Annotated in this window: 105 protein-coding genes and 4 tRNA genes (2 of these 109 running past the window's edge); 60 read left to right on the forward strand and 49 right to left on the reverse strand. The window is 68.1% G+C overall.

Going from position 1 to position 111,224, the window contains the following annotated elements; genetic code table 11:
* The 4 genes from AM586_RS26215 to AM586_RS26230 all read left to right on the forward strand — a co-directional run.
* Window positions 1–1,856 carry the 3' portion of a heavy metal translocating P-type ATPase gene (locus tag AM586_RS26215; RefSeq protein WP_047822588.1) on the forward strand. 565 nt of this gene lie to the left of the window's left edge, so 1,856 of the gene's 2,421 nt are visible here — the last part of the coding sequence; its start codon lies beyond the left edge, outside the window; its stop codon occupies window positions 1,854–1,856.
* Between the two features lie 114 nt (window positions 1,857–1,970).
* Window positions 1,971–2,312 (forward strand): H-NS family nucleoid-associated regulatory protein, encoded by a 342-nt coding sequence (locus AM586_RS26220; protein ID WP_047822703.1) that lies wholly within the window; start codon window positions 1,971–1,973, stop codon window positions 2,310–2,312.
* 86 nt (window positions 2,313–2,398) lie between these two features.
* Entirely contained in the window at window positions 2,399–3,079 is a 681-nt protein-coding gene (locus AM586_RS26225; protein WP_047822590.1) for a DNA-binding protein, read from the forward strand.
* A 93-nt stretch (window positions 3,080–3,172) separates the two neighbouring features.
* Window positions 3,173–4,036, forward strand: a complete 864-nt coding sequence (locus AM586_RS26230) for a DMT family transporter (protein WP_047822592.1) — start codon at window positions 3,173–3,175, stop codon at window positions 4,034–4,036.
* Window positions 4,037–4,048: 12 nt separating this feature from the next.
* On the opposite strand, the gene AM586_RS26235 is transcribed toward AM586_RS26230, so the two are convergent.
* Both AM586_RS26235 and AM586_RS26240 read right to left on the reverse strand, forming a co-directional pair.
* Window positions 4,049–4,819, reverse strand: coding sequence for a sulfite exporter TauE/SafE family protein (locus AM586_RS26235; protein ID WP_047822594.1), 771 nt, complete (start codon window positions 4,817–4,819; stop codon window positions 4,049–4,051).
* A 201-nt stretch (window positions 4,820–5,020) separates the two neighbouring features.
* The gene (locus AM586_RS26240; protein ID WP_047822596.1) at window positions 5,021–5,980 is read right to left on the reverse strand and encodes a cation diffusion facilitator family transporter; all 960 of its coding nucleotides are present in this window, start codon (window positions 5,978–5,980) and stop codon (window positions 5,021–5,023) included.
* A 122-nt stretch (window positions 5,981–6,102) separates the two neighbouring features.
* On the opposite strand from AM586_RS26240, the gene AM586_RS26245 reads away from it, so the two are divergent.
* The 3 genes from AM586_RS26245 to AM586_RS26255 all read left to right on the forward strand — a co-directional run bounded on the left by AM586_RS26245 (window position 6,103) and on the right by AM586_RS26255 (window position 9,782).
* Window positions 6,103–8,781, forward strand: coding sequence for a bifunctional acetate--CoA ligase family protein/GNAT family N-acetyltransferase (locus AM586_RS26245; protein WP_047822598.1), 2,679 nt, complete (start codon window positions 6,103–6,105; stop codon window positions 8,779–8,781).
* A 17-nt stretch (window positions 8,782–8,798) separates the two neighbouring features.
* Entirely contained in the window at window positions 8,799–9,107 is a 309-nt protein-coding gene (locus AM586_RS26250; protein WP_047822600.1) for a hypothetical protein, read from the forward strand.
* A gap of 255 nt (window positions 9,108–9,362) precedes the next feature.
* Window positions 9,363–9,782 (forward strand): hypothetical protein, encoded by a 420-nt coding sequence (locus tag AM586_RS26255; RefSeq protein WP_156328099.1) that lies wholly within the window; start codon window positions 9,363–9,365, stop codon window positions 9,780–9,782.
* A gap of 39 nt (window positions 9,783–9,821) precedes the next feature.
* Here AM586_RS26255 and AM586_RS26260 read toward each other — a convergent pair whose 3' ends face one another.
* Complete coding sequence (locus AM586_RS26260) at window positions 9,822–10,571, reverse strand: hypothetical protein (RefSeq protein WP_047822605.1); 750 nt, start codon at window positions 10,569–10,571, stop codon at window positions 9,822–9,824.
* A gap of 71 nt (window positions 10,572–10,642) precedes the next feature.
* Complete coding sequence (locus tag AM586_RS26265; RefSeq protein WP_197416376.1) at window positions 10,643–11,494, reverse strand: LysR family transcriptional regulator; 852 nt, start codon at window positions 11,492–11,494, stop codon at window positions 10,643–10,645.
* A gap of 108 nt (window positions 11,495–11,602) precedes the next feature.
* On the opposite strand from AM586_RS26265, the gene AM586_RS26270 reads away from it, so the two are divergent.
* Window positions 11,603–12,460 (forward strand): alpha/beta fold hydrolase, encoded by an 858-nt coding sequence (locus tag AM586_RS26270; protein ID WP_047822607.1) that lies wholly within the window; start codon window positions 11,603–11,605, stop codon window positions 12,458–12,460.
* Between the two features lie 10 nt (window positions 12,461–12,470).
* On the opposite strand, the gene AM586_RS26275 is transcribed toward AM586_RS26270, so the two are convergent.
* Both AM586_RS26275 and AM586_RS26280 read right to left on the reverse strand, forming a co-directional pair.
* Complete coding sequence (locus AM586_RS26275) at window positions 12,471–13,070, reverse strand: response regulator transcription factor (protein ID WP_047822608.1); 600 nt, start codon at window positions 13,068–13,070, stop codon at window positions 12,471–12,473.
* Entirely contained in the window at window positions 13,067–15,208 is a 2,142-nt protein-coding gene (locus AM586_RS26280; RefSeq protein ID WP_047822610.1) for an ATP-binding protein, read from the reverse strand. Before AM586_RS26280 ends, AM586_RS26275 begins: the two co-directional genes overlap by 4 nt.
* Window positions 15,209–15,346: 138 nt before the next feature.
* Here AM586_RS26280 and AM586_RS26285 point away from each other — a divergent pair, with 138 nt between their 5' ends.
* Window positions 15,347–16,696, forward strand: a complete 1,350-nt coding sequence (locus tag AM586_RS26285) for an MFS transporter (protein WP_082439551.1) — start codon at window positions 15,347–15,349, stop codon at window positions 16,694–16,696.
* A 52-nt stretch (window positions 16,697–16,748) separates the two neighbouring features.
* Here the strand turns inward: AM586_RS26285 and AM586_RS26290 are convergent, their stop codons facing one another.
* From AM586_RS26290 to AM586_RS26295, 3 genes are all read right to left on the reverse strand, one after another.
* Window positions 16,749–18,014, reverse strand: coding sequence for a DEAD/DEAH box helicase (locus tag AM586_RS26290; protein ID WP_047822612.1), 1,266 nt, complete (start codon window positions 18,012–18,014; stop codon window positions 16,749–16,751).
* Between the two features lie 85 nt (window positions 18,015–18,099).
* A complete protein-coding gene (locus AM586_RS29120; RefSeq protein WP_257791530.1) occupies window positions 18,100–18,228 on the reverse strand; it encodes a hypothetical protein in 129 nt (42 codons plus the stop codon).
* A gap of 35 nt (window positions 18,229–18,263) precedes the next feature.
* The gene (locus AM586_RS26295; RefSeq protein WP_109370533.1) at window positions 18,264–18,941 is read right to left on the reverse strand and encodes a hypothetical protein; all 678 of its coding nucleotides are present in this window, start codon (window positions 18,939–18,941) and stop codon (window positions 18,264–18,266) included.
* Window positions 18,942–19,079: 138 nt separating this feature from the next.
* Between AM586_RS26295 and AM586_RS26300 the strand changes: the two genes are divergently transcribed.
* Window positions 19,080–19,631: a hypothetical protein gene (locus AM586_RS26300; protein WP_047822613.1), complete on the forward strand. Its 552-nt coding sequence runs from the start codon at window positions 19,080–19,082 to the stop codon at window positions 19,629–19,631.
* A 93-nt stretch (window positions 19,632–19,724) separates the two neighbouring features.
* A complete protein-coding gene (locus AM586_RS26305; RefSeq protein ID WP_047822615.1) occupies window positions 19,725–21,146 on the forward strand; it encodes an NAD(P)/FAD-dependent oxidoreductase in 1,422 nt (473 codons plus the stop codon).
* A gap of 34 nt (window positions 21,147–21,180) precedes the next feature.
* On the opposite strand, the gene AM586_RS26310 is transcribed toward AM586_RS26305, so the two are convergent.
* Complete coding sequence (locus AM586_RS26310) at window positions 21,181–21,885, reverse strand: sensor histidine kinase (RefSeq protein WP_047822711.1); 705 nt, start codon at window positions 21,883–21,885, stop codon at window positions 21,181–21,183.
* 161 nt (window positions 21,886–22,046) lie between these two features.
* Here AM586_RS26310 and AM586_RS26315 point away from each other — a divergent pair, with 161 nt between their 5' ends.
* A complete protein-coding gene (locus AM586_RS26315) occupies window positions 22,047–22,565 on the forward strand; it encodes a hemerythrin domain-containing protein (protein WP_082439552.1) in 519 nt (172 codons plus the stop codon).
* Between the two features lie 18 nt (window positions 22,566–22,583).
* Here AM586_RS26315 and AM586_RS26320 read toward each other — a convergent pair whose 3' ends face one another.
* Window positions 22,584–24,218, reverse strand: coding sequence for a response regulator (locus AM586_RS26320; RefSeq protein ID WP_047822714.1), 1,635 nt, complete (start codon window positions 24,216–24,218; stop codon window positions 22,584–22,586).
* A gap of 261 nt (window positions 24,219–24,479) precedes the next feature.
* On the opposite strand from AM586_RS26320, the gene AM586_RS26325 reads away from it, so the two are divergent.
* Window positions 24,480–24,926, forward strand: a complete 447-nt coding sequence (locus tag AM586_RS26325) for a hypothetical protein (RefSeq protein ID WP_047822617.1) — start codon at window positions 24,480–24,482, stop codon at window positions 24,924–24,926.
* A 145-nt stretch (window positions 24,927–25,071) separates the two neighbouring features.
* Here the strand turns inward: AM586_RS26325 and AM586_RS26330 are convergent, their stop codons facing one another.
* The 3 genes from AM586_RS26330 to AM586_RS26345 form a co-directional block, all read right to left on the reverse strand.
* Window positions 25,072–26,085, reverse strand: a complete 1,014-nt coding sequence (locus AM586_RS26330; protein WP_047822619.1) for a diguanylate cyclase domain-containing protein — start codon at window positions 26,083–26,085, stop codon at window positions 25,072–25,074.
* A 145-nt stretch (window positions 26,086–26,230) separates the two neighbouring features.
* Window positions 26,231–29,209: an ATP-binding protein gene (locus AM586_RS26335; protein ID WP_082439553.1), complete on the reverse strand. Its 2,979-nt coding sequence runs from the start codon at window positions 29,207–29,209 to the stop codon at window positions 26,231–26,233.
* A 237-nt stretch (window positions 29,210–29,446) separates the two neighbouring features.
* On the reverse strand, window positions 29,447–30,286 hold the full coding sequence (locus AM586_RS26345; protein ID WP_047822623.1) for a response regulator: 840 nt from the start codon (window positions 30,284–30,286) through the stop codon (window positions 29,447–29,449).
* A 412-nt stretch (window positions 30,287–30,698) separates the two neighbouring features.
* On the opposite strand from AM586_RS26345, the gene AM586_RS26350 reads away from it, so the two are divergent.
* Together AM586_RS26350 and AM586_RS26355 are read left to right on the forward strand one after the other, a co-directional pair.
* Entirely contained in the window at window positions 30,699–31,310 is a 612-nt protein-coding gene (locus AM586_RS26350; RefSeq protein WP_082439554.1) for a YfiR family protein, read from the forward strand.
* Complete coding sequence (locus tag AM586_RS26355; protein ID WP_082439555.1) at window positions 31,307–33,220, forward strand: ATP-binding protein; 1,914 nt, start codon at window positions 31,307–31,309, stop codon at window positions 33,218–33,220. Before AM586_RS26350 ends, AM586_RS26355 begins: the two co-directional genes overlap by 4 nt.
* A gap of 129 nt (window positions 33,221–33,349) precedes the next feature.
* Here AM586_RS26355 and AM586_RS26360 read toward each other — a convergent pair whose 3' ends face one another.
* From AM586_RS26360 to AM586_RS26380, 5 genes are all read right to left on the reverse strand, one after another.
* A complete protein-coding gene (locus AM586_RS26360; RefSeq protein WP_047822628.1) occupies window positions 33,350–33,961 on the reverse strand; it encodes an FxDxF family PEP-CTERM protein in 612 nt (203 codons plus the stop codon).
* A 423-nt stretch (window positions 33,962–34,384) separates the two neighbouring features.
* Window positions 34,385–34,461 (reverse strand) — tRNA-Arg (locus tag AM586_RS26365).
* A 168-nt stretch (window positions 34,462–34,629) separates the two neighbouring features.
* Window positions 34,630–34,706: transfer RNA gene (locus AM586_RS26370), tRNA-Arg, on the reverse strand.
* 252 nt (window positions 34,707–34,958) lie between these two features.
* A tRNA-Arg gene (locus AM586_RS26375) sits at window positions 34,959–35,035 on the reverse strand.
* 138 nt (window positions 35,036–35,173) lie between these two features.
* A tRNA-Arg gene (locus AM586_RS26380) sits at window positions 35,174–35,250 on the reverse strand.
* Between the two features lie 109 nt (window positions 35,251–35,359).
* Here AM586_RS26380 and AM586_RS26385 point away from each other — a divergent pair.
* Both AM586_RS26385 and AM586_RS26390 read left to right on the forward strand, forming a co-directional pair.
* Window positions 35,360–39,220 (forward strand): two-component regulator propeller domain-containing protein, encoded by a 3,861-nt coding sequence (locus AM586_RS26385; RefSeq protein ID WP_047822720.1) that lies wholly within the window; start codon window positions 35,360–35,362, stop codon window positions 39,218–39,220.
* A gap of 7 nt (window positions 39,221–39,227) precedes the next feature.
* Window positions 39,228–40,337 (forward strand): DegT/DnrJ/EryC1/StrS aminotransferase family protein, encoded by a 1,110-nt coding sequence (locus AM586_RS26390; protein ID WP_109370534.1) that lies wholly within the window; start codon window positions 39,228–39,230, stop codon window positions 40,335–40,337.
* A gap of 4 nt (window positions 40,338–40,341) precedes the next feature.
* Here AM586_RS26390 and AM586_RS26395 read toward each other — a convergent pair whose 3' ends face one another.
* On the reverse strand, window positions 40,342–40,605 hold the full coding sequence (locus tag AM586_RS26395) for a hypothetical protein (protein WP_373887918.1): 264 nt from the start codon (window positions 40,603–40,605) through the stop codon (window positions 40,342–40,344).
* A gap of 197 nt (window positions 40,606–40,802) precedes the next feature.
* On the opposite strand from AM586_RS26395, the gene AM586_RS26400 reads away from it, so the two are divergent.
* Window positions 40,803–41,348, forward strand: a complete 546-nt coding sequence (locus AM586_RS26400) for a cytochrome b (RefSeq protein WP_047822726.1) — start codon at window positions 40,803–40,805, stop codon at window positions 41,346–41,348.
* A gap of 22 nt (window positions 41,349–41,370) precedes the next feature.
* On the opposite strand, the gene AM586_RS26405 is transcribed toward AM586_RS26400, so the two are convergent.
* A complete protein-coding gene (locus AM586_RS26405) occupies window positions 41,371–42,324 on the reverse strand; it encodes a LysR family transcriptional regulator (RefSeq protein ID WP_047822728.1) in 954 nt (317 codons plus the stop codon).
* A 116-nt stretch (window positions 42,325–42,440) separates the two neighbouring features.
* On the opposite strand from AM586_RS26405, the gene AM586_RS26410 reads away from it, so the two are divergent.
* The 4 genes from AM586_RS26410 (at window position 42,441) to pyk (ending at window position 47,678) form a co-directional block, all read left to right on the forward strand.
* Entirely contained in the window at window positions 42,441–43,529 is a 1,089-nt protein-coding gene (locus tag AM586_RS26410) for a tartrate dehydrogenase (protein WP_047822730.1), read from the forward strand.
* 80 nt (window positions 43,530–43,609) lie between these two features.
* Window positions 43,610–44,971, forward strand: a complete 1,362-nt coding sequence (locus tag AM586_RS26415; protein WP_047822731.1) for a dicarboxylate/amino acid:cation symporter — start codon at window positions 43,610–43,612, stop codon at window positions 44,969–44,971.
* Between the two features lie 12 nt (window positions 44,972–44,983).
* Window positions 44,984–46,258, forward strand: coding sequence for a glycerate kinase (locus AM586_RS26420; protein ID WP_047822733.1), 1,275 nt, complete (start codon window positions 44,984–44,986; stop codon window positions 46,256–46,258).
* A 1-nt stretch (window position 46,259) separates the two neighbouring features.
* Window positions 46,260–47,678, forward strand: coding sequence for a pyruvate kinase (gene pyk / locus AM586_RS26425; RefSeq protein ID WP_047822735.1), 1,419 nt, complete (start codon window positions 46,260–46,262; stop codon window positions 47,676–47,678).
* On the opposite strand, the gene AM586_RS26430 is transcribed toward pyk, so the two are convergent.
* The 4 genes from AM586_RS26430 to AM586_RS26445 form a co-directional block, all read right to left on the reverse strand.
* The gene (locus AM586_RS26430; RefSeq protein WP_047822736.1) at window positions 47,679–48,062 is read right to left on the reverse strand and encodes a group III truncated hemoglobin; all 384 of its coding nucleotides are present in this window, start codon (window positions 48,060–48,062) and stop codon (window positions 47,679–47,681) included. It lies immediately after the preceding gene.
* A 4-nt stretch (window positions 48,063–48,066) separates the two neighbouring features.
* Window positions 48,067–49,011 carry a D-2-hydroxyacid dehydrogenase gene (locus AM586_RS26435; protein WP_047822738.1) on the reverse strand — a complete coding sequence of 315 codons (945 nt, stop codon included), beginning with the start codon at window positions 49,009–49,011 and terminating at the stop codon, window positions 48,067–48,069.
* A gap of 220 nt (window positions 49,012–49,231) precedes the next feature.
* The gene (locus AM586_RS26440) at window positions 49,232–49,588 is read right to left on the reverse strand and encodes a hypothetical protein (protein WP_047822740.1); all 357 of its coding nucleotides are present in this window, start codon (window positions 49,586–49,588) and stop codon (window positions 49,232–49,234) included.
* 118 nt (window positions 49,589–49,706) lie between these two features.
* Complete coding sequence (locus AM586_RS26445; RefSeq protein WP_229411052.1) at window positions 49,707–50,975, reverse strand: M20/M25/M40 family metallo-hydrolase; 1,269 nt, start codon at window positions 50,973–50,975, stop codon at window positions 49,707–49,709.
* 151 nt (window positions 50,976–51,126) lie between these two features.
* Here AM586_RS26445 and AM586_RS26450 point away from each other — a divergent pair, with 151 nt between their 5' ends.
* Window positions 51,127–52,818: a M28 family metallopeptidase gene (locus tag AM586_RS26450; RefSeq protein WP_307162978.1), complete on the forward strand. Its 1,692-nt coding sequence runs from the start codon at window positions 51,127–51,129 to the stop codon at window positions 52,816–52,818.
* An 87-nt stretch (window positions 52,819–52,905) separates the two neighbouring features.
* Window positions 52,906–55,578, forward strand: coding sequence for a DNA ligase D (ligD, locus tag AM586_RS26455; RefSeq protein ID WP_047822742.1), 2,673 nt, complete (start codon window positions 52,906–52,908; stop codon window positions 55,576–55,578).
* 27 nt (window positions 55,579–55,605) lie between these two features.
* On the opposite strand, the gene AM586_RS26460 is transcribed toward ligD, so the two are convergent.
* The 3 genes from AM586_RS26460 to AM586_RS26470 are packed head-to-tail and all read right to left on the reverse strand — an operon-like array spanning window position 55,606 to window position 57,953.
* Window positions 55,606–55,881 (reverse strand): hypothetical protein, encoded by a 276-nt coding sequence (locus AM586_RS26460; RefSeq protein WP_307162981.1) that lies wholly within the window; start codon window positions 55,879–55,881, stop codon window positions 55,606–55,608.
* Window positions 55,882–56,958, reverse strand: coding sequence for a Ku protein (locus AM586_RS26465; RefSeq protein ID WP_047822744.1), 1,077 nt, complete (start codon window positions 56,956–56,958; stop codon window positions 55,882–55,884). It lies immediately after the preceding gene.
* Between the two features lie 20 nt (window positions 56,959–56,978).
* On the reverse strand, window positions 56,979–57,953 hold the full coding sequence (locus tag AM586_RS26470) for an SDR family oxidoreductase (RefSeq protein WP_047822837.1): 975 nt from the start codon (window positions 57,951–57,953) through the stop codon (window positions 56,979–56,981).
* A gap of 154 nt (window positions 57,954–58,107) precedes the next feature.
* Between AM586_RS26470 and AM586_RS26475 the strand changes: the two genes are divergently transcribed.
* The 11 genes from AM586_RS26475 to AM586_RS26520 all read left to right on the forward strand — a co-directional run bounded on the left by AM586_RS26475 (window position 58,108) and on the right by AM586_RS26520 (window position 67,223).
* Window positions 58,108–59,556 (forward strand): GGDEF domain-containing protein, encoded by a 1,449-nt coding sequence (locus AM586_RS26475; RefSeq protein WP_047822745.1) that lies wholly within the window; start codon window positions 58,108–58,110, stop codon window positions 59,554–59,556.
* Window positions 59,557–61,209, forward strand: coding sequence for a SulP family inorganic anion transporter (locus AM586_RS26480; RefSeq protein ID WP_047822747.1), 1,653 nt, complete (start codon window positions 59,557–59,559; stop codon window positions 61,207–61,209). It abuts the gene before it with no gap.
* Between the two features lie 47 nt (window positions 61,210–61,256).
* A complete protein-coding gene (locus AM586_RS28470; protein WP_156328100.1) occupies window positions 61,257–61,457 on the forward strand; it encodes a hypothetical protein in 201 nt (66 codons plus the stop codon).
* A 112-nt stretch (window positions 61,458–61,569) separates the two neighbouring features.
* Entirely contained in the window at window positions 61,570–62,424 is an 855-nt protein-coding gene (locus AM586_RS26485) for an urease accessory protein UreD (protein WP_047822748.1), read from the forward strand.
* Window positions 62,425–62,445: 21 nt separating this feature from the next.
* On the forward strand, window positions 62,446–62,748 hold the full coding sequence (gene ureA / locus AM586_RS26490; RefSeq protein WP_047822749.1) for an urease subunit gamma: 303 nt from the start codon (window positions 62,446–62,448) through the stop codon (window positions 62,746–62,748).
* A 14-nt stretch (window positions 62,749–62,762) separates the two neighbouring features.
* On the forward strand, window positions 62,763–63,101 hold the full coding sequence (locus AM586_RS26495; RefSeq protein ID WP_047822750.1) for an urease subunit beta: 339 nt from the start codon (window positions 62,763–62,765) through the stop codon (window positions 63,099–63,101).
* Complete coding sequence (ureC, locus tag AM586_RS26500; protein WP_047822752.1) at window positions 63,098–64,798, forward strand: urease subunit alpha; 1,701 nt, start codon at window positions 63,098–63,100, stop codon at window positions 64,796–64,798. The genes AM586_RS26495 and ureC overlap by 4 nt, the downstream gene beginning before the upstream one ends.
* Window positions 64,799–64,811: 13 nt before the next feature.
* A complete protein-coding gene (gene ureE, locus AM586_RS26505) occupies window positions 64,812–65,354 on the forward strand; it encodes an urease accessory protein UreE (protein WP_047822754.1) in 543 nt (180 codons plus the stop codon).
* Window positions 65,351–66,016 carry an urease accessory protein UreF gene (locus tag AM586_RS26510; RefSeq protein ID WP_047822757.1) on the forward strand — a complete coding sequence of 222 codons (666 nt, stop codon included), beginning with the start codon at window positions 65,351–65,353 and terminating at the stop codon, window positions 66,014–66,016. Before ureE ends, AM586_RS26510 begins: the two co-directional genes overlap by 4 nt.
* An 11-nt stretch (window positions 66,017–66,027) precedes the next feature.
* Window positions 66,028–66,666, forward strand: coding sequence for an urease accessory protein UreG (gene ureG / locus AM586_RS26515; RefSeq protein WP_047822759.1), 639 nt, complete (start codon window positions 66,028–66,030; stop codon window positions 66,664–66,666).
* Window positions 66,663–67,223, forward strand: coding sequence for a HupE/UreJ family protein (locus tag AM586_RS26520; protein ID WP_047822761.1), 561 nt, complete (start codon window positions 66,663–66,665; stop codon window positions 67,221–67,223). The genes ureG and AM586_RS26520 overlap by 4 nt, the downstream gene beginning before the upstream one ends.
* Here the strand turns inward: AM586_RS26520 and AM586_RS26525 are convergent.
* On the reverse strand, window positions 67,197–67,835 hold the full coding sequence (locus AM586_RS26525) for a 1-acyl-sn-glycerol-3-phosphate acyltransferase (RefSeq protein WP_229411053.1): 639 nt from the start codon (window positions 67,833–67,835) through the stop codon (window positions 67,197–67,199). The genes AM586_RS26520 and AM586_RS26525 overlap by 27 nt on opposite strands.
* A gap of 170 nt (window positions 67,836–68,005) precedes the next feature.
* Here AM586_RS26525 and arsC point away from each other — a divergent pair, with 170 nt between their 5' ends.
* Complete coding sequence (arsC, locus tag AM586_RS26530; protein WP_047822763.1) at window positions 68,006–68,347, forward strand: arsenate reductase (glutaredoxin); 342 nt, start codon at window positions 68,006–68,008, stop codon at window positions 68,345–68,347.
* A 16-nt stretch (window positions 68,348–68,363) separates the two neighbouring features.
* On the opposite strand, the gene AM586_RS26535 is transcribed toward arsC, so the two are convergent.
* Window positions 68,364–69,488 (reverse strand): right-handed parallel beta-helix repeat-containing protein, encoded by a 1,125-nt coding sequence (locus AM586_RS26535; RefSeq protein ID WP_052233322.1) that lies wholly within the window; start codon window positions 69,486–69,488, stop codon window positions 68,364–68,366.
* A gap of 140 nt (window positions 69,489–69,628) precedes the next feature.
* Between AM586_RS26535 and AM586_RS26540 the strand changes: the two genes are divergently transcribed.
* Window positions 69,629–70,477, forward strand: a complete 849-nt coding sequence (locus AM586_RS26540) for an aldo/keto reductase (RefSeq protein ID WP_047822766.1) — start codon at window positions 69,629–69,631, stop codon at window positions 70,475–70,477.
* Here AM586_RS26540 and AM586_RS26545 read toward each other — a convergent pair.
* Genes AM586_RS26545 through AM586_RS26555 form a run of 3 tightly spaced genes read right to left on the reverse strand, consistent with a single transcriptional unit; the run spans window position 70,474 to window position 73,962 of the window.
* Window positions 70,474–72,258 (reverse strand): bifunctional diguanylate cyclase/phosphodiesterase, encoded by a 1,785-nt coding sequence (locus tag AM586_RS26545; RefSeq protein ID WP_047822767.1) that lies wholly within the window; start codon window positions 72,256–72,258, stop codon window positions 70,474–70,476. The genes AM586_RS26540 and AM586_RS26545 overlap by 4 nt on opposite strands.
* Entirely contained in the window at window positions 72,248–73,573 is a 1,326-nt protein-coding gene (locus AM586_RS26550; RefSeq protein WP_047822769.1) for a sensor domain-containing diguanylate cyclase, read from the reverse strand. The genes AM586_RS26545 and AM586_RS26550 overlap by 11 nt, the downstream gene beginning before the upstream one ends.
* Window positions 73,570–73,962 (reverse strand): phosphonate transporter, encoded by a 393-nt coding sequence (locus AM586_RS26555; protein ID WP_047822770.1) that lies wholly within the window; start codon window positions 73,960–73,962, stop codon window positions 73,570–73,572. Before AM586_RS26555 ends, AM586_RS26550 begins: the two co-directional genes overlap by 4 nt.
* A 194-nt stretch (window positions 73,963–74,156) precedes the next feature.
* On the opposite strand from AM586_RS26555, the gene AM586_RS26560 reads away from it, so the two are divergent.
* Window positions 74,157–75,401 carry a hypothetical protein gene (locus AM586_RS26560; protein WP_047822774.1) on the forward strand — a complete coding sequence of 415 codons (1,245 nt, stop codon included), beginning with the start codon at window positions 74,157–74,159 and terminating at the stop codon, window positions 75,399–75,401.
* Here AM586_RS26560 and AM586_RS26565 read toward each other — a convergent pair.
* Window positions 75,385–75,822 (reverse strand): thioesterase family protein, encoded by a 438-nt coding sequence (locus tag AM586_RS26565; RefSeq protein ID WP_047822775.1) that lies wholly within the window; start codon window positions 75,820–75,822, stop codon window positions 75,385–75,387. The two genes, AM586_RS26560 and AM586_RS26565, sit on opposite strands and share 17 nt — an antisense overlap.
* A 93-nt stretch (window positions 75,823–75,915) precedes the next feature.
* Window positions 75,916–76,785, reverse strand: a complete 870-nt coding sequence (locus AM586_RS26570) for an endonuclease/exonuclease/phosphatase family protein (RefSeq protein ID WP_047822841.1) — start codon at window positions 76,783–76,785, stop codon at window positions 75,916–75,918.
* Between the two features lie 133 nt (window positions 76,786–76,918).
* Here AM586_RS26570 and AM586_RS26575 point away from each other — a divergent pair, with 133 nt between their 5' ends.
* Complete coding sequence (locus AM586_RS26575; RefSeq protein ID WP_047822777.1) at window positions 76,919–77,287, forward strand: hypothetical protein; 369 nt, start codon at window positions 76,919–76,921, stop codon at window positions 77,285–77,287.
* Window positions 77,288–77,305: 18 nt separating this feature from the next.
* Here the strand turns inward: AM586_RS26575 and AM586_RS28475 are convergent, their stop codons facing one another.
* From AM586_RS28475 to AM586_RS26595, 3 genes are all read right to left on the reverse strand, one after another.
* Window positions 77,306–78,046 (reverse strand): hypothetical protein, encoded by a 741-nt coding sequence (locus AM586_RS28475; RefSeq protein WP_047822778.1) that lies wholly within the window; start codon window positions 78,044–78,046, stop codon window positions 77,306–77,308.
* A gap of 13 nt (window positions 78,047–78,059) precedes the next feature.
* Window positions 78,060–80,702 (reverse strand): aminopeptidase N, encoded by a 2,643-nt coding sequence (gene pepN, locus AM586_RS26590; RefSeq protein ID WP_229411054.1) that lies wholly within the window; start codon window positions 80,700–80,702, stop codon window positions 78,060–78,062.
* Between the two features lie 173 nt (window positions 80,703–80,875).
* Window positions 80,876–81,937 (reverse strand): alkene reductase, encoded by a 1,062-nt coding sequence (locus tag AM586_RS26595; protein WP_047822782.1) that lies wholly within the window; start codon window positions 81,935–81,937, stop codon window positions 80,876–80,878.
* 168 nt (window positions 81,938–82,105) lie between these two features.
* Here AM586_RS26595 and sugE point away from each other — a divergent pair, with 168 nt between their 5' ends.
* Window positions 82,106–82,426, forward strand: a complete 321-nt coding sequence (sugE, locus tag AM586_RS26600) for a quaternary ammonium compound efflux SMR transporter SugE (RefSeq protein WP_047822784.1) — start codon at window positions 82,106–82,108, stop codon at window positions 82,424–82,426.
* Window positions 82,427–82,444: 18 nt separating this feature from the next.
* Here sugE and AM586_RS26605 read toward each other — a convergent pair whose 3' ends face one another.
* On the reverse strand, window positions 82,445–83,221 hold the full coding sequence (locus AM586_RS26605; protein WP_047822786.1) for an ABC transporter substrate-binding protein: 777 nt from the start codon (window positions 83,219–83,221) through the stop codon (window positions 82,445–82,447).
* A 205-nt stretch (window positions 83,222–83,426) separates the two neighbouring features.
* On the opposite strand from AM586_RS26605, the gene AM586_RS26610 reads away from it, so the two are divergent.
* From AM586_RS26610 to AM586_RS26630, 5 genes are read left to right on the forward strand one after another with little or no spacing between them, the layout of a single operon-like run.
* Window positions 83,427–84,449, forward strand: coding sequence for an NAD-dependent epimerase/dehydratase family protein (locus AM586_RS26610; protein WP_047822788.1), 1,023 nt, complete (start codon window positions 83,427–83,429; stop codon window positions 84,447–84,449).
* On the forward strand, window positions 84,442–85,473 hold the full coding sequence (locus AM586_RS26615; RefSeq protein WP_229411055.1) for a glycosyltransferase family 2 protein: 1,032 nt from the start codon (window positions 84,442–84,444) through the stop codon (window positions 85,471–85,473). The genes AM586_RS26610 and AM586_RS26615 overlap by 8 nt, the downstream gene beginning before the upstream one ends.
* Entirely contained in the window at window positions 85,470–87,107 is a 1,638-nt protein-coding gene (locus tag AM586_RS26620; protein ID WP_082439558.1) for a glycosyltransferase family 39 protein, read from the forward strand. Before AM586_RS26615 ends, AM586_RS26620 begins: the two co-directional genes overlap by 4 nt.
* Before the next feature lie 4 nt (window positions 87,108–87,111).
* Window positions 87,112–87,966, forward strand: coding sequence for a phosphatase PAP2 family protein (locus AM586_RS26625; RefSeq protein WP_052233324.1), 855 nt, complete (start codon window positions 87,112–87,114; stop codon window positions 87,964–87,966).
* Window positions 87,959–88,237 carry a lipid-A-disaccharide synthase N-terminal domain-containing protein gene (locus AM586_RS26630; protein WP_047822794.1) on the forward strand — a complete coding sequence of 93 codons (279 nt, stop codon included), beginning with the start codon at window positions 87,959–87,961 and terminating at the stop codon, window positions 88,235–88,237. Before AM586_RS26625 ends, AM586_RS26630 begins: the two co-directional genes overlap by 8 nt.
* A gap of 2 nt (window positions 88,238–88,239) precedes the next feature.
* On the opposite strand, the gene AM586_RS26635 is transcribed toward AM586_RS26630, so the two are convergent.
* Complete coding sequence (locus tag AM586_RS26635; protein WP_047822796.1) at window positions 88,240–89,217, reverse strand: succinylglutamate desuccinylase/aspartoacylase family protein; 978 nt, start codon at window positions 89,215–89,217, stop codon at window positions 88,240–88,242.
* A gap of 103 nt (window positions 89,218–89,320) precedes the next feature.
* Between AM586_RS26635 and AM586_RS26640 the strand changes: the two genes are divergently transcribed.
* Window positions 89,321–90,493, forward strand: coding sequence for an acyltransferase (locus tag AM586_RS26640; protein ID WP_047822797.1), 1,173 nt, complete (start codon window positions 89,321–89,323; stop codon window positions 90,491–90,493).
* On the opposite strand, the gene AM586_RS26645 is transcribed toward AM586_RS26640, so the two are convergent.
* From AM586_RS26645 to AM586_RS26655, 3 genes are all read right to left on the reverse strand, one after another.
* Window positions 90,471–90,965: a hypothetical protein gene (locus AM586_RS26645; RefSeq protein ID WP_109370535.1), complete on the reverse strand. Its 495-nt coding sequence runs from the start codon at window positions 90,963–90,965 to the stop codon at window positions 90,471–90,473. The two genes, AM586_RS26640 and AM586_RS26645, sit on opposite strands and share 23 nt — an antisense overlap.
* 24 nt (window positions 90,966–90,989) lie before the next feature.
* Entirely contained in the window at window positions 90,990–91,859 is an 870-nt protein-coding gene (locus AM586_RS26650) for a pirin family protein (RefSeq protein WP_047822798.1), read from the reverse strand.
* 76 nt (window positions 91,860–91,935) lie between these two features.
* Complete coding sequence (locus AM586_RS26655) at window positions 91,936–92,529, reverse strand: FMN-dependent NADH-azoreductase (RefSeq protein ID WP_047822799.1); 594 nt, start codon at window positions 92,527–92,529, stop codon at window positions 91,936–91,938.
* A gap of 127 nt (window positions 92,530–92,656) precedes the next feature.
* Here AM586_RS26655 and AM586_RS26660 point away from each other — a divergent pair, with 127 nt between their 5' ends.
* Window positions 92,657–93,568 (forward strand): LysR family transcriptional regulator, encoded by a 912-nt coding sequence (locus AM586_RS26660; protein ID WP_047822801.1) that lies wholly within the window; start codon window positions 92,657–92,659, stop codon window positions 93,566–93,568.
* 30 nt (window positions 93,569–93,598) lie between these two features.
* Here AM586_RS26660 and asd read toward each other — a convergent pair whose 3' ends face one another.
* Window positions 93,599–94,453, reverse strand: coding sequence for an archaetidylserine decarboxylase (gene asd / locus AM586_RS26665; RefSeq protein ID WP_047822803.1), 855 nt, complete (start codon window positions 94,451–94,453; stop codon window positions 93,599–93,601).
* A 196-nt stretch (window positions 94,454–94,649) separates the two neighbouring features.
* Here asd and AM586_RS26670 point away from each other — a divergent pair, with 196 nt between their 5' ends.
* Window positions 94,650–96,818, forward strand: coding sequence for a TonB-dependent siderophore receptor (locus AM586_RS26670; RefSeq protein ID WP_052233325.1), 2,169 nt, complete (start codon window positions 94,650–94,652; stop codon window positions 96,816–96,818).
* On the opposite strand, the gene AM586_RS26675 is transcribed toward AM586_RS26670, so the two are convergent.
* Window positions 96,815–97,198, reverse strand: coding sequence for an SgcJ/EcaC family oxidoreductase (locus AM586_RS26675; protein WP_047822805.1), 384 nt, complete (start codon window positions 97,196–97,198; stop codon window positions 96,815–96,817). The genes AM586_RS26670 and AM586_RS26675 overlap by 4 nt on opposite strands.
* A gap of 156 nt (window positions 97,199–97,354) precedes the next feature.
* On the opposite strand from AM586_RS26675, the gene AM586_RS26680 reads away from it, so the two are divergent.
* From AM586_RS26680 to AM586_RS26710, 7 genes are read left to right on the forward strand one after another with little or no spacing between them, the layout of a single operon-like run.
* A complete protein-coding gene (locus tag AM586_RS26680) occupies window positions 97,355–99,004 on the forward strand; it encodes a benzoate-CoA ligase family protein (protein ID WP_047822806.1) in 1,650 nt (549 codons plus the stop codon).
* A 7-nt stretch (window positions 99,005–99,011) separates the two neighbouring features.
* Window positions 99,012–101,387, forward strand: a complete 2,376-nt coding sequence (locus tag AM586_RS26685; protein WP_047822808.1) for a bifunctional salicylyl-CoA 5-hydroxylase/oxidoreductase — start codon at window positions 99,012–99,014, stop codon at window positions 101,385–101,387.
* Entirely contained in the window at window positions 101,387–102,142 is a 756-nt protein-coding gene (locus AM586_RS26690) for an SDR family NAD(P)-dependent oxidoreductase (RefSeq protein ID WP_047822810.1), read from the forward strand. Before AM586_RS26685 ends, AM586_RS26690 begins: the two co-directional genes overlap by 1 nt.
* 41 nt (window positions 102,143–102,183) lie before the next feature.
* Window positions 102,184–102,588, forward strand: coding sequence for a MarR family winged helix-turn-helix transcriptional regulator (locus AM586_RS26695; RefSeq protein WP_082439848.1), 405 nt, complete (start codon window positions 102,184–102,186; stop codon window positions 102,586–102,588).
* 25 nt (window positions 102,589–102,613) lie between these two features.
* Complete coding sequence (locus tag AM586_RS26700; protein WP_047822814.1) at window positions 102,614–103,468, forward strand: enoyl-CoA hydratase family protein; 855 nt, start codon at window positions 102,614–102,616, stop codon at window positions 103,466–103,468.
* A gap of 1 nt (window position 103,469) precedes the next feature.
* Complete coding sequence (locus AM586_RS26705; protein WP_047822816.1) at window positions 103,470–104,627, forward strand: acyl-CoA dehydrogenase family protein; 1,158 nt, start codon at window positions 103,470–103,472, stop codon at window positions 104,625–104,627.
* Window positions 104,627–105,022 (forward strand): RidA family protein, encoded by a 396-nt coding sequence (locus AM586_RS26710; protein WP_047822849.1) that lies wholly within the window; start codon window positions 104,627–104,629, stop codon window positions 105,020–105,022. Before AM586_RS26705 ends, AM586_RS26710 begins: the two co-directional genes overlap by 1 nt.
* A 6-nt stretch (window positions 105,023–105,028) precedes the next feature.
* Here the strand turns inward: AM586_RS26710 and AM586_RS26715 are convergent, their stop codons facing one another.
* Together AM586_RS26715 and AM586_RS26720 are read right to left on the reverse strand one after the other, a co-directional pair.
* On the reverse strand, window positions 105,029–105,460 hold the full coding sequence (locus AM586_RS26715) for an HIT family protein (RefSeq protein ID WP_047822818.1): 432 nt from the start codon (window positions 105,458–105,460) through the stop codon (window positions 105,029–105,031).
* Between the two features lie 12 nt (window positions 105,461–105,472).
* Window positions 105,473–106,744 (reverse strand): cyanophycinase, encoded by a 1,272-nt coding sequence (locus AM586_RS26720; protein WP_052233326.1) that lies wholly within the window; start codon window positions 106,742–106,744, stop codon window positions 105,473–105,475.
* Window positions 106,745–106,924: 180 nt separating this feature from the next.
* On the opposite strand from AM586_RS26720, the gene AM586_RS26725 reads away from it, so the two are divergent.
* From AM586_RS26725 to AM586_RS26745, 5 genes are read left to right on the forward strand one after another with little or no spacing between them, the layout of a single operon-like run.
* Window positions 106,925–107,137, forward strand: coding sequence for a ParD-like family protein (locus tag AM586_RS26725; RefSeq protein ID WP_047822853.1), 213 nt, complete (start codon window positions 106,925–106,927; stop codon window positions 107,135–107,137).
* On the forward strand, window positions 107,134–107,892 hold the full coding sequence (map, locus tag AM586_RS26730) for a type I methionyl aminopeptidase (protein ID WP_047822820.1): 759 nt from the start codon (window positions 107,134–107,136) through the stop codon (window positions 107,890–107,892). The genes AM586_RS26725 and map overlap by 4 nt, the downstream gene beginning before the upstream one ends.
* 57 nt (window positions 107,893–107,949) lie before the next feature.
* Window positions 107,950–108,504, forward strand: coding sequence for a gamma carbonic anhydrase family protein (locus AM586_RS26735; protein WP_047822822.1), 555 nt, complete (start codon window positions 107,950–107,952; stop codon window positions 108,502–108,504).
* On the forward strand, window positions 108,505–109,146 hold the full coding sequence (locus AM586_RS26740) for a transcriptional regulator (RefSeq protein WP_047822823.1): 642 nt from the start codon (window positions 108,505–108,507) through the stop codon (window positions 109,144–109,146). It abuts the gene before it with no gap.
* A 15-nt stretch (window positions 109,147–109,161) separates the two neighbouring features.
* Entirely contained in the window at window positions 109,162–110,130 is a 969-nt protein-coding gene (locus AM586_RS26745) for a threo-3-hydroxy-L-aspartate ammonia-lyase (protein WP_047822855.1), read from the forward strand.
* 112 nt (window positions 110,131–110,242) lie between these two features.
* On the opposite strand, the gene AM586_RS26750 is transcribed toward AM586_RS26745, so the two are convergent.
* Entirely contained in the window at window positions 110,243–111,151 is a 909-nt protein-coding gene (locus AM586_RS26750) for an EamA family transporter (protein ID WP_229411056.1), read from the reverse strand.
* Window positions 111,148–111,224: the 3' end of a TCR/Tet family MFS transporter gene (locus tag AM586_RS26755; protein WP_047822825.1), read on the reverse strand. 1,156 nt of this gene lie beyond the right edge of the window; 77 of the gene's 1,233 nt are visible here — the last part of the coding sequence; its start codon lies beyond the right edge, outside the window; its stop codon occupies window positions 111,148–111,150. Before AM586_RS26755 ends, AM586_RS26750 begins: the two co-directional genes overlap by 4 nt.

Below are 111,224 nucleotides of genomic sequence, written 5' to 3' on the forward strand. Positions count from 1 at the left end.
CGGTGGTGATCACCCTGGTCCTGCTCGGGAAGTGGCTCGAAGGCCGCGCCAAGCACCAGACCGTGGAGGCGATCCGCGCCCTGGAATCGCTGCGCCCGAGCACCGCCCTGGTGCGGCGCGGCGGGCAGGATGTCGAGGTCGCACTGGACGCATTGCGCGTGGGCGACCTGATGGTGGTGCGGCCCGGCGAGCGCGTCCCGGCCGACGGCCGCGTGGCCGAGGGCGGCAGCCACCTCGACGAATCCCTGCTCACCGGCGAAAGCCTGCCGGTGGCGCGCCGCCCCGGCGACCGGGTGCTGGGCGGCGCCGTCAACGGCGAAGGCCTGCTGCTGGTCGAGGCGGTGAAGGTCGGCGCCGACACCATGCTGGCGCAGATCATCCGCATGGTCGAGGATGCGCAGGCGGTCAAGGCGCCGATCCAGCGCCTGGTCGACCGCGTCAGCAGTGTGTTCGTGCCGGCGGTGCTGCTGATCTCGCTGGTGACGCTGCTGGCCTGGGGCCTGGCGACGGGCGACTGGCAGCAGGCGCTGCTGAATGCGGTGGCGGTGCAGGTGATTGCCTGCCCCTGTGCGCTGGGCCTGGCGACGCCGACCGGGATCATGGTCGGCACCGGCGTGGCGGCGCGCCACGGCATCCTGATCAAGGACGCGCAGGCACTGGAGACCGCGCACGCGGTGCGCACCGTGGTGTTCGACAAGACCGGCACGCTCACCGAAGGCAAGCCGCGCGTGGTCGCGGTCGAGGGCAGCGCCGAGGTCCTGCCGCTGGCCTGGGCCGTCCAGCAGTACAGCGAGCATCCGCTGGCGAAGGCCGTGGCGCAGGCGGCGCGCGAACGCGGCCTGGCGCCGGCGGCCGCCTTCGACGCCGCCGCCCTGCCGGGCCGCGGGGTGCGGGCGCGGGTCGGATCTGCGAACGTCTACCTGGGCAACCGCCGCCTGATGCAGGAGCTCGGCGCACCGGCGCAGGCCTGGGACGAGGCCGCGCGCCGCCACGAGGGCGACGGCCGCACCGTATCCTGGCTGGCCGTGGAGGAGGGCGGCGCGCTGCGCGTCGCAGGCCTGCTGGCCTTCGGCGACCGCCTCAAGCCGACCAGCGCGGCGGCCGTCGCGCGCCTGAAAGCAATGGGCGTCGACGCCGTCATGCTCACCGGCGACAACCAGGGCGCGGCGGCGCTGGCGGCGCGCGAGCTCGGACTGGACCGCTACGTGGCCGAGGTGCTGCCGGCGGATAAGGCCCAGGCCGTGCGCGAGCTGATGGCGAAGGGCGACGGCAAGGTGGCGATGGTCGGCGACGGCATCAACGATGCCCCGGCCCTGGCCGCGGCCGACGTCGGCATCGCCCTGGCCGGCGGCACCGACGTCGCCATGCACACGGCTGCCATCACCCTGATGCGCGGCGACCCGCTGCTGGTGGCGGATGCCATCGCGATCTCGCACCGTACCTACCGCAAGATTCGCCAGAACCTGGGCTGGGCCTTCGTCTACAACGTGGTCGGGATCCCGGTCGCGGCGCTGGGCCTGCTCAATCCCGTACTGGCCGGGGCGGCGATGGCGCTGAGTTCCGTCAGCGTCGTCACGAATGCGCTGCTGCTGCGGCGCTGGGCGCCAGCCCCTCAGCCTGCGCCAGTTTCAACTTCAACCCAAGGAGAACCGAAGATGTATGAATTGACCGTCGAAGACATGACCTGCAAACACTGCGTGGGGCGCGTGACCAAGACCGTGCAGGAGATCGACCCGGAGGCGAAGGTCGAGATCGACCTGCCGACCAAGAAAGTCAGGATCGACAGCCAGGCCCAGCTGGACCGGATCGTGCAGGCGATCGATGCGGCCGGGTATCCGGTGAGCGCCAGGTCCTAGGTCGCGAACCGGCAGCGCGCCAACGTCCGATTTACCAGTGCGGCAATAAATCCCCACTCATGTAAAATCGCCAAGGATGCCAATTCAACAACCACGGACATGAAAGGCGCGCACATGGCAAAGACCGACCTGTCGAACTACAACCTTGCCGAGCTCAAGGGCCTGCAATTCGATATCGAAAAGGAGATCAAGTCCCGCCAGCACGACGAGGTCAAGAAGGCGCGCGAGCGGATCCTGGCGATTGCCCAGGACGTCGGCGTGCCGGTCGAGGACCTGATCGCCAAGGCTTCCGGCGGCAAGAAGGGCGGGGCGAAAAGGAACGGCGGGCAGCAGGGCCAGGCGCGCTACCGCAACCCGGCCGACGAGTCGCAAACCTGGACCGGCCGCGGACGCCAGCCGAAGTGGGTCGCCGAGGGCCTGGCCGGCGGCAAGTCGCTGGACGACTTCCGGATCTGAGGCTGTATCGGGCCCTGTCCCGTCGCGCCCGTCACCGGCGGCGGGCGTGACGTATCATATGGCCTTCGACAACGGATACGCCATTTATGAATTTCGAAGACGTAGCGGCGGCCGCCGGCAAGCTGCAGGAGGCCGGCACGCCGGTCACGATCGACACGGTGCGCGACGCCCTCGGCGGCGGCTCGGCCAGCGCCATCTCGCGCCACCTGGCGGACTGGCGCGCGGCCACCGCCAAACAGCCTGAGCCACCGCGCGCCGAACTGCCGCAGAACCTGGTCGACGAACTGGCGCGCTGGGCCCAGCAGTTCGCCGAAGAGGCGGGCAGCGGCACGCGCGACACCCTGGCCCGGCACGAGGAAGAGCTGGACGCCCTGCGCGAAGCCGGCGACGCGCTGGAATCCGAACGCGACCAGCTGCAGACCGAGCGCGATGAACTGAACGCCGCGCGCGATGACGCGCTGGCCACGGTGGCCGAGCGCGACGAGGAGATCGAGCGCCTGAACGCCGAGCTGCGCAATGCGAAGCAGGTGGCGATGGACGCCCTGGTCGGCAAGGCCAAGGACCAGCTGGCGATCGAAGGCAAGGATGCCCAGCTGGCCGAGCTGCGCAGCCAGATCGAAAAGAACGTCACGCAAACCGCGGCGCTGTCGGACGCCCGCCTGGCGGCCGAGATGGAACTGGTCGGCGCCAAGACCGCACGCGACAGCCTGGAAGCCGAGAACAAGGATTTGCGCGCGCAGATCGCGGCGCTGCGGAAAAAGTCTTAAGTGCCAGAAGCTTGCTCCGGACGCTGTTGTATCCTGTAAAGTTGTTCCAGCATGCCTGTGCTCTGCTGCGAGCACTCTACCATGGGAACAGCGATGCATAAGTCAGCCAGCGCCTGGATCAACGGCGCGATCGGGGTCGTGATTTTCGCGGGTTCGCTGCCGGCCACGCGGGCGGCGGTCATGGATTTCGATCCCGTCTTCCTTACCTGCGCCCGGGCGGCCATCGCGGCCCTGCTGGGCGCTGTCCTGCTGCTGGCCTTGCGGGCACGCCGGCCGGCGCCGGGCGACATGCCAGCCCTGGTCCTGGTGGCGCTGGGCGTGGTGATCGGCTTCCCCTTGCTGACGGCGCTGGCGCTGCGCTACGTCTCTTCCGCCCATTCGATCGTGTTCCTCGGCCTGCTGCCCTTGTGCACGGCGATCTTCGGGGTGGTCCGCGGCGGCGAGCGGCCCCGACCGGCGTTCTGGCTGTTCTCCCTGGCCGGCAGCGGCATCGTGGTCGGCTATGCGGCCTGCCAGGGACTCGACACGTCCCTGAAGGGCGATGCCCTGATGCTGGCGGCCGTCGTCGCCTGCGGCATGGGGTATGCGGAAGGCGCGCGGCTGTCGCGGCGCCTGGGCGGCTGGCAGGTGATCAGCTGGGCCCTGCTGCTGTCGCTGCCGCTGACGCTCGGCACCGCCGTGTGGACGATGCCGGCTTCGTTCGGGGCCGTGCGGACCCCGGCATGGATCGGGCTGGCCTACGTCTCGCTGTTCAGCATGCTGATCGGCTTCGTGTTCTGGTATCGCGGCCTGGCCCAGGGCGGCATCACGGCGGTCAGCCAGCTGCAGCTGCTGCAGCCCTTCATCGCCCTGGGTTTCGCGGCGCTGCTGCTGCACGAGACGGTCGATCCGGCCATGCTGGGCGTGACCCTCGTCGCGGTGCTCTGCGTGGCCGGATCGAAGAAGTTCGCGGCCTGAGCGGCGGCATCCTCAGATCCGCTGCAGCAGTCCCGGCGCATAGGTCTTGACGAAGAAGGCCAGTGTGATGCAGGCGGTCGCCAGCAGCGTGATGCCGCGGATGACGCCCGCCGGCGCGCGCCGTCCGATGCGGGCGCCGCCATAGCCGCCGGCGACGGCGCCTGCCAGCATGGCCAGCGTTTCGGGCCAGCGCACCGCGTTCGCCGCGATGAAGGCCAGCACCGCCACCGCATTCGCCGCGCTGACCAGCAGCGTGCGCGGCGCGTTCAGCTGCTTCAGCTCGCGCCTGTCGAGCAGGCCCCACATGGCGATCATCATGATCCCGACCGCGCCGCCGAAATAGCCGCCATAGACGCCGAGCCCGAACTGGACCGCCAGCACCGCGTGCGCGTGGATCCGCCAGCGCGCGCGCAAGGCCTCGCCGACCTGCCTTCCGAAGGCGAGCGCCAGCGACGCCACCAGCAGCAGCCAGGGCAGCACGAAGCTGAAGGCCGCCGACGAGGTCCGCAGCAGCAGCACCGCGCCGGCCAGGCCGCCGCACAGGGTCGCGACCAGCAGGGCGCGCAGCGGCACGTCGCCGATCGCGGTCGAGCCGTCGCGGTAGGCCCAGGCGCTGGCCAGCCCGCCCGGGAACAGCGCGACCGTGCTGGAGGTATTCGCCTGGACCGGCGGGACGCCGGCCGCGATCAGCGCCGGCAGGCTGACGAAGGAGCCGCCGCCGGCCAGCGCATTCATGGCGCCGGCGACGATGCCGGCTGCAAAAGTGAGGAGGATCGGGTTCATGCAGCGATGGTAGTTGCCGGACCGGACCTGCGCAATCCGGCAATGCCAAGGGCTGCCTTCGGCCGATCCGAAGGCTGGACGCCGTCGGACGGTCGATGTCACGCGTCCGTTCCGGCACGCGCCGTCTTTGGAGAAGGTGGTAGCATGGACCCAGCATCGCCATCGCCGACGGAGGCTTCCCGCATGAGTTCAGCAGTCCTTTCAGCCCAGCGCCGAGCGCAGCGCGCCGGACTCGAAGTAGATATGCCGGATCGAGGGATACAGTGCCGCGACCGAGTGTTCGAGCCGCGCGATCGCCGCTTCCACTTCGTCGATGCGCATCCCGCGCCGGAACTGCACCGCGGCCGTCAGCAGTACTTCGTCCGGCCCCAGCTGCATGCTCTGGAGTCCGGTCACGGTCTGGATCGAGGGGTCCTTCTCGAATACTTCGCGCACCTTGCGGGTGGCGTCCGCGCCGATGCTCTCGCCGACCAGCAGGGCGCCGGTCTCGCGCGCCAGCGTGAAGGCGGCGCCCACCAGCAGCAGGCCGATCAGCACCGAAGCGGCCGGGTCGAAGTAGGGATTGTCCAGGGCGTGGCCGAGAACGATGCCGAGGGCAGCGATCACCAGGCCGATCAGGGCCGCCGAATCTTCGATGAAGACGGTGAACACGGACGCGTCCTTGCTGGCGCGCATCGTCTGCCACAGCGAGGCGCCCGGCTTCCGGCGTTCGTTGAGGGCCTTGCGCGAGACGTTCCAGCTATAGCCTTCGAACAGGGCCGAAACGCCCAGCACGACATAGTTCCAGGTCGGGTCGCCCAGGGCTTCGGGGTGGCGCAGCGCTTCGTAGCCATGGTAGATCGACAGGCCGCCGCCCAGCGAAAACACCGACATGGCCACGACCAGCGCCCAGAAGTACATCTCCTTGCCGTAGCCGAAGGGGTGCTTCGCGTCGGGCGGCTTGGCGCTGTTGCGCTCGCCGAGCAGCAGCAGCAGCTCGTTGCCGGTGTCCACCGCCGAGTGGATGCCCTCGGCCAGCATCGCGGCGCTGCCGGTGATCCCGGCGACGACGAATTTGCTGACGGCGATGCCGAGGTTGGCGACGATCGCCGCGTAGATCACCTTCAGCGAGCCGCTTTTCTTTCCTTCCTGGTTTTCTTCCTTGCTCTGCTCCGTGTTCATGGATTGCTTCCGTGGTCTGTTTTCTCTTGGAGCCAGTGTAGCCAATCTGACACGATCGGCTTGCACGGCTGGGAGCGCCCGGGGCAGACGCATACGGGGCAGGCACATACGGGAGCCGCGGCATGAGCGTGCGTAATTTGCGCCAGCTGTTCGCGCCGCGCTCGGTAGCCCTGGTCGGCGCCAGCGAGCGTCCGGGCAGCGTCGGCGCCACCCTGCTGCAGAACCTGAGGGAGGGCGGCTTCAAGGGCAAGCTGTATCCGGTCAACCCCAAGTACGACAGCATCGCCGGCCTGCGCGCCTGGCCCGACGTCGCCAGCCTGCCGGAGGCCCCGGACCTGGCGATCATCTGCACGCCGCCGCACACCGTCTGCGGCATCGTGCGCGCGCTGGGCGCCCTCGGTACGCGCGCGGCGGTCGTGACGAGCGCCGGGATGTCGACCGCACGCGACGCGCGCGGTCGCAGCCTGAAACAGGCCATGCTCGACGCCGCCAACGCCTACCTGCTGCGCATCCTCGGCCCGAACAGCACCGGCCTGCTGGTGCCCGGCCTCGGCCTGAACGCCAGCATCGCCCTGGGCGGCGCGGCGCCGGGACGGATCGCCTTCGTCGCGGAGTCGGGCGCCTTGATGACGGGGGTGCTGGACTGGGCGCGCACGCGCGGCATCGGCTTTTCCAGCTTCATCTCGCTGGGCGAATCGGCCGACGTCGACTTCGGCGACGTGCTGGACTACCTGGCCAGCGACGGCGGCACCAGCGCGATCCTGCTGCACGTCGAGAGCCTGCGCTATGCGCGCAAGTTCATGTCGGCGGCCCGCGCGGCGGCGCGCAGCAAGCCGACCCTGGTGCTGAAGGCCGGGCGCTCGCTGGAGCCGCCGGCGGCCGGCGCCTGCCTGTCCGGGGTGCTGGCGGCCCCGGACGACGTCTACGACGCCGCGATCCGCCGCGCCGGCATGCTGCGCGTGTACACCACCGAGCAGCTGTTCGCGGCGGTCGAGACCCTGGCGCGCGCCCGGCCCTTGTACGGCGACCGGCTCGCCATCATCGGCAACGGCGCCGGTCCCGTGGTGCTCGCCCTGGACGCCCTGCAGTACGGCGGCGGCCAGCCGGCGGTGCTGCAGGAAGCGACGGTGGAGAAGCTGCGCGGCCTGGTGCCGGAGTGGGGCGGCGACGGGCCGCTGAACCTGCGCGGCGACGCCCCGCCGGAGCGCTACCACGACGTCGTCGAGGTGCTGCTGCAGGACCCGGGCGCGAACGCCGTACTGATGATCCACGCGCCGAACGCCGTGGTCGACCCGGCCGCGGTCGCGCGTGCGGTGGCGCCGCTGGCGAAGAGCTCCTCGCGCAATGTGCTGAGCTGCTGGTTCGGCGTGCAGTCGGTGCTGGAGGCGCGCACCATCGCCGCCGAGGCCGGCATGACGACCTACCGCACGCCGGAAGAGGCGGTCAACGGCTTCCTGCAGATCGTCCACTACCGCGAGAACCAGAACCTGCTGATGCAGGTGCCGGCCTCGGTCGGCGATGGCGAACCCGACCGCGAGCGCGCGCGCCGGCTGGTGCGCGAGGCGCTCGGCAAGGGCCGCTACCTGCTGCCCGATCCCGACAGCAAGGCCATCCTCGAAGCCTACGGCATCCCGGTGGCGCCGACCCGCGCCGCCGCCACGCCCGACGACGCGGTGCGCGCGGCGCGCGAGATCGGCTATCCGGTGGCGCTGAAGATCCTGTCGCCGGACGTGGCGCAGAAGAGCGACGTCGGCGGCGTCACGCTGGACCTCGACAGCGACGCGGCGGTGCTGGCCGCGGCCGAACGCATGCGCCGCCGCCTGTCCGAGTTGCAGCCGGGCGCGCGCCTGGAAGGTTTCACCGTGCAGGCGATGATGCGTAATCCCGAAGCCCACGAGCTGATCGCCGGCGCCGCGACCGACCCGGTGTTCGGGCCCGTGATCCTGTTCGGCAAGGGCGGCCTGTCGGTGGCGGCGACGAACGATCACGCGGTGGCGCTGCCGCCCTTGAACACGGTGCTGGCCAGCGAGCTGGTGGCGCGCACGCGCGTCGCCCGCCTGCTCGAGGGCTACCGCAACCGTCCGGCTGCCGACCTGGATGCGATCCTGGCCGTGCTGGTGCAGGTCTCGCGCCTGGTGGCGGACGTGCCCGAGATCGTCGAGCTGGACATCAACCCGCTGCTGGCCGACAGCCGCGGCGCCGTGGTGCTGGACGCGCGCATGCGCATCGCCCTGGCGGACCGCTCCGGCTCGACGCTGGACCGGCTGGCGATCCGTCCCTATCCGGCCGAACTGGAAGAGACGCGGCCCTGGAACGGCGGCACGATCCTGCTGCGCCCGATCCGCCCCGAGGACGGTCCGGCCCACGTGGCCTTCTTCAACGCGCTCACGCCGGACGACGTGCGCTACCGGATGTTCGTGCGCGTCCGCGAGCTGCAGCCGGCCCAGCTCGCGCGCTTCACCCAGATCGACTACGATCGCGAGATGGCCTTCATCGCCACCCGTCCCGGCCCCGACGGCCATGAGGAGACGCTGGGCGTGGGCAGGGTGGTGGCCGATCCTGACAACCTCAGCGCGGAATTCGCCGTCACGGTGCGTTCCGACCTGAAGGGCAAGGGCCTGGGCCGCATGCTGATGGAGAAGCTGACCGCCTACTGCCGCGCGCGCGGCACCGGCGAGATCGTCGGCGAGGCGCTGCCGCAGAACGCGCCGGTGATCGGCCTGGTGCGCAAGCTCGGCTTCACGGTCGGGCCGGTGGACGAGGACGAAGGCGTACGCAAATTCTGGCTGAAGCTGCGCTGAACAGGCCAGGGATATCGATGAAAGCGCGTGCGCAGCTGTGTCTGGCGAATACCCTGATGACGGTCGGCGTGCTGCCCTGGGCGCTGATCCTGGTATGGGTCGCGGCCTTCTTCATCGATCCGCTCGGGATGATCGGCTTGATGGGCATGAGTTTCCTGTTCGGGCTGTGCGTGGCGGGGCCGGGCGCCGTCTGGTCGTGGCTGTTGACCCGCGACGCCGAGGAAGGCGGATCGCGCAAGGCGCCGCTGTTCCGGAGCCTGGTTCTGCTGGCGTTGCTGGGGCCGGTGCTGGTGCTGTTCCTGATGTCGACCTTCAGGATTCGCTGAGCTTCTGCAGCCTCCACCAGGGCGGCGGCTCATTCGCCACGGGGCGGCCGCCTGGCCTCATTTCGCGTGGATATGACTTTTTTCGCTTCGAGACAGTTTCGTGATGCGCGCGCCTGCATGCCTTGTCCTGGATGGACCCTGACCTAAACTGAATTACCGCAAGGGCAATGCCCGCCTTGCGGCATCCGACGCCCGCCACGCGGCCGATTCGGCGTGACGCCTGTCCAAAGGTTTCTGCTTTGTGAAGGAACGATCATGCGACCCCTAGCTCTCCTGATTCCCGCATCCCTGCTCGTGCTTGCCGCTGGCGCCGATGCGCAGACCCAACCCTACCCACGTCCCGATACTGCGCCTATCTCGACCGTGACGGTGACCGCTCCAGCCAAGGCGGTCCGACTGGCGCCTGACGAAGTCAAGCAGATCGCCGGGACCTATGACATGGCGAATGGCTGGCTGCTGGAAGTGCGCGGCAAGCCCGAATACATCGACGCGACCATCGACACCGAAAAGCCGATGCGGCTCAAAGCAGTGTCGAGGAACAAGTTCGTCTCCGGCGACGGCAACGTGGTCATGGAATTCCACCAAGGCTCGAACGACGAGATGAAACTGAGTTATGCGCCCGACCCCAGCAAGCCATCGATGGTGTCGATACCCGCGCAGAAGGCCAAGCGCTGAGCGTCGAGCATCGGCCTCGCCTGTCGATGCCAGGCCGGTTCAGCGCGCCTGCGCCCGCGCCGCATCCACCCGCCTGAACAGCTCCGCATTCAGCTTGCGCGAGTGCGCCGGCATGTGCTTGCGGGTGCGTTCGATTTCCTGCAGTTCCGGATCGGCGACCTGCGGCTTGCCGTTGGCCAGCGCCCAGATCGCGAGTTCGGCGCGCGCTTCCAGGCTGCCGAAGCGCTGCGCGGCGGCGGCGAACTGCGATCCTGCCTCGTCCTGGCGGCCGGCGGCGGCATAGGCCTGGCCCAGCAGGATGCCGGTCTGCTCGGGACGGAAGCCCGGCTGCTCGGCCCTCAGCGCTTCCAGCAGGGCGATGCTGCCTGCCGCATTGCCGCTTGCCAGGCGGGCGCGGGCGGCGCCCAGGCGCAGTTCGGCGTCGCGTGCGAAGGGGCCCTGCAGGCAGGCGTCGTACTGCCCGGCGGCTTGCGCGGCCTGGCCGGTTTCGAGCAGGGCCCGGGCCAGGCGCATCTGGTTGTGCGCGGTCGGGGTCAGCTCGAAGGCGCGCTGGGCCTCGCGCACCTCGCGGCCCGGGTCCAGGCTGGCCTGCAGCGCGCGGCCGGCCCTGGCCGCCGAGTGGTCCAGGCGGGTGGAGGGCAGGAACACGGCGAAGAAATACACGACGCTGCCCAGCAGGGGGAACAGGAACAGCACGAGCAGCCAGTACATTTCGCGCCGCGTACGCACCGCGTGCACCGCAAAAAAGATGGCGATGAGGATGTGGATTCCGATTCCGAAGACTTGCATGGGCTGGGGCTGACTGAGTAAGGAAGGCCGACAGGATAGCCGATGTGGCGCGGCTGGTGCTTGGCCGGCTCTTATCTGCGCAGCTCCGACATGATCTTCTCGGCCAGGAAGTCGCAGGGCGGCCGCTTCGATTTGCTGCTTCTCGCCAGGATGACCTCGAGCGGATCGATCTCCGGCAGGCCCTGCGCCTGGCCGAGCAGGCTGAGGTGGCCGGGCACGGCGCAGCGCGCCAGCGGCGCGATGGCGAGTCCCGCTTCGACCATGCTGAGCAGGCCCATCAGGCTCGGGCTCTCGTACGAGGTCCGGTAGGGGATCTTCGCCCGCTCCAGGCTGCGGATCGCATTTTCGCGCGCCACGCTGCCGGGCAGGAACACCGCGATCGGCAGCGGCCGCTCCTTCCAGATCTCCTGGGCGCTGGGGTTGGCCGCCCACACCATCGGCTCGAAGCGCACGAACTCGCCGGACAGCCCTTTCACGCGCGTGGCGCACACCAGGTCGACCGAGCCGTCCTTGACCATCGGCGCCAGCGCCACGCTGGGCAGCCCGACCACCTGGATCTCGACCTTCGGATAGGTGGCGGAAAACTTCTTCAGGATCCCCGGCAGCAGGGACGAGGCGTAGTCGTCGGGCACGCCGATCACGACGCGTCCGGTGATGTCCGGCCGTACCACCGCGGCCCAGGCTTCGTCGCGCAGCGCGAGCATGCGGCGCGCGTAGGTCAGCAGCACCTCGCCGTCCTGGGTCGGCGTGACGCTGCGCGGCTTGCGCACGAACAGCGGCTTGCCGAGCGCATCTTCGAGCGTCTTGATCTGCATGCTCACCGCCGATTGCGAGCGGTGCACGACTTCGGCCGCGCGGCTGATGTTGCCCGTGTCGGCCACCGCCACGATCATCGTCAGGACATCCAGGTCGAGTGCTTTCATCGGTATTAAAATAAAATTAAGTATCAGAAAAATTGATCGTTACGATCAATATTATGCGATTTTCTTGGACTGCGCGCTGGTGCATAGTAGTGACAAAGGAGCCCGAACATGAACGCACGCCTCGATCCAGCTGTCCTCGCCACGCCCGAACTGGCTTTCGCCACCCTGCCGTCCGGCATCCGCATGCCCTATGTGGCCAGCGGGTCCGGCGAGCCGATGGTGTTCGTGCACGGATCGCTGTGCGACTACCGCTACTGGAACGCGCAGACGGCGGTGCTGTCGCAGCAGTTCCACTGCGTGTCGGTAAGCCTCAGCCATTACTGGCCGCTGGCCGATGCCGAAGCAGACGCTCAAGGAGAGTTCGGCTGGAAGGCGCACGTCGCCGAACTGGCCGCCTTCATCGCCGCCATGAATCTCGGTCCGGTGCACCTGGTGGGCCATTCGCGCGGCGGCTGCGTCGCCTTCCACCTGGCGCACGAATTCCCGGCGCTGGTGAAAACGCTGACGCTGGCGGACCCGGGCGGCGCCCTGCAGGTCGAGGGACAGCCGGAGGCGGCCCTGCCGCCGGCGACGGTACGGCTGCGTGCGCAGGCGGCCGGCCTGATCGAGGACGGCGACATCGAAGCCGGCCTCGAAATCTTCGTCGACTCGGTCAGCATGCCCGGCATCTGGCGCAAGAGCCCGACCGGCTTCCGCACCATGGCGATCGATAACGCGGCCACGCTGCCCAAGCAGTTCCGCGATCCCTTGCCCGCCTATACGCGCACCGCGGCCCGCGCCCTCAAGTGCCCGACCCTGCTGATCGCGGGAGAACGCAGCCCGCGCATGTACCGCGACAATGTCGACAAGCTGGCGGAGTGGATCGGGCACGTGGACAAGCGTTCCATCGCGGGCGCCTCGCACGGGATGAACGTCACGCACGCGGCGCCTTTCAACCGCCTCGTCCAGGCCTTCGCCAGCGTGTAAGGCTGTTTATTCAGTCGAGCCACGGATGGGCCGCCAGCCAGCGGCCCAGTTCATTGTCGTTCGCGCACTGCAGCTTGCTGAAGATGTTGGCGCGGTGGGTCTCCACCGAGCGCGGGCCGCAGGGCGGCACCAGGACGCGCGCGATTTCCTTGTTCGGCTGGCCCAGGCCCACCAGGCGCGCCACTTCACGCTCGCGCGGCGTCAGCTCGGCCCACAGGCGCAGCGCCTGGGCGCGGGCTCTGGCCAGGGCGATGGCGGCCGGCAGCTTGTCGAGCAGCTGCCGGGTGTCCGGTTTCTCGACCCAGTCGTAGGCGCCGCGCCGCACCGCTTCGAGGGCGGTCTGGATGTCGCCGTGCGCGGACAGGAACAGCGTCACCAGCGGACTGTGCTCCGCCAGCAGGCGCTCGAACACGGCCAGGCCGCTCATCCCCTTCATGCGCAGGTCGAGGATCACGCAGCCCGGCTGGCGCATGTCGACGGCCTCGAGGAAGGCTTCGCCGGACTCGAAGGCCTGCACCGCCAGCCCCTGGGAAAACAGCAGCAGCAGCAGGGAACGGCGGAGGGCTTCGTCGTCGTCGACGACGTAGAGCGTGAGCGGCATGTCTTTCATGGCACGGTGGGCAAGGTGAAGGAAAAGGCGGCGCCGCCCCCTGGACGGTTTTCGACGGTCATGAAACCGCCGTGGGCTTCGACGATGGTGCGGCAGATGTTCAGTCCCAGTCCAAGGCCGTCCGGCTTGGTGGTGAAGAAGGGCGCGAACACCTGTTCGAGCTGGTCGGCCGGAATGCCCGGCCCCTGGTCGGCAACGGTGATGCGCAGGGCCTGTCCGGCCAGCCGGGTGGACAGCTCGATGGCGCGCTGGGCCGGCGCCAGGTCCGCCTGGTCCTGCATCGCGTGCAGCGCATTGTGGATCAGGTTGGCGAGCACCTGCTCGAGCAGGACCCGGTCGCCGCGCACCGGCGCGGCGGCGTCCTCCAGCCGCAGCCGCAGCGTGACCCCTTGGCCTTGCAGCTCCGGTTTCAGCAGCGTCTGCGCATGGGTGATGACGCTTTCCATCGTCAGCATTTCGTAATGGGCGCGCTGCGGATTGATGAAGGCGCGCACCCGCTTGACGATTTCGCTGGCGCGCTGCGATTGCCCGACGATCTCGTCGAGCGCGCCGGTCAGCATCTCGGTCCCGGCCGGTACGCTTGCGCGCGCGGCCAGCGCACGCGCGGCGACGGCGAAGTTCGACAGCGCCATCAGCGGCTGGTTGAGTTCGTGCGCCAGCGTCGAGGCCATCTCGCCGACGCTCGCCAGGCGCGCGCTGCGCTGCAGGCGCAATTCCTGGTCGCGCTGCCGGGCCTCGGCCCGCTTCTGGGCGGTGATGTCGACCACGGAGCTCATCCAGCCGCGGTGCACGCCCTGGGCGTCGACCAGCGGCGCGGCATAAACCATGGTGATCACGTCGTGCCCGTCCTTGTGCCGGAGCCGCGATTCGAAGCCGTGCGGCGCGGCGCGGCCCTGCAGGGCCTCGTCGCTTTCGCGCGCCTGCTTTTCCAGGTCGTCCGGATGCCAGTAAGGGTAGGGAGGCCGGCGCCCCAGCAGTTCTTCCGCGCTGTAGCCGACCATGGCGCACAGGGCCGGATTCACGTAGATGATCTTGCCTTCCGGGTCGCGCGCACGCATGCCGACCAATAGCGAGTCTTCCATCGCCTTGCGGAAGGCGTGGGCTTCCTGCAGGTCGCGGGTGCGTTCCTCGACGCGGTGCTCGAGCTCGAGGCGGGCGGTGCGCTGTTCGAGGAAGCGCTTTTCGCGCAGGCGCCAGTACAGCACGCCGAGCAGCAGCAGGGCGGTGGCCAGCGCGCTCAGCGCCAGCGCGGCCTGGCGCGCCTGGATCACTTCCTTCATGTCGGTCGTCACCGTCAGGGTCCAGCCCAGCTCCGGCAGCGGCGTGTCGAGCGCCAGCAGCCGCACGCGGCGGCCCCGCAGCTCGGTGCGCAGGACGAAGCCGGGCGTGTCCTGGCGCGGCTCGATATTCCAGGGGAGGGCATCGAAACGATTTCGCTTGCCGTACTGGCCGTGGTCGGCAACCCAGCGCGCATCCAGCGCCGACACCGGCCGGATGCTGTGGAACAGCCATTCGGGCACGGCGCTCAGGAACACGATGCCGCGGCTGTCGCGCAGCACGACCGGATCGGCGCCGCGGATCCAGGCGGCCTGCAGCGGCTCCAGGCTGATCTTGACGACCACCGCGCCGATGACGGCGCCCTGCGCCCGCACCGGTTCGGCGATGAACAGGCCGGACTGGCCGGTGGTCAGGCCGAGGCCGTAGAAGAAACCGCGCCGTCCCTGCAAGGCATCTTCGAAATAGGGGCGCTGGCGATAGGACTGGCCGACGAAGCTGGACGGCAGGTTCCAGTTGCTGGCGGCCAGTGTCAGGCCGTCCCGGTCGACCAGGTAGAGGGCGGCGGCGCCGGTGGTCGCCTGCAGGTCGGCAAAGTAGTCGTTGACGCGCGCCCGGAGCAGCGCGTCCCGCGGCATGCGCAGCAGCTGTTGCACGTCCGGGTGGCGGCTTGCTGCGTGCGGCAGGAAGTTGTGCTTTTCGACGATGCCGCGCAGCCCCAGCGCGTTCGCCGCGGCGGCCTGGCGCAGCGCTTCGGTCTTGGACTGCAGCTCGCGCTGCTCGGCCCAGTAGCCGGAAGCGACGATCAGGGTCAGCGCCGCCGCCGCGGCAAGCAGCCGGCGCCAATGTCGTGTGATGAACATCGCGCAACGATAGCAGTTGCGCCGGCGCTTGCAAACCGTCTCCGTAGTTTTACGGAGGAGGGCGCGCCGACATTGCGGATGCGCACGCCGCCCCCAGCCGCGATAGTGGACTCCTTTATCAAAATAATGGGGACGACAATGAATACCGTCACGAACAAGGCCGGCAAGGCGGCCCTCGACGGCCGCGCCGGCGCCGGCGAGCGCATTTCCGGCAAGCGCCTGCGCGCCATCTTCGTCGGCTCGGCCGGCAACTTGGTCGAGTGGTTCGACTTCTACTGCTACTCGGCCTTCGCCCTGTACTTCGCCAGTTCCTTCTTCCCGAAGCAGGACCCGACGGCGCAGATGATGTCCACGGCCGGCATCTTCGCGCTGGGCTTCTTCGTGCGCCCGATCGGCGGCATCCTGTTCGGCCACATCGGCGACCGCCTGGGCCGCAAGAAAGCCCTGATGACGTCCGTGCTGCTGATGTGCTTCGGCTCGCTGCTGATCGCCTGCGCGCCCACCTATGCCGCGGTCGGCATCCTGTCGCCCTGCATCCTGCTGCTGGCGCGCCTGCTGCAGGGCCTGAGCCTGGGCGGCGAATACGGCGCCAGCGCCACCTACCTGTCGGAGATGGCGGACTCGAAGCACCGCGGCTTCTACACCAGTTTCCAGTACGTGACGCTGATCGGCGGCCAGCTGCTGGCGCTGCTACTGCTGCTGGTGCTGCAGCGCTGGCTGCTCGACGCCGAGCAGCTGCGCGCCTGGGGCTGGCGGATTCCCTTCGTGGCCGGCGCCTGCCTGGCCCTGCTGGCCCTGCGCATGCGCCACGACATGCCGGAAACCCAGTCCTTCGAAGCCGCGCGCAAGAAGGCCAAGCCGATGGGCGGCCTGAAGCAGCTGGCCCAGCATCCGCGCGAAGTGCTGCTGGTGGTCGGCCTGACGATGGGCGGCACGCTGGCCTTTTATGTCTACACCACCTACATGCAGAAATTCCTGCGCCTGTCGGTCGGCCTGAGCGATGCGCAGACCACCGCCGTCTCGGCCGCCTCGCTGCTGTTCGCGATGTGCCTGCAGCCGCTGTACGGCGCGCTGTCCGACCGCATCGGCCGCCGTCCGCTGCTGGTGGGCTTCGCCCTGCTCGGCACCCTGTTCACCGTGCCGCTGCTGACCGCCATCCGCAACGCCAGCGGCCCGTGGGAAGCCTTCGCCCTGATCGCCTGCGCCTGGATCATCGTGTCGGGCTACACGTCGATCAACGCCCTGGTGAAGGCCGAGCTGTTCCCGGCCAGCATCCGCGCCACCGGCGTCGGCGTGCCGTACGCGTTCGCGGTGTCGGTGTTCGGCGGCACCGCCGAGTACCTGGCCCTGTGGTTCAAGTCGGTCGAGATGGAAAGCGGCTTCTACTGGTACGCCACCGCGGTGATCGCCTGCACCCTGGTCGTGTGCTGGTTCATGCGCGATACCGGCGCGCAGTCCCGCATCGACGCGGAACTGCAGTCGAAATAAGCCTTGTCCCTGGCCGGCGCCGCGCATCAGCGGCGCGCATCAGCGCCGCGGATCAGCGGCGGAAACGTACGTCTTCCTGCACCACCGGCGCATCCGCCTTGGCCGAAGCCCCGTGCTTCGGCTTTTTCGGCTTCTTCGGTTTCTTGACGATCTCGCCGCTGGCATTCGTTTCCGGCACGCGGTGGTCGGGTTCGAAGCCCGCTTCCTCGCGGCGTTCCAGCGCCTGCTTCGTCAGCGCCTCGATCGCCGCCAGCTGCTGCACCTCGTCGGCGCAGACCAGCGACACCGCCTCGCCCGAGGCGCCGGCGCGGCCCGTGCGGCCGCTGCGGTGGACGTAGTCCTCGGCCACGATCGGCAGGTCGACGTTCACCACCACCGGCAGCTCGTCGATGTCGATGCCGCGCGCGGCGACGTCGGTGGCCACCAGGATCCGCACCTCGCCGGCCTTGAAGCGCTCCAGCGCGCGCAGGCGCGCAGACTGCGGCTTGTCGCCGTGGATGGAGTCGGCGCTGAAGCCTTTTGACGCCAGCAGCTCGACCAGCTGGTCGACGCCCTTGCGGGTCTTCACGAACGCCAGCGCCTGCGGCCAGGCGTGGCGCTTCAGCAGGTGCAGGAACAGTTCCGGCTTGCGCTTCTTGTCGACCGGGACGATCCACTGCCGGATTGCCTTCACGGTCGTGTTGCGCGGGCTGGCGTCGATGCTGACCGGGTCGCGCAGCATCTTCGTCGCCAGCGCGCGGATCGGATCGGAGAAGGTCGCGGAAAAGAGCAGGGTCTGGCGGCGCTTCGGCAGCAGGGCCAGCAGCTGGTCGATGTCGCGCGAAAAGCCCAGGTCGAGCATGCGGTCGGCTTCGTCGAGCACCAGGGTCTGCACCTGGTTGAGGCGCAGCGCGTTTTGCCGCTGCAGGTCGAGCAGGCGGCCGGGGGTGGCCACCAGCACGTCGACGCCCTTACGCAGGCGCATCATCTGCGGATTGATGCTGACGCCGCCGTAAGCCACCATGCTGCGCAGCGGCAGGCCTTCGCCGTAGGCGCGCACGCTCTGGTAGACCTGCTCGGCCAGTTCGCGGGTCGGCACCATCACCAGCGCACGCGCCGAGTTGCTGTTCACCTGCATGCCGTCCTCAGTAAGGCGCTGCAGCAGGGGCAGGGCGAAGCCGGCGGTCTTGCCGGTGCCGGTCTGGGCGGCGGCCATCACGTCGCGTCCGGCCAGCACCGCGGGAATCGCCTGCGACTGCACGGCGGTGGGCGACTTGTAGTCGAGGGAGTCTAGGGTGCGGACGATCTGGTCGATCAGGCCGAGCGAAGCGAACGACATGGGCAGCGGTCTTGTTATGGATGAAAAGGCGATAGTGTACCGTGCCGCCGGCCGGGCGGCAGCGTCGGGCGTCGGCAGTCGCGGCTCAGCGGGCGATGCCGACGGCGCTCGACAGGTCGACGGTCGGCTTGACCGGCTCGGGCCGGTCGTGGCAGGCGACCGCCGTCAGGCAGGCCAGGAGCACCAGGCTCCAGCGCAGCGGATGATTTCGCATGATGTCCTCCATGCGCAGCATCCTACCACCGCCAATCAGAAGCCGTAGTTCAGGCTGGCGCGCGCGACCGGATACAGCTTGAAGCCGCTGACGTCGTCCTTCAGGCGCAGGCGTTCGGCAGCCACGTCCTTGAACAGGGCGTCACAGGTGTCTTTCGAGACCGTGCAGCCATAGCTGCCCAGGTCGACGTTCGGATTGCCCTGGTAGAAGGCGCCGAGGTCGGCGTTGAAGCTCCAGTGTCCGGCATTGGTGACCAGTGCGTTGCCCCAGCCGATGCCAAGGTAGGGTGCGGCCTTGCGGTAATCGATGCGGCCCTTCAAGATACCGATGTCGGCCGCGGTATAGGTATTGCCGTTCAGGGTCAGCTTGCCGAACTGGTTGGCCTGGGCGCTAGCGTCGAAGCGGTTGCCGTTGTAGACCAGGCCGCCGGTCAGGTGGAAGGGGCTGCCTTCGCGTACATACCAGTCGAACAGCACATCGAAGGTCCGCAGCTTGCCCTTGATCGCGTAGTCGACGCCGTTGGTGCTGCGATCGAAGTCGTGGTTGAACATGTTCGCGCCGAAACGGCCGTTCAGGTTCGACTCCATCGGGACCACCAGGTGGAAACCGGCGCCGGTGGTGCCGAGGTCGGCGGTGACGCCGATTTGCGCCTGGGCGGCGCCGGCGAGGAGGAGGGCGCCTGCCGCCAGGGGAGCGTATTTCAGGAACATCATCGTGCTTTCTGTTGAGTTGGAGTACAAGAAATTGGAGTCAGGCATTGTATCGGTAACGGATGTAAGTATGTGTTGCAACGTACAGAAAGCAACATTACGTTTGGTAAACTAGACACATTCTTATACGGAGAGAGCCTCATGAAATCCCTGATCATCGGCGCGGCCCTGTTCGCCGCCGCTTTCCCGGCCCTGGCCCAGACCAACGTCAGCATCAGCGTTGGCCAGCCCGGTTTCTACGGACGCGTCGACATCGGCGACTTCGCGCCCCAGCCCGTGCTGTACGCGCCCCAGCCGGTGATCATCCGCCAGACGCCTTACTACGCGGCCGAGCCGATCTACCTGCGCGTGCCGCCGGGCCACCGCAAGCACTGGGCCAGGTTCTGCGGCCGCTACGACGCCTGCGGCCGTCCGGTCCTGTTCGTGCGCGACGAGTGGTACACCAACACCTACGTGCCGCGCTACCGCGAGCATTTCCATGGCGGCGGCTACCGCGCCCCGGTGCGCGTGGTCGAGCGCGTCGAATACCGCGACTACGACCGCGGCCATGACCGTGGTCACGATCGCGGCGGCCGCGGCTGGGAAGAGCACGGCCGCGGCCACGGCGAAGGCCACGGCCATGGCGAAGGTCGCGGCCACGGCGGCGAAGGCCACGGTCACGGCGGCGAGGGCCACGGCCGCGGTCACGACTGAAGAGCCGGTTCTGCCGCGCCAGCGGCTTTTCCGCCTCCGTAGTAAACTGCCCTTGTTAGCCCGGCAAGTTGGGCGCTATCCACGGGAGGCAGCTTGTACAGCGAAATCGTGATCGTAGGAGGCGGTGCGGGCGGGCTGGAACTGGCCTGCAAACTGGGGCGCAAGCTCGGCCCCTCGAAGGTGACGCTGGTGGACAGCCGGCTCTACCACGTCTGGAAGCCCTCGCTGCACGAGGTCGCGGCCGGCACCCTGGACATCCACCAGGAGGGCCTGTCCTACCAGATGCTGGCCCATGACCGCGGCTTCACCTTCGTCTATGGCGCCATGACGGCGCTGGACGCCGCCAACAAGGTCCTCGGCGTGGGGCCCGTGAAGGCCACCAGCGATGGCGAAGAGATCTTCCCGGCGCGCACGATTTCCTACCGCTCCCTGGTGATTGCCGTCGGCAGCACCTCGAATTACTTCGGCGTGCCCGGGGCGCGCGAACACACCATTTCCCTGAATGCCACCGAGGACGCGGAGCGTTTCCGCCTCCGCCTGCTGCGCCTGCTCGCCCAGGCCGCCGAGGCCAAGGGGGAGGGCGCGACGAACCCGGGCGTGGCGGTCGCCAAGGCGGTCGGCGCGGGCAGCTTCGACTCGGGCGTGGTGGCTGCGGACGAGGCCGGCGGCGCCGCCGTGGCGGATGCCGCACTGGCGCCGCCGAAGCGCGGCGGCGGGCTGGACATCGTGATCATCGGCGGCGGCGCCACCGGCGTCGAGCTGGCCGCGGAGCTGCGCGAAGCCTCCGGCGCCTATGCCGCCTACGGCTTCAACCGCCTGCAGGTCCAGCGCGACGTGCGCATCACCCTGCTGGAGGGCGCGCCGCGGATCCTGGCGCCGCTGCCGGAGCGGGTCTCGGCATCGGCCGCGCGCCTGCTCGACGAACGCGCGATCCGCGTGGTGACCGATTGCCGGGTCACCCGGATCGACGCGCGCCAGGTGGTCGACAAGGACGGTCACGTCTATCCGTCGGACATCTGCGTGTGGGCGGCGGGGATCCGCGCGCCGGAATTCCTGGCCTCGCTGGGCTTGCCGACCAACAAGGGCGGCGCGATCGAGGTCGATGGCCACCTGCGGGTCAAGGGCGTGGAGGGCGTGTACGCGCTCGGCGATTGCGCCGCCTGCACGGACGGCAAGGGCAATCCGGTCCCGCCGCGCGCCCAGGCCGCGCACCAGCAGGCGGATTACCTGATGAAGACCTTCATGAACATGGCGTCCGGCCGGCCGCCGCAGAAGGACGCCTACGTCTACAAGGATTACGGTTCGCTGGTGTCGATCGGCCACCAGACCACGGTCGGCAACCTGATGGGCTCGCTGCGCGCGACCTGGTTCGTGGAGGGTTTCGTGGCGCGCATCATGTACACCAGCCTGCACCTGATGCACCACCAAGCGGTGCTGGGGGCGATGCGGACCGGGGTGCTGGCGGTGGCGCGCTACCTGATCCGCAGGACGACGCCGCTGGTCAAGCTGCACTAAGTTCGTCGCGCCCGCCTGCGCAGGGGGCGACGTTTTACTGCTTCGGCAAAATCAGGGTCAAGGCCGCCCCGCCGTCCGGCCCCGTTCCCAGCGTCAGCGTCCCGCCCAGCTGCTGCGCCCGTTCGCGCAGCAGGCGCAGGCCGTGGCAGCTCAGGGAGTTGGCCGGCTCGGCGCCCGGACCGACGCCGTTGTCGCGCACCGTCAGCATGACCTGGTCGCCATCGTCGTCGAGGATCACCTGGACTTCGGTCGCCCGGGCGTGGGCGGCGACATTGCGCAAGCCTTCTTCGGCGCAGCGCAGCAGGGTCACGCCCTGGGGGCGCGAATAGTCGGGTTCTTCGTCCGGCAGGCTGGCGTGCGCCTTGATGCCGTGCTCCCGGCCCCATTCCGCCACCAGCTCGGCGATCGCTGCCTTCGGACCGAGGAACTCGAGCTTGTCGTTCCACAGCGTCAGCTGCATCTTGCGGTTGGTTTCGATGATGTTGTTGAGCAGCTGCTTCATCTGGGCGGCGCGGTCGCGCTGCGGCGCCTCCTTCAGGTGCGAGGACAGCAGCCCGAGGTGCATGGTCAGCGCCGTCATCGACGAGCCGAGGCTGTCGTGCAGGCGGCGCGCGAGCTGGCGCCGCTCCTCGTCCCAGCAAGCGGTCAGGTGCCCGAGCAGTTCGGTGAGTTCCGCGACGCGTGTCGCGGGGTCCTCATCCGGGACGGGTGAAAGTGGTTGGGGTGCCGAAGCTTTCATGAAAGCAACCAATTAATGTTTCCCAAAATGATACAACAGCTTGGCTCCTGACGTCGCGCAGGAAATCCCAGTGTGTGTTTCCGTACAGTCGCCGGGGGCGGCTTGGGTGAAGCTGGCGCTACCGGCTGCACGTCGGCCATCCAATCACGAGGGGAAACACAATGAGCACCAAATCGAATACCACCGCAAGTTCCGCCGCGAAAAACGCCGCCATCCACGCCGCCGGGATCACCGGGCAGGACGCCATCGCCCTGCTGGTCGCCGACCACCGCGAAGTGTCGGAAATGTTCAAGCAGTTCGAGGAGCTGGGCGACCGCGCCAAGGCCAGCAAGCAGAAGCTGACCGAAAAGATCTGCAAGTCGCTGATCGCCCATACCCAGATCGAGGAAGAAATCTTCTATCCCGCGGTGCGCGAACAGGTGAAGGATTCGGATGACATGGTCGACGAGGCCGTGGTCGAGCACCAGGCCGCCAAGGACCTGATCAAGCAGCTGCAGGAAATGGACCCGGACGAAGACCTGTATGACGCCAAGGTCAAGGTGCTCGGCGAGGAAATCGAGCACCACGTCAAGGAAGAGGAAGAAGAGATGTTCAAGCAGGCCAAGAAGAGCGGCCTGGACCTGATGGCGCTGGGCCAGGAGATGGCGCAGCGCAAGCAGGAAATCCTGTCGACCCTGTAATCAGGGCGCCGGATACGCTCAGACCTTCAGCACGTCGGCCGGGGCGCCCGTCTCGGCCGGTTCCGCCAGCTGCGCCAGCAGGGCCGCCAGATCGACCGGCTTGACCATCTGCAGGTCGAAGCCGGCTTCCAGTACGCGGCGCTGGTCTTCGGCCAGGCCGTAGCCGGTGAGGGCGATCAGGCGGATGCCGCGGGTGGTCGCATCCTTGCGCAGGCGGCGCGCGACTTCGTAACCGTCGATGCCCGGCAGGCCGATATCGACCAGCGCCACTTCGGGACGCTCGGCGACGGCCAGCTTCACGCCCTCCAGGCCGTCGCGCGCCTGGATCACCGGATAGCCGTAGGAACCCAGCATGGTCGCCATCATCTCGCGGCCATCGTCATTGTCTTCGATCAGCAGCACGGTCGGCTTCGCATCCGCGTTGACGGCGCTCGCCGGCGCGTCCATGTTTTCCGCCGGCTCGGTGCGCGGCAGGCGGATCTCGAAGGTGCTGCCGCCGCCGTTGCCGACGCTGGTGGCGCTGACGCTGCCGCCATGCAGCTCGACCAGGCGCCGCACCAGCGACAGGCCGATCCCCAGTCCGCCCTGCGAACGGTCGATCGAGATCGAACCCTGCACGAACACGTCGAACACATGCGGCAGCAGGTCGGGGGGAATGCCGACGCCGGAATCGCGCACGGTCAGCACCACGTCCTCGCCCACGGTGTCGATGGCGATCTCGATCTCGCCGCCGCTGGGCGTGTATTTCAGCGCATTGTCGATCAGGTTGGTGGCGATCTGCTCCAGGCGGGTCGGGTCGCCCTCGACCCAGCCGGCGCCGATCCGCGTGCCGAGCTGGTAGCCGGCCGTGCGGCCGGTGGCGCGGAAGGTGTCCAGGCAGCCCGACACCAGCGGCCCGATATCGAGGCGCTTCTTCGACAGCAGGATCTTGCCGGACATCGCGCGCGACAGGTCGAGCAGGTCGTCGACGATGCGCGACAGGTGCTGGGTCTGGCGCTGGATGATCAGGCGCGCGCGCCCGACCGATTCGGCGCCGGCGCCCGGCAAGCCGAGCAGGGAAGAGGCGCTGCTGATCGCCGACAGCGGATTGCGCAGCTCATGGCCCAGCATGGCCAGGAATTCGTCCTTGGCGCTGCTCTTGCGCTCGGCCGCGCGCCGCTCTTCCATCTCGCGCACCAGGCGCTTGTTGGTGGCGGTCAGCTCGGTGGTGCGCTGCGACAGCTTTTCGGCCTGGCGCTTGAGCTGCTCGTTCTTGGTGGCCAGCGCCACGAAGACCTGTACCTTGGCGCGCAGCACCTGCGGAATCACGGGGGTGAACAGGAAGTCGGCGGCGCCGCGCTGGTAGGCCTTCAGGCGGTCGATCTCGTCGGCCAGGAAGGCGGTGACGAAAATGATCGGGATGTCCGCCGAGCGCGGCCGCTGGTGGATCGCTTCGGCGGTCTCGAAACCGTCCATGCCCGGCATGTTCACGTCGAGCAGGATCACGGCGAAGTCGTGGCGCAGCACCTGACGCAGCGCGTCCTGGCCCGAACGGGCCGACAGCACTTCGTAGTTGCTTTCCTCGGCCCATTGTTCGAGCAGGCTGGTAAGCGCCAGCAGGCTGGCGGCATCGTCGTTGACGACAAGGATCTTTGGCTTATCGGGGTTCGGCACGGCGTTCACGCGGGCGTCAATGCATTGTATTCACAAACTTTGCAAGGATAACAGGGCATGCCCCATTGCAAAATAAATCTGGAAGAATTGTTGCAATTAGTCATGATAGCACGGGCCCGGTAAAGACAAAAACCAATCGTGCGCACCCCGGCACCACGGTACGGTGCCGCACATACGCACTTCAAAGGGGTGTGCGATAGTGGAAACGTGTCTGGTTCAACCGTGTCAATGGAAGACAGGCGCCAACTTGAAAGGACAGACATGAATATTGACATCATCGTAAACGACACCCACCACGATAAATGCTTCCGTGAGCTGGTCGACCAGCCGGTGACCTGCCTGCGCGGCATGACACAACAGCAGGCCGACGCCTTGCGTGATGCCTTCGGCATCAATACGATCGGCGAACTGGCCGAACTGAAGGCCGTCAAATGGGCCCGCGCCATCCGCACCATGGCCACGGCCGAATCCGAGCCGAGCGCCAACGTGGCCAAGGAGGCGCTGATCGACGACGCCGTCGAGATGACCTTCCCGGCCAGCGATCCGGTGTCGATCCAGTCCAGCATCACCCGCATCGAAGTAGCGCCCGAGAAGGTCGACGCCAGCTCGGATCACCAGGGCGCCGCTGCCATCGAGGCGCATAACCGGGAAACCATCGGCTGCAATGCACTGGGGCCGGGGGGCGATAAGACGGCCGGCGCGGCCTGATTGTCCTGATTGGGTAACACCTGCGGGCGCAGCCGGAAACGGCTGCGCCCGGTTTGTTTTTATATTGTTTGCTTTAAGATCGTCGTCCCCGCCTGCGCGGGGACGACGTATGAACATTGTCGGTGCCAATCGGCGCAGCGAGCGCTCAGCGGTGCTGCGCCAGCTCCGGCGACGAGGCCGGCGCCGGAGCCGGTACGCTCGGCTTGACGGACTGGGCTGCCTTGCGGGCGGCGCTGCCGTTGGCGCAGAAGCGGTTCTTGCCGGCGCGCTTGGCTTCGTACAGGGCGTAGTCGGCGATGCTGATCAGCTCGGTGACATTTTCGGCGTCGTCCGGGTACATGCTGATGCCGATGCTGGTCGACAGCTGAAGCGTCAGGTCATTGATGAAGAAGGGCTCGGACAGGGCTTCTACCAGCTTGGCCGCCGGGCCCTGGGCGTCCGCCAGGCTGTGGATGTCGCCCAGCAGGACGATGAATTCGTCGCCGCCCAGGCGCGCCACGGTGTCTTCCTTGCGCGAGTTCGACAGCAGGCGCTGCGACACCATCTTCAGGATCTCGTCGCCATAGGCGTGGCCGTAGGTGTCGTTGATCGCCTTGAAGCCGTCCAGGTCCAGGTACATGACCGCCGCCTTGTGGTGGTTGCGGTTGGCGTGCTGCAGGGCGGTCTCGATGCGGTCTTCCAGCAGGCGCCGGTTCGGCAGGCCGGTAAGGGCGTCGTGCAGCGCCAGTTCCTGCTGGGCGCGGCTGTACTGGGCCAGCTCCTTGTAGAGCAGGCGTACTTCGAGCATGTTGTGGATGCGCTTGTGCACTTCCAGCAGGTCGAAGGGTTTGCTGATGAAGTCGCGGGCGCCGGCTTCGAGGGCCGCGATCTTGAAGCTGGGCTGGGCCGTCAGGGCCAATACCGGCAGATAACCGCCTTGTTCGATTTCCTTCAGGCCCTTCATGACCTGGAAGCCGTTCAGGCCCGGCATCTGCAGGTCGAGCAGGATCAGATCGTAGTTATGTTCGCGATGCAGCGGGCATACCTGCTCCGGCAGCATCGTGGAGCTGACATCGGTGTAGCCTTCCTCGCGCAATATCTCTTCCATCAACTCGATATTGTCGGGGGAATCGTCTACAACCAGTATCTTTGCGTTCAGGATGTCTTGGCGGCTGGGCATGCGTACTCTCGTCGAATCAAGGGCTGACGGCCGGGCAGGAACGACCCCGGACCCACCTTCAGCACAACATTCCTAAGTCTAGCAAATGCCAGAGAATTTCTTGTAGGACAGCGCCGCGTGCGTGGGTAGGAACAACAACAACATATTAGCGCACCCCGTTCTGCCCTATGGCGGGGGCCGCGATACGGTGCGCCAGGGGTGCGCTCGGACCCACCACCGACGCCACCGTCGCGATCAATTCGCTCGGCTCGACCGGCTTCGAGATATGCGCCGAGAAGCCCGCCTCGAGCGCGCTCAGCCGGTCCTCCGAGCGCGCAAACGCGGTCAGGGCGATGGCCGGGACCTGGCTGCCTTCTTCCTTGCCCAGGTGGCGCACCCAGTCGAGCAGCTCGAAGCCGTCGACTTCGGGCATGCCGAGGTCGCTGATCAGGAGATTCGGCGCCGCCTCGCGGAAGCGCGCGAAGGCCTCCCGGGCGCTGGCGGCGATGCGCACGGTGGCGCCGCAATCGGTAAGGATGCGCTTGATCAGTTCGCGGGCATCGCGGTCGTCGTCGACCACCAGCACGTCTGCGCCGCTGAGGTCGAGCACCGTCATTTCCGGGGTGCTGGGATTCGGCAGGATCATCGCCGCGCGCGCCGAGCGGCCCGTCGCCGGCTGCTGCTTGGCAAGCGGCAATTCGATCGTGAAGCTGGCGCCGCGGCCTTCGCCCGCGCTCTCGACGCGGACGGTGCCGCCGTGCTGTTCGATCAGGCTCTTGACGATCGCCAGGCCCAGGCCCAGGCCGCCGTGGCGGCGCGTCATCGAGGCGTCGGCCTGGCGGAAACGCTCGAACACGTGGGTGATGAACTCGGGCTTGATGCCGGCGCCGTTGTCGCGCACGGTGATGCTCACGTTCGCTTCGTTGCGCGCCAGGATCACCTCGACCAGGCCGTCGCGCGGCGTGAACTTGATGGCGTTCGACAGCAGGTTCCACACCACCTGCTGCATGCGCGCCGGGTCGCCGGCGATCATGCCCGGGTCGGTCTCGTAAAGTTTCTCGATGCGGATGTTCTTGGCGTCGGCGGCCGGGCGGACGGTCTCGATGGCGGCGTCGATGAAGCCGGTCGGCGGGATCATCTGCATGTCGAGCAGGACGTTGCCGGACGTGATACGGCTCATGTCGAGCAGGTCTTCGATCAGCTGGGCCTGGGCGCGCGCATTGCGTTCGATGGTCTGCAGGCCTTTCTGCAGGTCGTTCTGGTCGCGGCTGCCGCGGCGCAGCACCTGGGCCCAGCCCAGGATCGCCGACAGCGGCGTGCGCAGCTCGTGCGACAGGGTCGCCAGGAATTCGTCCTTCATCTGGCTGGTGCGCTCGGCCTCGGCGCGCGCCACCCGTTCGTTTTCGAGCAGCACCTTGCGCTCTTCGGCGGCGCGCTGCGCCGCTTCATACAGGCGCGCATTGTCGATCGCGACCGCGGCCTGGGCGGCGATGCCGCGCACGATGCGCTCGGTCCGCTCGGTAAAGACGCCCGCTTCCGGATGGCCGAAGAACATGGTGCCCAGGATCTCCCCGGAATGCGCGACCACCGGCACCGCCAGGTAGCTGCGCACCGCCGGATGGCCGGCCGGCAGGCCGAACGGGGCGCCGTCCTGGAAGCGCGGATCATGGGTGACGTCGTCGGCGCGCATCACGTCGTGGACGGCCGGGCCCTGGCTGGGCATGCCGGGGCCGAACAGGGCATTCGGGCCGGCTTCGCCGAAGGGCTCGAATTCGGCGGTGCTGGCGCCCGACACCGTGTACAGCGAAAAGATCTTGCCGTCCGCGCCATCGCGGCCGTGGTACAGGAAGGCGCCGTGGCGGGCGCCGGCGATGCCGGTCGCGGCGTCGGCGGCGGCCTGCAGCAGCGAACCCAGCTCGCGGGTGGAGGCGAGGGCGCTGCCGGTGCTGTTCAGCAGTTCGAGCACGTGCGACTCGTCGCGCAAGGCCTGTTCGGCGCGCTTGACCTCGTCGACGTCGGTATTCGTGCCGAACCAGCGCACCACCAGGCCGTGGCGGTCGCGCACCGGGTTCACGCGGGTCAGGAACCAGCGGTACTTGCCGTCCGCGCCGCGGATCGGGTATTCCATCTCGAACGGGTCGCCGCTGCGCACGCAGGCCTGCCAGCGCTCCATCACGGCCGGCAGCACGCTCGGTTCGCAGGTCGATTGCCAGGCCCAGCCCACCACCTGGTCGGGCGTGGTGCCGGTGTAGTCGAACCAGCGCTCGTTGAACCAGACGATGGCGCCGTCGGCCTGGGCCATCCAGGCCAGCTGCGGGATCGTGTTGGCCAGGGCACGCAGCACTTCCTCGCTCTGGCGCAGGGTGTCCTCGGCGCTCCTGCGGGCGCTGATGTCCTGGACCACGCCGATCATGCCGAGCACGCCGCCGCGGCGCTCCGAGTCGGCATGGTCGGCGCGACCGACCAGCAGCACCCAGCGCGCCTCGTGGCCATTCGGCAGCAGCCGGCATTCGAGTTCGAGGTCGTTGTGGCCGGCGAAGGCCTGCAGGACCGCGCGCCGCACCGGTTCGCGGTCGTTCGGGTCGAGGCGGGCGCGCAGCTCGCTCCAGTCCAGCGGGGTCTCGGCGGGCAGGCCGAAGATGGCGGCGGCGCGTTCGCCCAGGGTCAGGCGATCGCTGGCAGCGTCCCAGCGCCAGTCGCCGAGTCCGCCGGCGGCCAGCGCCACCTGCAGGCGGCTGTTGCCCATCAGGAGAGCCTGCTGGTCGGCCTTGCGGCGGTCGATGTCCTGGAAGTACAGGGTCAGTCCATCCGGCGACGGATGGGCGCGCACCTCGAACCAGCGCCGCAGGGCCGGATAGAAGAATTCGTGGATCGCCGTCTCGCGGCTTGCCATCGCATTGCGGTAGAGGGCCTCGAGCGGGCTGCCGCGCAGCTCGGGGAAGGCGTCCCAGAGGTCGTTGCCGACCATGCTCGCGCGGGTGCGTTGCAGCGGCGCCAGCATTTCGAGCGTGCGGCCATTGATATACGTGATGCGCCAGTCGTGGTCGACGGCGCAGAAGCCGTCAGACAGGCTCTCGAGCATGTTCTCCATGCGCTCGTTGGCGCGGCGCAGCGCTTCCCTGGCCTGGCTCAGCTCGTCGCTCATCGCACCTCCGTGAGCGTCGCCGCGGCGGCAGGCATGGCCGTGATCCCGCCGTGCCGGAGCGGCGTGGGCGGTCGGTCAATGCGGGCGGTGATATCGGTCAGGGTCATCGTTGGTGGCTGTGGGCGCGCTCGAAGGGCCGCCGCGAAGAAGGCGCGGGCGGTCCCGCCCTGCGTCGATAGCAAGCCGTACATGGATTCTAGCCCAGCCAAAGCGTTTCGATGCACACCGTTGCCCGCCTCAGCCACGCGCCTGCTTCTGGGCGCCCACCTTGTCGAGGGCGCCCTGGAGCTGATCGAGTTCGTAGGGCTTTTGCAGCGACAAGTAGGGGAACTCGACGTGGCGCAGCAGCGTGTCGCCATACCCGGACGCGAAGATCACCTGCATCGCCGGCGCATCGCCGACCGCCTTGCGCGCCAGTTCGACCCCCGACATGCCGGGCAGGCTGACGTCGGTGAACAGGACGTCGTAGCGATTCGCCGCCAGGCGCGTCAGCGCATCGTCCGGATGGCCGACGCCGTCCGCCTCGTGGCCGAAGGCGCGCAGCATTTCGCACACCAGGTATTGGGAATCGACGTTGTCTTCGACCACCAGGATGCGCAGCGGACCGGCGGCAACCTCTTCGGCGGCCTGCGCCGCGGGGGCGGCCGGGGCCAGCACGCACAGCACGCCCGCGACGCCGCCGTCCGCCGCGCGCAGCGGCGTGAAGCGCAGGTCATGGGATGTCGCGCCGGCGGATGGCATGCCGGCGAAGGCGAGCGAGCGTCCAGCCGCTATCGCGGCTTCGCCGTTCCAGGCGCGTTCCAGCTCGGACGCGGCGGCGGCCAGCGGCGGCGGCATCACCGGCGGCACGCTGCCGCCCGGAACCTTGCCGTAACCGGGGCCGGCGAGGGCGCCGTAAGCTTCGTTGAACAGCACCGTCATGCCGCGGCCCCATACCAGCAGCGCAGGCAGCGGCAGGTTGAACATCAGGTCGGCCGCCATCCGCAGGGGGGCAGGCCACTGGCCGGGCTCGCCAAGCCGACTGGCGGACCAGTCGAAGGAACTGGAGGAACGGGCGGACTGTCCGGTTTGGATCATGGCAGGATGTAAATGTTGTTATCGAAACGAAAAGTACGAAATCCTACACCAAATCCGGCAAGCGGGGCGGCCCGTACGCACGCCGGCGCGCGGGCAAAAAAAAAGCCCGCTACGGGAGCGGGCTGAATCTATCCTTGGAGGAGAATAGAGGAGACAGGAGCATGATGCTGCATCGCAAAAAAGAAATCCAATTTAGATTTGTAATGACGGTCATTGATGGTTTAAATAGCACAGCAAAAGTGCTTTAAGAGGGTATCGACGCGCGCACGCTTGGTGCACTCGGGAAAATGATCTACGATAGCAAGATGATCATGAGTATTCCGATGCCGTCAGCATTATCCGGGGTGCCGTCTTTACGGCAGGCGCGGCGGTCCGCATTCTCCACCGCTGTCTTCGTTTCCTGATCCGGCCGATGCACCGTCACCCGAGCTCATCACCGAATCGCGGCCTGCGTCGCCGGCTGGCCGGCTGGACGTTGCTGTGCGCGGCCGCTCTGTGCGTCGAGAATGGCATCGTGTCGCCTGCGCGCGCCGAAAACGCTGTCACCAGCCCCGCCCTCGAGCGGCGCGTGAAGGCGGCCTTCCTGTATAAATTCCTCGGTTACGCCGAATTCCCGTCCGGCGCCTTTGCCGACGCGGCCAGCCCGGTGGTGATCGGCGTGGTCGGGGCGGACGAACTGGCGACCGAACTGGCGCGCATCGTCAGCGGGCGCACCGTCAACGGCCGGCCGATTACGGTGCGCGTGCTGCGCGAATCCGAGATCGGCACCCCGGTGCACCTGCTGTTCATCGGCGGCAATGATGCCGGCCGGGTAGGGCGCCTGGTGCGGGCGGCCGGCGGCGCGATGCTGGTCGTGACCGAATGCGACGGCGGCCTGCAGCTGGGCAGCGCAATCAACTTCCGCATCGTCGACGAGCGCGTGCGCTTTGACGTCGCCCTCGATGCGGCGGAACGTAACGGCATCAAACTCAGTTCGCGCCTGCTGACGGTGGCGAACCGGGTGCAGAAAGGAGCGCAGCAATGAGCTCGATAATGAGTATGCGCGAGACCGGCTCGGTGCGCCGCAAGATGATTCTCATGGCTGTCTCGACCACGCTGGCGGCCCTGGTGGTGGCGTCGGTGGCGATGCTGCTGGTCGACCTGCGGGCCTTCCAGCGCTACTGGACCGACGACCTGATGACCCAGGCCGACATCATGGCCCGCGTGACCGCGCCGGCGCTGGCCTTCAACGACAACGAGACAGCGCGCCAGAACTTGGCGGTGCTGAAGGTGCGCCCGCAGATCCTGGCGGCCGCCATCTATACCAGCAGCGGGGCGCGCTTCGCCGGTTACCTGGGGCCGTCGGCATCCGGTTCGGCGCTGCGCCTGCCGGAGCATCCGCAGGCCTCCGGCTACCGCATCGAGGGCAGCGAACTGGTGGTGTTCCGGAATATCGTCGAGAACGGCGACATGGTCGGCACCGTCTACCTGCGCGCGCGCTACGGCCTGCTCGACCGCCTGTTCAGCTATGGCGCGATCCTGGTCGCGGTGATGCTGGGCGCGCTGGCGATCGCCTGGCTGGTGGCGTCGCGCCTGCAGGAAGCGATCACCCGGCCGCTGGAAGCCGTTACCGACGTCGCGCGCCAGGTGATGCAGCGGCGCGACTTCAGCCTGCGGGTGCCCGGCAAGGAAAGCGGCGAGATCGGGGTGCTGATCGACGCCTTCAACGACATGCTGGCCGAGATCGGGCGCCGTTCGCACGCGCTGCAGCAGGCCAACGCGACCCTGGAGCACGAGATGGAAGTGCGCCAGCGCGCCGAAAATGCGCTGATCGTGGCCGACCGCCGCAAGGATGAGTTCCTGGCGACCCTGGCGCACGAGCTGCGCAATCCACTGGCGCCGATCCGGACCGGCCTCGACATCCTGCGCCTGCGCAGCGGCGACGCCCAGTCGACCCAGCGCGCCACCGACATCATGGAACGCCAGTTGCGCCAGATGGTGCGCCTGGTCGACGACCTGCTGGACGTCTCGCGCATCAATACCGGCAAGTTCACGATCAAGTCCGGCCGCGTCGAGCTGAAGGCCGTGGTCAACGATGCGCTCGAAGTGGTGCGTCCTTATATAGACCTGCACGGCCACGAGCTGCAGATCGACCTGCCGGACCGTCCGGTATTCCTGAACGGCGACGCCACGCGCCTGGCGCAGATCCTGTCGAACCTGCTCAACAATGCCGCCAAGTACACCAACCGTGGCGGGCGCGTCAGCCTGAAGGCGAGCGTCGACGACCGCACCCTGGTGCTGGTGGTAGCCGACACCGGCATCGGCATCGCGCCGGAGATGCTGGACACGGTGTTCGAGATGTTCGTGCAGGTCGATTCGACCCTCGAGCGTTCGACCGCCGGCCTGGGCGTCGGCCTGTCGCTGGCGCGCAAGCTGGTGGAACTGCACGGCGGCGCCATCGAGGCGCATAGCGCCGGCCTCGGACATGGCAGCCAGTTCGTGGTGCGCCTGCCGATCGTGGTCGATCCGGAACCGCTGGCCAAGCCAACCCCGGCGGCCTTCATCGGCGGCGAAACCTACCGCATCCTGCTGGCCGACGACAACGTCGACTTCGTCAACAGCATCGGCGCGCTGCTGACGGCGATGGGACACAGCGTGGTCATCACCCACAACGGCCCGGATGCGCTGGCGGCGGCCAAGCGTTTCTGCCCGGATTACGCCTTCCTCGACATCGGCCTGCCGCAAATGTCGGGCTACGACCTGGCGCGCGGCATCCGCGGCCTGTCCTGCGGCGCGATGACGGTGATGATCGCGGTGACCGGCTGGGGCCAGGAAAAGGATCGCCAGCTGGCGTTCGAGGCGGGCTTCGACCACCACATGGTCAAGCCGGTCCGCTTCGAACAGATCGAGGAGATCCTCGGCAACCGCAGCCTGATCAAGAAGCTGCGCACCTGAATGCCGGGGCGTGAAGAAGCGGACGTAAAGAAGCGGACGTAAAGAGGCGGACGTAAAGAGGCGGACGTAAAAAAAGCGGAGGCGCTTGCGCGCTTCCGCTTTGATGCCGTCTAGGACGGACGCTGGAGCTTACGCAGCCTGCTTGCCAGCTGCCTTGCGGCGGCGGGCCAGGAAGCCGAGGACGCCCAGGCCGGCGAGCATCATGCCGTAGGTTTCCGGCTCCGGAACCGGCGCGGTCGGCGACATCATCACGGCGCCACCGAACGAGGCCGAGGTATCCGACACCAGGTTGCCGCTGACCAGGACATAGTAGTTACCGGCGGTCAGGTTGTCGCTGGACAGGGTCCAGACGTCCATCGCGCCTTTCTGCAGCGAGGTGCCCGACGAGACCAGGGTGTCCATGCCGGTACCGGTGGTGCCGGTGCCGCCGCCGACACGGTACAGCGACAGGGCGCTGATATCCAGGCCCGTGTCTGCCGAGCGGCTGATCGACGAGATGATGGCATCGAAGTTCGAGCTGGTGGTGCCGTTCACCGAGAAGGTGAAGTGGTCGGCGAAGGTGGCACCCATGTTGTTGTTGGCGAAGGTATCGCCAAAGAAGCCGCTACCTGCGGTCAGGTCCAGTACCTGCGGAGTGTTACCGATCATGGTGGTGGTGCCACCAGTCGTTTGTGCCATGACGGCGGAAGAACCGAAGGTTGCGGTAGCAAATACGATACCAGCGATCACAGATTTTTTCATTTCTTACCTCGCAAAGAAACAGCCGCGTCCTGCAGCTTGGTTTTCAAGAATCGGGGAACTTCATCGTATCAAAATGTCGATAAAGCGCATGGAAAACCCCTGATGTGTGCGCTTCTTCGTAGAAATGTGCCTCTGCTCAATAGTTTCTCTCAAGATTCGCGTTTTACCCGATTCTCATAGAGGAGAGGAGCAAATTTGCGTTGACGGGTAGAAAAAATTATCAGGGTTGCCAAGTATTTGTAGGACCTGTCCTACCCGTAGACGCGAGAAACTCCGTGGCAGAGCTCATTGTCGTTAGCGAATTTTTATTGAACGCTCGGCAAGGAAGTTTCCGGATGGGAGCGCTTATATGGAAGAGTGTATGGAAGAGCCAAAGAAAAATGGCTCAGAAATCGCTTTCTGAGCCATTCGTCCTGAAAATGTTGGTGCGGCTGGCAGGAATCGAACCCACGACCCCTTGGTTCGTAGCCAAGTACTCTATCCAGCTGAGCTACAGCCGCCCGATGCACGTATTATAGCGGAGTTTTGCCATTTGGCAAAGGACTGGCCGACGCTCTGACAGACGAGTCCGCGTTGGTCGGAATCGGCTGACAATATGCTTGTGAATCACGATACAGAAAAGAAAAATGGCCCAGAAATCGCTTTCTGAGCCATTCGTCCTGAAAAAGTGGTGCGGCTGGCAGGAATCGAACCCACGACCCCTTGGTTCGTAGCCAAGTACTCTATCCAGCTGAGCTACAGCCGCCCGAGGCACGCATTATAGCAGCGGGTTTGTGATTGGCCAAGTCCATCTGCATGCCTGTCATCTTGTCATATCGCGATTCCGGCTGGGGAACCTGCCGGGACAGCCGGGTGGCATTGATCGACGGATTACCTCAGGCGCTGCAGGAAATACCCGGCACTGCCTGCGATTCCTGAATGCCGCGCAAGGAGGGGGGTGTGGAAAAGAAAAATGGCCCAGAAAGCAGAACTTTCTGAGCCATTCCTCATGCATAAGTGGTGCGGCTGGCAGGAATCGAACCCACGACCCCTTGGTTCGTAGCCAAGTACTCTATCCAGCTGAGCTACAGCCGCCCGAGGCACGCATTATAGCAGCCCTTTTGGAATTGGCAAAGCCCTCATGGGAAGACGATCGCTGCATGCCAAACCAGGGCGGGGCACAAAGAAAAATGGCCCAGAAATCGCTTTCTGAGCCATTCGTCCTGAAAATGTTGGTGCGGCTGGCAGGAATCGAACCCACGACCCCTTGGTTCGTAGCCAAGTACTCTATCCAGCTGAGCTACAGCCGCCCGATGCATGCATTATAGCAGTGACATCCTGCCGGGGGAAGTCTTAATTTTTCTCAACATTACGAGGGCTTCTGGTAGATTGAAGGCTGTACCCCGGAAAACCGCCTTTATGTTCCGCTCTCTCTTCGCCGCAGTCTGCGTGCTGGCCTGTTTCTTCAGCCTGCCAGTCCAGGCCGGCGCACCGCGCAGCCTCCGCTTCGAACACCTGAACCGGGAGCAGGGCCTGTCGCAGGAAACCGTGAAGACGATCCTGCAGGACCGGGCCGGTTTCATGTGGTTCGGCACCCAGGCCGGGCTGGACCGCTACGACGGCTACCGGATCCGTGCGTTCCGCAGCGATCCGGCCGATCCCGCCAGCCTGCCCGACAACTTCGTGCAGGCGTCCCATGAAGATGGGGAAGGGCGGCTCTGGTTCGGTACGCGCGGCGGCCTAGTGCGCTTCGACGAGGCGACCCAGAAATTCATCCGCTATCCCTTCGTCTCCGGCAGCGAGCGGAGCACGCGCAACCGCGCCGTCACCGCCATTGCCGGCGACGGCGCCGGCGGCCTGTGGATCGGCACCGGCGACGGCCTGGTCCACCTCGATCCGGCCAGCGGGCGCTTCCGCACCTTCCGGCACGCCGACGGCGAGCCCGCCAGCCTGCGCGACGACCGCGTCTCCGCGCTGGCGCTCGACGGACGCGGCGGCCTGTGGATCGGCACCGGGGTCGGCATCGACCACCTGCCGGCCGGATCGGACAGCTTCGGCCACTACGACATCGACCCGCACGGCGGCGTCAAGCGCAACACCGTGCTGTCGCTGTCGATCGGGCAGAACGGCACCCTGTGGATCGGCACCGCCGCCGGCCTGGACGCCTGGCGCACCGGCGACGGCCAGCCGCAGCGCCGCCACATCGGCCCGGAAGAGGGCGTGGGCGACAGCGGCATCCTGACCCTGTACCACGACGCCGGCAACAACCTCTGGGTCGGCACCGACCTCGACGGCCTGAAATGGCGCGACCCGGTCAGCCGGCGCTTCGTCGGCTACACCAACGTCCCGCTCGACCGCCACAGCCTGTCGGACAACCAGGTCAGCGCGGTCCGCGTCGACCGCACCGGCACCCTGTGGGTCGGCACCCTGTTCAGTGGGCTCAACCGCGCCGACCTCGCCAGCGGCGGCTTCGGCAGCTTCACCCTGCTGCCGGCCGAACCGGGCGAGCGCGCTGCAACGCCCAGCCGCAAGATCAGGGCGATCGCCGCCGGCGCCGACGGCAGGCTGTGGCTGGGGACCACCGGCTCCGGGCTGATCCACCTCGAACCGATCAGCGGACAGGTCGAGCGCATCCGGCACGACTCGGCGCGACCCGGCAGCCTGCCGGACGACACCATCACCGCGGTGCTGCCGGGACGCGGCCGCCTGTGGGTCGGCTCGGCGACCGGCCTGTCTTGGCGCGACGCCGGCAGCGGGCGCTTCACGATGGTGGCGCTGGGCCCGGATGCGGCCGGCAACGCCGTCCAGGACCTGATGCTCGACCATGCCGGCAGCCTGTGGGTGCTCACCCGCGGCGGCCTGTTCCTGCTGGCGCCGGACGGGCGCATCCTGAGCATCTGGCGCCACGATCCGCGCGACCCGAAGAGCCTGGCCGAAAACTACGGTTTCGCCCTGCTCGAAGACCGCGAGGGCGCGATCTGGGTCGGCACCGAGAACGGCCTGGACCGCCTCGACCGCGCCAGCGGCACCTTTACCCATTACCGCCACGACGAAAGCAATCCGTCCAGCCTGCGCCACAACCGCATCTATTACCTGTACCAGTCGGCGCGGGGCGAGCTCTGGGTCGGCACCGCGGCCGGCCTGCACCGCATGGAGCGCGACGCCGGCGGCGGCGCCGTGTTCCGCTATTTTCCGGTGACGGCCGGGCGCGAGCCGGTGCCGATCGGCGCGATCCTCGAAGACGGACACGGCGAGCTGTGGGTCAGCACCACGGTCGGCCTGACCCGTGTCGACCCGGCCACCGGCCAGTTCAAGAGCTACAGCGCGAAGGACGGTTTGCTGGACGGCACCTATTTCGTCGGCGCCGGCGCACGCGGCGCCGACGGCGAACTGCACTTCGGCGGCGTGAACGGCATGACTTCCTTCATGCCGGATGCGGTGCGCGACAATCCCTATCCGGCCCAGCCGGTGATCACGGATTTCCTGGTGCAGAACCGTTCGCGCCTGCCGCAGGGCGCCGGCGCCGCGTCCGGGGTCGAACTGCCTTACCGCGATTCCGTGTTCACGCTGGAGTTCGCGGCGCTGCACTACGCCGACCCGCAAAGCAACCGCTTCGCCTACCGCCTGGACGGTTTCGACAGCGACTGGACCGAGGCCGACGCCAGCAAGCGCTTCGCCACCTACACCAACCTCGACCCGGGCCACTACGTGTTCGAGGTCCGCGCCGCCAACAAGGACGGCCTGTGGAGCGACAAGCCGGCGCGCCTCGGCATCACGATCGCGCCGCCGTTCTGGATGACATGGTGGTTCCGTTTCCTCGTCACGCTGGCCCTGCTGGGCGCCGCCGTCGCCATCTACCGCCTGCGCATCCGCGTGCTGGTCCAGCAGACCGAGCGCCTGGAGCGCACGGTCGGGGCCCGCACCGCCGAACTGGTGCTGCAGAAGGAAGCGGCCGAGCAGCAGAAGGAAGCGGCGCTGCAGGCGCGCCGCAACATCGCGCTGCTGTCCGACATCGGCCGCGAGCTGACCGCCAACCTCGATCGCGAAGCGATCATGGCCAATGTCTACGGCCAGGTGCGCCAGCTGATGGAGGCGCAGCTGTTCGCGATCGGCGTGGCGCAGACGGGCGGACAGCTCGACTATCCCTTCGTGATGGAAAATGGCCATCGCATCGGCGCCTGGGACAGCTGCAGCGCGCGCGTGCTGGCGCTGGGACGGCGCTGCATGGAGAACAGCGAAGAGATCCTGATCGACGACCTCGATCGCGATGCCGCGCGCTGGATCGGCGAGGTGCCCGAGACGCCCGGCGCGCATCCGCCGGCCTCGCTGGTCTTCGTGCCGATCGTGGTGGGCGTGCGGACGCCGGGCGTGCTGTGCGTGCAGAGCCGCACGCGCCGCGCCTACCAGCACGTGCAGCTCGACATGCTCAGCACCCTGGCCGCCTATCTTGGGGTGGCGCTCGACAACGCCGACGCCTACCGCCAGCTGAAGGATACCCAGGCCCAGCTCGCGGCCCGCGAGAAGCTGGCCTCGCTCGGTTCGCTGGTGGCGGGCGTCGCCCACGAACTGAACACCCCGATCGGCAACAGCCTGCTGATGGCCAGCACCCTGCAGGAAAAGACCGAGATGCTGGCGGCGCGCTTCGCCCAGGCCAAGCTGAAGAAGTCGGACCTGGAAGGCTGGATCGCCGCCGCCGGCGAAGCCAGCGCCCTGATCCAGCGCAGCCTGCACGGCGCGGCCGAACTGGTGAACAGCTTCAAGCAGGTCTCGGTCGACCAGGCCAGCACCCAGCGCCGCCGCTTCGACCTGGCCCAGGCCTGCCACGAGATCGCCGCCACCATCATGAACCAGGTGCGGCGCGGCGGGCATGCGCTCTCGATCCAGGTCGAACCCGGCATCGTGATGGACAGCTATCCCGGGCCGCTGGGACAGGTCATGATCAACTTCGTCAACAATGCGCTGCTGCATGCCTTCGACGGGCCGGGCGGAACCATGGTGCTGGCGGCTGCGATGCCGGGGCCGGACCGCGTGCGGATCGAGTTCCGCGACGATGGGCGCGGGATCCCGGCGGCCTGCCTGTCGCGGATCTTCGATCCCTTCTTCACGACGCGGATGGGGCAGGGCGGGACCGGGCTCGGGCTGAACATCGCCTACAACATCGTGACGACATTATTGGGCGGGACCATTCGCGTGGACAGCGGCGCGGACGGCGGCGCCGTTTTCATCCTCGACCTGCCCTTGCGCGCAGCGCAGGCGCTTCCTTTACCAACCGATCAGTGAGAGACCCGTGGCATTACTCAATTTTTCGCAACCGTCCATTTCCGAAGACGCCATCGCCGCGATGGTGGAAACCATGCGCAGCGGCTGGATCGCCAGCGGCCCGCGCGTGCTGGAATTCGAGGGCGCGCTGTCGCAGTCCTTCGGCGGACGTCCGACCCGCACCCTGACCTCGGCCACCGGGGCGATGGAGCTCGCCCTGCTCGCCTGCGGCATCGGCCCCGGCGACGAAGTCATCACCTCGACGCAAAGCTTCTTTTCGACGATGAACATGATCGTCAAGGTGGGCGCCAATCCCGTCTTCGTCGATTGCGACCTGGTCAGCCGCGCCATCGACCTGGCGCAGGTGGAAGCCGCGATCACGCCGCGCACGAAGGCCATCGTGCCGACCCATTTTCCCGGTGCGCTGGGCGACATGGACGCGCTGTACGCGATGGCCCGGCGCCACGGCCTGCGCGTGATCGAAGATGCGGCGCTGGTGCAGGGTTCGACCTGGCAGGGGCGCCCGATCGGCAGCTTCGGCGACATCGCGACCTTTTCCTTCCACCCGAACAAGAACATGACGACCATCGAAGGCGGCGCCATCGTGGTGCCGGACGAGGCGATGGCGCGCAGGATCGAGGTGCTGCGCTTCCACGGCATCGAGCGTCGGCCTGACGAGACCCGCGATGTGGCGCTCGCCAGCGGCAAGTACAATATGTCGGACGTATCGGCCGCCATCGGGCTGGCGCAGCTGGCCCGGCTGCCGGACTTCCTGGCGCAGCGGCGCAGGCTGGCGGACGGCTACTTCGCGATGTTCCCGCAGATCGCCAACGCGGTGCTGCCGCCGCGCGGCGTCGAAGGACAGAGCTGGAACATGTTCTGCGTGCTGCTGCCCTACGAAAGCCTGGGCACGACGCGCCAGGCTTTCCGGGCCGCCCTGCGCGAGCGCGGCATCGCCACCGGTCTGTCCTACGAACCGTCCCACCTGACCACGCTGGGACAGCGCCTCGGTTACCGGCGCGGACAGTTCCCGAACGCCGAACGGATCGGCGACGAGACGGTCACCCTGCCGCTGCACTGCGGCATGGACGAATCGGACGTGGACCGGGTCTGCGACGCGATCCGTGAGCTCGTCTGAACGATTACTTCGTGGTTCCGCTGGCCGTGCCCGCCGGCGCTGCTGCCGGCGCGGGCGTGGTCGACGCGGCGGTGGCCGCAGCCTGTTTCTTTTTCGCGGAATGATGGCCGATCGCGCAACCGGCCGCGGCGCCGGCGGCGCCGTGCTTTCCTGCCATGTGACCGACGACGGCCCCCGCGACAGCGCCCTTGCCGCAACCCGCATGGGCGGAAGCGGCGGCAAAGGCGAAGACGACAGGCGCCAGGGCAAGTTTCATTTTGGTGTTCATCGTGACTTCCTCCATGGGTGGGTTGTCTGCATACCCTAGCCGTCCCGGCCGCCCGGGGACTGTGCGTCGACTAACAGATTACCAAGCTGTAATCTTGGCCTCGACAGCGCTTTCGAACGCAGCGGCGAACCCGGCAGGCGGGGGCTCGGCGCCCGGCCGTGATATCGTAGGCAGCCCGATATCTAAAAGGGAACCGCATGGCTGCCAGCACCGATACCCGCACCTATTCTTCGACGGCAAAAGGGTTTCATTGGCTGATCGTGGCGCTGTTGGCGATCCAGTTTGCGACGGCCTTCCTGCTGCCGCATATTGGCCGTAACACGCCGCCGAGCACCGTGATCAACCTGCATTTTTCTTTCGGTGTGCTGATCCTGGTCGTGACGGCGGCGCGCCTGTTCCACCGGCTGGCGCATCCCGTCGCGCTGGAAGCGCAGGACGCGCCGGCCTGGGAGCGCCTGCTGGCCAGGACCGTGCACCGGGTGTTCTACCTGATCCTGCTGGTGTCGCCGGTGCTTGGGTGGGCGTCCGCTTCCGCGCACCGGCTTCCGGTCAGCCTGTTCGGCGTGTTCACCCTGCCGGCGATCGCCGCGCCCGGCGCGCATTGGGCGAATACGGCGGGCGACATCCATTCCACGGCGATGTGGACGCTGCTCTGGCTGGCCGGCCTGCACGCCGCCGCAGCGCTGTTCCATCATTTCGTCAGGCACGACGGCACCTTGCGCCGCATGTTGCCGGCCAAATAAGGAATCGCGGGGATTGTCGGGCTCACCGGGCCGCAGTCTCCGGGCCGGCGGCCGACCGGTGGCGGGCAAAGCGCTCGAAGGCCTGTGCCAGGAAGGCCACCAGGGTCCGGATCCGCGCCGACTGGTGCTGGTGCTGCGGATAGATCGCATAGATATCGGCATCCGGCGTGCGGTACTGCGGCAGCACCTGCACCAGGCGGCCGCTTTCCAGGTAGCGCTCGACGTCCCATTCGGCACGCAGCAGGATGCCGTGGCCGTCGAGGGCCCAGTTGACGGCGATTTCGCCATCGTTGGTGGTCAGGTTGCCGCGCACCTTCACCGGTTCGCCGGGACCGGCGGCGTCGCGCTCGCGGTGCAGGCGCCAGGTGCCGTAGGCTTCGTCGCCCTGGCGGATGCAGATGCAGTTGTGGCGGACCAGGTCCGAGGGGAGGACCGGTTCGCCATGCGTCGCCAGGTACCTGGGCGCGGCGCACAGCAGCCGGCGGTTGCTGGCCAGCTTCCTGGCGATGACGCGGGTGTCGCCCGGCTCGCCGAAACGGATGCAGACGTCGAACTGGTCCTCGGTCAGGGGCGGGGGATTCACCGACAGCTGCAGCTGGACGTCGACTTCCGGGTACTTGAGGACGTACTGCGAGATCGCCGGGGCGATGTGCAGGCGGCCGAAGCCGAGGGTGGCATTCACCCGCAACAAGCCTTTCGGCTGGCCTTTCGAGGTGCTCAACAACTGGTCCAGGTCGGCGATCTCGCCGAGGATGCGGCGCGCGTGCTCGAACAGCACTTCGCCGTCCGGCGTCAGGCTCATGCGCCGGGTGGTCCGGTTCACCAGCGGTACGCCAAGCCGCGCTTCCATCTGCGACAGGCGCTTGCTGACCGCGGCCGTGCTGATGCCGAGTTCGCGCGCCGCCCCGCTCAGGCTGCCGCAGGTGCCCAGTGATACGAAAAAACCAAGTTCAGACGCCTGGATGCCATTACTCATGTTGATTCTTAACTTCAAGTTAAAGACGCATTAAGTCTAGCCAGGATATTTGTCCCCGTCCACCGCCTAAAGTGGCTCCACGCAGACCCACACAGACCCGTACAGGAGACAGCAACATGAAGACCTACCAAATCGCAACCATCCCCGGCGACGGCATCGGCAAGGAAGTCGTGCCGGCAGGCCGCGAAGTCCTGGAAGCGCTGGCCGCAAGCAGCAGCAAGTTCAAATTCGCCTTCGAAGACTTCGACTGGGGCGGCGATTACTACCGCAAGCATGGCGTGATGATGCCGGCCGATGGCCTGGACGCCTTGCGCGACAAGGATGCCATCCTGTTCGGCTCGGCCGGCGATCCGGACATCGCCGACCACATCACCCTGTGGGGCCTGCGCCTGAAGATCTGCCAGGGCTTCGACCAGTACGCCAACGTGCGTCCGACCCGCATCCTGCCGGGCATCGACGGCCCGCTGAAGCGCTGCGCGCCGGAAGACCTGAACTGGGTCATCGTCCGCGAAAACTCGGAAGGCGAGTACTCGGGCGTGGGCGGCCGCGTGCACCAGGGCCACCCGATCGAAGCCGCCACCGACGTCAGCATGATGACCCGCGTCGGCGTCGAGCGCATCCTGCGCTTTGCCTTCAGGCTGGCCCAGTCCCGTCCGCGCAAGCAGCTGACCGTGATCACCAAGTCCAACGCCCAGCGCCATGCGATGGTGATGTGGGATGAGATCGCGGTCCAGGTGTCGAAAGAATTCCCGGATGTGAAATGGGACAAGGAACTGGTCGACGCCGCCACCGCGCGCATGGTCAACCGCCCGGCCACCCTGGACACCATCGTCGCCACCAACCTGCACGCCGACATCCTGTCCGACCTGGCCGCGGCGCTGGCCGGCAGCCTGGGCATCGCCCCGACCGGCAACATCGATCCGGAGCGCCGCTACCCGTCGATGTTCGAGCCGATCCACGGTTCGGCCTTCGACATCATGGGCAAGGGCCTGGCCAATCCGGTCGGCACCTTCTGGTCGGTCGTGATGCTGCTCGAGCACCTGGGCGAACATGAGGCCGCCCGCCAGCTGATGCAGGCGATCGAAACCGTGACCGCGACGCCGTCGCTGCACACCCGCGACCTGGGCGGGCTTGCCAATACCGCGGACGTCACCAGGGCCGTGTGCGACATCCTCAACGGCAGCCAGGAGCGCGCGGCGGCCTGAGCATCGGAAGCATCCCTGTCCCCGACCGGCCGTGAAGAGCCGGGGGACGCAAAACAAATCACATAAAGGAGACCGGCATCATGTCCAGAAGTTTCTTTGGAAAGCTATACGTCCAGGTTCTGATCGGCGTCGTCGCAGGCGGCCTGCTCGGCTACCTGTATCCCAAATTCGGTACCGACCTGAAGCCGCTGGGTGACCTGTTCATCCGGCTGATCAAGATGGTGTTCGCACCGGTGATTTTCGCGATGGTGGTGCTCGGCATCGCCAAGATGGAAAGCCTGAAGGAACTGGGGCGCGTCGGCGTACGCGCCCTGATCTATTTCGAGCTCATGTCGACCTTCGCGCTGCTGCTCGGCCTGATCGTGGTGAACGTGGCCCAGCCTGGCGTCGGCATGAACGTCGATCCGGCCCACCTCGACACCAAGAGCATCAGTAACTACACCGCGGCCGCCGCGAAATCGACCGGCTTCGTCGACTTCCTGCTGAACATGGTCCCGACCAGCGCGATCGACGCCCTGGCCAAGAACGACATCCTGCAGATCCTGGTGTTCGGCACCATGTTCGGCATCGCGCTCTCGCGCATGGGTCGCCATGCCAAGCCGGTGGTCGACATGCTCGAAGCCTTCAATACCGGCATGTTCATGGTGCTCGGCATGGTCATGCGGATCGCTCCGCTCGCCGCGTTCGGCGCCATCGCCTTCACGGTCGGAAAATATGGCCTGGCTTCGCTGCTGTCGCTCGGCCAGTTGATGGGTTCCATGTACCTGACCTGCGTCGCCTTCGTGTTCATCGTGCTCGGCGCGGTTGCCCGGATCTGCGGCTTCAGCATCTGGAAATTCCTGAAGTTCATCCGCGAAGAGATCTTCACGGTGCTCGGCACCAGCTCCTCCGAGTCGGTCGTCCCGCAGCTGATGAAGAAGCTGGAGTACCTGGGCGTGTCGAAGCCGGTGGTGGGCCTGGTGGTGCCGTCCGGCGTCACCTTCAACCCCGACGGCCAGTGCATCTACTACACCATGGCCGCGATCTTCATCGCCCAGGCCACCAACACCCCGCTGTCGCTGATGGACCAGCTGGTCGTGATGGGCGTGCTGATGATCACCTCGAAGGGTTCGGCCGGCGTGACCGGTTCCGGCTTCATCACCCTGGCGGCCACGCTGGCCTCGATGGGCAAGATCCCGGTCTCGGGCATGGTGCTGCTGCTGGGCGTGGACCGCTTCATGTCCGAGGCGCGCGCCATCACCAACACCATCGGCAACGGCGTCGGCACCGTGGTCGTGGCGCGCTGGGTCGGCGCGGTCGACAAGAACCGCATGAACCGCATCCTGGACGGCGAAGTGCCGGCCCCGGAACAGGAGGCCCTGATCGTCCCGCACGAGCACGAGCACGAGCTGCGCGGGGATGTCGCCGTCGGCCTGGCGAAGACCCGCAACGTGTCGGCCTGAGGATAGTCCGACATGGAAAACAGGGAACTGCTGGAAGCGATGTTCCGGGCCGCCATCGCGGCGGCCCAGCCGGACAAATGCATTCCGCCCCATCTGCCGGCCCCGCCGCGCGGGCGCCTGCTGGTGATCGGCGCCGGCAAGGCATCGGCGGCGATGGCCCGTGCGGTCGAGCGCAGCTACCCGGGCAAGCTGGAAGGCCTGGTCGTCACGCGCTACGGCTATGCGGTGCCGTGCGAACGCATCGAGATCGTCGAGGCGGCGCACCCGGTGCCCGATGCCGCCGGCGAACGGGCGGCGCAGCGCATGCTCGACCTGGTCGGCGGCTTGACCCCGGACGACACGGTGCTGTGCCTGGTCTCGGGCGGCGGCTCCTCGCTGCTGCCGCTGCCGCTGCCGGGCATCACGCTCGAAGACAAGCAGCTCGTGAACCGCGCGCTGCTCGCCTCGGGCGCCAGTATCGGCGAGATGAACTGCGTGCGGCGCCACCTCTCCGCCATCAAGGGCGGCAGGCTGGCCGCCGCCTGCCACCCGGCGCAGGTCGTGACCCTGCTGATCTCGGATGTGCCGGGCGACGAGCCCTTCGACATCGCGTCCGGTCCGACGGTGGCCGACCCCAGCACCTGCCTCGATGCCCTCGACATCGTGCGCCGCTACCGGATCGCCCTACCGGCCAGGGTGCGCGACGTGCTGGAAAGCGGCGCCGGGGAATCGGTCAAGCCGGGCGACCCGCGCCTGGCCGGCCACCAGGTACGCTTCGTCGCCACTCCGCAGATGGCGCTGGAAGCGGCCGCGCGCGTGGCCGAGGAAGCCGGCGTCGCCGTGCACATCCTCGGCGACAGTCTGGAAGGCGAGGCGCGCGACGCCGGCAAGCTGATGGCCGGCATGGCGCTGCAGGTGGCGCGGCGCGGACAGCCGTTCAAGGCGCCCTGCATCCTGCTGTCCGGCGGCGAGACCACGGTGACGGTGCGCGGCGATGGCCGCGGCGGACGCAATGTGGAATTCCTGCTGTCGGCGGCGATCGCCCTGCGCGGCGAGCCCGGCGTCCACGGCCTGGCCGGCGACACCGACGGCGTCGACGGGCAGGAAGAAATCGCCGGCGCGTATTTTTCGCCGGATACCCTCGGGCGGGCCTTCGACAAGGAGATCCGGCCCATGCAGAGCCTGGACCGCAACGACGGCCACGGCTTTTTCCAGGCGCTCGGCGATTCCATCGTCACCGGTCCCACGCTCACCAATGTGAACGACTTCCGCGCCATCCTGATCGACACTCCCCACGGGAGCACATGACATGCATCGACATCGCAAGGCGAAAATCGTCGCCACCCTGGGGCCGGCCAGCACGGACGCGGCCACCATCGAATCCCTGTTCCGCGCCGGCGCCGACGTGTTCCGGCTGAACTTCAGCCACGGCAGCCATGAGGACCACAAGGCGCGCCTCGACACGCTGCGCGCGCTCGAACAGTCGCTGGGCCGCCCGGTCGGCGTCCTGATCGATCTGCAGGGACCGAAGCTGCGGATCGGCACCTTCGCCGAAGGCCGGGTCAGCCTGGATGCCGGGGCGCCATTCCGGCTCGACCTGAACGCCGGCCAGCCGGGCGACCGGTCGCGCGTCGCGCTGCCGCATCCCGAGATCTTCGCGGCGCTGGAGCAGGGCACGACGCTGCTCCTCGACGACGGGCGCATCGCGCTGAAGGTCGAGAAATTCAACGCCGAGTCGGCGGACACCACGGTCGTGAACGGCGGCGTGCTGTCCGACCGCAAGGGCGTCAATGTCCCGGGCGTGGTGCTGCCGCTGTCGGCGCTGACGGAAAAGGACCGCAAGGACCTGGCGTTCGGCCTGAGTCTGGGTATCGACTGGATCGCGCTGTCTTTCGTGCAGCGGGCCGAGGACATCCGCGAGATCAAGGAAATCGTGCAGGGGCGTGCCAAGATCGTCGCCAAGCTGGAAAAGCCGGCTGCCATCCACGACCTGGAAGCGATCGTCGAGGAAGCCGACGCCATCATGGTGGCGCGCGGCGACCTCGGCGTCGAAATGCCGGCCGAGCAGGTGCCGGCGATCCAGAAGCGCATCGTGCGCGTCTGCCGCCGCCTCGGCAAGCCGGTCATCGTCGCCACGCAGATGCTGGAATCGATGGTGACGGCGCCGGTGCCGACCCGCGCCGAAGCCTCGGACGTCGCCACCGCCATCTACGACGGCGTGGATGCGGTGATGCTGTCGGCCGAATCGGCCTCGGGCAAGTACCCGGTCGAGGCGGTCATCATGATGAACAACATCATCGTCCAGACCGAGTCCGATCCCGTCTACCGCGAGACCGTCGCCGCCGGCCAGAGCCCGGCGCAGGCCGAGATCGCGGACGCGATCGGCCTGGCGACGCGCAATGTCGCCGAGCTGCTCGAGGTGGCGGCCACCGTCGCCTACACCAGCTCCGGCCACTCGGCCCTGCGGCTGGCGCGCGAACGGCCGCAGGCGCCCATCATCGGCATGACGCCGAAGCTCGCCACCGCGCGCGCGATGGCGCTGGTGTGGGGCGTGCATGCGGTGCTGACCCACGACGTCGCCGACGTCTCCGAGATGACCGACTTCGCCTGCGCCACGGCGCGCCGCGAGGGACTGGCGCGGGCGGGGCAGAGCATCGTCATCGCCGCCGGCATGCCTTTCGGCGCGTCGGGCACGACGAATCTCCTGCGGATTGCGCGGCTGGACTGATCAGACCTGGACCTGGATATCGCCGAAAAAGCCCAGCTGCAGGCTGCTGGCGATGCGGTTCGCCACCAGGATCGCCGGCGCGGCGCCTTCCAGCCCGAACACCTCGATCGCGGTCATCCTGAACAGGGTGAGCCAGTGGACGAAGTGTTCCCGCCCGATGCCGCTCAAGGCCATGTGCTTGCCGAAGACATTGCCCTGGAACTCCCCGGTATCCAGCAGGACCTTGGTCCAGAACGCATACATGCGCGGCATGTGCTCGTGCCAGTGGCCGGCCAGCCGCTCTTCGAACACGGGACCCAGCACGGCATCCTCTCGGACCCGGGCATAGAAGGTATCGACCAGCTGGACGATGGCCGACGGCGTGATGGCAGTGGATTGCGTCATTGCGTCATACGAGGTTCTGCGGCGCCCCGGCGGCCCAGCCGTCGATGTTCTCGACCAGCATGTCGGCCAGCGTCTGCATCGCGCCGCCGCTGGCCCAGGCCACGTGCGGCGTCAGCACGAAATTCGGCAGATTCAGATTCAGGAGCGGATTGTCGGGCGCCGGCGGCTCCTTGCTCAGCACGTCGAAGCCGGCGCCGGCGATCACGCCCTTCGTCAGCGCGTCGGCCAGCGCCGCTTCGTCGACCAGGCCGCCGCGCGCGGTGTTGATCAGGATCGCGTTCTTCTTCATCGACGCCAGTTCGGCGGCGCCGATCATGTGGCGGGTCTGGGCGCTCAGCGGCAGGTGCAGGGTGATCACGTCGGACGTCGCCAGCAGCTCGGGCAGCGGCAGTTGCACGACGTCGGCGTCCGGCAGCGGCGAGCGCGAGGCGACCGCGATCTCCATCCCGAAGGCGCGTCCGATCTGCGCCACGCGCCGGCCCAGCGCGCCGTAGCCGACGATGCCGAGGCGGCTGCCGGCCAGGTCGGCGATCGGGTGGTCGAGCAGGCAGAAGCGGGTCGACTGCTCCCAGCGTCCGGCGGCGACATCTTGCGCATAGGCCATCAGGTTGCGGCGCACCGCCAGCATCAGCGCGAAGCAGTGCTCCGGCACCGACACCACCGAATAATTCCGGATATTGCAGACCGCGATGCCGCGCTCGCGGCAGGTGGCGAGGTCGACGTTGTCGGTGCCGGTCGCGGCCACGGCCACCAGCTTCAGGTCCGGCAATTGCGCGATCTCGGCCGCGCGCAGCGGCACCTTGTTGGTGATCGCAACCGTCGCGCCGCGCAGGCGCTCGACGACCTCGTGCGGCGCCGTGGCCGGATAATCCTGCCAGGTGTGCTCGAAGGCGGGCGGACGGATGTTGGCGATCAGGCTATCGCGGTCGAGAAAGACAATCTTGTGCATGGCGGTCGAAAGAACAGACAGAGGACCACCATTGTATCGGCGGATCGAGAAACCGTCGCGAGCGGCCGCAGTTTCGTCTGAGAAGCGCAGCCGTACTTACGGTACGGCGAGCATCGCAGGACGAAAATGCAACGCGCAGCAGGTTACTCGACCGCCCACTACATAAAAAAAGACAGGCCGGAGCCTGTCTTTCGAGATGGTGGGGCTTGAGCCGCTGGGCTTAGTGTGCTGCTGCCGCGTCGGCCTTCTGGTCTGCGTGAGCGGCGGCCTTGTCGGCGGCTGCATCCGCTTTGGCCTTTGCGGCCTTCTTGTGTGCTTTTGCCTTGGTCTTGGCGGCGTCGGCCTTGGCGACCGCGACGTCCGAATTGGCTTCGGCTGCTTTCTTCTCTACTTTGGCATCGGCCTTGGCGGCGGTCTTGGCTTCCTTGGCTTCGGCCTTGGTGACGTCCTTGTCGGCTTTGACATCGGCTTTGGCGGCATGGCTCGTCGGCGCGGTGGCCGGCGTGGCGGTCGACTGGGCGGCGAATGCGGAAGTGGCGAACAGACCGGCGATCAGGGTGGCGACGATTTTGCTCATGGCGATGTTTCCTTCAGGTCGTTGTTGAAATGGTGGGGTGGTCCCGGTGCTACTGGTCCTTCAACGCCGCCACCCGACGGCCAGTTGACGCGCCTTTACATTTATTTACAATTAGATTTCACTTCTGAAATTTTGCTCCCGCCAGCTGCGCGATTGCCGCCAGCGTGGTCTGGGCGGCGTTCAGGCCCAGCAGGTAGTCCTTGTCGCTGAAGGTCGACACCAGGTCGGTCGGCTGGTGCCAGTGCGGGTTCCAGCCGGCGCCGATCTGCTGGCCGCGCTCGTTCTCGCGCAGCGAAATCGCGGGCACCAGGTCCATGAACGGGGTCGAGTCCGTGTTGGTCATGTGCGGGCCGACCGAGGCCGGGTAATCGGAAGCGTATTTGTCGTTGGCCGCGCGGAAGGCCCAGGCCAGCTTCTGGGCGCCCTCGGCCTGGCGCGAATTCGCCTGGAACTCGATGTTGACGTCGGCCTCGCGGCGCTGTTCGGGCGGCGGCGCCGTTACCGTCTTGCCGTTCGCATCGAGGTGCGCGACCGGCATGCCGTGGTCGAACATCATCATGTCGTGCTGGACCATGCCCAGCCAGCGCGGCTCCGGATAGCGGCCCGACCCCTTCGGCGACTCGATCCCCTGCAGGCCGTTGCGCTGGGCGACATAGGCTGCGGCGCCGTTCAGGCCGGTCTCTTCGTTGTTCCACAGCGCGAAGCGGATGCTGCGCTCGGTCCTCACGCCGGGCGCGTTCAGGATCCGCGCCAGTTCCATCACCAGCGCGGTGCCGGAGGCGTCGTCATTGGCCGCCTCGCCGTAGCCCATGCCATCCATGTGGGCGGACAAGATGTACATCTCGTCGGGATGGCTGCTCCCGACCTTGGTGCAATAGACCTCTTCGCGCGGGCCGCCTTTCGGATCCGGCTGTTCGGCATTCAGGCGCCGCAGGCGCTCGTCGGGCTGGGCCAGCGGGTCCTCGTTGACGCTGGTGGGCGCGCGGGTGCCGAACAGGGTGCTGCCGCCCTGGCCGGACGGACCGCCGCGGCCGCCGCCGGTGCCGGCCGGCCGGGGAGCGCCTTTCGGCCGCGGGGCCGGCGGCGCGTAGTCGTAGCGAATCCGTTCGGTGGCGCAGCCGAAGGATTTGAGCTGGGCCTCGATCCAGTCGATCGCCTTGCGGTTGCGTTCGGTGCCCTGGCGGCGGTCGCCGAAGCGGGCCAGGCCGCGGATGGTCTCCTTGTAGCGCTCGAGGTCGAGCTGGCCGACCAGGCTGGCGACCGGATCGCCGGCGGCTGCCGGCTGCGCCGTCGCCGCGGTCTGCGCTGCGGTTTGCGCCGAGGCGGGCAGGGCCAGCGCCAGGGACAGGAAGAGGGAAGCGGGGATGAGCACGGCGGACGGTTTCACGAGACCTCTCTGATGGGACGGGCAAAAACCCAACTATATGCCAGGCGCACGATTGATGCCTGTTTGACATTGGAAATTATTCCAAGGATACTCATTCAGCATTTCTATTCGCCAATAAATTCGCCAATAAATTACCAATAAGCCAGAGACCGTGAAGACCACTACCACCATCCTTTCCGCGGCCGTGCTGGCTGCCCTGACCGCCGCGGCCAACGCCGCCCAGCCGGTCAAGCCCGCCGTGCCCGCAACCCAGGCCGTGCAGATCGAGCCCTCCCACCTGTCGCATGACGTGAAGGTGCTCGCTTCCGACGAGTTCGAAGGCCGCGGCCCGAACACGCCGGGCGAGGCCAAGACCGTGGCCTACCTGATCAACCAGTTCGAAGCGGCCGGCCTGAAGCCGGGCGGCGACCTGGTCGACGGCAAGCGCGGCTGGACCCAGGACGTGCCGCTGGGCCGCTTCGAGATCAAGGGCCCGGTCGAGGTGTCGGTGAAGGGCGGCGGCAAGGAGGAAACGCTGACGCAGGGCGAGCAGATCGCCGTGCGCGCGGCGATGACCGGCGCGAAGGGCGTGGAATTCAGGGATGCGCCGCTGGTCTTCGTCGGCTATGGCGTCACCGCGCCGGAGCGCAAATGGGACGACTTCAAGGGCCAGGACCTGAAGGGCAAGCTGGCCGTGGTCCTGATCAACGACCCGGACTTCGAGACCGGCAAAGGCGAGTTCGGCGGCAAGGCCATGACCTATTATGGCCGCTGGACCTATAAGTTCGAGGAACTGGCCCGCCGCGGCGCACTCGGCACCCTGATCGTGCACGAGAGCGCGCCGGCTTCCTACGGCTGGGCGACCGTGAAGAATTCCAACACCAACGTCATGTACGACGTGGTGCGCAAGAACCCGCTCGAAGCCCATGCGCCGGTCGAGGCCTGGATCCAGCGCGATATCGCCGTCGACCTGTTCAAACGCGCCGGCCTGGATTTCGACAAGCTGAAGAAATCGGCGCAATCGCGCAACTTCAAGCCGGTCGAGCTGACCGGTGTCTCGATGTCCGGTAAATATGCCGTCGACGCCCAGGTGATCACCTCGAAGAACGTGATCGCCGTGCGCGAGGGCAGCCGGCATCCGGACCAGTACGTGGTCTACAGCGGCCACTGGGATCATCTCGGCATCGGCCTGCCGGATGCCAAGGGCGACAAGATCTATAACGGCGCGGTCGACAACGCGACCGGCATCGCGGCCCTGCTGGAGCTGGCGCGCGTCTACGCGGCCGCGCCGGCGCCGCAACGGAGCGTGGTGTTCCTGGCCGTGACCGCCGAGGAAAAGGGCCTGCTGGGCTCGGAATACTATGCAGGCAACCCGGTCTATCCGCTGGCGAAGACGGTCGGCGTGATCAACATGGACGCCCTCGACCCGCACGGCAAGGCGAAGGACTTCACGATCTCCGGCAGCGCCAGGCTGGAATTGCTGGACCGCCTGGTCAGCAAGGCCAGGATGGCAAAGCTGAGCTATTCGCCGGATCCGAAGCCGGAAGCGGGCCACTTCTTCCGTTCCGACCATTTCTCCTTCGCCAAGCGCGGCGTGCCGGCGATTTCCTTCGGTTCGGGCGAGCACTGGGAGCAGGGCGGCATCGCTGTGGGCAAGCAGGAAGCCGAGCGCTACGTCAAGGAAAACTACCACCAGCCATCCGACGAATGGCGTCCGGAGTGGACCTTCGAGGGCATGGCGCGCGACCTCGGAATCCTGTACGCGGTCGGCCGCGAGCTGGCGGATTCGAATGCCTGGCCGAACTGGTCCAGGGATTCGGAGTTCCGCGCGGCACGCGACCAGAGCGCTGCCGAGCGAAAGTAAGCCGAAAACAAGCGTTATCTGCCGTACAGTCGCGTCCGCGCTGGCGCGGTACATTGGCAACATTGCTGCTGATGTACAGGTGATGCCATGCCGGACGCACTCAAGGAATACAAGGCCAAGCGGAATTTTTCGATCACGTCGGAACCCGCGGAAGGGGGCGACGCCAGCAAGGGCGCGCTCACCTTCGTGATCCAGAAACACTGGGCGACCAGGCTGCACTACGATTTCCGTCTCGAAATCGACGGCACCATGAAGAGCTGGGCGGTGCCGAAAGGCCCCAGCTTCGACAACCATGACAAGCGCATGGCCGTGCACGTCGAGGACCATCCGATCTCCTACTCCGACTTCGAAGGCACGATCCCGCCGCACCAGTACGGCGCGGGCAAGGTCATCGTCTGGGACAAGGGGACCTGGGAGCCGGTCGGCGACCCGGCCAAGGGCTATGCCAAGGGCGAGATCAAGTTCGAGATCCACGGCCACAAGATGCACGGACGCTGGGTGCTGGTGCGCCTGCGCCAGCGCGCCGAGGACCGCCAGGAGCACTGGCTGCTGATCAAGGAAAACGACGAGTACGCGCGCCCGGCCTCGGAATTCTCGGTCATCGACGAGATGCCGGACAGCGTCAAGGATTTGCCGATGCCGGGCGCGCCCGAAGACCGGGAGGCGGCGCGGGCCAAGTTGGCCGAGCTGAAGGCGGAGGCCAGGCCGGCGAAGAAGCCGGCCGCCAAGGCGGCAACGAAGACGGCAGCGAAGCCGGCCAGACGCGGCGCCATGCCCGAGGGCGCCGTCAAGGCCGAGCTGCCAGAGACCCTCAACGCCGAACTGGCGACCCTGGTCGACGGCCCGCCGGAACGTCCGGAAGAATGGATCTTCGAGATCAAGTTCGATGGCTACCGCATGCTGACCCGCGTCGCCGACAAGGGCAAGGACATCCGCCTGATCACCCGCAACGGCAACGACTGGACCGACAAACTGCGCCCGCTGCAGCAGGAAATCAAGCGCATGAAGCTGCCGGATGGCTGGTACGACGGCGAGATCGTGGTCCACGACGAGAACGGCAAGCCGAACTTCAACCTGCTGCAGCTGGCCTTCGACGGTTCCAACCGCGCCCAGATCGTCTACTTCATCTTCGACATGCCTTACTTCAAAGGTCATGACCTGCGGGACGTGCGGCTCGACCAGCGGCGCCCGCTGCTGCAGGAAGTGCTGGCCGCAAAGCCGTCCGACACCGTGCGCTTCTCGGCCGAATTCGGCACCGACCCGAGCCAGCTGGTGGTGGCGGCCTGCCAGATCGGCCTCGAAGGCGTGATCGGCAAGCGCCGCGACTCGCGCTACGTGACGCGCCGCTCGCCGGAATGGATCAAGCTGAAGTGCGGGATGCGCCAGGAATTCGTGATCGGCGGGTATACCGATCCGCACGGCGCGCGCACCGGCATCGGCTCGCTGCTGCTCGGCTACTACGATGAGAAGGGCGTGCTGCGCTACGCCGGCAACTGCGGCAGCGGCTTCAACGGCGCGTCGCTGCGCCACATGCGCGAGACGCTGGAAGCCATCGAGAGCGACGAGAACCCGTTCCCGGCGCGCGCCGTGCCCGGTCGCGGCAACCACTGGGTCAAGCCGACCCTGGTGGCCGAGGTCAGCTTCTCGGAATGGACCGCGACCGATTCGATCCGCCACCCCGTGTTCCAGGGCCTGCGCAAGGACAAGCCGGCCAGGAGCGTGGTGCGCGAGCAGGCCAAGCACGTTCAGGAGAATGGGCAGGAGCGCGCAAGCATGAAGAGCGAGGAACAGGCTGCGAAGGCGACGCCGGCGCCGCGCAAGCGCGCCGGCACCAAGGCCGCGAAGGCGGAGCCGGCATCGGGCGGCAGCGGATTGCCCGCGACTTTCAAAGTCACGCACGGCGAGCGCGTGATGGACAAGGAAAGCGGCGTCACCAAGCTCGAACTGGTCGAATACTATGCGCTGGTCGGCGAACTGATGATGGCGCACCTGAAAGGCCGCCCGGTGTCGCTGGTGCGCGCGCCCGAGGGCGTCGGCGGCGAGCTGTTCTTCCAGAAGCACGTCGCCGACATACGCAAGATGCCGGGCGTCGGCCAGCTCGACCAGGCCCTCGATCCGGACCACCCGCGCATGACCCGCATCGACAGCGTCGAAGGCCTCCTGTCCTGCGCCCAGTGGAACGTGGTCGAGATCCACAGCCAGAACGCGGTCGAGAAGCGCTACGAGACCCCCGACCGCTTCGTGTTCGACCTCGACCCGGGCGAGGGAATCTCGTTCGCGATGGTGCAGGAAGCGGCCCAGGTGGTGCGCGCCTTCCTGCAGGAGCTGGGCCTGAACCCCTTCCTGAAGACCAGCGGCGGCAAGGGCCTGCATATCGTCGTGCCGATCAAGCCCAAGCTCGACTGGGATACGGTGAAGGACTTCTCGCACGCCATCGTGACCCATCTGGCCAAGACCCTGCCGGACCGCTTCTCGGACAAGAGCGGCGCCAAGAACCGGGTCGGCCGCATCTTCATCGACTACCTGCGCAACGGCCGCGGCGCCACCACGGTCACGGCCTGGTCGGCGCGTACGCGGCCGGGGCTGGGGATTTCGGTGCCGGTGCGCTGGGAGGAGCTGGCGGACCTGAGTTCCGGCGCGCACTGGACGGTGCGGACGGTGGGGGAGCGGCTGGCGATCGGGAATACGCCGTGGGAGGACTATGCGGACAGCGCGACCACGCTGAGCAAGGCGATGAAGGCGCTGGGATTCAAACGGTGACCTCCGCGTGGGCACGGGGTGCCCACGCTACGCGGTCGCCTCGTCGCGGGCTTCCGCCTGCGCCTCCTTGTGGTTCCGCACGATCCCCCGCAGGTTCATCGCCAGCAGGCCGGCCTGGAGCGCAATCAGCGCCCAGGCCTCGTCATGCACGCCCCAGACGATCCAGAGGATGTTCGACAGGATGAAGGTGTAGAAGCCGAAGATGCGGCGCCGCGCATGGCGGGCGCCGACCAGGAAGGCGGCGCCGAGGGTAACCGCCATTGCTGGCCATTGCAGGAAGTCGATCAGCGTATCGAGGTCCACTCAGGCCGCCTTCCTGCGCTTGGCCGGCGCCTTGGCCGCGGTGGCGGATTTGGCGACGGCCTTCTTGGCGGCCGGTTTGGCGGCGGCAGTCGCCGTCTTCCTGGCCGCCGGCTTCTTCGCCGCGGTGGCGCGCGCCCGCACGGTGTCCTGCGATGCCGTCTTGCGCGCGCGCGGCGGCGGCGCGTCGCCGGCGTCCTCGTCTTTGTCGCCCGACGGCTTGCGCGACTTGCGCGGCGGTGGATCGTCGTCGTCGTCGTCGCCGTCCGCGTGCGCGGGCGCCTTCTTGCCCAGGCTGGCCTGCAGCAGCGAGACCAGGTCGATGACGTTCGATTTCTTCGGCTTGTCCTCCTCCTCCGGCTCCGGCATGGTGATGGTCTTGGTCTGCTTGGCCGCGATCTTCTTCTTCACCATCGCCATCACGTCCTCGCGGTAGGTGTCGTGATACTGCTGCGGCTTCCAGCGCTCGCTCATGCCTTCGACCAGCGCCCTGGCCATCTGCAGTTCCTTCGGTGTCACCTGGGCCGCCTTCGAATTCTCGTCGGGGATCTTCAGTTCGTCGGTGGGGCGGATCTCGTCCGGGTAGCGCAGGGTGATCAGGACGATGGTATCGCCCACGCACACCAGTGCCGCCAGGTGCTGCTTGACGCGGATGACGACGTTGGCGATGCCGATCTTGCCGACGTCGCGCAGGGTCTCGCGCAGCAGCGCGTAGACCTTGTCGCCGCCCTTGCCGGGCGCGAGGTAGTAGGGCTGCTCGTAGTAGATCAGCGGCACCTGCTGGGCATCGACGAAGGCCAGGATGTCGATGGTCTGGGTGGCTTCCGGATTCGCGCGGCGCAGGTCCTCGTCGGACAGCACCACGTATTCGTCATCGGCGTATTCGTAGCCCTTGATGATGTCGTCCCAGGAGACTTCCTTGCCGGTGTTCTTGTTGTAGCGCTTGAAGCCGATCGGCGCGAAGTCACGGCGGTCGAGCATGTGCAGGTCCAGGCTGTGTTCGCTCGTTGCCGGGTACAGTTCGACGGGAATATGGACCAGCCCGAAACTGATCGCCCCCTTCCACATGCTCCTCGCCATGTCAGTTCTCCTTGAGTGAGTTATTCCCCGACCGAACCGGTAATCGGCAGCACCACGCCGGTGACATAACCCGAGCACACGCTCGACGCCAGGTACACATAGGCCGGCGACAGCTCTTCCGGCTGGGCCGGGCGGCCGAAGGTGGTCTGCTGGCCGAACTTGGTGATGTCTTCCGGCGACTGGTCGGCCGGGTTCAGCGGGGTCCACACCGGTCCGGGGGCCACGCAGTTCACGCGGATGCCCTTGTCGAGCAGGTTGGCGGCCAGCGACATCGTGAAGGCATGGATCGCGCCCTTGGTGGTCGAATAGTCGAGCAGCTTCTTCGAGCCCTTCAGGCCGGTCACCGAGCCGGTGTTCACGATCGCGGCGCCGCGCTTCATGTAGGGCAGGCAGGCCTTGGCCATGTGGAAGTAACCGTAGATATTCGTCTTCATGGTCTCGTCGAAGCGGTCTTCCGTCAGGTCGAGCAGCGATTCGGCATGCTCCTGGAAGGCAGCGTTGTTGACCAGGACGTCCAGGCGGCCGAACCTGGCGACGATCTGGTCCACGGCCTGCTGGCAGAATTCCATGTCCTTGACGTCGCCGGCCACCGTCACGCACTGCTGGCCCTCCGCTTCGATATAGCGCTGGGTCTCGGCGGCGTCCTCGTGTTCGTTCAGGTACAGGATGGCGACGTCGGCGCCTTCGCGCGCGAACAGGATCGCGACCGCTCGGCCGATGCCGGAGTCGCCGCCGGTGACGATCGCGACCTGGCCGGCCAGCTTGCCGCTGCCCTTGTACTGCTCGGCCATGAACTTCGGCTTCAGTTCCATCTGGGCTTCGAGACCGGGCTTGGCCAGGTGCTGGGCCGGGAAGTCGCCGGACGGCTGCTGGACACCGGTCTGCGCGGCGCCGCCGCTGCTGCCCTGATCGCCTTTCTGCATGCTGGCGTCATGCTGGTCCTGGCGGTTCTGGATCGCCTTCTGCTTGTTCGCTACATCGTCCTGGTTTGCCATGCCGATCTCCTTGTGCATTCGGTACGTGATCCAGCAGTATTCCCGCCGCCCGGCCTTCGCTACCGTGCGCTTCCACACACAGCGCCGCATTTGCTAGGCGCGCTAGGTGCTTTATGGCAAACTTGATCCTGTAACAGAGTCTGAGGAGCACAGGATGTCGCAGCAAGGTATGTATGTCAGCCCGATGGCGCAGCGGCGCGCCGGCTTCGACCAGGCTTGCGGCCCGCTGTTCGCGCGCCTCGACCTGGCCGACAGCGCCGATGCCGCCGCCGCCCTGATGGCCGGGTCGGCGCCCGATCTGCTGGTGATCGACCTCGAACGCTTCGAGCCGGGCATCGACCTGCAGGCGCTGGGCGGGCTGCTGGCGCGCCGCGCCGGCGCACCGGTCCTGTTGCTGTGCCCCTTCGCCAATGCGCGCTGGCTGCCGCTGCTGCATGCCTTCGGACCGGCCGCCTACGCGATCACTCCGATCGAGCCGGCGCGCCTGCAGGACGCCGTGCGGCGCTGCCTGGCGTCGCCGTCCGGCTGCGCCCCCGCCGCCGATGCGGACGCACTGCGTGCGCTGCTGGCGCTGCGGACCCGGGTCCAGGCGGCGCTCGACGATACCGATGAGGAACAGGGCCTGGCCGAACGCCTGAGCCAGGCCTTCCTGGCGTGGCCGGGCGTGCTGCATGCCGCCGTGTTCCGCCTGGCCGGCGACGCCGACCTGCAGCTCGATGCGGAACAGGGCCGCGGCCCGGCCGTCGGCCTGCGCCTGGGTACGCTGCTGCAGCGCAGCGAGCGCCTGCTGCAGGCGCCGCTGCGCCATGCCTTCCCCGGCCTGCTGGCCGCCGCCACCGGCGAGCTGGCGATCCTCGACACGCTCGAGCAGGCCGGCGAGCCGGCGCTGGCCGAGGGCCTGCGCGCGCACGGCGTGGCGCAGGCGCTGGGCATTCCGCTGCCGGCCGACGGTCCGGGCGCCCCGCGCGGCGCGCTGTCGCTGCTGCTGGACAGCGCCGCCCCGCTGGCGCCGGAAGCCTTCGACACGCTGCGCGACTGCGCCGCCATGGCCGTGCTGGGCCTGCGCATGAGCGACATGAACCTGGAGAGCGAACAGCTGCTGGCGCGCCTGACCTATGTGTCGACCATGGATGCCCTGACCGGGGTCGCCAACCGCCGCCACGGCGAAGAGCTGCTGGAACGCGAAGTCCGGCGCGCCCGCCGCTACCGCACGCCGCTGGCCCTGCTGTCCTTCGACATCGACCGCTTCAAGGCCATCAACGACGGCTACGGCCACCCGGTGGGCGATGTTGCGCTGCGCACCGTGGCCGACTGCGTGCGCGCGGTGATGCGGTCGAGCGACGTGCTGGTGCGTTCGGGCGGCGAGGAATTCCACGTCATTGCGCCCCACACCAGCGCGATCGAGGGCCTCAAGATGGCCGAGAAGATCCGCCATGCGGTCGAGCAGACCGCCGTTCCCGGTTGCGACCATGTCACCGTCAGCCTCGGCGTGGCCCAGCTCGGCGAGCAGGAGAGCGCGGACTCCCTGGTCCAGCGCGTCGACGCCGCGATGGCGCGCGCCAAGCGGGCAGGGCGCAACTGCGTCGAACTGGCGATGCAATAGATGCTGGCCTGGTTGAAGGACTACCGCCGCGGCTGGCTGGCGGGGGACCTGGGTGCGGGCGCGGTGGTCGCCATGATGATGATCCCGCAGGGCATGGCCTATGCGCTGGTGGCCGGGCTGCCGCCGGTGACCGGGATCTACGCCAGCATCGTGCCGCCGCTGCTGTACGCCGTGTTCGGCACCAGCAGCACCCAGTCGGTCGGGCCGATGGCGATCATCTCCCTGATGACGGCGTCCGTGCTGGCGCCGATGGCGGCGCCGGGCAGCGCGCTGTACGGGGCGCTGGCGGGCCAGCTGGCCCTGCTGGCCGGGCTGGTGCTGCTGGCCTGTGGCCTGCTGCGGGTGGGCTTTCTCGCCAACTTCTTCTCGCGCCCGGTGATGAACGGCTTCACCATCGGTTCCTCGATCCTGATCGCCCATGGGCAGCTCGGCGTCCTGCTGGGCGCGCGCCTGCCGCACTGGCACCGGCCCAGCGCCGCGCTCGGCCTGGGCGCGCTGGCCCTGCTGTTGCTGGCGCGCCGCTACGGCGCCCGCTTGCTGCAGCGCTGCGGCCTCGCGCCCGGCGCCGCCGACATCGGCGCACGCCTGGCGCCGATGCTGCTGGTGGCCGGCTCGATCGCTGCGGTCGCCGCGCTCGGCCTGGACCGGATGGGCGTGCAGGTGATCGGCCGGGTGCCGGCCGGGTTGCCGCGCCTGAACCTGGCGGCTTCCGGCGCGCACTGGCAGCAGCTGTTCCAGCCGGCCCTCCTGATCGGCTTCATGTGCTTCCTGATCTCGATGTCCGGGGCCCAGGCGCTGGCCGCGCGCAAAGGAGAAAAGCTGCACACCAATGCAGAGCTGGTCGGCCTCGGCGCGGCCAACGTCGGCAGTTTCCTGAGCGGCGGCTTTCCCGTCACCGGCAGCCTGTCGCGTTCGGCCGTCAACTTCGCGGCCGGCGCCAACACCCCGCTGGCCGCGGTGGTCGCGGCGGCGCTGCTGGGCGCGGCGCTGGTGCTGCCGACCGGCTGGCTGGCGCTGCTGCCGCTGCCGGTGCTGGCCGCCACCATCATCGTCGCCGTACTCGGCATGCTGGAATCCGCGACCCTGCGTACCGCCTGGCGCTACGACCGCGCCGACGCGCTGGCGCTGCTGGCCACTCTAGGGGGCGTGCTGCTGCTCGGGGTCGAGGCTGGCGTGGTGGTCGGCCTGCTGCTGTCGCTGGGGGCGATGATCTGGCGCGAGAGCCGGCCGCACATCGCGGTGCTGGGCCGCATCGCCGGCACCGAACACTTCCGCAATGTCGAACGCTACCAGGCCGAGACCCGCAGCGGCGTGCTGCTGCTGCGCGTCGACGCCGGCCTGTTCTTCGGGAACATCGAGGCGGTCAACGCCCGCGTCGAGGAAGAGCTGGACCTGCATCCCGGCACGCGCGAGCTGGTGCTGGTGCTGTCGGCCGTGAATGCGATCGACACCTCGGCCCTGTTCGGCCTGCTGGAGCTGAACGGTGAAGTGGTCCGGCGCGGCGTGCGCCTGCACCTGGCCGAGGTGAAGGGGCCGGTGATGGACCGGCTGAAGCAGTCGAAGCTGCTGGAGCGTCTCAGCGGGCAGGTCTTCCTGAGCACGGCGAATGCCTGGAATACCCTGTCCACCGGCGACGAATCCTGGTCAGTCTGAGGCGCTTGTGGCAGTATGGGGCGCATGAACACTTCCTGGAGCGAAGCATGACGAGTCGACTTGCCCTGGTCCTGTTGGCGTCCGCGGCGGCGCTGTACGCCATCGGCATGCAGTCCGGCCTCGATGTCGGCCTGGCGTGGATGACGCTGATCTCGGCCATGTTCATCGAGCTGACGCTCTGGAAGCGTGGCCTGGACCGCGTCCGGGCCGCCGTCGCCGCACGGCGCGCGCGCAAGCAGCAGCGCTGACTCTTTCCGCACCGAATTGGTGCAAATCCCTGTGCGGGTGCGTAAAACGTGCATCCGCAAGCCGGCATTCGGCCAATGACAGTCTGGCACGCATCCTGCTAACCCTGTTGGCATGCCCGACTGCCACCCTGACCACTCCCACATCGATCCGCCGCCCGCGCCGCCCTGGCGCGCCAGCCTGCACCTCGATTTCGCTTTCGATGCCGACGCCGGCGTCACCCGGATGGTGCGGCGCGCCCATCGCGGCCCGCTGCGCGTGCAGAAAGCCCTGTATCCGGAAGGACCGCGCGCCTGCCAGGTGATCGTCGTGCACCCGCCGGGCGGCGTGGTGGGCGGCGATTGCCTCGAGATCGGGATGCGCATCGGTGCCGGCGGCCAGGTCTTCGCGACCTCGCCGGGCGCCGCCAAGTGGTACCGCGCGAACGGCCGCCGCTCCAGCCAGGCAGTGCGGCTGCAGGCCGGCGAGGGCGCCGCGCTCGAATGGATGCCGCAGGAAACCATCTTCTACGACGGCGCCTGCGTCGATCTCGAGCACGAGGTCGAACTGGGCGCCGGCACCCCCTATATCGGCAGCGAGATCCTGTGCTTCGGCCGGCGCGCGATGGGCGAGCGCTTCCTGCGCGGCCAGGTCCGCCAGCGCACCCGCATCCGCCAGGGCGGACGCCTGGTCTGGCACGAGCAGGGCCTGCTCGACGCCGCGGGGCTGGAGAGCCCGCTCGGACTGCAGGGAAAGAGCGTGTGCGCGACCCTGCTGGCGGTCGGCAGGCCGCTGCCGGCGGCGGTCCTGGCGCGCCTGCGCGCCGCCGACCCGGACCTTGCGCTGAGCCAGGTGAAGTCGGTCTTCGTGGCGCGCCACCTGGGCATCGATACCGAAGCCGCGCGCGCCGCCATGCTGCGCGTGTGGCAGGCGGTGCGTCCGCACTTGCTGGGCATGGACGCCAGCGTGCCGCGCATCTGGAACACCTGAAGGACGCCTGAGAAAGAGACCATGGACCTGAGCCCACGAGAGAAGGACAAGCTGCTGATCTTCACCGCCGCCCTGCTGGCCGAGCGCCGCCGGGCGCGCGGGCTGAAGCTGAACTACCCGGAGGCCGTGGCCCTGATCACGGCTGCCATCATGGAAGGCGCCCGCGACGGCCGCAGCGTGGCCGAGCTGATGGACGAGGGCGCGACGATCCTGTCGCGCGCCGACGTCATGGAAGGCGTGCCGGAGATGATCCCGGAAATCCAGGTCGAAGCCACTTTCCCGGACGGCAGCAAGCTGGTGACCGTCCACCACCCGATCCCATGACGAAAGGACGAACCGTGATCCCGGGCGAATATCTGTTGGAAAGCGGCGAGCTCGCGCTGAACGCCGGCCGCCGCACCCTCACGCTGACGGTGGCGAACGCGGGCGACCGCCCGATCCAGGTCGGCTCGCACTACCATTTCCATGAAGTCAACGACGCCCTGCAGTTCGAACGCGAGGCCACGCGCGGCATGCGCCTGAACATCGCAGCCGGCACCGCGGTGCGCTTCGAGCCGGGCCAGCGCCGCACGGTCGAACTGGTCGAACTGGCCGGGGCGCGTGTGGTGGTCGGCTTCCAGGGGCGCGTCAATGGCTCGCTTGACGGCGCGCCGCCGACGCAGGAGGCATCCGCATGAGCAGCATCTCGCGCCAGGCCTATGCCGACATGTACGGTCCGACCACGGGCGACCGCATCCGCCTCGCCGACACCGGCCTCGTGATCGAGATCGAGCGCGATTTCGCGGTCTACGGCGAAGAGGTCAAGTTCGGCGGCGGCAAGGTGATCCGCGACGGCATGGGCCAGTCGCAGCTGCCGCGCGAGCAGGTCATGGACACCGTGATCACCAACGCCGTGATCGTCGACCACTGGGGCATCGTCAAGGCCGACATCGGCATCCGGGACGGGCTGATCGCCGGCATCGGCAAGGCCGGCAATCCCGACATCCAGCCGGGCGTGGACCTGCCGATCGGCGGCGCCACCGAGATCATCGCCGGCGAAGGCATGATCGTCACGGCCGGCGGGGTCGATACCCACATCCACTTCATCTGCCCGCAGCAGATCGAGGAGGCGCTGGCCTCGGGCATCACCACCATGCTGGGTGGCGGCACCGGGCCGGCGGTCGGCACCGCGGCCACCACCTGCACGCCGGGCGCCTGGCACATCCATTCGATGCTGATGGCGGCCGACGCCTTCCCGATGAACCTCGGCTTCTTCGGCAAGGGCAACGTCAGCCGGCCACGCCCGCTCGAGGAGCAGATCGAGGCCGGCGCCGTGGGCCTCAAGCTGCACGAGGACTGGGGCAGCACCCCGGCCGCGATCGACAACTGCCTCGACGTGGCCGAGCGCATGGACGTGCAGGTGGCGCTGCATTCGGACACCCTGAACGAGGCCGGCTTCCTGGAGTCGACCCTGGCGGCCTTCAAGGACCGTACCATCCACACCTTCCACACCGAAGGCGCGGGCGGCGGCCATGCGCCCGACATCATCGCCGCGGTCGGCCACGCCAACGTGCTGCCGTCCTCGACCAATCCGACCCGTCCGTACACCGTCAACACGCTCGACGAGCACCTCGACATGCTGATGGTCTGCCACCATCTCGATCCGGCCATCGCCGAGGACGTCGCCTTCGCCGAATCGCGGATCCGGCGCGAGACCATCGCCGCCGAGGACATCCTGCACGACCTCGGCGCGATCTCGATGATGTCCTCGGATTCGCAGGCCATGGGAAGGGTCGGCGAGACCATCCTGCGCACCTGGCAGACCGCGCACAAGATGAAGGCGCAGCGCGGGCCGCTGGCGGGCGACTCCGAACGCAGCGACAACGCGCGGGTCAAGCGCTACGTCGCCAAGTACACGATCAACCCGGCCATCACGCACGGCATCGCGCACGCGGTGGGCTCGATCGAAACCGGCAAGATCGCCGACCTGGTGCTGTGGCGCCCGGCCTTCTTCGGCGCCAAGCCCTCGATGGTGCTCAAGGGCGGCATGATCGCGGCCGGCCTGATGGGCGACCCGAACGCCTCGATCCCGACCCCGCAGCCGGTGCACTGGCGGCCGATGTTCGGCTCGTTCGGCGGCGGCTTGAAGAAATCCTTCACCTTCGTTTCGCAGGCCGCCTTCGATGCCGGCATCCGGCAGCAGCTGGGCCTGGCGAAGACGGTGATCCCGATCGGCGGCACGCGCGGCCTGCGCAAGCGCGACATGATCCACAACGGCGCCACGCCGCACATGGAGGTGGATCCGGAAACCTATGAAGTGCGGGCGGACGGCCGCCTGCTGGTCTGCGAACCGGCGGCGGTGCTGCCGCTGGCGCAGCGCTATTTTTTATTCTGACGAAGGAGCGACCATGCTGTCCCTGCATACGAAAATTTCCCGCGCCGACGCCATTCACGATTTGATGGTGTTGTCCTGGGACCAGCGCGAGCGCTGCCGCCAGCGCGCCCGCCTTGCGTCCGGCGAAGAGGTCGCGCTGTTCCTGGCGCGCGGCACGGTTCTGCGCGACGGCGACCTGCTGACCGGGGAGGGCGGCCGCGTGGTGCGGGTGCTCGCCGCCCCCGAGCCGACCTACCTGGTGCGCTGCGTCGACGCCACCATGCTGGCGCGCTGCGCCTACCACCTCGGCAACCGTCACACGCAAGCCCAGGTCGGCCCGGGCTGGATCCGCATCCGGGTCGACCCGGTGCTGAAGGAGATGGTGCTGGGGCTGGGCGCGCAGGTCGACGAGGAACTGGCGAAGTTCGAGCCGGAGCCGGGCGCGTATGCCGGCGGCCACGGCCACGCGCACGGACACGAGCATCCCGCGACCAGCCTGCTGGCGCCGGTGCCGGTGCGCCAGAAGATCCACCGGCCCGACAGCGTCGCCATGGCCGCGGGCGCGGAAGGCGCATGAACGCGGCCAGCCTGCTGCACCTGCTGCAGTTCGCCAGCCCGGCGCTGCCGATCGGCGGCTACAGCTATTCGCAGGGACTCGAAGCGGCGCTCGAGGACGGGATGGTGCACGACGCCGTAAGCGGCCGCGCCTGGATCGTGCGCTGCCTGCACGAGGTCATGGCGCAATGGGACGCGCCGCTGTTCTGGCGCCTGCTGCAGGCCTTCGCCGCGCGCGACCAGGCCGCGCTGCGCCTGTGGAGCGACTGCTTCCTGGCCTCGCGCGATACCGCCGAGTTCCGCGCCGAGACCGTGCAGATGGGCTATTCGCTGACCCGCCTGCTGGCCGAGCTGGGCGTGGCCGAGGTGGCGGCGCTGGGCGAGGAAGTGTCGCTGCCGGCGGCCTTCGCCTGCGCCGTCGACGCCCTCGACATCCCGCACGAGGAAGCGCTGCTGGCGCTGCTGTTTTCCTGGGCCGAGAACCAGGTGTTGGTGTGCGTGAAGTCGGTGCCGCTGGGCCAGGTGGCGGGCCAGCGCCTGCTGCTGTCGCTGCGGCCCGAGATCGAGGCGGCGGCGCGCACCGCGCGCACCCTCGACGACGGCGCGCTGTCGAACTGGGCCCCCGGGCTCTCCATGCTGTCGATGCGGCACGAGGTGCAGCATGGACGGCTGTACCGTTCATGAGAAAGGAAACGATGGAACACAATCAGAATGGCAATCCGCTGCGGGTCGGCATCGGCGGGCCGGTCGGCTCCGGCAAGACCGCGCTGTGCGAGATGCTGTGCCGGCGCATGCGCGAGCGCTACGACATGGCCGTGATCACCAACGACATCTACACGCGCGAGGACATGGAGATCCTGCTGCGCGCCGACGCCCTGCCGCCCGAGCGGCTGATGGGCGTGGAGACGGGCGGCTGTCCGCACACGGCGATCCGCGAGGACGCCTCGATCAACCTGGAGGCGATCGCGCGCCTGCAGGCCGAGTTCCCGGCGCTCGAGCTGGTGCTGGTCGAGTCGGGCGGCGACAACCTGGCCGCCACCTTCAGCCCCGAGCTGTCGGACCTGACCCTGTACGTGATCGACGTGGCCGGCGGCGAGAAGATCCCGCGCAAGGGCGGTCCCGGCATCACCCGCTCGGACCTCCTGATCATCAACAAGACCGACCTGGCGCCGCACGTGGGCGCGAACCTGGACGTGATGGCGCGCGACGCCAGGCAGCAACGCGGCAAGCGGCCCTTCGTCTTTACCAACCTGCGCACCGGCGAGGGCGTCGACGAGGTGGTCGCGTTCATCCATGAGCAGGGCCTGCTGGATCAACAAGGAGAGCGAAAATGAAACACACGATGCGATACGCAGCCGCGGCCGGCCTGGCCGGCCTGGTGCTGGCGCTGCCGGCGGCCGCCCATCCGGGGCATGGCGAGAGCGGCCTGGCGGCCGGCCTGCTGCACCCCCTGACGGGTCTCGATCACCTGCTGGCGCTGCTGGCGGTGGGACTGTGGAGCCGGCGCCAGCGCCATGGCATGGTCTTGCCGCCGGTGTTCCTGGTGCTGATGGCCCTGGGCGCCTCCTGCGCCGGGATGCTGGCGCAGGGCCTGCTGCCGGCGCTGGAAACCTCGATCGCGGCCACGGTACTGCTGCTCGGCGTGCTGGCGGCGGCCGCGCTGCGCATGCCGCCGCAGCTGGCGGTGGCTTTGGCCGGGCTGTGCGGCTTCCTGCACGGGCTCGCGCACGGCCAGGAACTGGCGGGGACGGCCAGCGGCGCCGGCTTCCTGGCGTCCAGCGCGCTGCTGATGGGAGCGGGAATGCTGGTGAGGCTGGAAGAAGGCTCGCGCCGGATGGCGGGCGCGACGATTGGCGCCGCGGGCTTATGCCTGCTTGCGGGCTTCTTCTGAACCCGGCTCGGCCAGGCGGATCGGGGCCGCATCCCTCGGATACATCGCCTGCACGCCTTCATAGGCCTTGGCGATCGCCGCCATGTCGGCGGCTTCGTCGCCGGTCAGCATGATGGTCTTGGTGACGTCGACGACCTTCTTGCCGTAGTCGAGCGCGACCAGCAGCACCGGCACCTGGGCCGCCATCGCGATGCGGTAGAAGCCGCTCTTCCAGTAGGGGCGGTAGCCGCGCGTGCCTTCCGGCGTGATCGCCAGCCAGAACCATTGCGAGGCCAGCATGTTCTCGGCCAGGCGCCGGATCGCGCCCTGCGGGGCGCTGCGGTCGACCGCGACGCCGCCCCAGTAGCGCATCACCACGCCCATCGGGCCGCGGAACAGGGAATCCTTGGCCAGCCAGCGGAAGTGCAGGCCAACCGCCCATTTCGCCAGCAGGCCGACGAAGAAGTCCTTGTTCGAGGTGTGCGGATAGACCACGGCGATGCCGTGCGGGCCGGGCAGGTTCTTGAAGTACAGCTTCCAGCCGATCATGTTCAGCAGGCGCAGGGCGGTGCGCTGGCCCCAGCTTGGCAGCGCCGCCGGACGCATCAGGTGTTCTTGCAAGGGTTCGTGCATCGTATCTCTTTCAGCCGGGCTTCTTCCATTGCGCCCCGGAAATTAAAGCGGGGATTCTATAGCGGGAAAAAACGCCGGACAAGCGAAAAAGCTGGAAGCGTTGTAGCGCCGTCGGTATCATGCCTTGCCCAAGCAACAATACTCACATCGTGGTGAGGAGGAATTTAACGATGGACATCAAGATTTTTCACAATCCGCGCTGCGGCACTTCGCGCACCACGCTCGGCCTGATCCGCGAGGCGGGCCATGAGCCGGAAGTGATCGACTACCTCGCGCACCCGCCGGCGCGCGAGCAGTTGCGGGAGATGATCGCACGAGCTGGCTTGAGCGTACGCGATGCCGTGCGCAGCAAGGAAGCCGTGTACGGCGAGCTCGGCCTCGATGGCGCCGCCGACGACGCCCTGCTCGACGCCATGGTCGCCCACCCGGTGCTGATCAACCGTCCCTTCGTGATCACGCCGAAGGGCGTACGCCTGTGCCGGCCATCGGACCTGGTCAAGGACATCCTGTAGAAACCCAGCCGCCCTCTCAGTGCTGGCAGGCGCCGAGGTCGATGGCGTCGAGCTGGTCCCGCAACTTGCCGTAAAAGTCGGACCCGTCGGCGCCATGCTCGAGGCCCTTGCCGATGGCCGCTGAATTCGCCGCCAGGCGGAAATCCGGTGCGCCGCTGCGCGTATAGCCGATGAAGCCGGGCGCGGCGGCCACGGTGCCGGAGTGGCGCATGCCTTCGGCCAGGCGCCAGTCGCCTTCCCGGTTCCCGTAGACCAGATTGTGGCGGTAGCTGTTGTGCCGGCCCGCTGGGCCCAGTTCGGCCACGCCGCGGCGGTTGTCGAACACGATGTTGTTGACGACATGGTTCTGGTCCCCGCCGGCGGCGAGGATGCCGGTGTCCGAGCCCGCGATCGTGTTGTTGAGGACCACGAGCTTGCGGGCCCCCCGCCACAGGCGGATACCGGCTCCGGCAATGCGGTAGACGATGTTGTTGCGTACCGTTCCCGGCGTGTCCAGGTCGATGCCCTGCACCTCGCGGCAACCGGGCGCGCCGACCTCGTGCACGCTGTTGCCGACCACCATGGACAGCATGCGCTCGCCCTTGCCATGTCCTTCGCTGTCGACGGCGATCCCGGCGCCGCCCTTGCTGCAGGGAAGAAGGGTCGCGATGTGGTGCACGTGGTTGAGGGCGATGCGGTTGTAGGCGCCGCTGCTGTGGATGCCGGTGGTCCAGGCCTGGCCGGCCATGTGGGCGGCGCCGTCGATCTCGAAGCCCTGGATGTCGACATGGCTGGCGCGGTTGTCCCAGGCCGTGGCGCTGCCGGACTGCGGCGGCGGCACCAGGCGCGCCTGCCAGCGTTCGGTGGCGCGGAACACGATGCGCGCATTCGGGAGCCCGCTGACGCCGGTGCGGAAACCGCCCTGGTAGGTGCCGGGCAGGACGTTCACCGTGGTGCCGGGGGTGACCAGCTGGGCCGCCCGCGCCAGCGAGCGCAGCGGTGCGGCGAGGGTGCCGGGATTGCTGTCGAGGCCGTCCTGCGCGACGAACAGCTCGGTCGGCACGATCTGGGGCGTGACCGCCACCGCATGCTCGTCCTTGACGGTGCAGGCAGCCAGGATGAAGACGAGCAGGAATAAGGAAGAGCGGCGTGTCAGTGTCATGGTTGCGCGGCATGGAGCAGCTAACCAATCCAGTGTGCTCGCTGGATTACCGCGCAAGCACGTCTGCCTCAATCTCGCTCTTGAGCGCGCACAAGTGGCGCGCCTGGGTTATCGTCGGCTTTTACGCACAAGGAGGGAGCATGAACGCTTTGCTGTTGCCGTCCGGGAACCGGATTCCCGTACTCGGCCAGGGCACCTGGAATATGGGCGAGGACCCGGCCGCGCGTCACGACGAGGTGGCGGCCCTGCGCCTCGGGCTCGAGCTGGGGGTGACGCTGATCGACACGGCCGAGATGTATGGCGAGGGCGGCGCCGAGGAAGTCGTGGGCGAGGCGATCGCCGGCCGCCGCGATGACGTGTTCCTGGTCAGCAAGGTGTATCCGCACAACGCCGACCGCCGCGGCGTGCAGGCCGCCTGCGAGCGCAGCCTGCGGCGCCTCAAGACCGACTGCATCGACCTCTACCTGCTGCACTGGCGCGGCAATGTGCCGCTGGCAGAGACGCTCGAAGCCTTCATGCGCCTGCGCGAGCAGGGGAAGATCCGCGACTTCGGCGTCAGCAATTTCGATCTGGACGACATGCTGGAAGCGGTCGCGCTGCCGGGCGGCGAACTGATCGCCACCGACCAGGTGCTGTTCAACCTGAGCCAGCGCGGCATCGAGTGGGAGCTGCTGCCGTGGTGCCGCGAACGGCGGCTGCCGGTGATGGCCTATTCGCCGCTCGAATCGAACCCGGACGAGCAGCACGGCCTGCTGGGCAATCCGCAACTGGCCGCGGTCGCGCGCCGCCATGGCGTGACGCCGGCCCAGGTGGCGCTGGCCTGGCTGCTGCGCCAGGATGGGGTGGTGGTGATTCCGAAGGCGGTGCGCCCGCAGCACGTGCGCGAGAACCGCGCCGCGCTGGACCTGGTGCTGACCCAGGAAGACCTGGCCCAGCTCGACGCCGGTTTCCCGGCGCCACGCCGGCGCCGTCCGCTCGCGATGCGCTAGGCCGCTTGCTCCAGCGACGAGCGCAGCCAGTCCAGCAAGGCCGGCGAGGTCAGCGGCCGGCTGAACAGGTAGCCCTGGCCCTTGGCGCACTGCTGGTCGCGCACGGCGGCGGCCTGGGCCTCGGTCTCGATGCCCTCGGCCACCGTGTTCATGCCCAGGCTCTGGGCGACCTTCACGGTGGCTTCGATCAGCACCCGGTGGTGGTGGCTGGTGTCGGCCTGGCAGACGAAGGAGCGGTCGATCTTGACCGTGTCGACCGGCAGCTGGTGCAGGCTCGACAGCGAGGAATAGCCGGTGCCGAAGTCGTCCAGCGCCAGCGTGATGCCGAGCGCCTTCAATTCATGCAGGCGGTCCTGCACCTGCTGGTCCTGGGCCGCCAGGCTTTCCGTCACTTCCAGCTGCAGCTGGGATGGATGCATGCCGGCGTCCTCCAGGATCGCGCGCACGGTCTGTGGCCAGTTCGGCTGGCCCAGCTGGGCGCGCGACAGGTTCACCGCCAGCAGGCGCGGCGCGGCCGGGCCGAGTTCGCGCTGCCAGGTCATGAAGTCGCGGCAGGCGCGGCGCAGCACGAAGTCGCCGAGCGCGCCGATCAGGCCCGTTTCCTCGGCCACCTGGATGAATTCGAAAGGCGGCACCACGCCGCGCAGCGGATGCTGCCAGCGCACCAGGGCCTCGACCCCGGCCGACAGGTCGGTGCCGCCGTCCGGGCGCAGGCCGACCACCGGCTGGTAGACCACGAACAGCTGGTCGTCGAGCAGGGCCTGGCGCAGGTCCGCTTCGGTGTCGGCGCGGCGCGCGGCGCGTTCGCGCATGGCCGGCTCGAACACCGTGCAATAGGCGCCGCCGGCGCGCTTGGCCTCGACCATGGCGATGCTGGCGTCGCGCAGCATTTCGCCCGCCAGGTCACTGGCATCCGCGCTCCAGACCAGGCCCATCGACAGCTTGCAGGTGATCTCCTGGCCGCCCGGCAGCTGGTAGCTTCGTCCCAGCGCCTCCAGCAGGCGCGCCGCCACGCGCTCGGCGTCCTCGCGGCGGCGCAGGCCGTCCAGCAGCACCGCGAATTCGTCGGCGCCGACCCGGGCCGCCAGCTGGCCGGTGGCGGCGTTCGGATCGATGCGGTCGCTCGGCGGGCGCAGGGTGGCGCGGATGCGCTCGCCGATCTGCACCAGCAGGCGGTCGCCGACGGCCTGGCCGTGGGCGTCGTTGATCTGGCGGAAGCGGTCGCAATTCATGAACAGCAGGGCAAAGCCGCTGCTGTTCGGTGCGAGCCCCGGCAAGCGCCCCAGCATCTGCTGGGCCTGTTCCAGCAGCGCTTCGCGGTTCGGCATGCGGGTCAGGGCGTCGGTGCGGGCCGCCGTCTTCAGGCGCCGCGCCAGCCTTTCCTGTTCGCGCTGGACCTCGTGCGTGGCGTCCGTGACCACGGCCATCAGGCGGGTCGGATCGAGTTTCAGCACCGACAGCGACAGCCACTGCGGCGCACCCGGCGTGGCCGACTCGCCCAATTGGAGGCGCAGGCCTTCGCAGACCGCGCCCGAGGCTTCGCTGAAGTTGTCGGTCAGCTCGCGCAGCTGCGGCGCCACGCCGGCCAGCACGGTGAACAGGTTGTCCATGCTGCCGTCGCGCACCAGCGGCATCAGGAGGCTGGACGACATCGGATTCAGCATGTCGACGGTGCCGTCCAGGCTCGCCTGGACCAGGCCGATCGGGGCCCGGTACAGGAACTGCACCAGGGCTTCGTAGGCGTCGACCTTGCCCGCTTCGATCTGCATCTCAGGCTGCATCCGGTTCTCCGTTCCAGCACTCGACCCGGTTGCGCCCGTTCGCCTTGGCGGCGTACAGGGCGCGGTCGGCGCGCTTGATCAGGGTGTCGAGGTCGAGGGGTTCGCCCTCGTCGATGGCGGCGATGCCGGCGCTGACCGTGTAGGCGATCGCGACGCCGTCGCATACCGCCGGCTGGCCTGCCACCAGCTGGCGCAGGCGCTCGGCGACGACGGCGGCGCCGTCCATCGTCGAGGAGGGCAGCAGCACGGCGAATTCCTCGCCGCCCACGCGCGCCACCACGTCGACCTGGCGGAAGGTCATCGACAGCGCCGCGCCGAGCTGGCGCAGCACGCAGTCGCCGGCCGGGTGGCCGTAGCGGTCGTTGATCTGCTTGAAATGGTCGGCGTCGAACAGGATCAGCGCGGTCGGGCGCGGCGTGCGGCGGTTGCGCGTCAGCTCCAGTTCGGCCGCCTCGAAGAAGGCGCGGCGGTTGGCGACGCCGGTCAGTTCGTCGCAGAACACGGATTTGCGGCGCTGGGCGATGGCCTCGCGCTTGTCGCTGATGTCGCGCAGGACCAGGCAATAGGCCGGTTCGCCGTCGTCGCAGGCGTCCGGATCGCGGTCCGGCAGCGGCGAAATCATGGCGCTGCCCCAGAACTGGCTGCCGTCGGCGCGCAGGCGCGGGCCTTCTTCCAGGCTCCAGCCATTCGCGTCGGCTTCGCGCAGGCGGTCGTGCACGCGCTCCGGCGTGCTCGAATCCTCCGGATAGAAGACCGAATAAGGCCGTCCGACCACCGAGGGCGTGAAGCCGGTGACGCGGCCGATGGTTTCGTTCCAGTCGCTGACCCGGCCCTGGCGGTCCAGGCCCACCAGCGCGTAGTCGCTGATGCTGGTCAGCAGGGCGTTCAGCCAGGCATCGCTCTGGCGCAGCTGGCGATCGCGGCGCACCTGTTCGCTGACGTCCTGCAGCACCGCCATCAGGCGCGAGCCGTCCAGCTTCAGGAGGCTGAGCGACAGCACGTGCGGCACGCGCATGCGCTTGCCGGGCGCGCCGCTGTTCAGGTGGATGTGCAGGCCGTCGCAGACCATGCCGCTCGGGCGGGGGAAGGTCGTGCACAGGCGGCGCAGTTCCGGCGCCACGTCTTCCAGCGCGGTGAACAGGTTGGTGAGGGTGCCGTCACGCGAGAGCGGCATCAGGAGCTGGGCCGAGATCGGATTGATCATCACGATCTCGCCGTCGATACCGGTCTGCACCAGGCCTACCGGGGCCAGGTACAGGAACTGGATCAGCGCCTCGTGCTCGGCCGCGAGCTGCGCGTGGGCGTCGCCGTTCACAGCTTGCGCTGCACCAGCACGTAGCGTTGTGCGCTGCCCGGTTCGGCCAGCAGGCGCAGTTTCACTTTCACCGGGCGCATGCGCAGGGTCAGCACGTAGTCGATGGTGTCGTCCAGAGCGGCGCCGTCGTCCTGGGCGTCCTCGAAGCGCTGGGCCACCATGAAGTTGTTCAGGCAGGGCGCGACGTTGGTGAACAGGGGCTGGCCCAGCACGCGCGGGCCGGTCAGGCCGGCAGCCTCGGATTCGGTCTGGTTGTATTGACGAACATTGGTCTCGGCATCGAAACCGATCACGCCGAAGTCCAGGCGGTCGAGTTGTTCGGGGTTCAGTTGCGCCAGCTGGCCATGCAGGCCGGGCGCGGTAAAGGTCAGGTCGGTGGCGGCGGTCATGGGCGGCGTGGTCGCGATAAAAAGTGAAGATTGTTGCAGCTAAGAAACGAATGGTGACATGCTGCTTACCGCCTGTCAAATCAATCGTGCAACTGTGTCACATCGGCGCAAGCGGCCTCGGGATTTGACAGCCGCGCCGCCCGCCTGCACCATCCGGGACACCGCTTTCATATGAAGAAAATAAAGAGAACGAGATGAAGAATTCCGCTGCTCCGACACCCGACTGGTGGAACGACGCCAGCGCCGTGCGGCGCGTCGTCAGCGATGTGCTGGCGGCCGAACTGGCCCAGGCCCGGCCCGGACGTTCGGCGCCGGCGCTGCCCTGGCCGGACGGGCTCGACTTCGTCCGCGATCTCGGCGCCGATTCGCTCGAGCTGCTCGGCATGGGCACGGCGCTGGCCGAAGCCCTCCGGCTGGAGCGGGTTGACGTTGACGCCCGCCTGCTGGCCAGGCCGGTCCTGGACGAATGGGTGGCCGCCGCGCGCGCGGGCCTGGCGGCGGCCGCGGCGGCGGCGGGTGCGCCGGCGCTGACCTTCCGCACCTCCGGGAGTTCGGGCAGCCCGAAGCGCTGCACCCATGCGCTCGCGCTGCTGTGGCAGGAAACGCTGGAACTCGCTCGCCTGTTGCCGGGCCGAAAGCGCATCCTGAGCGTGGTGCCCGGCCACCACATCTACGGTTTCCTGTTCACGGTGCTGCTGCCGCGCGTGCTCGATGCCGAGGTGCTGGATTTGCGCACGGCGGCGCCCGACACCCTGCTGGGTGCGGCGCGGCCCGGCGACCTGATCGTGGCCCATCCGGGCTGGTGGGAGCAGGCCGCGCGCCTCGGCCCGCGCTTCGGCCCGGATATCGCCGGCACCAGCTCGACCGCGCCATGCCCGGATCCGCTGGCGCTCGAGTTGGGCGAAGCCGGGCTGCGCCTGCTGCAGGTGCTCGGCAGCTCGGAGACGGCCGGGGTCGGGTGGCGCGAGGAAGCGGGCGCGCCGTTCGTGCTGTTGCCGTATTGGACGCGTCCCGGCGTCCCGGACGAGCTGGCGCGCACGCTTCCCGATGGCGGGACGGCGCGCTACCCGCTGCAGGACAGGCTGGAGTGGGAAGACGCGCGCCGCTTCCGGCCCGCCGGGCGCATCGATTGCGCGGTGCAGGTCGGCGGCGTGAACGTGTTCCCGTCCTACGTGGCCGAGGTGCTGCGCATGCACCCGCGGGTGGCGGATGCCGCGGTGCGCCTGATGCGGCCGGACGAGGGGCGGCGCCTGAAAGCCTTCGTGGTGCCGGCGGCGAGCGTCGACGAAGCCGAGCTGGCGGCGCTGCGCGCGGCGCTGCTGGACTGGTGCGCCGAACGCTTGGTCGCGCCCGAGCGGCCGGCCGCACTCAGCTTCGGGGACCGCCTGCCGCGCCAGGCCAGCGGCAAGCCGGCCGACTGGATCATCGACTCCGTATGATCGCCGGCATGTAGGCGTCGAGGAATTCCTGGGGCATGCGGCGCGGCCGTCCGCTTCCCAGCTCGATGCAGACCAGATCCCAGCGCCCGCGCAGCACGGTGGCGCCGTCGCTGTTGCGCACCAGCTGGAAGCGGCGCTCCATCGACAGCTTGCCGTCGCCGCCGACCAGCCAGGTGGCCAGGGTCAGTTCTTCGTGCTCGACGGTCGGCAGGATGTAATCGTATTCGCCGCGCCGGATCGCCATCGCGCGGTCCAGGCGCCGGTAATCGTCCAGCCCCAGTCCGAGCGATTCGGAATGGGCCCAGCCGACCTGTTCGCACCAGCGCACGTAGACGGCGTTGTTGGTGTGGTTCAGGCCATCGATGTCGGCGGCCACTGGCGCGCGCGGCAGCGTGAAGGCTTGCGGATAATCCCAGTTCAAATCGTGCCTTCCTTGTGTTTGTGCTTGGGCCAGCCATTCTACCGTCCGTCCATGCGACACGCCAGGAAGCGCTTGGCGATAATGGCAAGCGGCCTATTCGAGTTCGAGCAGCAGCGGCTGGTGAACTGAACCGCAGGCCAGGCCGCCCACATGGAGTGCGCGTACGCGCGGCGCGAGGTCGGCGCCGACGAAGGCGTAGTCGAAGGTGAAGGGCGTGCCGCTCGGGTCGCGCAGGCCGACCGTGGGCGCATGCGCTTCGGTCGGGTGCGTGAGCTGCCAGGCGTCGCGCCAGGGCGGGGCTTCGTCGCGGCTTGTGTCGAACGCGGGCTCCAGTAGGGCCTGGTGGGACCCCGAGCCGGGCAGCATGTTGAAGTTGCCGAGCAGCACCGCCGGCGCGGGCCGCGGCAGGGCCGCGAAGGGCGCGTTGCGGTCGCCGCCGGGGCCGGCATCGGCGCGCGGATGGCGCACGTGCCCCCAGGCTTCGCGCTGCAGCGCGCGCAAGGCGCCGATCTGGGCCAGGCGCTGGCGCTCGGAGAAATATTCGAGGTGGACGATCAGGACGCGCAACAGGCCCGGCGGCGTGTCCAGCGCGAGTTCGAGGACCACGCGCGGCATGCTCGGCGCGGCGTCCGCCGGCCAGGGCAGGGAGTGGCGCAGCACCTGCACGATCGGATGGCGCGAGAACGCCATGCTGCCCAGCCGGCGCCGGCCGCCCTCGGGCGCGAGCGTGTCCACGGCATAGGCGCGCGCGGCCTGCCAGCCGGGCAGGCGCTGCGCGAGGCCGGCGAACTGGTCGCCGCCGGGACTGCCGTCGCGGGCCGGGAAGCCGCAGGCGACTTCCTGCAGGCAGAGTAGGTCGGCGCCGGGCGCGAAGCGCTCGATGCAGGCGAGCACGCCGTCGAGGTCGGCGCCGCCGTCCGGGGCGCGGGCGGACTGGATGTTCCAGGAAAGCAGCTTGAGCATGGCGTCCATTCGTCGGTGTTCGGAGCACTCAGGATAAAAAAGGACGGCCGGGGCGGGCTGATGCAGCTCATGCGTGCGCCGGGGAACAACAGGGCGGCTGCGTGGTCAAGCATCCGTTCACAGCGAGGGAACGATGTACACGATGATCTTGTTGCTGTATCTGCAGTCGGGCCTGGACGTTACGCTGGACCAGGCCAACCTGCGCGGCGAATTCGCCACCGTGGCGGAGTGCGAGGCCGCCGCGGCCAGGTTGCGCGGGCCGGTCCCGATTCCCCGCAACGTCCAGGCCGCCTGGCAGGACGTCATGTGCATCCGGCTGAACCGGGGCGTCAGCGTCAACCAGATGAAGCCGGTCGAGCTGGGCAAGCTGCTGCAGGACAATCCGCCGCTGGGCTGCCAGGCCGAGGGCGCCTGGGAACGGGTGGCGGAACTGTGCAGGGCGCCGGAGCGGACGCCGCCGCCGGCGCCGAACGGCGGCGACAAGCCCGAAGGCAAGCGTTGAGCCCGTGGGCGGCGGGCTTCAGTCTTCCTTCCACTGCGCGCCCCTGGGGCAGGGCACATCGCCCGCGTCGCCGGACAGCAGCATGCCGCGCATGCCGAGCGGATTGACGCTGCCGCTGCGCCGGCAGATGGTGGCGTTGCCGATGCGCTTGCGGTAGATGACGACGCCGTCCGGCGCCGTATAGCTGTCTTCGCGCACGCTCATCGAACGGTCGATGTGGGCCGCTTCCAGGCCGCGCCGGAAGCGGCCCATGGGCGTGTCAGGTTCGTCGGGGATGCCGGATTTCCCCTTGCGCAGTTCGCGGTCGATGCGGCCGGCCTGGCGTTTCGACAACCCGAGCGAGAAGCCGCCCCCGGCCTCCTTTTGCGCGCGAATGGCCTGCTGCACGTCGACCGGCGCGCCGGCATTGTCCAGGCCGGGCGCGGCCGGCTGTGGCGGCGGCGCCGGCTTGTCGTCGGACGGCGCCGGCTTGCCATCCGGCGGCGCCGGGGGCGGGAAAGGCGCGGTCAGCGGCGCGGCGGCGCGCGAAGGCAGCGAGCGGGGAAGCGATGGGGACGGCGGCGGGACCGCAGGGCGCCGCGGCCGGACAGTGCGCGGCTGCAGCAGGATCGAGACGACGTGCGACGTCTCCGGCAGGCGCGGAAGTGCGCGCCGCTGCTGCATCCAGGCCAGCAGCGCCGCCATGTGCATGAAAAGAATCAGCGCCAGCGCGGCCCGGTTCCTGGTGGGGAAACCTGCCGCGCCGGCGCCGTGGCTCATGCTTCGCGCCCGCTTACTTCGCGCTCATCGCCTGCTTGATGGCCACGCAGCGCTGGTCTTCCTCGAGCGTGTCGAGCAGGGCGCGGCGGGTGCCGGCCGACAGATCCTTCATCTGCGCGCCGGCCGCCTGCAGGCGCTTGACGCTGGCCGGGGTGCAGCTGGCCGGGAGCATGCTCGGACCGTAGGCGCGCATGTAGACCGGACCGGCGCTCTTGTCCAGCTCCGGCAGCTTCGCCAGGCGCTGGTCGGCGGTCTGTTCGGCCAGGGCTTTCTGCTCGGCCGGGTACAGGCTGCCCATTGCCGTACGCACTTTCGAGAAGGGCAGCTTGGTCCTGGTGTCCTGGATCGTGCCCAGCCACTCGCGCTTGACTGCCGCGTCCGGACGGATGACGGTCGCCGCCAGCGCCGCGGCCTGGCCGCTGTCCGACTTGTCGCGTTCCTGTTCGGCCTTCACCAGTTCTGCCGCGCCCGGGTAGTCGAAGCGGTTCAGGCGCGCGATGATGGTCCAGCGCAGGTCCTGGTTGACGCTCAGGCCGTCGAGGGTCTGCTTGCCGTCCAGCAGGGCGGCCAGGCGGTCGAGGGCCGGGCGCGAGCTGGCCAGGCCGACATAGGCGCCGAACCAGCGGCGCTGGAAGTCGTCATTGCCCTTGGCGGCGACAGCGGCCTTCCAGGCCATGTCTTCGAGCTGGCGGCCGGCCTGCTGCGCGTAGGCGCTGTCCGGATCGCCGGCGCTCAGGTAGTGTTTGGCGGCGCCGACCTTGCCCAGCACGTCGCCCAGCAGGGTGTAATCCTTCTCCTGCGGCGCATTGTTCAGGGCGGTGGCGATGAACTCGTTGAGCGGCAGCTTGGCGTCGCGCACGCCATCCCACAAGCTCTGCCACAGCATGGCGCGCAGCAGGGGATCGTCGACGCTGGCCAGGCTGCCGCGCGCCGTGTCGAAGGAGCGCTTGTCGAGCTGGACCTTGACGAAGCCCCAGTCGCCGAAGTTCGGGTACACCAGGTCCGGGCAGGCTGCGCCGACCATGCCCGGCACCGCGGTCTTCGCGCCCTTGTAGGTGACGGCCACGTTCTTGTCGAGCTTGAGCTCTTTGCCGTCCAGGCGGAAGCTGGCGACCTGCACGCGCTGTTCGCGCAGGGTCGGGAACTGCTTCGTCGCACCCTGGTCGAGGCTGAAGGTGGCGATCTTCCCGCCCTTGCAGCTGTAATTCGCGGCGATGGTATTCACGCCCGGCTGGTACAGCCACTCCCTGGTCCAGCCCTTCAGGTCGCGGCCGGCGGCCTCGCCCAGGCTGCCGATGAAGTCGTCGAGGGTGGCGTTGCGGTACTGGTACTTCACCAGGTAGTTGTGGACGCCTTTGCGGAATACGTCGGCGCCCAGCAGGTGCCGCAGCTGCATCAGGGTCGACGCGCCCTTCGAATAGGTGATCGCGTCGATATTGTCGAAGGCGTTCTGGGTCGACGGCACCGGTACCTCGATCGGGTGGGTGGTCGAGCGCTGGTCCTGCGCATAGGCGGCCTGCTTGCCCTCGGAATAGAAGGCGCGCCAGGCGTCCTTGAACTCGGTCGCTTCGGCGGTCGCCAGCGTGCCCATGAAGGAAGCGAAGCTTTCGTTCAGCCACAGGCCGTTCCACCACTTCATGGTGACCAGGTCGCCGAACCACTGGTGCGCCATCTCGTGCATGATCACCGAGGCCAGGCGCGCGCGCTGCTCGGAGGTCATGTCGGCCTTGTACATGAAGCCGCGTTCGGCGAAGGTGATCGCGCCGGCATTCTCCATCGCGCCGTACAGGAAGTCCGGCACCAGGATCTGGTCGTATTTCTCGAACTGGTAGGGGATGCCGAAGTAGTCGTCGAAGAAGGCCAGGCCTTCCCTGGTGTACTTGAACCACTCGGCCGGCTTGATCTGCGACGCCACCGACTGGCGCGCGAACAGGCGCAACGGGTACTTGCCGCTGTTGTCTTCCCACTTCTTGTAGGGACCGGCGTGCATCGAGAAGTTATAGGGGCTGAGCTTCCTGGTCTTCGGGAAGGTCCAGCGCTTGCCGTCGCCATTCGCCGCGACCTTCGTTTCGCGCGTGGTCGAAATGACTTCCCAGTCGCCCGGCGCGTTCACGTTGACCTGGTAGGTGCCCTTCAGGTCCGGCTGGTCGAACACCGCGAACATCTGATGGGCCGCGGCCGGCTCGAAGTGCGAGTAGGTGTAGACGCGGCCGTCGACCGGGTCGACCATGCGGTGCAGGCCTTCGCCGTTGGTGCTGTGCGGGCGCTCGTAGACGATGGTGACGGTGTTGCGGCCCTTGACCAGGTCCTGCGCCGCCAGCGTGACGAACCAGCCGTTGTACTGCGGGGTGACGCTCTTGCCGTTCACGGTGACCGACTTGACGCTGGCCTTGTCGAGGTCGACGGTCAGCGGGGACGAGGCATCGTTCAGGTCGAAGCTCAGGGTCGTGGCGCCGCCGAAGCTCTCCTTGCCCGTCAGCGTGAAGTCCAGCACGTAGTCGACGTTCGACACGCGCGCCGAGCGTGCGACGGCGTCGGCCTGCGACAGAAAGGCGTTTTCGGCACGGGCGGCCGTGGTAGCGGCTTGGGTGGCGGGAGCGCAGGCCAGCGCGGTGGCGATGGCGAGCGGCATCAGGCGAAGAGCAAAGGTGTTCACGGGTGGTCCTTGCAGCGATTGACGAAGAATGGATCGCGCAAGAATAGCATGTCAGCAACATTAATCGTACTGATATGCGAGCCGGAAAGGGGATTTTTTGCTGCCGTGAACGGCTGGCGGGGAAGGTAAATACCCTTCGATATATGCATGCATATATCGAAGGGCAGAAAGGCTCAGGCGTTCGCCTGCAGCGCCGGATAGTCGATATAGCCTTCCGGGCCCGGTGCATAGAACTTTTCAGGACGCGCCGGATTCAGCGGTGCGTTCTGCTTCAGGCGCGCCGGCAGGTCGGGGTTGGCGATGAACCACTGGCCCCAGGCGACCGCGTCCGCTTCGCCGCTGTTCAGCAGCTGCTCGGCGCTTTCACGGGTCAGCTTTTCGTTGGCGATGTAGACGCCGCCGAAGGCTTTCTTCAGTTCGGGGCCGAGGCGGTCGTCGCCGATCGCTTCGCGGGCGCAGATGAAGGCGATGCCGCGCTTGCCCAGCTCGCGGGCGACGTAGCCGAAGGTTGCCGAAGGGGTCGAATCGCCCATGTCGTGCGAGTCGCGGCGCGGGGCCAGGTGCATGCCGACGCGGTCGGCGCCCCAGACCTCGATGCAGGCGTCGGTGACTTCCAGCATCAGGCGGGCGCGGTTTTCGATCGGGCCGCCGTAGGCATCCTTGCGCTGGTTGGTCTTGTCCTGCAGGAACTGGTCGAGCAGGTAGCCATTCGCGCCATGGACTTCGACGCCGTCGAAGCCGGCTTTCTTCGCGTTCTCGGCGCCCTTGCGGTAGGCGGCGACGATGCCCGGGATCTCTTCCAGGTCCAGCGCGCGCGGGGTCTCGTATTCCTTGATCGGACGGACCAGGCTGACGTGGCCGGCCGGCTTGATGCTCGAGGGCGCCACCGGCTTGTCGCCGTTCAGGAAGAGCGGATCCGAGATGCGGCCGACGTGCCACAGCTGCAGGAAGATGCGGCCGCCGGCCTTGTGCACGGCATCGGTCACCAGCTTCCAGCCTGCGACCTGCTCGTCGGACCAGATGCCCGGGGTGTCGGCATAGCCCACGCCCATCGGCGTCACCGAGGTGGCTTCCGACAGGATCAGGCCGGCCGAGGCGCGCTGCGCGTAGTACTCGGCCATCATGGCGTTCGGCACGCGGGCTTCGCCGGCGCGCGAGCGGGTCAGCGGCGCCATCACGATGCGGTTCGGCAGCTCCAGCGCGCCAACTTTCAGAGGGGAAAACAATGTGGTCATCAGTACTCCTGTTCTTGTTGACTCGGAATTCAGTAAGGCGGCCGCCATCTTACGACAGCCGCGGAATTCCTGCCGGGGCCGTCCCGCTTTTGCCTGCGGGTCACAAATCGGGCGCAGCGGGGAGTGCTATACTTGCGGCCCTTTGTGCATGGATGAGCGGAGAAGCCGATGAGTTGGGCGTATCTGGTGATTGCCGGATTGCTGGAAGTGGCCTGGGCCGTGGGGCTGAAATACACGGCCGGGTTCAGCCGCCTGTGGCCATCCGTGTTCACGCTGGCGACCATGGCCGGCAGCGTCGGCATGCTCGGCCTGGCGCTGCGCACGCTGCCGCTCGGCACCGCCTACGCCGTGTGGACCGGGATCGGCACCGTCGGCACCGCCGTGTTCGGCATGCTGATGCTGGGCGAGCCGGCCGGCGCCCTGCGCCTGCTGTCGATCGGGCTGATCGTGGCCGGCATCGTCGGCCTGAAGCTGCTCGCGCCGGCCTGAAGCGTCCTGCCGCGCCGCTCAGCGCGTGGCAAGCCAGCGCGTGCGGATGCGCTCCAGTTCGCCGTTCGCACTGAGCTTGTCGATGGCGGCGCCGAGCAGGCCCGCGAGGGCGGGATCGGCCTTGCGGCTGACCCAGAAATAGGACGGCTCGGCAGCCAGCACCGCCGGCAGCACCCGCAAGCGCGATCCGAGGCGCTCGCTGCGGATGTAATGCTGCAGCGCCATTTCGTTCACGTAAGCGAAACGCCCGTGGCCGGCCAGGATCTTGTTCAGGTTCACGCGGTTGTCGTCGGTGGCGTCGTCGACCTTGACGCCGGCCGCCTTCAGATGGTCGGTGAACGCCGAACCGCGCTGGCTGGTGACCAGCGCGCCCAGGCGCACCAGGTCCTGCAGGTCGCGCACCATGGCAGGGTCGCCGGCGCGCGCCGCCAGCAGGTGGCGGATCATGTACACCGGCTTACCGGTCGGCACCGCGATGGCGCGGCGCCGTTGCGTCGGGATCAGCCCGCAGGCGGCGTCCAGGCTGCCCGATTCCAGCCCCGCTTCGATGCCAGGCAGCGAGCGGCTGCGGCGGTAGCCGGTGAAATGCAGGCGCGGTTCGATGCGCTCGATCGCGGCCATGACGTCCGGGCAGATGCCGGTGACGCGTTCGGGTTGCGCCACCCATTTCGGCGCGATGGTTTCCTGCGCGGCGACGCGCACGTCCATCCCCCATGCGCCGGCGCAGGCCGCCAGCCCGGTGGCGAGCGCCAGCAGGCGCAGGGCGCGCCGCGCCCTCGTTGCTTCAGTCTTCATTGTAATCGTTGTCGTTCCTGGACAGGCATCGCCATTTTCGCACGAAGCGCCCCCCTGCCGCGCGCCGATCAATTGACCTGAAAACTTTGCTCCTGAAGGGGAGGTGACGCACGTTTGATCCGTTCGGCATGGCGCCCGTGCCGGCTGCCTAAACTCGGTGGCGAACCGGGGCCGGAGCGCCCCATCCGCATACCAGGGGACATCGATGATCTTGTTGACGGGAGTGGCCGGCTTCATCGGCATGCACATGGCGCGGCGCCTGCTCGCCGAAGGGCATGAAGTGGTCGGCATCGACCATCTCGGACCCGGCTTCCCGCCGGTTGCCGCATCCGGGCTGAAGGAGCGGCGCCTGGCCGAGATCGGCGACGCGCCGGGCTTCCGCTTCCACCGCGTCGACGTCACCGATGGCGGCGCCCTGGAGGGCCTGTTCCGCGCCCACCGTTTCGAGACGGTCATTCACCTGGCCGCCCGGACCGGGGTCCGGCAATCCTCTGCGCAGCCGATCGAATGCGTGACCAGCAATGTGGTGGGCCTGGCCAACGTGCTCGAGTGCAGCCGCCGCCACGGCGCCGGACACGTCCTCTACGCCAGCAGTTCCAGTACCTACGGCGCGAGCCGGCGCCTGCCCTTCGACGAGCACGACCCGGCCGGCCACCCGGTCAGCGTGTACGCCGCCACCAAGCGCAGCGGCGAGCTGCTGGCGCACAGCTACAGCCACCTGTACGGCCTGCCGACCACCGGCCTGCGCTTCTTCACCGTCTACGGACCCTGGGGCCGCCCCGACATGGCGCCGATGCTGTTCGCGAACGCGATCGCCGCCGGCCTGCCCATCGAGGTCTACAACGGCGGCCGCATGCTGCGCGACTTCACCTATGTCGACGATGTGGTCGAATCGGTGCTGCGGCTGGCGGCGCGCCCGGCCGAGCCCGACCCCGGCTTCGATCCGGCGCATCCGGACCCGGCCGCCAGCCATGCGCCGTTCCGGATCTATAACGTCGGCAACCAGCAGCCGGTGGAACTGTCGGCCTTCATCGACGCTCTCGAGGATGCGCTCGGGCGCAGCGCCGAACGGCTGGCGCGGCCGATGCCGCAGGCCGACATGGCGGCCACCTGCGCCGACACCCGCGCCCTGCGCCAGGCGATCGGCTGGACCCCGGCCACGCCGCTGCGCACCGGCATCGGACGCTTCGTCGAGTGGTTCCAGCGCCATGGGGACTGCCATGCATAGCCTGTCCCTGGTCGTGCCGATGCACGACGAGGAAGAAAATGTGCTGCCGCTGGCGACCCAGGTGCAGGCGGCGATGGCGGCCTGTCCCTGGCCCTGGCAACTGATCCTGGTGGACGACGGCAGCCGGGACCGCACCGCCGATCGGATCCGCGAAGCCGTGGCCGCCAGCCCCGGGCACCTGGCGGCCGTGATCCTGCGCCGCAACTTCGGCCAGACTGCCGCCATGCAGGCCGGCATCGACGCTGCCCGCGGCAGCGTGATCGCGACCATGGACGGCGACCTGCAGAACAACCCGCACGACATCGTGCGCATGGTGCGCCGCCTGCTCGACGAAGATCTCGACCTGCTGGTCGGCTGGCGCCGCGAGCGCAAGGACAGCTTCTGGCTGCGCAAGCTGCCCTCGAGGCTGGCGAACCGCCTGATCGTCGCCGTCACCGGCGTGCGCCTGCACGATTACGGCTGTTCGCTGAAGGTCTACCGCAGCTCGGTGCTGCGCGAAGTCAGGCTGTACGGCGAGATGCACCGTTTCATCCCGACCTGGATGGCGACCGTGACCTCGCCCGAGCGCATCCGCGAAGAGGAGGTCAGCCACTTCCCGCGCATCCACGGGCGCTCCAAGTACGGGCTGTCGCGCACCTTCAAGGTCCTGCTCGACCTGCTCTCGATGTATTTCTTCGTGCGCTTCCGCGCCAGCCCCGGTCATTTCTTCGGACGCATCGGCCTGGCCTGCGCCTTCGCCGGAATGGCGGCGCTGGCCTGGCTGGCCTGGCTGAAGCTGGTGGAAGGCGAGCCCATCGCGAGCCGCCCCTTGCTGCTGCTGGCGGTGCTGCTGGTGGTGATCGGCGTGCAGTTCGTCTGCACCGGCATCGTCACCGAAGTGCTGGCGCGAACCTACTTCGAGGTCGGCGCCGCCCGTACTTACCTGGTGCGCGAAACCTTCGGCGACCCGGGCGGCTTCGGCGCGGACGGCAGCGATGCCCGCAGCGGCGAGGGCCCGCGCGCAGGCGCGGCACGGCAGCCATGAAGGGCGGTCCGGCCAGGCAGGGTGCTTCGTTCCCGCCGCCCCGGCTGCCGGCCCCGGCAGACACGCAGGCGGCGCCGCTTGTGCGTTTGCGTCCGCGTTTGCGTCCGCTCATGGCGCCGCTGGCGCTGCTCGGCGCGCTGTTCGTCGGCCTGTTCTTCCGGCTCGGCGGCATTCCCCTGTTCGACGTCGACGAGGGCGCCTTCGGCGAAGCCACGCGCGAGATGCTCGAACGCGGCGACTATGTCTCGACCTGGCTGAACGGCCAGCCGCGCTACGACAAGCCGATCCTGATCTACTGGCTGCAGGCGGCTTCGGTCCAGCTGCTGGGTCTGGACGAGTTCGCGCTGCGCTTGCCGTCGGCGCTGGCCGCAACGGCCTGGATCGCGGCCATCCTCGCCTTCGCACGCCGCTTCCTCGGCCGCGACACCGGCCATGCCGCGGCCTTCATCGCCGCCAGCACCGCGGGCCTGACGGTCATCGGGCGCGGCGCGATCGCCGATGCGCTGCTCAACCTGTTCCTGGCGCTGAGCATGTTCGACATCTACCGCTACGCCGTCGAGCCGCGCCCGGCCTTGCGGCGGCGCGCCTTCCTGTGGATCGGGCTCGGCCTGCTGACCAAGGGGCCGGTGGCGCTGCTGGTGCCCGGCGCAGCCAGCCTGCTCTTCTTTGCGCTGCGGGGCAGGGCGGCGGACTGGTGGCGCGCGCTGCGCGATCCTGTCGGCTGGGCGATCCTGCTGGCGGTGTCCATGCCCTGGTATCTGCTGGAATACGGGCGCCGCGGCGACGCCTTCCTGGCCGGCTTCTTCCTGCGCCACAATGTCGAGCGCTTCCTGTCGCCGCTGCAGGGGCATGGCGGCAGCCTGCTGTACTACCTGCCGGCCATGCTGCTCCTGCTGCTGCCGTATACCGGCCTGTTCCTGCGCACGCTGCCCGGCCTGCGTCGCATGAAGGCCACGCCGCTCGACAGCTTCCTCTGGTGCTGGTTCCTGTTCGTTCTCGTGTTCTTTTCGCTGGCCGGCACCAAGCTGCCGCACTACCTGCTGTACGGGGCGACGCCGCTGTTCGTCCTGATGGCGCGGCGGCGCCGCGAACTGCGCTCGACGCTGCTGGCCTTCGCGCCGCCGCTGCTCTTCCTCGCGCTGGTGGCGGCCCTGCCCCGGCTGCTGGAGCGGTTCGCACCGGGCATCCGCAATCCCTATATGCGCGAGGCCCTGGGCCGGACCGAGGCGTTCGGCACCGCCTGGCAGCTCGGCGTGCTGGCGCTGCTGGCGGCTGCGCTCGGATTGGCGCTGTGGCGTGGCGCAGCGCTGTGGCGGCGCCTGGCCGCCGTCGGACTGCTGTGTTCGCTGGCACTGACCGGCCTGCTGCTGCCGGCGCTGGCCGAGCTGCAGCAGGGGCCGGTCAAGGAGGCGGCGCTGCTGGCGCGCCGGGGCGGCTGGCAGGTGCACGGCTGGCGCATCAACATGCCCAGCTTCTCGGTCTACCGCGGCGCCGTCACGCCGGCCACGGCGTCGCCACGGCCGGGCCAGGTGATCCTGACCCGCAGCGACGCGCTGGATGCACTCGCTGCCCAGGGGCCGTTCCAGCTGCTGTACCGCAAGGGCGGCATCGTGCTGGCCCGCCTGCCGGAGTGAGGCGATGCCGGCGCCGCTGCGCTCCCCCTGGGTCTGGCTGCCGCCCGCCGCCGGGCTGGCGCTGCTGGCGCTGGTCCTCGCGACGGGCGCCAACCGCCCCGTCTTCCTGGCGCTGAACCATGCGGGTCATCCGCTCGGCCAGTTGTTCTGGCTGCACCTCACCATGCTGGGCGATGGCGCGGTGGCGCTGGCCCTGGTGCTGCCATGCATCCGGCGCCTGCCGCATTGCTTCTGGGCGGCGCTGGCCGCCGCCGTCTTCGCCGGGCTCTGGACCCAGGTGACCAAGCAGTTCATCGACATGCCGCGCCCGCTCGCAGTGCTGGCGCCCGGCCAGTTTTTCCAGGCCGGCCCGGCATTCCGCCACGTGTCCTTCCCCTCCGGCCACGCGGCGGCGGCCTTCGCGCTGGCCGGGATCTGGGTCATGGGCGTGGCTGGCGGGTTGTTGCTGCGCACGACGATCCTGCTGCTCGCCACGCTGGTGGGCCTGTCGCGCATCATGGTGGGCGTGCACTGGCCGGTCGACATCTTGTGGGGCATGCTCGGCGGCTGGCTGGGCGCCTGGCTCGGTTTGACGATGCAGGCGCGTTGGGGATGGCGCACTTCGGGACCGGGCGGCTTCCTGGCAGGCCTGCTGCTGGCCGGCGTCGCGGCGGCGCTGCTGGTGAGCACGCATATCCGCATCCCGGCCGTGCTGCCGGCGCAGCGCCTGATCGGCTGCGTCAGCCTCGTATGGGGCGTGTGGGAAATGGCGCTGATGCTGCCGCGGCTGCGCGGGCTGCTGCGCTGGCGGGCCTGGCGGCGCCTGCGATGGCGGCGCACGCCGTCGCGCCAGCAGATCAAGGAGAGGATCGATGGGTGAAGATGGCTGGTGGCTGCTGGTCGGTTTCGGCGGCCAGGTCCTGTTCATGGGCCGCTTCGTGATCCAGTGGCTAGTCAGCGAACGCCAGCGCCGCAGCGTGATCCCGGTCTCGTTCTGGTACCTGAGCATCCTGGGTGCGCTGGTGCTGCTCGCGTACGCGCTGCACCGGCGCGACCCGGTGTTCGTCGCCGGCCAGGGGCTGGGGGTGGCGATCTACCTGCGCAACCTGCGCCTGATTCGCATCGACCGGGCGCAGGCGAAGAGCGGCTAGCCTTATTCGCGGCCGAACTGCGGGTTGGGACGGGTCAGGTAGTACCACTCATGGTTGGGGCTTGCGTTCACGTCCGGGAACAGGATGCGGCCCGAGAATTCGGCGGTCACCGGGCTGCCGTCGGCGCGGACGCCGATCTGCTCGCCTTCCTGCACCGGGTCGAAGCTGGCCCAGGTGCGGGTGAAGCTGTCGCCGGCGTCGAGCTTGTCGTGCACCACCACCATCTGCAGCGCCTCCATCTCTTCGAAGGGAATCGGCTGCGGTTCGGGTGCGTCGATCAGCTTCAGGTGGGCCAGGGTGTTCATGATCGCGCGGTAGGCCACTTCCGGCGCCTGCGGGTCGAGGTGCTGGCCGCATTCCAGGGTCAGCGCATAGCCGCCGGTGCTGCGCATGTATTCGGTGGTGCCCATGCCGTAGCGCAGCACGGTTTCCAGCTCGGCCGCGTTGCCGCGGGAGCGGCGCTGCACGCCGCCGCCGTAGGCCGCCATCCAGCCGGTCACGAAGCGGCGTACGCCCAGGCGGCGCGCCAGCGCGCGTTCGGCGCGCATGTGACGGAAGGGTTCCAGGCTGCCTTCGTTGTCCAGCGGGCCGACCATCACGAAGGGCTCGCCGTGGGCGGCATTGAAGGAGTGCAGGTCGAGCAGCACGTCGTGCTGGGCCAGCAGCGGGCACAGCCAGTTGGCGACGCGGTCTTCGAAGTCTTGCGGGTTTTCCTTCGGCGACAGGTCGCGGTTCAGGTTACGGTCGCCCGAGCGGGTGTTCTTGGCGTAGGCCAGCGGATTCACGATCGGCACGAAGGTCACGCTGCCATTGACGATGCGGAGCTGTCCGGCGTCGAGTTCCGCCATCACGCGGGTAATGGCCTGGGTGCCGCAGATCTCGTTGCCGTGGGTCGCGCCCATGATGATGACGCGCGGGCCTGGTCCCTGGCCGGTGTAGTTAACGGATTTGAAGTGCAGCTGGCTTGGGTTGGCGCTCATGCGTAGTGTTCCAAGGAAATATCGGTGCGGGCATTTTATCGGAAACCTTGGCACGAGGGAGACCACGTGGCATCATCCGGCGTTTTCGTCGACGATCTCCCACATGAGCAGCGCATCCGTCCGCGCATCACCGCGCGCATCAACACGTGTTCATGGTCTCGATACCCTGCGCGCGCTGGCCGTGACGCTGGTGGTCTTGCACAATTACGTGCTGTTCGTCAGCGGCACGGACAGCTTCGGCTGGGTCGGCGAGATCGGCTGGGCCGGCGTCGACCTGTTTTTCGCCTTGTCCGGCTACCTGATCGGCAACCAGATCTTCCAGGCGCTGCGCCGGCCCCAAGGCCTATCGCTGGGCCGCTTCTACGCGCGTCGCCTGCTGCGCACGTTGCCGAATTTCTATGTCGTTCTGGCCCTGTATGCGCTGTGGCCGGCATTCCGCGGCAGCACGCCCATGCTGCCGCTGTGGCAGTACCTGAGCTTCACCCAGAATATCGGCCTCGAGCCGGGCACTGCCTTTTCCCATGCCTGGTCGCTGTGCATCGAGGAGCAGTTCTATATGCTGCTGCCGGCCTGCGCGCTGCTTGCGGTGGCGCTGGGCAGGCGCGGCGTCAGACGCCGCTGGGCCTGGGCCGTGTTCGCGCTGGCCTTCTCGACGGGGATGGCGATCCGCGCCGGACTATGGCTGCATGGCCAGGAAGAGACGAACTGGCTGCACTTCTATTACAAATACATTTATTACTCCAGCTTCTGCCGCTTCGACGAACTGTTGGCCGGGGTGGCGCTGGCGCTGCTGAAGCAAACCCATGGCGGCGCCTGGGCGCGCCTGATGGGGCAGGGCAGGCTGCTGCTGGCGGCGGGTCTCGCGGCCGGTGCGCTGGCGCTGCGCTGCTTCCTGGTCGACCACTACGGCTTCTCGACCACCGTGTTCGGCTATCCGCTGCTGGCGCTGGCCTGTGCGCTGCTGATCCTGGCGGCGCTGGCGCCCGACTCGCCGCTGCACCGCATCCGGGTGCCGGGCGCGTCCAGGCTGGCGCAATGGTCCTACGCGATCTACCTGCTGCACAAGCAGGTCGGGATCCTGGTCGCACGGCCACTGGCCGCAGCGGGCTACGGACCGGAACATCCGCTGACGATCGCGGCGGCGCTGGCGGCCTCGGTGCTGGCCGGCTGGTTCCTGTACCGCCTGGTCGAGACGCCCTTCATGCGGCTGCGCGAGCGCTATGTGCCGGGCAATGGCGCGGCTTCGGGCGGCGTCAGGGCCGCCGGGATTCGATGATGTCGGCGGCGTCGATGACGTCGAAGGCGGCCGGCATGTCGGCCAGCCAGGCCGCCAGGTGGGCCACCCGCATCGACGGATCGTAGCCTTCGGTCGAGGCGATCGCCGCGCGCAGGCCGGGCAGGGCCTCGGGCGTGCGCGGGCCGGCGTAGGCGTCGACCAGCATCGCGAGGAGCTCGTTCGGCGGCGTGCCGCCGCGGCGCAGGCGTGCGTGGATCACGGCCAGCAGGGCGCGCTGCATGCGCGGGGTCGGATGCGCGATATACGCGAAGACGCTGGGCGTGTTCGTGATGGCGTCGGCCATGGCCTGCTCGATCCGCTCCGGCTTGTAGTCGGAGGGGATGTCGAAATAGGCCTTGTCCCAGCGGGTGTCCGCGTAGCGGTGGCCCGGCGGGAAGGCATCGATGGTTTCCAGCCCGAGCGCGCGGCTGGCGCGCCCGAGCAGGGAAGTAATTACAGGTATCAGCGGCATACCGCTAGTGTAGCGGAAGAGCGCTCAAGCGAACCGGCCCGCCCGAAAATCCTCGACCGCCTGGAAGACCTCGGCATTCGTGTTCATCACGAAGGGGCCGTACTGGGCGATCGGCTCGTTCAGCGGGCGGCCGGCGAGCAGGATCAGGCGGCTGTCCACGCTGGCCTTGATGCGCACGCCGTCGGCTTCCTTCGCATTGTCGAGGATCGCCATGCGCGCCTGCGGCACCGCCTTGCCGTCGACCACGACCTCGCCGCGGTAGACGTAGAAGAAGGCATTATGTCCGGCCGGCAGCGCCTGCTCGAAGGTCTCGCCCGCGGGCAGGTCGATGTCCAGGTACAGCGGCTGCGTCGCCTCGCGCTGCACGGCGCCGTCCACGCCGTGCGAACTGCCGGCGATCACCTGCACTGCGGCGCCGGAAGGCAGCGCAAAGCGCGGCACTTCCTCGTTCGGGATGTCGCGATACCAGGGTGCGCTCATCTTGTCGCCGGCGGGCAGGTTCAGCCACAGCTGGAAGCCTTCCATCAGGCCCTCGTTCTGCTCGGGCATCTCGGAGTGGATCACGCCGCGGCCCGCCGTCATCCACTGCACGCCGCCATCGCTCACCAGGCCTTCGTTGCCGGCGCTGTCGCGGTGGCGCATGCGTCCGGCCAGCATGTAGGTGACGGTCTCGAAGCCGCGGTGCGGGTGCTCCGGAAAGCCGGCGATGTAGTCGCCGGCCTTGTCGCTGCCGAAGGCGTCCAGCATCAGGAAGGGATCGAGACGGCGCTGCAGCGGCTGGGTCAGGACGCGGTTGATCTTGACGCCGGCGCCATCCATCACGAACTGGCCGCCGATGAGGCGTTCGATGTGGCGGCTCCGTTCAACACGTTCTACTGCCAATTGCTGTTCCATGTCGATCTCCTTGTAAAGTAACACCGCGGCCCTGGGCCGCGGCGAATGCATGGCGCTACTGCGTCGGGCCGGCGCTTCAGGCGATGGCGGCGACGACCGCGTCGGCCTCGGCCTGGCCCTTGCCCGCTGCTTCCGGACCCATCGCCTGCGCGTTCGAGTAGACGAAGGTGGATTCGGTCATGCCCAGGAAGTTCAGCAGCATGCGGATGTGCGGCACTTGCGGATCCGCGTCTTCCGGATAGATGCCGCCGCGCGAAGTGGCCACGAACACCTTCTTGCCCTTCAGCAGGCCTTCCGGACCGGATTCCGTATAGCGGAAGGTGACGCCGGCGCGGGCGATCGCGTCGAACCAGGCTTTCAGCTGGATCGGCATGCCGAAGTTGTACATCGGGGCGCCGATCACGACCACGTCGGCGGCCTGCACTTCGGCGATCAGGGCGTCGTCCAGGGCCACGCGGGCAGCCTGCTCGGGCGTGCGCTGGTCGGCCGGGGTGAACAGGGCGCCCAGGGCGGCTTCGTCCAGGATCGGATGGGCCTTGGCGCCGAGGTCGCGCACGGTGACGCTGGCGCCCGGGTTGGCGGCGCTCAGCCTGGCGACGATGTTGCCGGCCACGCGGTTCGATTCGGAATTGGCGCCGCGGACGCTGGAATTGATCTGCAGGATGTTCATGGTGGCTCCTTGGTGTTTGTCGTGTCGGTTGGTATTTCGATGTAGACACTTTAATGGTTCCATCTATCGTGCGGAAGGCGTTAGAATGGATAACATTATTCAACCAGTGGAACAATCAGGAGCGACCATGGATATCGAAGCCAACGACATGCTGCTGTTCGCCCGCATCGTCGAGTCGGGCAGCTTCAGCATGGCCGCGCAACGCCTGAACCTGCCGAAATCGACCGTCTCGCGCCGCATCGCGCTGCTCGAAGCCAGCCTCGGCGAACGGCTCCTGCAGCGCACCACGCGCCGGCTGGTGCTGACCGAATTCGGCGAGAGCCTGCTCGAACATGCGCGCAAGGTGGCCGAGGAGGTGGAGGCGGCCGGCGCGCTGGCCCAGCACCGCCAGGCCAAGCCGAGCGGGAAATTGCGGATCTCGATGCCGGGCGACTTCGCGAACCTGTACCTGACCGACCTGATCGCCCGCTTTACCGCGCGCTATCCGGCGGTGACGCTGGAACTCGACCTGTCGCCGCGCCGGGTCGACCTGGTGGCCGAGGGTTTCGACATCGCGATCCGCATGGGCGACCTGCCGGACGATTCGAGCCTCAACGCGCGCCGGGTCTCGCTGGAACGCTTCGGGCTGTACGCCGCGCCTTCCTATATCGGGCAGCATGGCCTGCCCGAACATCCGGACGACCTGTCGGCGCACGATCTGCTGTGCCTCCTGAGCCGCAACGGCGGCCCCACCCCCTGGGTGCTGGAGCGCGGCAAGACGCGCTGGGAACGTGCGGTGCGGGCGCGCCTGACGGCGAACTCGCCTGAGCTGCTGGCGCGCATTGCCGCCGGCGGCGCCGGCATCGCCGCCAGTTCGACGCTGTTCGTCCAGCCTTATGTGCAGAAGGGGGAACTGGTGCGCGTGCTGCCGGAGTGGGAATTCCCGTCGGCGCACGGCTGGGCCGTTTTTCCCGGCCGGCGACTCATGCCGGCCAAGACGCGGGCCTTCCTGGACATGCTGGAAGAGGCGTGCTGCGCGCGGGCGGGGCAGCAGGCTTGACCGCCGTCCCCGCCGTCGCCGGGACGGCGTTCAGCCGCCGGTAAAATCGCCCATCTTTTCGCCGAGGCGCACCGAACGCTCGGGCGCCCAGTCCTGGTTGAACTCGATCGTCTTCGCCTTGAACAGCATCACGATGGTCGAGCCGAGCAGGAAGCGTCCCATCTCTTCGCCCTTCTTCAGCACGATCTTCTGGTCGTCGTAGCGCCACTCGCTGATCTTCTGCGGGCGCTTCGGGTTGACCACGCCGTGCCACACGGTGGCCATGCTGCCGACGATGGTGGCGCCGACCAGCACCATCACGAAGGGGCCGTACTGCTCGGATTCGAACACGCAGACCACGCGCTCGTTGCGGGCGAACAGGTTGGGCACGCCGCGCGCCGTGGTCGGGTTCACGGAGAACAGGGCGCCCGGCACGTAGATCATGCGGGTCAGCCTGCCGTCGCAGGGCATGTGCAGGCGGTGGTAATCCTTCGGCGACAGATACAGATTGGCGAAGCTGCCGTGCTGGAACTGCTTTGCCAGTTCGGCGTCGCCGCCCACCAGTTCGGTGGTGGTGAAGCGGTGGCCCTTGGCCTGCAGGATATGGTGGTCGTCGATCGCGCCGAACTGGCTGATCGCGCCATCCACCGGGCAGACGAAGGCGGCATCCGCCAGCGGCCGCACGCCGGCCTTCAGCGGACGGGTGAAGAAGTCGTTGAAGCTGGTGTAGCTGGCGATGTCCGCATTCTCGGCTTCGGCCATGTTGACGCCGTACTTGCCGACGAACCAGCGGATCAGGCGGGTCGTGATCGTGCCGCCCTTGGCCCCGGCGACGCGGCCGGCGAAGGTCGTCAGGCGCTGCTTGGGCAGCAGGTATTGCGGCAGGACTTTAAGGCGATCGGACACGGTGAAACCTCGAATAAAAGATGTCCGATTATAACGGCCAGCCCGGACAAGTGGGCGAGAGTTGCATTTTGACATCGATTTTTATATGCATGCATATTCTGTTGGTACATGCATATCAAAAATATTACCGCGCTAGCAACAAAATGAGCTGCTTCTGATGGAGAATGGCCGTCCATTTCAACATGAACAGATTGACATGCCAGCCGCCACGCATCCATTCCGCCTGACCCTCGCCGCTGCCGCCGTCGCGGCCGCCACCGCCAATCCGGCCCATGCCCAGCAGGGGCCCGACAGCAAGATCCAGCAGGTCGAGGTGAAGGGCGCCGCCGAGGCCTACGATCCGCGCCGCGACGACACCGCCAGCAAGATCGTCGTCAACAACGCCGAGATCGTCAAATACGGCGACACCAATGTGCTGGACGTGCTCAAGCGCGTGCCCGGCGTGACCATCAGCAGCAACGGCCGCGGCGGCGAGATCCGCATGCGCGGCCTGGGCAGCGGCTATACGCAGGTCCTGATCAACGGCGAGCGCGCGCCGCAGGGTTTCGACATCAGCTCGCTGTCGCCGGACGTCATCGAGCGGATCGAGGTGCTGCGCGCCGCCAGCGCCGAGTTCTCGACCCAGTCGATCGCCGGCACCGTCAACATCGTGCTGAAGAAGGCCGTGAAGGCCGCCCAGCGCGAGCTGAAGCTGGGCTATGGCCACGGCGCCGCCATGAACAGCCCGACCGCCAGCCTGCAGCTGTCCGACAAGCTCGGCAAGCTGTCCTATTCCTTCGCCGCGAACGGCTTCCAGAACCGCTTCACCAACGATCCCGAGACGATCGAAAGCTTCGTCGATCCCCAGGGCCTCATGACCGGCCTGCGCCGCAGCGAAACGCCGCAGGACGCCAGGATCAGCGCCGTGAACATGACGCCGCGCCTGAACTACAGCTTCGACAACGGCGATACCCTGACCTCGCAGACCTTCGCCAACTGGGCCAATTTCAGCCAGTCCGAAGCGGGCAATGTCGAGACCCTGCTCGGACCGCTGCCGGCCTATCCGCGGCTCGACCAGGACATGACCAACCATAACCACGTGTTCCGCGAAGAGCTGAACTGGGTGCACAAGTTCGAATCGGGCGGCAAGCTGGACGCCAAGCTGAGCGGCCTGTACGTCGGCGCCGGCAACGTGACCTATCGCTTCGGCAGCGGCAATCCGGCGGCCGGCCCGCTGCGCGCCTTCATCAAGTCCGATGCCGCCGTGCGCGGCCTGACGTCGACCGGCAAGTACACGAGCGGCCGCTTCGACGGCCATGCGCTGGCCTTCGGCTGGGACGGCGGCTACCAGACCGGCGACGATGCGCGTCTGGAGCGCGACGCCGCGGCCCCCGATGTTTCGCTGCCGGGCGGCGACGAGTTCTACGAATCGACGGTCTCGCGCCTGGCCGTGTATGCCCAGGACGAGTGGAACGTGACCCCGGCCTGGTCGGTGTACCTGGGCGCGCGCTGGGAAGGCATCCGCACCTCGACCGCCGGCAATACCTACGCCGAGGTGAAGAACAGCTCCTCGGTCCTGAGCCCGGTGGCGCAGACCCTGTACAAGCTGCCGGGCACCAAGGGCGACCAGCTGCGCCTGGCCGTGACCCGCACCTACAAGGCGCCGGGCCAGCAGCAGATCATCCCGCACCGCTTCACCTCGGTCAACAACAGCCAGACCGAACCGGATTCGATCGGCAACCCGCACCTCAAGCCCGAGCTGGCGCTGGGCATCGACGCCTCCTACGAGCACTACTGGGCCGAGGGCGCGCTGCTGTCCGCCAGCGTGTCGAGCCGCCGCATCACCGACTACACGCGCAACCTGATCGTGTTCGACGGCGCGCGCTGGGTCTCGACCCCGACCAACAACGGCAACGCCCGCACCTACGGCCTCGAACTGGAAGCCAAGTTCCCGCTGAAGGCCGTGATGGCGACCACCACCAAGCTCGACCTGCGCGCCAGCCTGTCGCGCAACTGGTCGACGGTGGACTCGGTGCCGGGCCCGGACAACCGCCTGGACGGCCAGACTCCCTTGTCGGCCACTTTGGGCGCCGACTACCGGACCGGTCCGCTGACGCTCGGCGGCAGCTATGTCTTCAAGAACGGCGGCTTCGTACGCATCTCGGACAGGCAGATCAGCTACCAGTCGGTGCGGCGCGACCTGGACCTGTACGCGCTGTGGAAATTCAATCCGAAGCTGCAGCTGCGCGTGGCGACCGCCAACCTGCTGGCCCAGGACACGCTCAGCCAGAGCAGCTACACGACCCCGGGCGTGGGCACCCAGACCAGCCGCACGCTGAATCCGGTGTACCGCAGCGTGCGGGCGACGCTGGAGATGAAGTTCTAAGCCTGGGCTGTGTTGAACATGTCGCGGTGCAGGCGCCAGCTGCCGTCGACCTTGCGCCAGACGACCAGGTAGCGTCCCTCGCCGGCGAGCACGGGTTCGCCGTCCGGCGCCCCCGCATACAGCGCGTAGCTGCCGACTTCGCTCGCCCGGGCGTCGTCGCCGTCGACGTCGTCGGTGCTGAAGCGCGCGCCGGCGATGCCGTTGGCGAAGGCGCCCGCGAAGAAGGCGGCGATCGCGTCGGGGCCGATGCAGGCGGGCGCCCCCTGCGGGATCAGGCGTGCGTCGTCGGTGTAGAGGGAGGCCGCGCGGCGGGCGTCGCGCGCGGAGATTGCTTCGGCGAGGCGGTCCTGCGCCGCCTGGATTTCATCTTTCAGGGCCATCGGCTGTCCTTTCGGTTCGCGGTAATGAGCTATGAAACACGATTGATCATACGCGGATTCCTTTTCTAAAAAAACAATTTTGCTTGTCCCATAAATGCTTTAGGTTTAAAGTATCTTCCGGCATCCGCCGAACCGTTCTTTTCTCCGGAGCGTTTCATGACAAGCTCATTGGCAAGCTCGGTCGCTGCAGAGTTAAGCCCTTCGGCCTACGTCGACAGCTTCGCGCGGGACCATCTCCCGCCGGCCGGCGAATGGCCCGATTTCCTCTTCGATCTCCCTGAACTGCAGTACCCGGCGCGCCTGAACTGCGTGGCCGAGCTGCTCGACCGCCATGTGGCCGAGGGCCGCGGCGCGCGCCGCGCCGTGCTGGGCGCGCACCTGGACTGGAGCTATGCCGAGCTGCAGCGCCAGGTCGACCGCATCGCCCACGTGCTGCGCACGGAGATGGGCCTGGCGCCGGGCAATCGCGTGCTGCTGCGCGGCGCGAATTGCCCGATGATGGCGGCCGCCATCCTGGCCGTGCTGAAGGCCGGCCTGATCGCGGTGCCGACCATGCCGCTGCTGCGCGCGCGCGAGCTGGGCGTGATCCTCGACAAGGCGAAGGTGGACGCGGTGCTGTGCGCACGGGCGCTGGCGGCGGAACTGGATACCGCGCTGGCGCAGTCGGCCGGCCATGCGCCGGCGGTGTATTTCGACGACCCCGGCGATCCGGATAGCCTGGAAGCGCGCATGGCGCGGCACGACGCGCCCTTCGCGGCGCTGGAAACGGCGGCCGACGACATCTGCCTGATCAGCTTCACCTCGGGCACCACCGGTGTCCCGAAAGGCACCATGCACTTCCATCGCGACGTGCTGGCGATCTGCGACTGCTTCCCGAAGCACACGCTGGGCGCGCGCGCGAATGATGTCTTCATCGGCACGCCGCCGCTGGCCTTCACCTTCGGCCTCGGCGGCCTGCTGCTGTTCCCGCTGCGCGTGGGCGCGGCCGCGGTGCTGCTGGAGAAGCTGACGCCCGAGGGCCTGCTGGCGGCCATCGAAGGCTTCCGCGCCACCGTGTGCTTCACCGCGCCGACCTTCTACCGCCAGATGACGCCGCTGGTCCCCGGGCACGATATCGCGTCGCTGCACGCCTGCGTGTCGGCCGGCGAAGCGCTGCCGCTGGCCACCCGCGACGCCTGGCGCGCCGCCACCGGCATCGAGATGATCGACGGGATCGGCGCCACCGAGCTCCTGCACATCTTCATCTCCGCCAGCGGCGCGGACGTGCGGCCCGGCGCGACCGGCAAGCCGGTGCCGGGCTATGCGGCCTGCATCCTCGATGCGAAGGGCGAGCCGGTCGGCCCCGGCGTGATCGGACGGCTGGCGGTCAAGGGACCGACCGGCTGCCGCTACCTGGCCGACGAGCGCCAGCGCCAGTACGTGCTGAACGGCTGGAACCTGACCGGCGACGCCTACGAGATGGACGCCGACGGTTACTTCCATTACCGCGCGAGGACGGATGACATGATCATCTCGGCCGGCTACAACATCGCCGGCGCCGAGGTCGAGGAGGTGCTGCTGAGCCATCCGGCGGTGCTCGAGTGCGGCGTGGTGGGACGCGCCGACGAGGAGCGCGGCCAGATCGTCGAAGCCCATATCGTGCTCGAGCCCGGCGTCGAGGCATCGCCGGAACTGGTGCGCACGCTGCAGGACTTCGTCAAGGAGCGCATCGCGCCCTATAAATACCCGCGCGCCGTGCGTTTTACCGACAAGCTGCCGCGCACCGAAACGGGCAAGCTGCAGCGCTTCAAACTTCGCGAATCGTGAACATCGTATGAATATCGTGTGCATTGGCGGCGGACCGGCCGGCCTGTATTTCGCCCTGCTGATGAAAAAGCAGGATCCGCAGCATCGCGTCGTGGTCGTCGAGCGCAACCGGCCCTACGACACCTTCGGCTGGGGCGTGGTGTTCTCGGACCAGACGCTCGGCAATCTCGCGGAGAGCGACGAGCCGACCGCGCGCGCGATCCTGCAGGCCTTCAATCACTGGGACGACATCGACGTCTTCTACAGGGGCAGCCGCGTCAGCTCGGGCGGGCACGGCTTCTGCGGCATCGGCCGCAAGCGCCTGCTGAACATCCTGCAGCAGCGCTGCGAGGAATTGAAAGTGGAGCTGGTGTTCGAGACCGACGTGCAGGACGACCAGCTCCTCGCCGCGCGCTACCACGCCGACCTGGTGATCGCCGCCGATGGCCTGAACAGCCGCATCCGCACGCGCTATGCCGACGTGTTCCGGCCCGCGGTCGAGACTCGGCGCTGCCGCTTCGTCTGGCTGGGAACGAAAAAGAAATTCGACGCCTTCACCTTCGTGTTCAAGGAGACGGAGCACGGCTGGTTCCAGGCCCACATCTACCAGTTCGACGGCGACACCTCGACCTTCATCGTCGAGACGCCGGAAGAAGTGTGGCGCAGGGCCGGCCTGGCCGACATGCCGCAGGGCGATGCGATCGCCTTCTGCGAGCGCCTGTTCGCCGACCACCTGGACGGGCATCCCTTGCTGTCGAACGCCGGCCACCTGCGCGGCGCCGGCATCTGGATCGCCTTCCCGCGCATCGTCTGCGAACAGTGGGTGCACTGGCATGCCGGCGTGCCGGTGGTGCTGATGGGCGACGCCGCGCATACGGCGCACTTCTCGATCGGTTCCGGCACCAAGCTGGCGCTGGAGGATGCGATCGAACTGGCGCGCTGTTTTGCCGCCCGTCCCGGCGATCCGCGCGCCGCCCTGGACGCCTACCAGGCCAGCCGCTCGGTCGAGGTGCTGAAGATCCAGTCGGCGGCGCGCAATTCGATGGAATGGTTCGAGAACGTCGAACGCTACAGCGCCCTCGAGGCCGAGCAGTTCGCGTACTCGATGCTGACGCGCAGCCAGCGCATCTCGCACGAGAACCTGCGCCTGCGCGATCCCGGCTACGTGGCGCGTTTCGAGGACTGGTTCGCGCGCCGCGCCTGCGCGCAGGCGGAGGTGCAGATGCCTGCCGGCGCGCGGGTGCCGCCCATGCTCACTCCCTGGCGGGTGCGCGGGCTGGTGCTGAAGAACCGCATCGCGGTGTCGCCGATGGCGCAGTATTCGGCGGTCGACGGCGTACCCGGCGACTACCACCTGGTCCACCTGGGCGCGCGCGCGCTGGGCGGGGCGGCGCTGGTGTTCGCCGAGATGACCTGCGTCTCGGCCGACGCGCGCATTACCCCGAGCTGCCCGGGGATGTACACGCCCGCGCACACCGCGGCCTGGAAGCGCATCGTCGACTTCGTGCATGGCCAGAGCGACGCGAAGATCGGCATCCAGCTCGGCCACGCCGGTCCGAAAGGCTCGACGCGCGTGATGTGGGAGGGCATCGACCAGCCGCTGCTGGACGGGAACTGGCCCCTGGTCGCGGCCTCGGAAGAGCAGTATTTGCCGGGCGTCTCGCAGCTGGCGCGCGCCGCCACCGCGGACGACATGGACCGGATCGAAGCCGACTTCGTGCGCGCCACGCAGGCTTGCGACGAGGCGGGCTTCGACTGGCTGGAGCTGCACTGCGCGCATGGCTACCTGCTGTCGTCCTTCATCTCGCCGCTCACCAACCGGCGTACCGACGAATACGGCGGCAGCCTGGGAAACCGCTGCCGCTATCCGCTGCGCGTGTTCCGCGCGATGCGCGCCGCCTGGCCCGCGGACAAACCGATGAGCGTGCGCATTTCGGCCCACGACTGGGTCGAGGGCGGCATCACGCCCGCGGACGCGGTCGCGATCGCGCGCCTGTTAAAGGAAGCCGGCGCCGACATGATCGACTGCTCCTCGGGCCAGGTCAGCAAGCAGGAAAAGCCGCTGTTCGGCCGCATGTACCAGACGCCCTTCGCCGACCGCATCCGCAACGAGGCCGGCATTCCCGCCATCGCGGTCGGCTCGATCTTCGAGGCCGACCACGCCAACAGCATCATCGCGGCGGGGCGCGCCGACCTGTGCGCGGTGGGCCGCCCGCACCTGGCCGATCCGGCCTGGACCCTGCACGAGGCGGCGAAGATCGGTTTCAACGCGATCGCCTGGCCGAAGCAGTACTTGCCCGGCAAGGCCCAGTTGGAGCGCAACCTGGAGCGCGAGCGCCAGATCGCGGCGGCGAGCACGGGCTTGTCGCCGCAGCAGGTGGCGGCCAGGCTGCTGGAGGGCTGATGGATACCCTGAGCGGAAAACACGCCGTGGTGACGGGCGCCAGCCGGGGCATCGGGCTGGCGATCGCGCGCAGCCTGGCGGAGCAGGGCGCGCGCGTCACGCTGATGGCGCGCGACGCGGCGGCGCTGGAAGCGGCCGCTGGCCAACTCGGCGCCGCTGCGGCATGGCAGCTGGCGGACGTGGCCGACCAGGCCAGCGTGGCCGCGGCTTTCGAACGCGCCGGCACGGTCGACATCCTGGTCAACAACGCCGGCCAGGCCAGCTCGAGCCCCTTCCTGCGGACCGACGAAGCCCTGTGGCAGGGCATGCTGGAGGTGAACCTCACGGGCGCCTATCGCTGCATCCAGGCGGCGCTGCCGTCGATGCTTGAGGCGCGCTGGGGGCGCATCGTCAACGTCGCCTCCACGGCCGGGCTGACGGGCTACCGCTACGTGGCCGCCTATTGCGCCGCCAAGCACGGCCTGGTCGGCCTCACGCGCGCGCTGGCGCTGGAGCTGGCCACCAAAGGCATCACCGTGAACGCGGTCTGTCCGGGCTACACCGAGACCGATATCGTGCGCGAGGCCATCGCCAACATCGTGCGCAAGACCGGCCGCACGGAAGCGCAGGCGCGCGCCGAGCTGGCGGCCGCCAATCCGCAGGGACGGCTGGTGCAGCCGGAGGAAGTCGCGCACGCGGTGACGATGCTGTGCATGCCGGCGGCGGCGGCCATGAACGGCCAGGCCATCGCGGTGGCCGGCGGGGAAGTGCTGTGAAGGCGCGCGAGCAGCACCAGGCGCTCAAGCTCTGGCTGCGCATGCTGGGCTGCACCACGCGGGTCGAGAACGCGGTCCGCAGCCGCCTGCGTACCGCCTTCGGCATCACGCTGCCGCGCTTCGACCTGATGGCCCAGCTGGAGCGCCAGCCGGCGGGGCTGCGGATGGGCGAGCTGTCGAAACGGATGATGGTCACCGGCGGCAACGTCACCGGCATCGCCGGCCAGCTTGAACGCGAAGGGCTGGTGGCGCGCGCGCCCGACCCGCAGGACGGGCGCGCCTTCGTGCTGAAGCTCACGCCGCAGGGCCAGGCCGCCTTTGCCGAGATGGCCGCCGTCCACGAAGACTGGGTGGCGGAGCTGTTCAGCGAGGTGCCCGTCGAGGACATCGCGACCATGATTTCGCTGCTCGACACCATGAAGCAGCGCCTGAAGGACCAAGAGTAGGCAAATACAGGATTAGGAGAACACCATGCGTTACCTGCAGGGCGAGCCGCATTCGCTGCCGCGCAACCGCGCGCAGCTCTCGAGCTACCACGCCGAACATTTCCGCTACGAGGCCGCGAACGGCGTCGCCACCATCACCCTCGACCGCCCGGAGCGCAAGAACCCGCTGACCTTCGACTCTTATGCCGAGCTGCGCGACCTGTTCCGCGCGCTGGCGTATGCGGACGACGTCAAGGCGGTGGTGATCGCCGGCAGCGGCGGGAATTTCTGCTCCGGCGGCGACGTCCACGAGATCATCGGCCCGCTGACCAAGCTCGACATGCCCGGCCTGCTGGCCTTCACCCGCATGACCGGCGACGCCGTCAAGGCGATGCGCGCCTGCCCGCAGCCGATCGTGGCGGCGGTCGACGGCGTCTGCGCGGGCGCCGGTGCGATCCTGGCGATGGCTTCCGACCTGCGTTTCGCGACACCGCGCACCAGGACCGCCTTCCTGTTCACGCGCGTCGGCCTGGCCGGCTGCGACATGGGCGCCTGCTCGATCCTGCCGCGCCTGATCGGCCAGGGGCGGGCGGCGGAGCTGCTGTACACCGGACGCGCGATGTCGGCCGAGGAGGGCGAGCGCTGGGGCTTCTATAACCGCCTGTGCGAGCCGGATGCGGTGCTGGCCGAGGCGCAGCTTCTCGCCCGCAGCCTGGCCGACGGGCCGGTTTTCGCGCACGGCATGACCAAGAAGATGCTGCAGCAGGAGTGGAGCATGGGGATCGACGAGGCCATCGAGGCCGAGGCCCAGGCCCAGGCGATCTGCATGGCGACCAACGATTTCCATCGCGCCTACCACGCCTTCGTGGCGAAGCAGAAACCGGTCTTCGAGGGAGACTGAGATGGCGGACAAACGCTACCTGGAGTGGCCCTTCTTCGACGGCCGCCACCTCGACCTCGAAAGCGCGCTGGACGAATGGGCTGCACAGAACGTGCGCGGCCTGCACGGCGCCGACGTCGATGCGGATTGCCGCCGGCTGGTGCGCCTGCTGGGCGAGGGCGGCTGGCTGCGCCATGCGATCGCCGCCGACGCGCACGGAGTCGATACACGCGCGATCTGCCTGATCCGCGAGACCCTGGCGCGGCATAACGGCCTCGCCGACTTCGCCTTCGCCATGCAGGGACTCGGCTCGGGCGCGATCAGCCTGTTCGGCGCCGAAGGCCTGCGCGAGCATTACCTGCCGCGGGTCGCGCGCGGCGAGGCGATCGCCGCCTTCGCACTGTCCGAACCGGGCGCCGGCTCGGATGTGGCGGCGATGCAGTGCGCGGCACGGCTGGATGGCGACGCCTACGTGCTGGATGGCGAGAAGACCTGGATCTCGAACGGCGGCATCGCCGACTTCTACGTGGTGTTCGCACGCACCGGCGAGGCGCCCGGCGCGCGCGGCATCAGCGCCTTCGTGGTCGACGCCGGCACGCCCGGCTTCGCGATCGCCGAGCGCATCGAGGTGATCGCGCCGCATCCGCTGGCGCGCCTGCGCTTCGAGGGCTGCAGGATTCCGGCCAGCCGGCGCATCGGCGAAGCGGGGCAGGGCTTCAAGGTGGCGATGGCGACCCTGGACGTGTTCCGCACCTCGGTGGCGGCCGCCGCGCTGGGCTTCGCGCGGCGCGCCTTCGACGAGGCGCTGGCGCTTGCCACCTCGCGCCGGATGTTCGGCCAGCTTCTTTCGGACTTCCAGCTGACCCAGGCGAAGCTGGCGGAGATGGCGACCAGGATCGACGCCAGCGCGCTGCTGACCTACCGCGCCGCCTGGCAGCGCGACCGCGGCGGGAAGGTGACCAAGGAAGCGGCGATGGCCAAGATGACGGCGACCGAATCGGCCCAGCAGGTGATCGACGCGGCGGTGCAGATGTTCGGCGGCCTGGGCGTGACCAGCGGCCATCCGGCCGAGCAGCTCTACCGGGAGATCCGCGCGCTGCGCATCTACGAGGGCGCGACCGAGGTGCAGCAGCTGATCATCGCGCGCGAACTGCTGAAGGAAGCGAAGGAAGCGCCATGATGGATATTCTGCAGCCACCGGGCTGGCCGCGTCCGCGCGGCTATTCGAACGGCGTCGCCGCCAGCGGGCGCCAGATTTTCGTGAGCGGGATGATCGGCTGGAACGCCGGCGGCCATTTCGAGAGCGACGATTTCGCCGCGCAGGCGCGCCAGGCGCTGCTGAACGTGGTCGAGGTGCTGCGCGAAGCGGGCGCCGGACCGCAGCACATCGTGCGCATGACCTGGTACGTGCTCGACAAGCGCGAGTACCTGGCGGCGTCCGGCGCGCTGGGCGCGGCCTACCGGGAAATCATCGGCAAGCATTACCCGGCGATGACCGCGGTCGAAGTCCGCGCCCTGATCGAGGATCGGGCGCGGGTCGAGATCGAGGTGACGGCGGTGCTGCCGGAAACCTGAGCCGCGTCAGGCTGCGCCGTCCGGGAGGGCGGCGATGATGCGCGCCGCGATCTCCTTCAGGTGCGCCATGTCCGCGGTATCGCGGGCGTGCGGCCGCAGGGCCGCCGCTTCGTGCCGCGGGACGATATGGAAGTGCACGTGCGGCACGGTCTGGCCGGCCGCGCTGCCGTTGAACTGGGCGACCATGATGCCGGGCGCCTTCATGGCCGCCTTGACCGCGGTCGCCAGGCGCCTGGTGGTGCGGATGCAGGCCGCGGCGCTCTCGTCGGACAGTTCGAACAGCTCGACCGCCGCTTCCTTCGGGATCACGAGGACATGGCCGTCGGCCTGCGGCATGATGTCCATGATCGCGATGGTGGCCTCGTCTTCGTACAGCCGGATCGAGGGGAGTTCGCCGCGCAGGATGCGGGCGAAAGGGTTTTGTTGATCGTAGCTCATGCGTGGCAAGACTCAGCGCACCGCATTGCCCAGCACCGCGCCGCCCGCCGTGCCGTAGTAATACGGGCCGTTCAGCGAGGAGCCGTCGTTGTAGGTCTGCACGGTTTGCGAGTTCCAGTTGGAGGTGTTGAACGAAGCGCTCGCCTTGAAGCTGTACTGCGGCGCCGACGGGTAGGGAGAGGACTTGGCCGGCTGCGCGCTCAGGCGGTAGACCTGGATGCCGCTGTTGTCGACCAGCGGCTTGCCGGCCACGCACTGCGCCGGCGCACCGGTGTACTTCACGAAGTAGGCGGAATTCTGCGCGGTGTAGAGCGGGTTCGTGTTCTCGGCGTTGTACGGGTTCGCCGCCAGTTCCGCCCTGGCGCTGCCCGGCGCGCCCGAGATCAGCAGCGCGGTTTCCTCGTCGATGCCGATGCCGGCGACCTCGCCGTAGTTGACCACGCCGCCGCTGCAGCCATTGCCGACCCGGGCCACGAAGGAGAACAGGCGGCCGAGGCGGTCGCGCGTGTTGAAATGCGTGTCGGTGACGGTCCTGGCCAGCGCTGCGATGTCCACGAAGCTGCCGGTCTGGACGAACTTCTTCGACGAGGTGTTCAGCGGGTCGAGCGTGACGTATTTGTTGAACGGATCGCCCAGCGCCGCCGGCGATTCGACGGCGCCGTTCAGGGCCGCGAAGGCGTACTGGCCCAGCATCGCGGTGCCGGCGCTGGTGCCGCCGACCGGGATCCCGGCCGCAATCGCTTTCTGGATCAGGGTGTTCAGGGAGGTGCTCTGCCAGTAGTTGTAGTAATCGGCCTGGTCGCCGCCGGCGATGAAGATGGCGCTGGCGCGCCCGACGACCTTCAGCACGAAGGGGTCCTCGGCCGCCGCGCGGCTCGGGATGACCAGGGTTTCGACCGACGTCAGCCCCAGGTCGGCGCCGCCGACCGTTTCATAGCCCCTGGGGCTGGTGCTGTCGACCTGCCCGAGGCGGCTGTAGATGTAGGGGTTGTAGGCATCGGTGCCGGTGGCGCGGATGATCACGAAGCGCCCGCCGGTGGTTTTCGAGACGCCGGCGCGGGCGATCATCCAGCGGAAGGCTTCGCCGACGTCATAGCCGCCGCCGACCAGGGCGACCGAGGGACTGCAGGCGCCCTGCACGCAGGAGACCGGCCTGGCCGAGACGGCGCTCGACTCCGGATTCCCGAGATAGGAATAGGTATAGCCTTTCCCCGCCGTCGCGGCATTCGAGGCCGACACGAGGACGAACAGTGCGGCGCACAGGGTCTGCTGACGGAACTTCATGAAACCTCCGCGGAAAAGTGATCGGTGAGCCTGCCGGGCTCGCCTCGAAACCTTAGCAGATTTATCGAAATATAAATACGCCGATTGTCGCGAATGCAACGCTGTCGCTGACGCGGCAGGCTTGCAGCTCGGTATATGATGTGTATATACTCCGTATATGGAACATATTTGGAGCATATGATGGGTATCGTGAATATCGACGACGAACTGCACGACCAGATCCGCAAGGCGAGCGGGGTGTCCTGCCGCTCGATCAACGCGCAGGCCGCCTTCTGGATCAAGATCGGCATGCTGTGCGAGATGCACCCGACCCAGAGTTTCAATGAGATCGTCGTGCGCGAGCTGAGGGAGGCCGGGGTCGAGGCGCTGGCGCCGAAAGCGGCCGCCTCATGATCAAGCGTCCGGAAGAAATCAATCTGATGGCGGAATCGGGCAGGCTGCTGGCGGCGGTGTTCGGCCACCTGGACAAGCTGGACCTGATCGGCATGTCGACCATGCAGGTAAACGACCTGGCCGAGCGCCTGATCGTCGACGAGTTCAAGGCGCGCCCGGCCAGCAAGGGGCAGTACGGCTACGCCTACACCTTGAATTCCTCGCGCAACCATGTGGTGTGCCATGGCGTGCCTTCCGCGACCGAGATCCTGAAAAGCGGGGATATCGTGAACTTCGATATCACGCTCGAGAAAAATGGCTACATCGCGGACTCCAGCAAGACCTATCTGGTCGGCGAGGTCCAGGCGCCGGCCCGGCGGCTGGTGCAGGTGACCTACGAGGCGATGTGGAAGGGCATCCGGGCGGTGCGTCCAGGCGCCAGGCTGGGCGACGTCGGCCATGCGATCGAGCGCCACGCGCGCCGCCACGGCTATTCGGTGGTGCGGGAATACTGCGGCCATGGCATCGGGCGCGAGATGCACGAGGAGCCGCAGGTTCTGCACTGGGGCCGGCCCGAGACCGGCCTGGTGCTGCGCGAGGGCATGGCGTTCACCATCGAGCCGATGCTGAACCAGGGCCGCGACGCGGTGCTGACCGAAGCCGATGGCTGGACGGTGGTGACGCGCGACGGCAAGCTGTCGGCGCAGTTCGAACATACCGTGGCCGTGACCCGGCATGGGGTGCGGGTCCTGACCCTGCGGTCCGACGAGATTTGACAAAAAGTCCAGGATTGGACAAGATATCTCCTTCATCGACACACTGAAGGACCCGCGATGCCTGTTCCCGCAAATCTCCAGGCCTACCTCGACGCCACGCCGCAGCTCGCCGAACGGGTGTACATCCATCCGTCGGCCCAGGTCATCGGCAATGTGCGCCTGGGCGCCGATTCCTCGGTCTGGTGCAACGCCGTGCTGCGTGGCGACGTCAACGACATCGTGATCGGGACCTGCTCCAACATCCAGGACCTCACGATGGGACACGTGTCCCACAGGACGCCGCACAAGCCGCAGGGTTCGCCCCTCGTCATCGGCGATTACGTCACCGTGGGGCACTCGGTGGTCCTGCACGGCTGCCGGATCGGCAACGAGGTCCTGGTCGGCATGGGCAGCATCGTGATGGACGACGTCGTGATTCCCGACCGCGTCATGCTCGGCGCCGGCAGCCTGGTTGCGCCCGGCAAGACGCTGGAAAGCGGTTTCCTGTATACGGGCCGCCCGGCCGTGAGAGTCCGGCCCCTCACCGAGGCGGAAGTCGGCTGGCTGCGCTACTCGGCCGAGCACTACGTGCGGGTCAAGGACAACTACCTGAACGCGGCGGACCGCGCCTGAATGGCCAGGACGCCACGCGACCGGCTGCAGGCGCAGCAGGCCTCCCTGATCGAGCAGGTCGAGCAGATCGCGCAGGGACTGGCGCGGACCTTCGCGCCCTTCTGCGAAGTGGTGGTGCACGACCTGCGCGATCCGGAGCACGCGGTGCTCGCCATCCACAACAACCTGTCCGGCCGCGCACCCAGCGATCCGGCGACGGAGATCGGCCTGGCGCGCATCGCCGACAAGGACTATCCGCAGATCGTCGCCAACTACGGCAACCAGTTCGCCGACGGCCGCCCGGCCAAGAGCACCTCGATCGGCATCCGGGACGCCGAGGGGCGCTATGTGGCGGCGCTGTGCCTGAACGTGGACCTGACGCTGTTCCGCTCGATGCAGAACGCGCTCGAACAATTCAACGCCACCGATGCATCCCCGGTCGCGGAATCGCTCGACCCGGTCAACGCCGACGCGATCCGCCGGCGCATCGACCTGGTTGCCGCGAGCCTGGCTTCGTCGCCGCAACTGCTAAAGGCCGGCGAACGCCGCGCGCTGATGCGGGAACTGAAGGCCGGCGGCTTCCTCGAAGTCCGGCGCGCCATCGAGATCGCCGCCGCCCACCTCGGCGTCTCGCGCGCCACCGCCTACAACGACATCAAGTAAATGGAGAACATGCAGATGACTACCCCTGTTTTGCCGACCTATGAAGACGTGGTCCAGGCGGCCGGCCGCATTGCCGGCGCCGCCAACCAGACCCCGGTCCTGACCTCGCGCACCGTCAACCAAGAATTCGGCGCCGAGGTGTTCTTCAAATGCGAGAACATGCAGCGCATGGGGGCCTTCAAGTTCCGCGGCGCCTACAACGCGCTGTCGAAGTTCACGCCCGAACAGCGCCGCGCCGGCGTGGTCGCTTTCTCGTCGGGTAACCATGCCCAGGCCATCGCGCTGGCGGCCAGGCTGCTCGGCATGCCGGCCACGATCGTGATGCCGCACGATGCGCCCGCCGCGAAGGTCGCCGCCACCAAGGGCTACGGCGGCCAGGTCGTGATCTACGACCGCTACAAGGAGGACCGCGAGCAGATCGGCCGCGAGCTCGCGCAAAAGCATGGCCTGACCCTGATCCCGCCCTACGACCACGCGGACGTGATCGCGGGCCAGGGCACCGCCGCCCGCGAGCTGTTCAGCGAAGCCGGCGCACTGGACGCCTTCTTCGTCCCGCTGGGCGGCGGCGGCCTGCTCGCCGGTTCGGCGCTCGCGACCCGGGCGCTGGCGCCGCAGTGCCGGCTGTACGGCGTCGAGCCGGAGGCCGGCAACGACGGCCAGCAGTCTTTCCGTTCCGGCGCCATCGTCCACATCGACACGCCCAAGACGATCGCCGACGGCGCCCAGACCCAGCATCTCGGCAACATCACCTTCCCGATCATCCGCGACCAGGTCGACGACATCCTGACCGCCTCGGACGAGGAACTGCTGGACTGCATGCGTTTCTTCGCCGAGCGCATGAAGATCGTGGTCGAGCCGACCGGCTGCCTCGGCTTCGCGGCGGCGCGCCGCATGAAGGATGGCTTGCGCGGCAAGCGGATCGGCATCCTGGTCAGCGGCGGCAATATCGACCTGGCGCGCCTGGGCGGCTTCCTGGCCGGCTAAAGAACCGGCTAAGAGCCCCTAACAAAACCTTCAGGGCAAGGCGCAGCGCCGAAGACAGTACGAGCGTACGGCGAGGCGCTGCAACGCAGCTATGGAGGTTTTGTTAGGGGCTCTAAGCCAGCCGCATCGCCACCGCCCCGCAGGCGATCAGGCAGGCCGCCAGCAGCCGCCACCGTCCGACGCGCTCGCGCAGGACCAGCGCGGCGATCGCGGTGGCGAACAGGATCGAGGTTTCGCGCAGCGCGGCGATGGCCGCCACCGGCGCCAGCGTCATCGCCCACAGTGCGATGCCGTAGGAGCCGAGGGTGCTGACGCCGCCCACCGGCAGCAGCAGCGGCCGCGCGCCGGCCAGGCGCAGCATCTCCGCGCCGCGCGAGCGTGCCGCCCACGCCGCCAGCGCCGTTCCGGTCAGCAGGAAGATCCACATCGTGTAGGCGGCCGGCGCGCCCGAGCGGCGCACGCCGGCGCCGTCGATCATGGTGTAGACCGCGATCACGCAGGCGGTCGCCAGCGCGAACAGGGTCGAGCGGCGCTGGCGCCCGCGCGCCTGCGATGCCTGCAATCCCCGCAATGCCTGCGGCGTGCGCGCGGCCAGCATCATCGCCAGCACCCCGCCGCAGATCAGGCAGACCGCCAGCCACTGCCCGCCGTTCAGCCGTTCGCCGGTCAGCAGGCCATTCGCCAGCGCCACCAGCAGCGGCGCGCTGCCGCGCATCAGCGGGTAGGCGTGGCTCATGTCGCCGTGCCTGTAGGCCTGGATCAGCAGCAGGTAGTACGCCACCTGGGTCAGGCTCGACGCGCCGATGAAGGGCCAGCTGGCGGACGCCGGCGCCTGCATGAAGGGCAGCAGCAGGGCGCTCGCCAGGGCGCCGCCGAACACCACCAGCACGGTCGAGGGCAGCGGATCGCCCTGCAGCCCACCCTGCCGGCTGCGGCCCTTGACCAGGGCATTCCAGGTCGCGTGCAGCAGCGCGGCGCCCAGCACCGCCGCGATCACGAAGGGAGGAATCGCCGCCGTCACGCCTGCTTGTGCGAGCGGAAGTAGCGCTGCGCCACCACGATCGCCAGCGCCTGCATTGCCGCGCACACGAAGA

Origin of the sequence: Massilia sp. WG5 (genome assembly GCF_001412595.2) — a bacterium.
Classification (GTDB): Bacteria; Pseudomonadota; Gammaproteobacteria; order Burkholderiales; family Burkholderiaceae_D; genus Telluria.

Bases quoted from the DNA above. Each gene is read 5' to 3' on its own strand.
- AM586_RS26220 (WP_047822703.1), top strand. From the start codon at position 1,971: ATGGCAAAGACCGACCTGTCGAACTACAACCTTGCCGAGCTCAAGGGC.
- AM586_RS26225 (WP_047822590.1), top strand. From the start codon at position 2,399: ATGAATTTCGAAGACGTAGCGGCGGCCGCCGGCAAGCTGCAGGAGGCC.
- AM586_RS26230 (WP_047822592.1), top strand. From the start codon at position 3,173: ATGCATAAGTCAGCCAGCGCCTGGATCAACGGCGCGATCGGGGTCGTG.
- AM586_RS26235 (WP_047822594.1), bottom strand. From the start codon at position 4,819: ATGAACCCGATCCTCCTCACTTTTGCAGCCGGCATCGTCGCCGGCGCC.
- AM586_RS26240 (WP_047822596.1), bottom strand. From the start codon at position 5,980: ATGAACACGGAGCAGAGCAAGGAAGAAAACCAGGAAGGAAAGAAAAGC.
- AM586_RS26245 (WP_047822598.1), top strand. From the start codon at position 6,103: ATGAGCGTGCGTAATTTGCGCCAGCTGTTCGCGCCGCGCTCGGTAGCC.
- AM586_RS26250 (WP_047822600.1), top strand. From the start codon at position 8,799: ATGAAAGCGCGTGCGCAGCTGTGTCTGGCGAATACCCTGATGACGGTC.
- AM586_RS26255 (WP_156328099.1), top strand. From the start codon at position 9,363: ATGCGACCCCTAGCTCTCCTGATTCCCGCATCCCTGCTCGTGCTTGCC.
- AM586_RS26260 (WP_047822605.1), bottom strand. From the start codon at position 10,571: ATGCAAGTCTTCGGAATCGGAATCCACATCCTCATCGCCATCTTTTTT.
- AM586_RS26265 (WP_197416376.1), bottom strand. From the start codon at position 11,494: ATGAAAGCACTCGACCTGGATGTCCTGACGATGATCGTGGCGGTGGCC.
- AM586_RS26270 (WP_047822607.1), top strand. From the start codon at position 11,603: ATGAACGCACGCCTCGATCCAGCTGTCCTCGCCACGCCCGAACTGGCT.
- AM586_RS26275 (WP_047822608.1), bottom strand. From the start codon at position 13,070: ATGAAAGACATGCCGCTCACGCTCTACGTCGTCGACGACGACGAAGCC.
- AM586_RS26280 (WP_047822610.1), bottom strand. From the start codon at position 15,208: ATGTTCATCACACGACATTGGCGCCGGCTGCTTGCCGCGGCGGCGGCG.
- AM586_RS26285 (WP_082439551.1), top strand. From the start codon at position 15,347: ATGAATACCGTCACGAACAAGGCCGGCAAGGCGGCCCTCGACGGCCGC.
- AM586_RS26290 (WP_047822612.1), bottom strand. From the start codon at position 18,014: ATGTCGTTCGCTTCGCTCGGCCTGATCGACCAGATCGTCCGCACCCTA.
- AM586_RS29120 (WP_257791530.1), bottom strand. From the start codon at position 18,228: ATGCGAAATCATCCGCTGCGCTGGAGCCTGGTGCTCCTGGCCTGCCTG.
- AM586_RS26295 (WP_109370533.1), bottom strand. From the start codon at position 18,941: ATGATGTTCCTGAAATACGCTCCCCTGGCGGCAGGCGCCCTCCTCCTC.
- AM586_RS26300 (WP_047822613.1), top strand. From the start codon at position 19,080: ATGAAATCCCTGATCATCGGCGCGGCCCTGTTCGCCGCCGCTTTCCCG.
- AM586_RS26310 (WP_047822711.1), bottom strand. From the start codon at position 21,885: ATGAAAGCTTCGGCACCCCAACCACTTTCACCCGTCCCGGATGAGGAC.
- AM586_RS26315 (WP_082439552.1), top strand. From the start codon at position 22,047: ATGAGCACCAAATCGAATACCACCGCAAGTTCCGCCGCGAAAAACGCC.
- AM586_RS26325 (WP_047822617.1), top strand. From the start codon at position 24,480: ATGAATATTGACATCATCGTAAACGACACCCACCACGATAAATGCTTC.
- AM586_RS26330 (WP_047822619.1), bottom strand. From the start codon at position 26,085: ATGCCCAGCCGCCAAGACATCCTGAACGCAAAGATACTGGTTGTAGAC.
- AM586_RS26335 (WP_082439553.1), bottom strand. From the start codon at position 29,209: ATGAGCGACGAGCTGAGCCAGGCCAGGGAAGCGCTGCGCCGCGCCAAC.
- AM586_RS26345 (WP_047822623.1), bottom strand. From the start codon at position 30,286: ATGATCCAAACCGGACAGTCCGCCCGTTCCTCCAGTTCCTTCGACTGG.
- AM586_RS26350 (WP_082439554.1), top strand. From the start codon at position 30,699: ATGCACCGTCACCCGAGCTCATCACCGAATCGCGGCCTGCGTCGCCGG.
- AM586_RS26355 (WP_082439555.1), top strand. From the start codon at position 31,307: ATGAGCTCGATAATGAGTATGCGCGAGACCGGCTCGGTGCGCCGCAAG.
- AM586_RS26360 (WP_047822628.1), bottom strand. From the start codon at position 33,961: ATGAAAAAATCTGTGATCGCTGGTATCGTATTTGCTACCGCAACCTTC.
- AM586_RS26385 (WP_047822720.1), top strand. From the start codon at position 35,360: ATGTTCCGCTCTCTCTTCGCCGCAGTCTGCGTGCTGGCCTGTTTCTTC.
- AM586_RS26395 (WP_373887918.1), bottom strand. From the start codon at position 40,605: ATGAACACCAAAATGAAACTTGCCCTGGCGCCTGTCGTCTTCGCCTTT.
- AM586_RS26400 (WP_047822726.1), top strand. From the start codon at position 40,803: ATGGCTGCCAGCACCGATACCCGCACCTATTCTTCGACGGCAAAAGGG.
- AM586_RS26405 (WP_047822728.1), bottom strand. From the start codon at position 42,324: ATGAGTAATGGCATCCAGGCGTCTGAACTTGGTTTTTTCGTATCACTG.
- AM586_RS26410 (WP_047822730.1), top strand. From the start codon at position 42,441: ATGAAGACCTACCAAATCGCAACCATCCCCGGCGACGGCATCGGCAAG.
- AM586_RS26415 (WP_047822731.1), top strand. From the start codon at position 43,610: ATGTCCAGAAGTTTCTTTGGAAAGCTATACGTCCAGGTTCTGATCGGC.
- AM586_RS26420 (WP_047822733.1), top strand. From the start codon at position 44,984: ATGGAAAACAGGGAACTGCTGGAAGCGATGTTCCGGGCCGCCATCGCG.
- pyk (WP_047822735.1), top strand. From the start codon at position 46,260: ATGCATCGACATCGCAAGGCGAAAATCGTCGCCACCCTGGGGCCGGCC.
- AM586_RS26430 (WP_047822736.1), bottom strand. From the start codon at position 48,062: ATGACGCAATCCACTGCCATCACGCCGTCGGCCATCGTCCAGCTGGTC.
- AM586_RS26435 (WP_047822738.1), bottom strand. From the start codon at position 49,011: ATGCACAAGATTGTCTTTCTCGACCGCGATAGCCTGATCGCCAACATC.
- AM586_RS26440 (WP_047822740.1), bottom strand. From the start codon at position 49,588: ATGAGCAAAATCGTCGCCACCCTGATCGCCGGTCTGTTCGCCACTTCC.
- ligD (WP_047822742.1), top strand. From the start codon at position 52,906: ATGCCGGACGCACTCAAGGAATACAAGGCCAAGCGGAATTTTTCGATC.
- AM586_RS26465 (WP_047822744.1), bottom strand. From the start codon at position 56,958: ATGGCGAGGAGCATGTGGAAGGGGGCGATCAGTTTCGGGCTGGTCCAT.
- AM586_RS26470 (WP_047822837.1), bottom strand. From the start codon at position 57,953: ATGGCAAACCAGGACGATGTAGCGAACAAGCAGAAGGCGATCCAGAAC.
- AM586_RS26475 (WP_047822745.1), top strand. From the start codon at position 58,108: ATGTCGCAGCAAGGTATGTATGTCAGCCCGATGGCGCAGCGGCGCGCC.
- AM586_RS26480 (WP_047822747.1), top strand. From the start codon at position 59,557: ATGCTGGCCTGGTTGAAGGACTACCGCCGCGGCTGGCTGGCGGGGGAC.
- AM586_RS28470 (WP_156328100.1), top strand. From the start codon at position 61,257: ATGACGAGTCGACTTGCCCTGGTCCTGTTGGCGTCCGCGGCGGCGCTG.
- AM586_RS26485 (WP_047822748.1), top strand. From the start codon at position 61,570: ATGCCCGACTGCCACCCTGACCACTCCCACATCGATCCGCCGCCCGCG.
- ureA (WP_047822749.1), top strand. From the start codon at position 62,446: ATGGACCTGAGCCCACGAGAGAAGGACAAGCTGCTGATCTTCACCGCC.
- ureC (WP_047822752.1), top strand. From the start codon at position 63,098: ATGAGCAGCATCTCGCGCCAGGCCTATGCCGACATGTACGGTCCGACC.
- ureE (WP_047822754.1), top strand. From the start codon at position 64,812: ATGCTGTCCCTGCATACGAAAATTTCCCGCGCCGACGCCATTCACGAT.
- AM586_RS26510 (WP_047822757.1), top strand. From the start codon at position 65,351: ATGAACGCGGCCAGCCTGCTGCACCTGCTGCAGTTCGCCAGCCCGGCG.
- ureG (WP_047822759.1), top strand. From the start codon at position 66,028: ATGGAACACAATCAGAATGGCAATCCGCTGCGGGTCGGCATCGGCGGG.
- AM586_RS26520 (WP_047822761.1), top strand. From the start codon at position 66,663: ATGAAACACACGATGCGATACGCAGCCGCGGCCGGCCTGGCCGGCCTG.
- AM586_RS26525 (WP_229411053.1), bottom strand. From the start codon at position 67,835: ATGCACGAACCCTTGCAAGAACACCTGATGCGTCCGGCGGCGCTGCCA.
- arsC (WP_047822763.1), top strand. From the start codon at position 68,006: ATGGACATCAAGATTTTTCACAATCCGCGCTGCGGCACTTCGCGCACC.
- AM586_RS26535 (WP_052233322.1), bottom strand. From the start codon at position 69,488: ATGACACTGACACGCCGCTCTTCCTTATTCCTGCTCGTCTTCATCCTG.
- AM586_RS26540 (WP_047822766.1), top strand. From the start codon at position 69,629: ATGAACGCTTTGCTGTTGCCGTCCGGGAACCGGATTCCCGTACTCGGC.
- AM586_RS26545 (WP_047822767.1), bottom strand. From the start codon at position 72,258: ATGCAGCCTGAGATGCAGATCGAAGCGGGCAAGGTCGACGCCTACGAA.
- AM586_RS26555 (WP_047822770.1), bottom strand. From the start codon at position 73,962: ATGACCGCCGCCACCGACCTGACCTTTACCGCGCCCGGCCTGCATGGC.
- AM586_RS26560 (WP_047822774.1), top strand. From the start codon at position 74,157: ATGAAGAATTCCGCTGCTCCGACACCCGACTGGTGGAACGACGCCAGC.
- AM586_RS26570 (WP_047822841.1), bottom strand. From the start codon at position 76,785: ATGCTCAAGCTGCTTTCCTGGAACATCCAGTCCGCCCGCGCCCCGGAC.
- AM586_RS26575 (WP_047822777.1), top strand. From the start codon at position 76,919: ATGTACACGATGATCTTGTTGCTGTATCTGCAGTCGGGCCTGGACGTT.
- AM586_RS28475 (WP_047822778.1), bottom strand. From the start codon at position 78,046: ATGAGCCACGGCGCCGGCGCGGCAGGTTTCCCCACCAGGAACCGGGCC.
- AM586_RS26595 (WP_047822782.1), bottom strand. From the start codon at position 81,937: ATGACCACATTGTTTTCCCCTCTGAAAGTTGGCGCGCTGGAGCTGCCG.
- sugE (WP_047822784.1), top strand. From the start codon at position 82,106: ATGAGTTGGGCGTATCTGGTGATTGCCGGATTGCTGGAAGTGGCCTGG.
- AM586_RS26605 (WP_047822786.1), bottom strand. From the start codon at position 83,221: ATGAAGACTGAAGCAACGAGGGCGCGGCGCGCCCTGCGCCTGCTGGCG.
- AM586_RS26610 (WP_047822788.1), top strand. From the start codon at position 83,427: ATGATCTTGTTGACGGGAGTGGCCGGCTTCATCGGCATGCACATGGCG.
- AM586_RS26615 (WP_229411055.1), top strand. From the start codon at position 84,442: ATGCATAGCCTGTCCCTGGTCGTGCCGATGCACGACGAGGAAGAAAAT.
- AM586_RS26620 (WP_082439558.1), top strand. From the start codon at position 85,470: ATGAAGGGCGGTCCGGCCAGGCAGGGTGCTTCGTTCCCGCCGCCCCGG.
- AM586_RS26625 (WP_052233324.1), top strand. From the start codon at position 87,112: ATGCCGGCGCCGCTGCGCTCCCCCTGGGTCTGGCTGCCGCCCGCCGCC.
- AM586_RS26630 (WP_047822794.1), top strand. From the start codon at position 87,959: ATGGGTGAAGATGGCTGGTGGCTGCTGGTCGGTTTCGGCGGCCAGGTC.
- AM586_RS26635 (WP_047822796.1), bottom strand. From the start codon at position 89,217: ATGAGCGCCAACCCAAGCCAGCTGCACTTCAAATCCGTTAACTACACC.
- AM586_RS26640 (WP_047822797.1), top strand. From the start codon at position 89,321: ATGAGCAGCGCATCCGTCCGCGCATCACCGCGCGCATCAACACGTGTT.
- AM586_RS26645 (WP_109370535.1), bottom strand. From the start codon at position 90,965: ATGCCGCTGATACCTGTAATTACTTCCCTGCTCGGGCGCGCCAGCCGC.
- AM586_RS26650 (WP_047822798.1), bottom strand. From the start codon at position 91,859: ATGGAACAGCAATTGGCAGTAGAACGTGTTGAACGGAGCCGCCACATC.
- AM586_RS26655 (WP_047822799.1), bottom strand. From the start codon at position 92,529: ATGAACATCCTGCAGATCAATTCCAGCGTCCGCGGCGCCAATTCCGAA.
- AM586_RS26660 (WP_047822801.1), top strand. From the start codon at position 92,657: ATGGATATCGAAGCCAACGACATGCTGCTGTTCGCCCGCATCGTCGAG.
- AM586_RS26670 (WP_052233325.1), top strand. From the start codon at position 94,650: ATGCCAGCCGCCACGCATCCATTCCGCCTGACCCTCGCCGCTGCCGCC.
- AM586_RS26675 (WP_047822805.1), bottom strand. From the start codon at position 97,198: ATGGCCCTGAAAGATGAAATCCAGGCGGCGCAGGACCGCCTCGCCGAA.
- AM586_RS26680 (WP_047822806.1), top strand. From the start codon at position 97,355: ATGACAAGCTCATTGGCAAGCTCGGTCGCTGCAGAGTTAAGCCCTTCG.
- AM586_RS26685 (WP_047822808.1), top strand. From the start codon at position 99,012: ATGAATATCGTGTGCATTGGCGGCGGACCGGCCGGCCTGTATTTCGCC.
- AM586_RS26690 (WP_047822810.1), top strand. From the start codon at position 101,387: ATGGATACCCTGAGCGGAAAACACGCCGTGGTGACGGGCGCCAGCCGG.
- AM586_RS26695 (WP_082439848.1), top strand. From the start codon at position 102,184: ATGCTGGGCTGCACCACGCGGGTCGAGAACGCGGTCCGCAGCCGCCTG.
- AM586_RS26700 (WP_047822814.1), top strand. From the start codon at position 102,614: ATGCGTTACCTGCAGGGCGAGCCGCATTCGCTGCCGCGCAACCGCGCG.
- AM586_RS26705 (WP_047822816.1), top strand. From the start codon at position 103,470: ATGGCGGACAAACGCTACCTGGAGTGGCCCTTCTTCGACGGCCGCCAC.
- AM586_RS26710 (WP_047822849.1), top strand. From the start codon at position 104,627: ATGGATATTCTGCAGCCACCGGGCTGGCCGCGTCCGCGCGGCTATTCG.
- AM586_RS26715 (WP_047822818.1), bottom strand. From the start codon at position 105,460: ATGAGCTACGATCAACAAAACCCTTTCGCCCGCATCCTGCGCGGCGAA.
- AM586_RS26720 (WP_052233326.1), bottom strand. From the start codon at position 106,744: ATGAAGTTCCGTCAGCAGACCCTGTGCGCCGCACTGTTCGTCCTCGTG.
- AM586_RS26725 (WP_047822853.1), top strand. From the start codon at position 106,925: ATGGGTATCGTGAATATCGACGACGAACTGCACGACCAGATCCGCAAG.
- map (WP_047822820.1), top strand. From the start codon at position 107,134: ATGATCAAGCGTCCGGAAGAAATCAATCTGATGGCGGAATCGGGCAGG.
- AM586_RS26735 (WP_047822822.1), top strand. From the start codon at position 107,950: ATGCCTGTTCCCGCAAATCTCCAGGCCTACCTCGACGCCACGCCGCAG.
- AM586_RS26740 (WP_047822823.1), top strand. From the start codon at position 108,505: ATGGCCAGGACGCCACGCGACCGGCTGCAGGCGCAGCAGGCCTCCCTG.
- AM586_RS26745 (WP_047822855.1), top strand. From the start codon at position 109,162: ATGACTACCCCTGTTTTGCCGACCTATGAAGACGTGGTCCAGGCGGCC.